This is a genomic window from Pseudoalteromonas sp. MB47 (assembly GCF_011319765.1).
Classification (GTDB): domain Bacteria; phylum Pseudomonadota; class Gammaproteobacteria; order Enterobacterales; family Alteromonadaceae; genus Pseudoalteromonas; species Pseudoalteromonas simplex.
The window spans coordinates 1-115,343 of sequence record NZ_VFBD01000006.1 but is presented as its reverse complement, the minus strand read 5'-3'; the positions used below and the strand labels follow the sequence as shown (position 1 = coordinate 115,343).

Here is a 115,343-nt window from a genome sequence, read left to right as displayed (position 1 = left end):
GCTTTAAAGCCCGCATCACCGCTTTGCCCTACACTACCATCAGCTGTAACCCAGTTGCGTAACTGGGCTGCCTCACGTTTGAACTCACCTTGATTGTTATCGGTGTCGTACCATTTATCTTGCCATTGGCCATTTACTAGTAATCCCACAATAACCTCCTATAGTGTGCCAAATTTACCTAGCTGATAGTCACGTACTGCTTGTTGTAACTCAGCTTGGGTTGTCATTACAAAAGGGCCCATATGAGCGATTGGTTGCTTAAGCGGCTCACCGGCTAGAATTAACGCCCCTGCACCCGTTTGCGAGTTAAACTCAATGTCACTGCCAGGCTCTAAAATCAATAAGCTACCTGCTTTAACTGGTCCGCCTTGCTCAGTATGAATTTCTCCAGTATGGATATAAATCATCACCTTAGTTTGTGTAAGCGGTGCATGATAAAACTGCGTACCAGCCGGTAAAGTCACATCAGCAAGCATGCCGTCAGCTGCGAGGTCTTGTAAACTAGATACCTGCTCTTCATCGGCAAATTGCCAGCTTCCAGCTAATGCTTTTAGCTCAACACCTTGCTCATTTTGAGTCGTTGGTACTGGCGCTTCAGTGGTATCTTGATATCGCGGCGCTCTTAGCTTCTCGGCACTTGGCATATTTAACCAAATCTGAAAGCCATGCATACCTTCTTTAGCATCTGCTAATGGCATTTCACTGTGGATCACACCAAAACCGGTACTCATCCACTGCACATCGCCAGCACGAATTGCTTTTTTGTTACCCATTTGATCTTGGTGCTCAAAGCCACCTTTAATAATATAAGTAAAGGTTTCGATACCACGGTGAGGGTGCGCAGGAAAGCCGCCCATAAAATCACTATGATCATCGGATTTAAGCTCATCGATCATTAAGAAAGGGTCTAAGTACTTGCCATCAAAACCTGGAATACGGCTGATGTTTACGCCATCACCATCTTGTGTGGCATGGCTATTTAATTGTTGAATCACTTTCATAACTTTACTCCCGTAAATTGTATGAAGTGATTTTAGGCGCTATTTTAACTAACAACCATGAGTAAAATAAGCATATAACGTTCTATAAAAGCGAATACTAAAGAGGTTCTTTATCATCGCTCTGCGTTATTTCATGCTCAGTTTGAAGATTTGGCAAAGTTAAATAAAAAGTGGTGCCTGTCTGTTCTTCAGATTCGAAACTAATCGAGCCCTTTAATTTTTGCGTAACTAAATTCATAACAGCATAAAGCCCTAGACCAGTATTTTTTTGGACACGCTTAGTAGTAAAAAAAGGATCAAATATTTTATCTTGAATATCTTCGCTTATGCCGCAGCCATTGTCTTTAACACTGATAAAAACATTATTATGTTTAAAACTTGCTGAAACTTCTATTTTTGCGCCTTCAATCTGCCCATCAAACGCATGAAAAAAAACATTTGAAAACAAGTTTGTCATAACGTGATTAAATGTTCCTGGGTAACTTTGAATTTTTAAATCATCGGGTATGTTAAAAATCACCTCAACATTTTTATTTTTAGAATCTGACTTAAACGACATCACAATATCATGCAGATGCGGATTCAAGTTAATTAACCTTAATTCATCACAATGCTGATCAGCGGCAATTTGTTTAAAGCTTGTTATCAATTCAACTAATCGATCTAAATTAGAATGAAGTAATAAGCTAATTTCTTCTGAAGTATGTACATATTTTTCAAGTGAGCCTTTACTAACGCGTTTATCAGCTAGCACTTTTCCCATCTTTTTATTTTCATCTTCAAGGTAACTGACAGCTGTTATACATATACCTACAGGCGTGTTGACTTCATGTGCTACCCCAACAACTAGACGACCTAGTGCTGCTGTTTTTTCTGCTTCCATTAAGTATTTTTGAGTCTTTGCCATTAAATCCATAGATTCTTTAAGCTGCACGTTTTTCTCAGTCAAAGAAGATGTTTTTTCTGCCACTTCAGCTTCAAGTGAGGACACATATAAATGATTAAGTGATTTGCGCAAACGGCCAATAAAATACAGCACAATTAAAATGGTAATAAAGCAGCAAAAAGAGAAAAGCGACATCAAGTAGTGATCTCGCGTCGCAGTATGAAGATTTTGCTCGGTTCGATAATCTAACATAAACAAAAAGTTATTAATGTGACTCATTATTTCTGACTTTGCCAAAAAGTAATCATCACTATACAAACTCAGAATCGCGTCAATTTGCTCCTTTTCCATATTCTCGTCAGGTTTATTTGCTAAAGCTTGAAAAGCAGCGTACTCAATTTTTGTTAAATCATTTGATGCTTTTTCTGCAAGCCGGATTTGTTGCATCTCCTCATCTGTTATACCAATGGAATTTAGCATAACTTGGAGTGATTTTTTTTCACCGTCAGGAAATGGAGCCTTACCGTTATGAGGCATTAACATATCCCAATAAACGCGGTGATAATCTTCTGGACGTGGAGCTTCACCATTTCGAATAGCTAGAATTTGGTTGAAAAAGCCTAAGAATTTAGCATTACCTGTTACCGTATAAGCCCTTGCCATTAAACTTAATTGATCTGAACTTTGTCTGACTTGCTCAGCCAAAATATAAGACTGATACCTAACCTTAGTTTCAGCCTCTATGGTTTTTAAACTGCCATACATTAAATAAACTGACAAAGCCGTTAACCCAGCTAGAATTACAGCAACCAAATTAAGTAAAGATAAACGCTTAATATTAAGTTGGAGCTCTTTTTGCATTTCATGACCTATAAATATGATTACAGCTAGAGATCGCAGATTTAACTTTCTGACCTACTGATACGTAAAATCACAGTACGAGTCATAAAAACCAAAATCGAACTTTAGGATTAAATATTTAATAGAAGTCAATTCTAAAAATGTCAATTAGGGCCTAGGGGTTACCTCAAGTCTAGGAGTAACTCGACTGCGTCTTATTGCTCATTTTCTCGTTGTTTAATTGTCAATCTATCGGCCACGATCGCGCCGCGTTTCCCTACAGCTTTTTCTGGCCCAATAGTGCTATCAACTAGAGTTTGCTGCTCTGTACTAGCATTGATAGCCGCACCAAAAATGATGATATATGCGCTGATATAAAGCCACATCAACATGATCACCACACCACCTAGCGATCCATAGGTTTCGTTATAACTAGCAAATTGAGATACATAATATGAAAAACCAATTGATGCGATGATCCACATTAACGTAGCAAGCATTGAGCCCGGCGTGATCCAGCGCCATTTAGCTGGAGTTCGATGAGGCGCATAACGATATAAAAACGCTAAAGCGAGATTAAAAATAATGGCTAACAATGGCCAAGTAATGAGCTGAATCATTAAGTCGATAAGCTCTGTTAAACCAACTAAGTTGAGTACAATCGGTAAGATACCAATGATCAATAATGCCACCAGCGCAACTACAATAGCACCCAGAGAAAATAAAAAACGCACCACTAATGCCATAAAGAACTGACGCTTATTACGCTGATGATAAGTAATATTACAGGCGGTAATAAGTGCTTGGCAGCCTTTACTGCTACTCCAAATAGTTAATAGCAAGGTACCTATGGCACTTGCACTCAATACCTTATTTGACTGCTGAGTGATATCGCTAACTTGAAGCAAAATGATGTCACGACTACTTGCAGGTAATATCGCAATCACCTTATCTAACTGATCATGGATATCTGTGGGAGAAGCAAAATAGGCATATACGGATACAATAGCTGCCAGAGCAGGAAAAATAGCTAAAAGAGCATAAAATGCCACGCCTGCTGCTACAAAAGATAAATTGTCTTGTGATAGGTTGTGATAAACCCGTTTACTGATATCCCACCAACCTCGAATTGGGATTTCCATCGGTGAACGAGCTTGAAAACCGCGGTTACCATTCGCCATAAGTGACCCAAAGAATGACTGTGAAAAGTACAATGCTGCAAACAACTTGCCAGTAATTATGGCGCCTGAATTGCATTGAACTAAACTTATTGAAGCAACTTAAAGATCCATGGAGCGGTGCAATGAGTTATTATTTACTTACTGAAAATCAACTAGCTAACGTTTTAAAAGCATCAATTTCCATAGCATCTCAAACAGTTTCTGAAAGCTTATCTTGGCAAGACTTAAACTTTCAAATTACGCAGTTTTTACATACTGCATGGCAAATGTTACCTGCACTGACACTTGGTATTGCGGCCATCATTATCTGTTACTTGTTGGCCCGCCCTTTATCTTATCTATTAATAAAACCGCTTGGCTTTGTGAGCGAAAGCAAACTTTTGCATGTGGTGACTAGGCGCTTTTTTAGCATTATTATTATCTTGTTTGGCGTGTACTTATTTTTGCGTCTTGCAGGGCTCACCAGTTTTGCCGTGGCGATTATGAGTGGCACTGGCTTAGTCGGGCTTATTTTAGGTTTTGCTTTTCGCGATATCGCCGAAAACTTTATCTCAAGTATGCTGCTTAGTGTGCAGCGCCCTTTTCGTATTGACGATGTTATCGAAGTAGATGGGCGTTTAGGGGTAGTTAAAAAGGTTACGGCTCGCGCCACCACCTTGGTTGATTTTGATGGCAATCACATTCAAATTCCCAATGCGACCGTATATAAGAACGTTATTAAAAACCTCACCGCAAACCCAAAAATGCGGGGCCACTTTAATGTTGGCATTGGCTACGATAATGACATTCGCTATGCCCAACAATTAGCAATGAAAGTGGTTAATCAAAACCCTGCTGTTATTAATGATCCGCCAAGCCAAGTACTTATTAATTCATTAGGCTCAGCGACTCTTAATCTAACCATTTATTTTTGGGTAAATAGTAACGAACACAGTACTATCAAAGTGGCCTCACAATTAATGCGAGAGCTGGTCAATACCTATTTAGCAGAGCAAATAAGCATGCCGGATGATGCTCGCGAGCGAATTATTTTAAATAGCGAAAACGATACCGAACAGCCAAACAATAATGTAAGCGCAGAGCTAAAAACAGCAAAATCACTCGACGACCATAGCCTTGATGATGTTAGCAGTGATGCCGATGATATCCGCGAACAAGCAGATCAATCTCGCGACCCAGAGCAAGGTAATAACATTATTTGAGACAAAGATTATCAGGCTTCGTCTTTGGGTTTATCTTGCATTGCACGTTTAAACCCTTTAATTGATGTCCCTAAGTCACCACCGATCCGTGACAGTTTTTTTGTGCCAAATAAAAGCACCACAATTGCGGCAATAATAGCTAATTGCCAAACACTTATTCCTGCCATAATAACCTCCTTAAGGTTTAGGTAATTTGTCAGTATGCTACTAGCTCTAAACAGTGATTACGTCGATCCCCAAAGCAACCAATGACTCAACAAATTCAGCTGGCATGTTTTTATCGGTTACTAGCACATCGATTGATTTTAGTGGTAATACATTATACAAAGCCCGTTTACCAAATTTACTTGAATCAGTTACAGCAATCACTTGATCTGCACGTGTGCACATTGTTCGGTTTAACATTGCTTCAGGCTCATAATGGGTGGTGATCCCCGCTTCAGGATCTATGCCATCCACTCCTAAAATAACCTTTTTGAAATTATATTTACTGAGTGCTTGTTCAACTTCATTTGAGTAAAAAGACATTGATTTCTTGCGCAATTGCCCACCCAGCATAAATACATTGGCATCGTCTATATCAGCCAGTACATGTGCAATATTGAGGCCGTTTGTCATCACGGTTAAGTCTTGTTTGTTGGTCAATGCTTTCGCGACTTCTTCGGTTGTGGTGCCCGAATCAATAATTAGTGAATCGCCATCATCAACTAAATTTGCAACAGCTTTTGCCAGTAGAACTTTCACAGCATAATTTTCGTTATGCTTATCTTTAACTGATAACTCTTTGACCAATTTATCACAAGCAATTGCGCCGCCGCGAGAACGAACAACCAGACCACGCTTGCCCAGTTCGTTAAGATCATGGCGAATACTAACCTCAGAAATATCAAAAGTTTTCGCAAGATCTTTAACATTTACTTTGCCATTTTCCTCGGTCATCAGAACGATTTTTTGTCTTCTTTCTATTGTGGTTAGCATAGCTGGCCTGTTGTTTATATAGCTGCTTTCAAATTCGTAGTTCAATATTACACAATTTACAGTTTCAAAGCCAAGCTTAGTTTCGAAATAAAATAAAACTTTCAAAACTTACGAAAAATGTTTTATCATTAATCTACCGTTAACTTATTGGTGACAAAAATGACAACACAAAGCTCACTATTAGAGCAAACAGAACACACCAACCGTACACAATTACTACCTATGTTGATCATAGGTGGTTTGTTTTTCTTATTTGGCTTTATAACTTGGCTCAATGGATCTTTGATTCCATTTCTACAAATGGTCTGTGATCTCAACCATATTGAAGCTTACATGGTGACATTGGTGTTTTATATCGCCTATACCGTCATGGCACTGCCGAGCGCTAAGATATTGAAATTATTTAGTTATAAGCATGGTATGTCATTTGGTTTAGGCACCATGGCATTTGGCGCGTTGTTGTTTATTCCTGCCGCACAAATTCAGGCTTATTGGTTATTTTTGGTTGCCTTATTTACTTTAGGAAGCGGCCTCACCTTATTACAAACCGCTGCGAATCCTTACATCGTGCTAATTGGTTCTAAAGACACGGCAGCCGTACGCATTAGCATCATGGGTATTCTCAATAAGAGCGCAGGTGTGGTTGCTCCATTGCTCTTCTCTGCGATTGTATTTAGCGACATTGCCAGCTTTAGCCCTGAAGCTCTCGCCCACTTGAACAGCATTCAAAAGCAATTACAGTTGCAAGAATTGGCTAATCGTTTAATAACGCCTTACTTTGTAATGGCAATTGCGTTAGCGATATTAGCTGCGTTGATTATGCTGGCTCCATTACCTGATATTGAGCAACCAAAAACTAGCAACAACAGCGAGAGTAAATCAGTACTGCAATTCCCACACTTAGTTTTAGGTGTAATCGCCCTATTCTTTTACATAGGTGCAGAAGTCATTGCCGGCGACACCATTGGCCTTTACGGCAAAGAACAAGGGGTATTACAGTTCGCTGAACTCACCTCTTACACCATGGGCTTTATGGTGCTAGGTTATGTGTTAGGTATCGTGTTAATTCCTCGTTTTTTTAGTCAGCAACAGGCGCTGATATTTTCCGCGTTAAGTGGTTGTGTGTTTTCACTTGGCATCATTTTGATTGATCCGCAACAAACTGCGATTGCAAACGTAGTGCTCTTTTGGCTTGCTGGTAACAGTTTTCCAGATACCGTGTTATTTGTTGCATTACTTGGCTTATCGAATGCGCTAGTTTGGCCGACCATTTGGCCTATGGCCCTTGCAAATCTCGGCGATAAAACTCAAACCGGCGCGGCATTACTGATTATGGGGATTTCTGGTGGCGCTCTATTGCCTTTGGTATACGGTGTATTTGCAGAATATACAGGCAATGCACAACAAGCTTACTATCTGTTGATCCCTTGCTATGCGTTTATTCTTTATTACGCACTAATTGGTCACAAACTAACAAGTTGGCGAAAGTAACGAGATAGGCAGGCTTAGTTATTTTAATTTTTAACTAGCCTGCAATTTTTCTGATGTGAAATAGCCCAGTAGCAAAAATTCACGCACGGCAAAAATACACTTATAAATTAAATACTCGTCACGCTTATCAAGGCTCACTTCTGAAAAAGGTAAGGCTTGCTGCGCTATTATGCGCTGTTGCTGCTGCGAAGAGATAGTAAATAAACTTGTGAGTTTATTTGCTAATTGCGACGATGAAAGAACACCTTCTGCAATCAGCTCAGCGCCTTTTACACATGCCGTACGTTCAGTCAGAGTTAGTGTATTTGCTAGCATTAAATCTGTGAAAGCGACTAAATTAAAATACAGCTGCTCATTTGGCTCTAGCTCTAAAATAACAGCCTGCATTTGCGTGACCACATCCCGATGCGCCGCTGCTTTAAGCACCTCAAAATGATTGCCATCCGTTTTATCAAATAACTGAGTCGCAGCCACTGGCGTAATAGCCGCACCGAATAATGCAGCTAAATATTTAATCGCATTTCGCCTTTGTAGATCAGCCATAAAACACCCCGTTTTGATAATGCCGTACAGCGTGATCCGCGGCTCTTGCAGTAAATGCCATATAGGTTAACGAAGGGTTCTGATAACCCGACGAGCACATAAACGAGCCGTCAGTGACATAGACGTTACGCACACTATGAATTTGGTTGTAACGATTAAGCACTGAGGTTGTAGCATCATGCCCCATACGCGCAGTTCCCATTTCGTGGATGGCTTGCCCCGGCGCTGAGCCTTTATCGTATGCTTGTACATTTTGATAACCTGCTTTGCTTAGCATCTCGACGGCTTGCGTTTTCATATCCTCGCGCATGCGTTGCTCGTTTTCAGCAAATTGGCAATCAAAATTAACTAAAGGTAATCCCCATTGATCTTTTAATACCGGATCTAAGCTCATTTTATTACGATGATAAGGCAGGCATTCACCAAAGCCTATTAATGCAACTTGCCAAGGCCCAGGTTTGGCAAGCCCTTCTCGAAAAGCCTTACCAAAGCTAAGTTCTTTAAAGCCCCGTCGCCAATCTTTGCGTGTTGCGTATCCTTGATAGCCATAGCCGCGAATAAAGCTATGCTGCTCGGCATCATTAAGATTTCGAAAACGCGGAATATGAAAGCCAACGGGTCTGTCGCCATCATTAAAGTCATCAGCAAAGCCCCTAGGCTCGCCAGTGGCGCCAACCCTAAAATGGTGATCCATGAGGTTATGACCAAGCTCTCCACTATCGTTCCCTAAGCCATTAGGAAAACGTGCAGAAGTTGAATTTAATAACAAGGCTGTTGTTGCCACCGTTGATGCACAGCAAAAAATAATCTTCGCTTGCGCGATACGCTCCTTTTTAGATTCAGCATCAATTACTTTCACGCCCGTAGCTAGTCCGCTATCTGGATTGTAAATAATCTCTTTGGCAATGGAGTGAGTCTGGATAGTGAGTCGCCCAGTACGCATCGCTGCAGGTAAGGTCGAGGCTAAACTACTAAAATAACTCCCTGCTGGGCAGCCTCGCATACAGCGGTTGCGCTTGCTGCATGGGGCACGACCTTGCTCAGGCTTTGCCTTGGTTAAATGTGCAACTCGCCCGATGGTGAGGTGACGATTAGTGTAGTGAGTTAATAAACTTTGTTTAAGCTGCTGCTCTACGGCATTAAGCGCAAAAGGAGGCAAGTAAGGTCCATCTGGTAGCTGAGGTAAGTTCAGCGCTTCGCCAATAACCCCGATGTAGGCTTCGACTTTATCGTACCAAGGCGCAATATCTTGATAGCGCACAGGCCAATCAACGCCGTGACCATCTTGTTTGTTGGCTGCAAAATCTATATCACTGAGGCGCAAGCATTGCCGCCCCCAAGTTAATGAGCGCCCACCAAGATGATATCCTCGGATCCAATCAAAACGTTGCGATTCTTGATAAGGGTGCTGCAAATCATTCACAAACCAGTGTTTTATTGATTGTTTGGTGGCATAGCCAGTGCGTGCTTGTTTAGCTTGATTCTGCTTTTCTAGAAGGCTGGGCCTGTCGCGAAAAGGCAGTTGCCAATCTTCTTTAAACGCAGTGATATAGTCTGTACCGTGCACAACCTGTCTGCCACGTTCTAGTAGCAGTACATTGAGTCCTTTTTCGGTCAGTTCTTTAGCAGCCCAGCCGCCAGTAATGCCACTGCCAATAACAATGGCATCGAATACTTTTGCCTGCATTCTCACTTAACTTTTAAAAGATTTGCTTACCCGCACAGATCGTTGCTTGAACAGAAAAGTCTTTATCGAGCAGGGCAAAATTAGCCTGTTTACCTACCGCAATACTGCCTATTTGCTCCGCTTTATTTAAAAACTCAGCAGGTACTAAACTGGCCATTTTAGTTGCTTCAACTAGGCTTGCATCGGTTAGGTTATAAAAGCGTTCAACGCCAACTTCCATGGTTAATGTACTGCCCGCTAAAGAGCCGCTCTCAGTTCGTGCAACACCTTGCTCAACCACAATAGGAAGCTCACCTAAGCGGTAGCGACCATCTTGTAAGCCTCCGGCGCTTACGCAGTCTGTGATCAGAGCAATTTTATCAGCCCCTTTTAAACGGTAAACCATGTTCATGATGCTCGGGTGCAAATGAATACCATCAGGAATAAGCTCAACCATGGCATCGCTGTCCATCAACAGTGCCCCCGTACAACCAGGATCTCGATGATGAATACCGCGCATACCATTAAAAATATGCACACCACCGCAGGCTCCATGGGCAAGAGCTTGTGTTGTTTGCTCAAAATTAGCATCTGTATGACCCAGCATCACACGCACACCTTTATCGGTGATATAGCGGATCATGTCGGGGGATTTAAGTAGTTCTGGCGCTAACGCAAATGAGCTTAAGCAACCTTCACATGCGGCATAAATTTCATCAAATCGCTGTTTAGTAAGCTCTAAAAAAAATGACTCGTTATGCGCGCCTTTATGCGCTTCTGCAAAGAATAAACCTTCGTTATAAGCCCCTAGCAACTGCGCTCCAGCCAAGCCTTTTTGATAGGCACTCGCCATATTTTTATAAGCTTGAATTGAGACGTCCCAGTCTGCAGTCACCGTTGTGCCAACAAACCCCGTTACGCCATGCTTTGCTAAAGACCGAGAAATAGTCTCTAACGATTCTGGTGTGCCGTCCATAATATCGCAGCCTTCACGACCATGAATATGCAAATCGATAAAGCCTGGAAATAAGCTATGCTCACCTAAATCTATTACTTTAATCTCTGGCTCAATTTGCGTGGTAATAGCACTAATTTTACCTTGCTCGACCAAGACCGCATGATCGAGTAAAACCGTCTCAGCAGTCACCACTTTTGCGGCCTTTAAATAATAGCGATTAAGATGCGTTGGAATTAGCATGAACACTTCCTATTATTGCAGCGCCTCTTACGCCGCTAGAATCACCAAACTTTGCACGCTTCACGTCGGGCACGGCAAAACCTGAAAATAAATGAGTTTGAATCGCATCAGGGAGCTTTTCTACTATTGCATCAATGAGCGACAACCCCCCGCCAAGTACGATAACTTCTGGGTGCAAACTTTTACTAATAGCAGCAAAGGTTTCGCCAAGAATATCTAAGTAACAAGCGAGCACCTTTAAGGCTTGCTCATCACCTAGCTTAATATCGTTTGCCCATTCAATCGCTGATTTAGGGGATTGCGTAATATGTTGATACAGAGTTTGTACACCGGGCCCTGCAATATAGCTTTCTACACAGCCATTTAAACCACAGCCGCATTTTAAAACGGGCAGCTGATATTTTTGTTGCAGATACGCAGAAAGTGGTAAATGACCATATTCTCCCGACATACCTAAACCTTGGTTAAACAAAGTGCCATCAATACACATACCACCCGCAGCCCCCGTACCAACAATGGCACCAAATACTCGGCTATAACCTTCACCAGCTCCGCCATTTGCTTCTGATAAAGCAAAACATCGGGTGTCATTTAATATCGCAACAGGGCGCTTTAATAATGCTTGTAGGTCGTCGGCAATCACCTTACCTGTGGCACAAGGCACATTGGCAGATAACACTTTGCCAGCCTCATTAATGATACCTGGCATACCGATCCCCACAGCACCTTGGCTACTTGTTAATTCATCGGCCTTTAGCACCTGCTGATATATTGCCTGCAAAAATTGCTGATAATCATCAGTTGGCGTAGTAATACGCCAACTCTGCTGTTGCTCTAAATTATTATTAAAAATGGCGGTTTCTATTTTTGTTCCACCAATATCGAGTCCATAAACAGCCATACTCTACCTAACACTTTCTAACAAGAAGTTAACGGGTAAATAGTTACCCCTTGTACAACACGGTTAACTTCGCCCGTTGGGCAAGGATTGTCAGGTGTTAAACCGAGTGAGATTGATTTAAAAAATGCAAAAATCTGACAATAAACAATATAATACAGACCTTGCCACACATCATCCAGCGGTTGCTGCTTTGTACCTACCGATAATTTTTCTATGCGCAGGCATTGCTGTTCATTGACTAATTCATTATATAAATCAGTGTCATATAAACTGCTGTATAGATTTCCAGATGACATCAATAGTACGGCAGTTTTGGTATTAATAATGGTTTTCGGGCCATGCCTAAAACCCAAAGGCGTTTCAAAATAACTAATTAATTCACCATTTGTTAACTCTAAACACTTTAATGCAGCTTCTTTGGCGTAGCCAAGTAAAGACCCGGCTCCTAAAAATACTAAGCGCTCAACGTTACTTAGTGCAAAACGCTTAATGTCATCAATTTGCGTATCGAGTAGCTGATTAGTATGCGCCACAACTTTTTCTAATTGAACGCTATCGGGAGTAAAAATACACAGTGTTGAAATCAGCATTGAGGTAAAGCTACTTGTCATTGCAAAGCTCTCATCAAGTGTTTCTTTTGGCATTATCACACTTAAGCTATTGCTTTTAACTGATGCGCTTTTAGCTAACTCACCGTTTTCATTACAGGTAATAACCAAGTGATAACATTCATCAACGACTTGCTCTGCAATATCGACCGCTGCGACACTTTCAGGGCTATTTCCAGAGCGCGCATAAGAAATAAGTAAGGTTGGCGTGCCCTTTTGTAAAAAACCATATGGGTTTGAGACAATATCAGTGGTGCTGACAGCACATACGTCCAAATCGGTTTTCGCAGTTAAATGAGGTGTTAAAGCCTCGCCCACATAAGCTGATGTACCAGCGCCTGTTAAAACAACTTTTAAGTTATTAAGTGCTAAAATCGGCGCTAAAAAATCATTAATCTCAGCTCGCTTTTTATCAATCACTGTTGCCGTATTACACCATGATTTGGGTTGTTGTGTGATTTCTCTTGCGGTCCAATAAGCGTTCTGTTGCTTAAGTTCTGTTTCGTTTAAGGATAAAAACTGTGTCATATTAAATTCTCTCTCAACACCACTTATTGATTACAAGCAAGCGAATAGCTATTCGTCACTTCCATTATTTTGTTAAGTACTAACTCACGCGGTGATGAGTTAATTTGGCCCTTAGTTAATGCTTTGTACTGCATTGGCATAAATTGGCTAAGTAAGGTCTGTGGAATAATTTGCCCTTCTAAGTTCTCAAACAGCGTTTCTACTGTTTGTTTTATCTCATCTTCAGGCCAGTAATAACGGATGCGATCGCTATAACTATAAGCCCTAAACAGCTTAGCTTCAGCACCCTGCGATGGGTAAAACTTATTCCAATAATGTGGTTTTTCTAGCATGATGCGCTCACAGACATCACGTAAATTAGAACGCTTAGCAGGTTCAACTAACTGATCTTCAATATAAGTTAAAGCAAATAAACCTTCGCGTAGTGCATAGGTAAGCTGTGGCCCCACTTTTAATATGGCAAAGTGATCTTGTACTAACTCGCGATAGCAATGATCTGGCTGGTAATCAGTAGAGTGAGCTTCATACACAAGATTATCGACAGTAGTGATAAACTCTTTCAGTTTTTGCGCTTCATTACGTTGGTAATTAAAAACTTGATGATTATCAAACTCAACCCCCGGCTGCACAACAACAGCAATAACACGCGACCACACGTCACTTATGTTTAAGCTAGCAAATGCTGCCTGATGTAATTCGATTGTTTGCTGTACCCCTTCAACATGGGATACCTCAATAATTTCATGCTCTTCTGTTGCCCCACCCGGAGGGGGAACTTCAGTACCAACCACATAAAGAATATCGTTATCTTTTGAGACCGACTCGGCAGCTTGGCACATCAATGCTGCACGCTTGGCAATTTCTGCATCAGCTAAACGTTCTCCATCGTCAGCGCATGGCATGCTGGCATCTAGATGAATTTTTTTAAAACCCGCACTCGCATAGGCTTTAACAAGTTCAACAGCTTTTACCATCGCAACCTCTGCAGGCTCATTCACCCAACATACAGGACCTAGGTGATCACCACCTAAAATAATGCGCTGGGTATCTAAACCCACTTTTTCGGCTATTGCATAAACAAATTCAACAAAGTCATGAGGCTTCATACCCGTGTAGCCACCAAACTGATTAACTTGGTTTGCCGTAGCTTCAATTAAAATTTCAGTGTCATCATTAAGAGCTTGCAACATCGCTGCTTCGATAACGAGTGGATGCGCGCAGCATACAGAATAAATTCCCTGCGCTTGCCCTACTCGATTGTTATTAATAATCGTTTTTAATGCATTCATGGTTCTCTCCAAGCAGCTTACATCAAAGGTTAGATATATGATTTGAAATTACAGTAGCACACAGCGAAACACCACGCAACAAAATGAAAGGTAACGAAAGTTCATATTAAAACTAAAATTTGACCTAAAAAACCATAAAAAGGCATTAAGGGTAATGCAGCCACCAATTTGAAAGATTTTGAAAGCATTTAATTGTAATTAACTTTTAGTTGCGATATAACAGAAACAACTGAAACCCACTATTAAAATAATCTCAGTGATTTAGGTATCGTTATGACAATAGATAGACGTAGTTTTTTAAAATCTGCCGCAGCCATTACCGCCGCGACAGTCGTGACTGGCTGTGCGAAAAGCCAACAAGGTGATAATCAAAGCACACCTCTTGCAGCGCAAGGTAAAAGCGTAATGGGCTTAGCTGTGCCTGCAATGGATGTGGTGCGTGTTGGTTTTATTGGGGTTGGTCAACGTGGTAGCGGCCATGTGAAACATCTTTGCCATATTGAAGGTGTTGAAATCAAAGCTATTTGCGACACAGATAAGCTAATGCTAGATAAGTCTGTTAATTATGTCATTGAAAAAGGCTTACCTAAACCAACTGCTTATACGGGTTCAGATAAAGCCTATTTAGACATGCTCGCTCGTGATGACATCGACATTGTGATCATTTCAACGCCTTGGAAATGGCACACACCGATGAGTGTTGAGACCATGGAAAGTGGAAAACATGCCTTTGTTGAAGTACCTGCAGCAACCACCATGGAAGAGTGTTGGCAATTAGTAAACACCGCAGAGCGCACGCAAAAGAACTGCATGATGATGGAAAACGTTAACTACGGCCGTGACGAGTTAATGGTTTTAAACATGGTTCGTAAAGGCGTATTTGGTGAGTTATTGCATGGTGAAGCAGCTTATATTCATGACTTGCGTTGGCAAATGAAAGAAATTGACCGCAGCACAGGCTCATGGCGTACTTATTGGCATACCAAAGTAAACGGTAACTTATACCCAACCCATGGTTTAGGCCCGGTTTCTCAGTATATGAACATCAACCGTGGTGACCGCTTTGACTTTGTTACTTCAGTCAGCTCACCTGCGCTTGGCCGCGCCGCCTATGCAGAACGTGAATTCCCTGCAGGCCACGAGCGTCGTTCACTAAAATTTACTGCTGGCGACATGAACACCAGCATTATTAAAACAGTGAAAGGTCGTAGCATTATGGTTCAGCACGACACCACAAGCCCTCGCCCGTACAGCCGCCATAACCTAATTCAAGGTACTAATGGCACATTTGCAGGATTCCCTAATCGTATTGCTCTTGAAGATGTGCCACCAGCTATCGCGAAAATTTACCAACAGCAATATGAAGCAGAGCTCGCTGCCTGGGAGAAAGCAGGTTCACAGGGTCGTAAGCCACATATGCAAAACTTCCATAGCTGGGATCAAGATATGGAAAAATGGCGTGCTGAGTTTGATCATCCACTGTGGAAACGCATGGGTGAAGAAGCAGTACGTAACGGTGGCCACGGCGGTATGGACTTCATTATGCTTTGGCGCATGATCTACTGCTTACGCAATAATGAGCCACTCGATCAAGATGTATACGATGCCGCAGCATGGTCATCAATCTTCCCGCAAAGTATGGCATCGGTTGCAGATAGAAGTAACAGTAAAACAATTCCAGACTTTACCCGTGGCGCTTGGCAAACAGGTAAGCCTCTAGGAATTGTGTCTTAACACTTTCTCTCCTGAAAAACTAAAAGCCCGCCCTTTGCCCTGCGGGCTTTTTTATTTCATTGTTCACTCCCTTTAGAGCTTTACTCTATAAAACTTTACCCACAAAAAAGCCCGCAACGTCAGCGGGCTTTTTAATTAGGCCTTTAGCTTACTGAGCATGTGCTGCAGCGCGGAAAATCGTGTTAGCTAAAAGTACATTCATGCCCTCAAGGTAGGCGCGGTAGGTTGGTGATTGTGTAAAGCCTATTACCATGCCTTTGCCTTGCGGTTGATGAACAAGCAATGGCTTATACGCAAGCTGTGCTTTATTTTGCTGCCACAGATAACCACTTGCTAGCACATCATCTTTACCTGTAAACCACGCTAGGTTTTTACCTGAGTTCAGTTTTATAGGCGTGTAAATATCATTACCGTAAGCTACCGCAACAAGGTCTTTATCAACCCCAGCGGTTAACCAGTGCTCTTGGTCTACTTCAACATTAGCAAGTACACCGGCTACATAGTCTGGCGATGTATGTGGCTCAATGCTCGCTGCTTTTAAATCATCGCGAGAAGCGAATAACTGCCCTGCCACTTTACTGCTTTTATCATCGCTGCTGTCGGCTTTATCTTCTCGGTAAGCTTGCTCGCGTTTAACATCTAACAAACCGTAATCAGCGTTGGTGGTAAAACGGTTAGCATTACCGAGGGCAATCAACACGCCACCTGCTTCAACCCAGCTTTTTAAATTAGCCGCGCCCGATTTACCGAGTGCTTGCTCGTAATTACCTTCTGGTAAAATAAGCACTTGGTAATCACTTAAATCAGCCCATGCAAGCATGGGTGTGCGAATAGCTGTCACCGGGTAGCCAAGCTGTCTTTCGATAACAAAACGAGTGTTACCGGCGCTTAGCTCTCGAGTGGCTGCATCCCATGCAATCGCCACTTTTGGTGCTACCATAGGCACTGTTTTGTTACTACCAAAGCTTGGGCCTTCAATCACCCAACTTGAATCAACACCATCAACTATTGCACCAGTTTGCTCGGCAATTTGGCTAATTTTAGTCAGTAAGTCTCTATCGTTTAGGCGCTTTTCGATTACTAAGCTACCCGCTGGGTAGTTAGTTTTATCACCTAATACAAATGCTTGGTCAGCACTTTTCAGTTTAATGCCAGCTTGCAGTGCTGCTGTTAAAAAGCGTGCTGCGGCCGTATCACCCCATGCAACAATATAAGCCACTGAGGCTTCTGGATTATTCACTTTACCAAGCAATGTGTCGTCGGCCTGAACCGCTTTACTATCTGCGCTAACTGCGCGACCACAACTATCGCTATCAACATTAAACATCATCGGCAGTGACCAACCTGTGACATCGTAAATTTCATCACCTAGGTTACGAGCACGGCGTCTTTCTTGCTCTTTTACAAAAGCCTCTGCCATATCTACTTGGTCAGTAAAGGTGGTACGTACAAATACCCCGCGTGGCTGTGCAGTATCAATAAAATAGCTGCCTGCTTTGTACTTAACGCCACAGGCTTTGAAGTCTTCAGTTGCTTGTTTAACTTCAACACCATGTTCAGCCATTAAGGTTGCGAGTCTATGAGCGCCTTCACGGTTACTTTGTTTAGGTAAGATATAAACACGCTCTTTGCTATCTTTACCCGAATCAATCGCATCAACTTGATATTGATAAAAGTCACCTAGTAGTTTTTCACGTTGATTGGCAGCCCCTTCGGCAGTCGAAATTGAGGCCACAAACTGACGCTTTACAGTATTAAAATAGGTGAGTAGTTCACCGGTGTTTTTCTCAAAAACATGGCCACGCGCAGAGCCTACTTCGTAAGTTGATGCTGATGCACCATAAAAAACAGGCCAGCTATCACCGTAGCCTGGGTAAAAGGCATCAAAAATTTCACGGGTAAAGTAATCAAAGCCAAACTCATCAAAATATTTCGCATGATTTTGCCCAATCGCATCCATGTTGGCGATTTGGGTTTTCGTCATATGCGGATTAAATGGCTGAGCAGCCGGTGCAAAGTAGTAAGATTGGTCGCCGCCCATTTCATGAATATCAACCACTACTTGCGGTTTATATTTATTGATTGCAGCCACTCTGCCTTTACTTTCAGGCTGAGTAAGCGCTAACCAATCACGATTCATATCAAACAAATAATGATTTGTTCGGCCTCTTGGCCACGGCTCATTATGCTCTGCACTTAACCTATCTGCACTGTGCTCAAGGCCCACGGTCGCATAATAACGAGTAACAAAGCGCTCACGGCCATCAGGGTTTTGCAATGGGTCGATAAACACCACGGTGTTGTCTAAAATTTTGCTGTTAACGGCATCATTCGGGGCTGCTAGTAAGTGATATGCAGTGAATAGTGCAGCATCGGTTGAGCTAATTTCATTACCGTGCACGGCATACTGAAGCCACACAGACGTCGGTAAATTTTTAATTAGCGACTTAGCTTCTTTTTCAGAGGTGATACGCGGATCAGCCAAGGCTTGGGTATTATTAGCGAGGGTTTCTAATGAGCGAATATGCTTCGCTGTGCCAACCACCGCATAAACCAGTTCACGACCTTCCCAGCTGTTTGCGTACTTAAACACTTTAATACGATCTGGCGCAGCTTGTTCAAGGGCGCTTAAATAACGACGCATATCGTTGTAATTGGTAATGCGCTCACCTACATCGTATCCAAGTACTTGTTTAAATGTTGGTATTTGCTGATTATAAGCCGTGCCCGGCCACATTGCTTCGGTATTCGCTGCACTGGCATTAAAGCTTGCCGTTATTGCCACAACACTCACTGAAATGGCTTTTATTATTTGTTTGGCGCTCATTATTTTTCCCAAGTAAAAGTATCTGCTTTGTACATTACAAAAGTATTGAAAATAAACAAATTAAAAACGTTAGATTGGCAAAAATTAAAGACATAAAAAAACCGCAGCAATTGCTGCGGTTATTTTCAAAATAGCAAGGCTATTTAACTAAGGTCATTTCATCAAGTAGGTAACCTGCGTTATCAACTTCTTCCATTAACCAAAGCATGTATCGAATATCAACGTGAATAGCACGGGTGATTTTGGCGTTAAAGTACCAATCTTTGGTGATTGATTCATAAGTCGAGTCAAAATTAAGACCCACTAATTCACCTTTACCATTCATGACTGGCGAACCTGAGTTACCCCCTGTGGTATCAGCGCTACTTAAAAAGTTGACTGGTACTGAGTTAACTTCAAGAGGTTTAGCCGCTTGTGATTCACAACCAAAGCTGAATAAGCTACAACTTACGCCTGGTAGACCTAAGTCACCACGGTAATACGCGCCAAATGCTTGCTTTTTGTATGCTTCAAGTACTTTATCGGTAACAACAAATGGTTTTTCACCTGTGTGTTTAGCCACTAAACCACGTAGTGATGTAAATGGCGTTTTATACACAGCATCTGCCGCTGGGTAACCATCAACTTGTGCGTAGCTTACGCGTAATGTGCCATTTGCATCTGGGTAAACTGGCTTACCTTTAGCATTATTGAAAGCGATCACGGCTTGCATATACTGCGGGCGAATTTCTGCTAAACGACCCGCCATTTCTTTTTCGTCAGCTTCTTGTGCCATGTTGGTATCGTATAGAGCAACAGCTAACCTTATGAATGGGTCGTTTGATGCTTCAAACTCTGCGACAGATTTACCAATCCAGTTAACACGTGCTTCTACATCTGTAAGCTCTGTATTAGCATAAAAAGAAGCAATAATCGCATCAAGTTCAGCTTGTGTTGTGGTATCTGTAATACCTAAGCCGTCGTTTAATGCCGCAACTTGCGCTGCTTTATCTTGCGCTAAATAGTTACCTAAGTAGCTTAACCATAAGGCTTTATCGACTTCAGGCGTAAACTGTTTTTGTAAACGCTCTAAACGCGCTTTAAGCATAGGAAGATCGCGCTCTTGATAACCCATTTCGCGCTCTGCATTTGGTTTTTCACTTTCTTTAGCTAAACGATATAAACGAATTGCCGTGCTTAGTAAGTCTGCGCGTTTTGCATAATCAAAGTAAAAATGGCTTTGTTGCTGTGCATGTGCTTCAACTAATAATGACTTTAATGCGTGATATGAATCTGCGTATGCTTTACGTTCTGCACTTTGTGCAAACCAAGCGAGGTACTCTTGCTCTTGCGCAGCTTTAATACCCGGAATATCCGTTACTTTAAAGCCATCTTGTAAGCCTTCCAGTTTCTTTAAACGGTTGTTAGTGCTTTTTACACGAGAGGCATATTTAACTTGTGCTTGCTCATCGCCTTCGCTCTGCTTGGCGATTACGTCTAGGGTCATGTTATAAGTATTAAGCAATGTTGGGTAATACCAACTCGCAGAATAATTTACTTCGTCTGCAAGCTTATAGCGGCTAGTTCGACCCGGGTAACCGGCCACCAGCACACCATCACCTAAGCTTACGCCGCTCGCATTCACTTTTAAGAACGACTTTGGCTCATAAGGTACGTTATCTTCGCTGTAATCTGCAGGCTTACCATCTTTACCAACGTAACCACGTACAAAGGTAAAATCCGCCGTGTGACGTGGGTATTCAAAGTTATCAATGTCGCCACCAAAGTTACCCAGCGCTTCTGCTGGAGCATACACTAAGCGCACATCTTTGATCATCAGTTGTTTGATCATGAAGTACTCTAAGCCATGGTGAAAATCACGCACGGTACAACGGTAGTTAGGATCTGACTCACACTCGCTGATCAAAGCTTTGCGATTTGCTTGAATTGCTTCATAACGCGCTTTGCCGTGTAGTTCTGCAGGTAAGTTACCCAGTACGCGCTCAGTAACATCATCCACTTGTTCAGTTACATACAAACGCTCTTGCGGGCCTGCTGGTAGCTCTTTTGACAAATCAGCTGCTAAAAAGCCTTTTTCAATTAAGTTGTTTTCTGGTGTGCTGTTATTTTGAATCGCGCCATAAGCACAGTGATGATTAGTTACCGCTAAGCCTTTTGGTGACACAAATGACGCAGAGCAATAGCCTAAACCAACCACTGCATTGAGTGGATATTGGTTAAGATCTGCCACTTGTGATGCAGGTAATTCGATACCAACGCGATCAAACTCGCTTTGTAATTGTTTTAATTGATGCGGTTGCCACTGCCCTTCATCAGCGTGTGCGCTACCGACAGCGACAACACCCATGAGTGCTAATGAAGTAGTAATCATATTTTTTTTAGTCATGTTAATCCTAGTCAGTGCAAAGCACTATTCCATTGTTGCCTTAAAAAATCGCGCTAAGACTACCATAACCTTGATTGACTCAAGACATATTGCGATTAAATACAATTGGAGAGTAAAAATAGAGGGGAGAAAAAGCTCCTACCGTAAGAATGCCGTAAGCAGGAGCATTAGCTTCGATTCAATTATTAAGCATTGGCTTTTAAAAAGTCATAAAGTTCATCTTTAAGCACGGCGCGTTGTTGCTTTTTTTCATGCATATCTGCATCTTCAATCGGCGAGTTTTGCAATTCAAGCTCACGAATTTCTTTATCCATATCATCATAACGCTGCATGGTTTTCTTGAAATGAGCATCGTGTTTTGCAAGGCTGTGGATTAGTTCATTAAACTCAGGGAATTCATTCAATAACGAGTGTTTCTCACCTAACATGGGCAACTCCTTTGGCTAGAATTTCAGTTCAATTTCAATGTATCACCCTAACATACAGAGTCAATGTCGCAACCTTGTCCAAGATCAATAATACAGCGATTCATACAAGTTTCTGAAACTCATGGAGTAAGCAACAAAGAAGATGTAGTTCGCACAAAATTCTAAGAATTATTCCTAGACATAACCATTTGAATTAGAGATATAATCAAATTTGATGGAGGGAAACATGCGTATTGGTATTATTGAAGATCACCAACTAGTAAGGGATAGCTTTAAAAAGTTACTAGAACTACAACAGGAGTGGCAGGTAATAATTGAAACCTGCACGGTTAGCGAGGCTAAACTTGCCGTTGAAATTGAACAACCTGATATTTTTATAGTTGATATTTCAATGCATGAAGGAGAAACTGGCCTAGCATTTTTAAGCTACTTAAATAGTTACTACCCTGAAATTAAAACAATTGTTGCCTCCATGTATGACTACGAGCCTTATGTAAGCAACGCTCTTAGCTTGGGCGCGCAAGGTTACGTCTCTAAACGTTCAGCATCAGAAGCCTTAATCGACGCTGTCAATTCTGTAATTAAGGGCGGCAGGTATATAAGTGAAGATGTGAAGTTTAACTATAAAGACCCTTCTAATAAACTCGCTTTACTAACACCAAGAGAAAAGGAAGCTTTACCTCTATTTGCAAAAGGGCTTAACGCAAAACAAGTGGCGCAACAGTTAGACATGATGCCTAAAACTGCTCATGTGCATAAGGCTAATATTTACCAAAAACTTAAAGTATCTAACTCGTTCGATTTACTCAAAATTGCAATAGATAATGGACTCATTGCGCTTGATGAACTGGCATAATTTTCCTTTCGTGAATGTATCTGTAAACCAAGCTTTTGCTGAGTTTACAAAACAAGCTCTAGTCGCTGTTATTTACTTTGTTACCTTATGCTTTTCTTCTTGGGTAAGTAATCATTTAGAAACGGTGGCGCAAAGTAGCGCCATATTCTTGCCTGCGGGAGTTAAGCTCGCTTTTTTTATTATCTTCCCAATTAGGTTTTGGCCAATTCTTTGGTTTAGCTCAAGGCTTTATGCTGCTTATATCGGCATGTTTTATAACGATGCTTGGCACTTCGATTTATTACATGGCTTTTGGCAAGAAGCTACCTACATGATAATAGTACACTGCTTTAAAGAAAGTCGTTGGCCACCCAAGATCGATGCTAATACCGGCGTTATCTCAATCGTTTTGTTGGCTACTTCAACAGCCGCTATCAAGTGGTTTTTGTTTGCTAGTGCTTTTGAGTTCACTACATGGTTAGCTGGTAAGCAGTTATTACAATACCAACTCAATATGACCCTAGGTGATTTAACGGGGACACTACTCGTTGCGCCAATATTGCTAAGTATTAAGGCAAGCTATAAACATAAAATTACGCTAAACAACTATTTACTCGTAATTGCGCTGTTAGCCCTGACCATAGTTTACCTTGCAGCCTATATACATAAGCCTGACCTATATTCTCTGCTACGCTTGTTCTCTTTACTGCCAATTCTTTGGTTTTCTTATAAGTTTGCTACAACAGGTGCTATTTTGAGTGCTTTACTCAGCAATAGTCTAATCGTTGTACAGGCAGGCATCCAACAAGATGCAACGAATACTTATATAAGTCAGTTATTTATCTTAGCAAACTCAATTACTGGGCTTTTAATTGGTACTGCAACAAATGAACTCAAATTAAAAAACGCTGAATTACAACAAAGCAATGAACAACTTTCTCAATTACTTGCTAAAAACAAACAACTTGCAAAACGGATGGTTACAATCCAAGAAGACGAGCGCAAATATCTGTCTCAAGAATTACATGACGAATTAGGGCAAAATCTCACAGCGCTAAAAACAGATTTAGCAGTATTATCACTCTCACAACAAAACAGCAATAATTCAATCATTGCTACCCTTAGAGAAAATGCCAAAGCTATGTATGACTCTGTGTATCAAATTATGCATCATTTGAGACCGAGAGAGCTTGACGAGTTAGGCCTTGAACACGCTCTAAAAAATGGCAAATTAAAATCCCTATTAAATAAAGCTGATATCGAGTATCAAACGAACTTAGATATCAACAGTACCTTGGCTGATGAACACCAAACGGCTATTTACAGAATCTGCCAAGAAGCTGTTACCAATTGCATTAAACACAGCAGCGCCTCACAATTATTAGTTCAGTTGAGTGTAAATAAACAAGCCATAGATCTCATAATTAAAGATAATGGTGAGCAAGTGCGTAACAACGCAGAATCTGGTGGCTATGGCCTTTTATTTATTGAAGAGCGAGTGCTTGCTTTAGGTGGTAAGTGTAGTTTTGACACGCAGGGTGGCTTCACTATTAAAGTATCTTTTTAACTTCATGTATTAGAGTTACGTAACCAACGTGATAAATATGCGATTTATCGTTTCTACTCGAATTGTTTATTAAAAACGCTACACTGGGTGCGTCAATTTAAAAACAACGAGAAAGATGAATGAAAGCGCAATTATCACTTTTGAGCTTAGCCTTGGTGACAAGCCTTGGTAGTGCACAGATTAGTGCGAAAGAAGCTCTGCAATTTAAAGACGTGTTTGATTTTAAATACGCAAAAGGCACCCAACTTTCTGAAGATGGCCAAATTCTTAGCTTTAGTGCCGACCCTTATCGCGGTAATGCACAAGGTCAGGTTTATACATTAAACAACAACACCCTACTAACTAGCGTTGAGCGCGGTACTCGCCCAACTATTAATAAAGCAGCAAACTGGGTGGCTTTTACTCAGGTACCAAGCTTACTTGAAAAAGAAACCACCAAGAAAAAAGATGAGCTAAAGAACAACCTTGTTTTAGTGAATACTAAAAGTGGTGAGCAACAGACCTTTAACGATGTAAAAGACTATGTATTATCGGATGATGGTGCATGGCTTGCTTACCGACTCGATAAAAAAGCAGATAAAAAAGACAGCGAAGAAAAAGACGAAAACAGCAGCGAAATCAAGCCAGATAAAAAAGATAAAAGCTTTGATTTAGTGCTTGTTAACCTTCAAGACAAAACCACGCACACTCTCAACAACGTATTCAGCTATGCGATGAGCAGTACCGGTGAGCAGTTATTAGCAAGCCAAAGCTACAGTGATGGTGCCGACAACCAAGTTGTATTAGTTAATCTTAATAATGACTTTAAAACTAGTGTGTTGATCGATGAGCCAGGTGTTGTGGCAAACAAAATTGCTTGGCAGCCAAACAGCAATACCGCAGCGCTGTTAATTGGCAATTATGTGAATGATGATACACGCCGTCGTGACCACAGCTTACAGCTTTTACAAAACGGGGCGCTTTCAACTATTAATTCTGCAGATAGCAGCTGGACTATTGGCAAAACAGCATCGCTAAAATGGTCTGAAGATGGTGCTCGTTTATACTTTGAAAACCACCCTAAACTCGCTGCAAAAGTTGCCCTAAAAGAATACAAAGATGAAGCCTCTTTATATGATTTCGATACCATTCGCGACCAAAAGGGCCTTAACGTTTGGCACAACAAAGACGCTGAAATTAAGCCTCGCGAAGAGCAGCAATGGAACAAAGCGAATAAGCTTCGTCATTACCAAGCGGTATATCATGTAAATGGTCAGCACGTTGTGCAGTTGAGCACACCGAACATGCCAGAGGTTTCGCTTAATACTCATCGTGAAGCGCTATTAGGCTATTCAGACCGACCTTACCTAGAACGTGTTATGTATGGTGGTTTTTACGCAGATTATTTCAGTGTTGATGTTAAAACCGGTAAACAAACCGCTATCGTCAGCGACTATCCGTTTAGACCAAGCCTTGCGCCAAATGGTCAATTTGCAGCATTTTTCCAAGACAGCCAAGTACAGCTTAAAGATTTAGGTAACAACAAGGTTTCAACCTTATCTAAAGCAATTAACGCTATTTTTGCTGATGATAAACATGACTACCCATCACCTCAGCCGGGTTATGGTTTTGCAGGCTGGTTAAACGACAGCAGCCAAGTACTGGTTTACAGTAAATTTGATATTTGGGCTTTTGATGTCGCAACACAAAAGGCAACGCGCCTAACTCAAGGTAAAGAAAGCAATACCCAATATCGTGTTATTAAACTAGATAAAGACCAAGTGGGCTTTGCCAAAGACGAAACATTATTACTAAGCGCAACCAACCTGCAAGATAAGCAAACTGAAATTGCAAAACTTGATTTAACAAGCAATAAAGTAAGCAAAGTACTTTCGGGTAAAAAGCGCTATGATGTAGTTAGAAAGGCGAAAAATGCCGACAAATACCTATTCACAGCGCAAACATATCAGCAATTCCCTGATTACTACCAAGCTGATTTTAGCTTCAAAAAGCCACAGCGTGTTACCAACCTCAACCCACAAATTAGCAACTTTGCATGGGGCGAAAAACCTGAGCTTATTAGCTATAAAGGGTTTGATGGTGAAGATTTACAAGGCGTATTAATTAAGCCTGCGGGCTACAAAAAAGGCGATAAGGTGCCAGTGGTTGTGTACTTCTACCGCTATATGAGCCAACGCATGTATGACTTCCCGAAAATGGAATTAAATCATCGTCCTAACTTCCCGATGTTTACTTCAAATGGTTATGCGATTTTCTTACCTGATATCCGTTTTGAAATTGGTCATCCGGGTAAATCGTCAACCCAAACGATGATCAACGCCACTCAAAAGTTGATTGATTTAGGCATTGCTGATCCAGATAAAATTGGTTTACAAGGTCACTCATGGGCAGGCTACCAAAGTGCCTTTATGATCACGCAGACAGATATGTTTAAGGCGGTTGTATCGGGTGCGCCAGTATCTAACATGACCAGTGCATACAGCGGTATTCGCTTAAAATCAGGTCTTGCTCGTCAGTTCCAATACGAAACAGGGCAAAGCCGCATTGGTAAAACGTTATTCGAAGCGCCAGAGCTATACATCGAAAACTCACCGGTGTTCTTCGCTGATAAAGTGAATACCCCAATCCTGATTATGTTTGGCGACAAAGATGATGCTGTGCCATGGCACGAAGGTGTTCAATACTACCTAGCACTTCGTCGTGCGGGTAAAGATGCCACCTTCTTACAATACGAAGGTGAACCACATCACCTGAAGAAATTCCCTAACCAAGTGGATTTCTCAGTACGTATGATGGAATATTTTGATCACTACTTAAAAGGCAAACCAGCCGCTGAGTGGATCAAAAACGGCGTACCCTTTATTGAAGAATAAGCAACAAGCTGAATTTAAGCTTACTGCACACCTCCCCTAGAGCCAGCATTTTCGCTGGCTTTGTTCTATAAAATCAATTAAACCATCTGTTTTTTCGATTTTATCAATCGATTTAAACCCCAGTTTGTAAGTGGAAAGTTAACCTGAACAAATCTATATTTCACCCAACTTCTAACTGGAGACTACACAATGTTTAAAAAATCAACGTCAGCTTTGTCTAAAGTAGCTGTTGCGGTATCACTGTTGGTGGCAACAGGCGTACAAGCTACAAACGACATCAAATCAAACCAATTCTGGTGGCCAGAGCAATTAGATCTTAGCCAACTTCGTGCCCATGGTGCAGAGTCTGATCCTATGGGTCCTTACTTTGATTACAAAAAAGAATTCTTAAAGTTAGACCTAAACGCAGTGAAAGCTGATATTGAGAAAGTATTGACTGATTCTCAAGATTGGTGGCCTGCTGACTACGGTCACTATGGTCCATTCTTCATCCGTATGGCGTGGCACGCATCAGGTACTTACCGTACGTTTGATGGTCGTGGTGGCGCAGGCGGTGGTCAACAACGTTTCGACCCGCTAAATAGCTGGCCTGATAACGCAAACCTTGATAAGGCACGTCGTTTACTTTGGCCTATAAAACAAAAATACGGTCGCAGCATTTCTTGGGCTGACTTGATGGCGTTAACAGGTAACGTTGCGCTTGAATCAATGGGCTTCAAAACCTTTGGTTATGCCGGTGGTCGTGAAGACGATTGGGAACCAGATTACGTATACTGGGGCCCTGAAGGCAAAATGTTAACTGACGAACGTCGTGACAAAAAAGGCAAACTTAAAGGCCCATTAGCGGCAGTTGAGATGGGCTTAATCTATGTAAACCCAGAAGGCCCTCACGGTAACCCTGATCCACTACTTGCAGCAGACGACATCCGTTTATCATTCGGCCGCATGGCAATGAACGATGAAGAAATCGTTGCACTAATCGCCGGTGGTCACAGCTTTGGTAAAGCACACGGTGCGAAAAAAGCGACCTGCTTAGACAAAGAGCCTGCAGCAGCCGGTATCGAAGAGCAAGGTTTAGGTTGGAAAAACAAATGTGGTAAAGGTCACTCAGAAGACACTATCACTTCAGGTCTTGAAGGTGCATGGACAGTGACACCAACACGCTGGTCAATCAACTACCTACAAAACTTATTTGCTTTTGAATGGGTTAAAACTAAGAGCCCTGCAGGTGCGACTCAATGGATCCCTGAAAATGGTCAAGCGTCTAACCTAGTGCCAGATGCACACATTAAAGGTAAGCGTCATGCGCCTATCATGTTCACAACTGATATCGCGTTAAAAGCAGATCCTGAATTCCGTAAGATCTCAGAGCGTTTCTTAAACGACCCGAAAGAGTTCGAACTGGCATTTGCTAAAGCATGGTTCAAACTAAACCACCGCGATATGGGCCCACGTGCTCGTTACCTAGGTGACCTAGTGCCAGAAGAAGTATTAATTTGGCAAGACTACATCCCTGCGGTTGATCACAAACTAGTAGACAGCAAAGATATCGCATCACTTAAAGCTAGCATCTTAGATTCAGGTTTATCTGTATCTGAACTAGTGCGTGTTGCTTGGGCATCAGCAGCAAGCTACCGCGACACAGATATGCGTGGTGGTGCAAACGGTGCACGTATTCGTTTTGCTCCGCAAAAAGATTGGCCGGTAAACAACCCGAAAGAAGTGGCTAAAGTACTTAGCAAACTTGAGAAAATCCAAACTAAGTTCAACAAAAAAGCATCTGGCGGTAAAGAAATTTCACTTGCAGATATGATTGTTCTTGGTGGTGCGGCTGCAATCGAAAAAGCAGCAAGCGACGCAGGTTTCTCTATCGCAGTACCGTTCAAGCCAGGCCGTATGGACGCGTCATTAGAAATGACTGACGTTGAATCATTCGAAGTACTTGAGCCAACAGCAGATGCGTTCCGTAATTACTACAGCTCAGCATGGAAATCACCGGCTGAAATGTTAGTTGAACGCGCTGATTTACTAAGCTTATCAGTACCAGAAATGACTGCACTACTAGGTGGTATGCGTGCCCTTAACGCGAATACTGACCAAACTAAACACGGTGTATTCACGAAAAAACCTGGCACATTAAGCAACGATTTCTTCGTTAACCTATTAGATATGTCAACGAAGTGGTCTAAGTCTTCTGAAGAAGGTGTTTACGAAGGCCGTGACCGTCAATCAGGCAAACTTAAGTGGACAGCAACACCAGTAGATTTAATCTTCGGTTCAAACTCAGAGCTACGTTCAATTGCTGAAGTGTATGCCTCTGACGATGCTAAACAGAAGTTCGTTGATGACTTCGTAGCAGCGTGGACTAAAGTAATGACGCTAGATCGTTTCGACCTACGTTAACCCTATATCAATCGTGTTAAGTCGATTGGTATCATATTTTCGCAACCAACAAAGCCGCTAAGTTAGCGGCTTTTTTATTTCAAATCGAGTTATTAGAGCACTTTGAGATTTACAGGCACTCGAGTTCAGCTTATTACTCAATAGCATGAAGCCACCGTAACATTAGATGTAGGTCGCCATTTATGGCGTCATAATAAACGCGCTAAAGCACGACCTACAAGCAAGTGCTAACCTAGCAACTAGCAGCTAGAAACTTAAATCAACAATACTGCCCTGCTGCAAAGCCGCAGCTCCAGGCGTATTGGAAGTTGTAGCCGCCTAGCCAGCCGGTGACGTCAGTGACTTCGCCGATGAAATAAAGGCCCGGTGACTTTTTCGCTTCGAAGGTTTTTGAGCTTAATTCGTCGGTGTCTACACCGCCAAGCGTTACTTCGGCTGTTCTATAACCCTCTGTGCCGTTGGGTTTAATTTGCCAATTGTGAATGTAGTCATGTAATGCGTCGATTTGCGCATGGCTTAGTTGGTTTACATTGCAATCTGGGATCGCTTTCGTGTCGTGCAGCATTTCAACAAAACGTTTTGGTAAAATTGTCGCAAGGGTATTTTTTAGTGACTTTTGCCCTTGGCTTTGACGCCAAAGCTCAAGCTGCTGCTTTAAATCGAGCTCGGGTAACAAGTTGATGTACACAGTTTGCCCTGCACGCCAAAAAGAGCTGATTTGTAAAATAGCTGGGCCCGAAAGGCCACGATGTGTAAACAAGATGTTTTCTTTAAACTGGGTGCCATCTTTACTGGTAACCAGACAAGGAATGCTGATCCCCGATAACCCATCAAAGCGATCTTTATCATGCTGGTGCAACGTAAATGGCACTAATGCCGCCATGGTTGGTAGCACTGCTAAACCAAATTGCTCTGCAATTTTATACCCAATTGGTGATGCACCGAGCTTAGGCATGGTTAATCCGCCCGATGCGACAACTAACGACTCGCATTGATAGCTATCTTGCTCGGTAATAACTTCATAACCCGCATCGGTTTTTGTCACGCTGAGTACTTCGTTACGCAGCGCTATGTTAACACCTGCCCACTCACACTCAGTTAAAAGAATGTCAACGATATCTTGTGCGCTGTTATCACAAAATAGCTGACCCAGCGTTTTATGGTGATACGCCAAGCCGTGACGGTCCACCAGCTCTATAAAGTCATGTTGGGTATAACGGCTTAAACACGATTTTACAAAGTGAGGATTGCCACATAAGTATTTGTCTGGGCTTGCATTTTCATTGGTGAAGTTACAACGCCCGCCGCCGCTGATTAATATTTTACGGCCCGGCTTCTTGCCCATATCAAGCACAGTAACATTGCGACCACGGTAGCCTGCTTGTGCAGCGCACATCAAACCTGCGGCGCCGGCGCCAATCACAATTACATCTACTTGGGTCATTAATCATACTCACTAAAAAAATTTAGCTGATTATAACAAGTTATTGTCGTCGCAGTGTTAACTCAGAGATGTTTTTACAAAAAAGATAAATCCAAAAAACGAAATAAAGCAAAAACTCAAAACCATAAAATTATAACTTTATTATGAGAAAACAATCAAAAAACACCATAAAAAGACTGATTTAGACGTCTATACATTTGGTTATAACCAAAATAGAGACAACCATAATAAAACGATATTTTAACCAAATTAACATATATTTTACCTTTGTCCCCCTTCACGAAAAACATCGTGGAGATTTACATAACAATCTAGGGATCATTATGACAACTAACAACAACTTGAAGAAATGCGCAATTGCACTGAGCTTGACTGCGTTGTTTGGAACAACAGCAGCTATGGCTACTCCAGATCAACTTATGTCACCATCTATGCAGGAAACTGCAGCTAAATTACAAGGCCAAGAAGGCTTCGGTACTCAATTTATCATCAAGTATAAAAACAATAGTGATGAAATGATGACCATGTCGGCAGCAGAACAAACGCCGACTATGATGAACAAAAAAGCAAAAGGCTTTATTAAAAACTTCAGCAGCAAAAAAGGTAAAGTAAAAGCACAATACGTTCGTGCAATGGCGATGAGTAATCACCACGTAATGCGTGCTGATAAAAAACTATCAGCTGAAGAAACCCAAGAATTTATGCAAGAAATGGTCGCTTCTGGTAATGTTGAATACATCGAAATCGACCAAATGTTAAAGCCGTTTGCGACGCCTAACGACCCTCGTTATGACGACCAATGGCACTACTACGAGCAAGCGGGCGGTCTTAACCTTCCTACTGCTTGGGATACAGCAACGGGTAGCGGTGTCGTTGTAGCGGTACTTGATACTGGTTACCGCCCTCATATTGATTTAAATGCTAACATTCTTCAAGGCTATGACATGATCTCTAACGTGTCTGTAGCGAACGACGGCGGTGGTCGTGATAGCGATGCACGCGATCCGGGTGATGCAATCAGCGCTAACGAATGTGGTTACACACACAGTGCACAAAGCTCAAGCTGGCACGGTACACACGTTGCGGGTACTGTTGCAGCAGTCACTAATAACGGTGAAGGTGTTGCCGGTGTTGCTTACAACTCAAAAGTAGTGCCAGTGCGTGTACTTGGTAAATGTGGTGGTTTAACTTCTGATATCGCTGACGGCATCATCTGGGCATCGGGTGGTTCAGTTTCTGGCGTACCAGCAAATGCTAACCCTGCTGATGTTATTAACATGAGTTTAGGTGGTAGCGGTTCATGTAGCTCAACAACGCAAAATGCAATCAATCAAGCGCGTAACAACGGTTCTGTAATTGTAATCGCTGCAGGTAACGACAACGATAACTCTGCAAACTACAACCCTGGTAACTGTAATGGTGTTGTAAACGTTGCATCTGTTGGTCGTAACGGTGGTCGTGCATACTACTCAAACTACGGTAGCAACATTGACGTTGCAGCACCGGGTGGCGCACAAAGCTTTGCGAATGACTCTGAAGGTGTGTTATCTACTCACAACTCAGGCTCTTCAAGCCCTAGCAGTGATTCATACCACTACTCACAAGGTACATCGATGGCAGCTCCACATGTTGCGGGTGTCGCAGCATTAATCAAACAAGCTAAGCCATCAGCAACACCTGATGAAATCGAAAGTATCTTAAAATCGACAACTCGTTCTTTCCCAGCAACATGTACTAGCTGTGGTACAGGTATTGTTGATGCGGCAGCCGCGGTTGCAGCAGCCTCAGGTACAACACCGCCACCACCAACGGGTAACGTATTAGAAGATGGTCAAGCACTAACTGGTTTAAGTGGCTCTGCTAGCAGCCAAACTTTCTACACAATGGAAGTTCCAACAGGTGCGACTAACGTAACCTTCACAATGAGTGGCGGTTCAGGCGATGCTGACCTTTACGTTCGTGCAGGTAGCGCACCAACAACATCAACCTATGATTGTCGCCCGTATAAAGGCGGTAACAACGAAGTATGTTCTATCGATAACCCAACAGCAGGTACATACCATGTAATGCTGAATGGTTACTCTGCATACTCAGGTGTTAGCCTAGTAGGTGATTTAACAACTTCTGGCGGTGGTTCAGGCTCAGGTTCACCACAAGCAGGTGGTGGCACAGTAACAGATATCTCTGCAAGTGCAGGCCAATGGAAGCATTACACTATTGATGTTCCTGCCGGTATGGCAAGCTTTACAGTAACGACATCAGGCGGTACTGGCGATTCAGACTTATTCGTTAAGTTTGGTAGCCAACCAACATCATCAAGCTATGACTGTCGCCCTTACAAAAACGGTAACGCAGAAACTTGTACGTTCAGTAATCCACAAGCAGGTACTTGGCACTTAAGCTTAAATGCTTACCGTACTTTCTCGGGTGTTACACTGGATGCGCAATATCAACCTTAATAGTTGATCTCCTAAGTCACCCCCAGGGACTTTCAGCCGGACTTACGTCCGGCTTTTTTGTATTTATGAATTGCTATTAAAGCTTTTCTAGCACAGCTTCAGCGCGGCTTACTACAAACTCTTTGTCTTGTTCAACAAACAGCCCTGTTACAGTTTGGTTTTCAACGATCATTGCATAACGCTTAGAACGTATACCACCAAAACCAGCTGTGTCTTTATCTAAACCAAGTGCTTTGGTAAAACTTGCATCACCATCTGCTAACATACGAATATGCTCAGCGTTATGAGCTTCACCCCATGCTTTCATTACAAATGCATCGTTCACCGATACACAGTAGATTGCATCAACGCCTTTAGCAGTAATTTTATCGGCCAGGGTAATAAACTCAGGTAAGTGAGCATTAGAGCATGTTGGTGTAAATGCACCCGGCACGGCAAACAACACTACTTTTTTATCTGCAAATAATGCCTCTGTTGTTAAGGTTTGCATGCCTTCGCTAGTTAATTCACTAAGGGTTGCTGTAGGTATAGTTTGGCCTTGTTCGATCATCGTAATTCCTTGAAAGAAAATAAGAGTACAGAGTATATACCTAAAAAATTGAATACAGCATGATTTTAAGGACAAACAACGTAAACCATTGCTCGCCCTTTGGAGGGTTATAAACCTAAGCTGGCTTTAATGGTATGCATTTGCTCTTGTAGGCGATGCTGAATATCACTAACCAGAGAGTTTGATTCGCTTACCTGCCCTTTCATGCTTTGCATTGATTGACTGAAGTTTTCGAGTAAGGCGTTTTGCTGTTTAGCCAGCTCCATAGCATCAAATGCGACCTTATTTGCATCTTGCGCGTTGCCAGCTACGCCTTCGGAGTTACGTTTAAGTTCTTGGGCATTTTGTGTTTGTAGCTCGGCATCATTAGCCAGTGCGCTAATTTGCTCCGATACCATGGTGGAGTTTTCACTTAAGCGGTTTAACTGATTGTTAATATCATCAAGTGACCCCTGCGTTTGTCTGGCAAGTTTTCGTACTTCGTCAGCGACCACCGCAAAGCCTCGGCCATGCTCACCTGCACGCGCCGATTCAATCGCTGCATTCAGTGCTAATAAGTTTGTTTGCTCAGCAATATTTTTAATCACCTCAATAACTTGACCCACATCATCAACGCCTTTTAATAGCTCTTTTAAGCTATCTAGGCCTTGCTCAACGCGTTCTTCAGTACGAGAGCTTGCGGTTAACATGCTATCTGCAAAGCCTAGGCTCTGCTCCATCGCACCAAAGGTTTGTTTGGCGTTATCAGCAACTTGACCATTGATGTTATTAACCTGTTCACCAATGTCTTGAATATCAGTAAGTAAACTTTGGTTTTGTTCAACCTGAGAGTGGCTAGCATCAGTTTGCTGGGCAATCGTATGTAAGTGCTCGCTCATCTCTAGCATAAAGTCATTAATAACCTTAAGCATTTGTGCTCGTTCTTCTGCTTCACCACGCTGGCGCTCAATCAATTGATTAAAGTAATGGGCAATTTCACCGACTTCAGTTTTCGGATTTTTACTCTCAATGTTTTTAAGCTCATTACTCTCAATTAAGAAAGCAAAGCCATCACGCAATTGACGCAGCGGGTTAAGCACTTGGTTACGCTGTACGAAATACACACCAGCTGCTAAAACCACCAGCATGCCAATGGCTACACAAAACACGATAAACACTTGCTGCTTAAGGTCGCTCTGTTCATCTTTTAGCTTTTGCTCTGCACCGAGCACCGTTGTAGACAAGGCGCCTATTTGCTCGCGCAATGCTTGCATGCCGGTTTGACGCTGCTCTGCTTGCTCAAGAGTGGATGCTAAATCACGTGGGAAGCGTTTGGGCCAGCTACTTAACTCAGCTTTTATGTCACCGGCCAAATCTTCTGCTTCTTCGCCAAAAAATAAAGCGTCTTCATCCACTTCGCTCATTACACCTAAATTTTCGAGTTTATCGATTTTAGCCCCAAGCGCATTTAGGTTTTCAACACTTTGATTAAGGCTGTTTTTAGTGTCTTGATCAAAGTTGATCACTAACTTATAAGTGTACAAAGCAAGTGAAGTGACTTCGCTGTAGTAGTCAGCAGCTAGTTGGTAATACTCAAGTGCAAGCGCTGTTTGCGGCTCGGCTTTACTTGCATAGCCAATTAATGATGAAGCTGAACCTGCCATTTGTCTTAACGAGTTATCAAGCAGCGCCATTTCGTTACCAGACAGCTTACCTAAAGCGCGGTACTTACCATTGATGTCTTTATCGAGTGCTGTTAGCTGGCTATTAAGCTGACTTGCAAGATCACTAGGCAACTTAGCTAAATGCTGCTTTTTAACATCACTTATCAGCGTAGAAGCTTTATTTAAGTGTTGGCTGTCACCTTGTTCTAAATAATCATCAAGGTAGCTTTTTAAATCAATAATGATGGTGTTTTTTAGCTTGTTATAAGCGTTATCTTGTTGCTCTAAACCGAATAAGGTTTGACTTGCCCAAAACAGAGTGGCTGCTAATAAAATACTAGCGAGAGTAAGTAAAACGGCCAATAGCCGAGTAAATGATGACACGCGCATAAACGATATTCCCAAGTAACGTTGCGCGCGTAGAATATTAACCTTTTATGACAATATGATGAAATACCACCATAAATAACTACACGAAAAAACCATACACATCCAAAAACATTAGATTTAAACCATTGCCGCTTTTACATATACATCAAAGCGGTTCTTTTTGGTTTTGATTTGCATACTCGGGGTTTTGTCATTTAAAAATGGCGCGTAATCAGGGCGCTTCACAACCACTCGCTTACTAGCAAGCGGATAAGCAAACTCTAATAGATCATCGGCATCGCTATCTGAGCCCACAAGCTCTTGGAATACTCGCATTTCTTTTTTAACGAGGGCTGATTTTTCACGATGAGGAAACATAGGATCTAAGTACACAACATCAGGAGTATCACTACACTGCGCCAGTAACGTATGACTAGAGCCAAACACTAAGCTCATGTTTTCTTTCATCCAAGGGCCAATTTCTGCATCGTTATAGGCGCGTTCTAGGCCATCAAATAATAGCGCGGCAACTACTGGATGGCGCTCATGTAAAATCACTTTACAGCCTAGTGATGCCAGTACAAAGCCATCACGACCAAGGCCTGCGGTGGCATCAAGAACCACTGGTGTGGCACCTTTATTTAACCCTACAGCCTTTGCTATAGCTTGCCCTTTACCTCCACCAAACTTACGGCGGTGAGCAGCAGCACCCGTTACAAAATCAACGTGGATTGCACCCAGCTTAGGTTCGTCCTTTTTTTTCAAGCTAAGACCTTGGTCGTCATAATGAAGCGAAAAGCCCGCATTCTGCTCAGCCCACTTAGCTAAACCAAAACGCAACTCTATTGCATCTAAATAAGGACGCATTTCTTTAAAAGGACAATGAATTACCACACAAAACTCCGAGCTATATTAATCGGCGTCAGTATAGCATGGCTTAAAATAGCTCGATATCCGTTTGTGAAGTGACATCTTCAGTGTGACTAGGCTCTGCCATTTTTTGTAAACTGGCGAGAAGATCACTACGCGCTTCAATAATGTGTTTTAACTGATATTTTATAAACGCTAAATCATCATTGAGCGAAGAAAATAATAACTTAGTCTGCTCTAGTTGCTGTAGATGAAAAGTTACTTCATCACTACTCGACAAATTGCTTTGTGCGACTGACTTATTTAACTCATCCAATTGCGCAGCTAGCTTTTCAACTGCTCGTTCGCGTGAATCACTGTTTTGATACATTTGTTGAGATAGTTCATTAAAGGCATTCCCAATTTGCTGTGCCTGAGTCAGTGCCCGCTCATTAATTTCCATATCTTGAACTTTTGCGTTTGTGACTTCGAGGATGTGCGGGAATAAATCTTTATAACGACCATAAAGTTGGGCATCATCAAGTGGCATGTTTTTGACTAACATTGACACTTTAGGGTAATTAATAATGGTGCGGTGGCTAAAATCAACAAAGCGATTCGCATCACGATGTTTTTCTAGTAACTCCTGCTCTAAAGGACATACTCCACCTTCGGCACAGCAAAACACGCCGACATCGTGATACCAAAACGCCAGCACGACATCAAGCTCCATCGGGTTAAAAAACTCAAACATATGCTCAGATAACGCTTTGATATCATGCGCATGATAAGTCTGCCCAACGTAGCGCATGATGCGTCCCATATCACCTGAATCTGTCATCGCTATTTCGGCGGTTATTTGCGCTCGCTCAACGTCACTGGTTAATTTTTTTGAATGCTGGCGGTACTGATATAACACACGAATTCGTGCCATCAGCTCTTCAGCATTGAATGGTTTTACAATGTAATCAGCTGCACCTGCGTTATAGCCTTTTACACGGTCTGGTAAGTCCGCTTTACCCGATAAAAACATCACAGGAATATCTTTAGTTTGCGGGTTAGCTTTTAATTCGTTACACACCTCGTACCCTGATTTAGCAGGCATTTCAACATCAAGTAAAATAATGTCTGGGCTGTACTTTATCGCCTGTCTTAATCCTTCTTCACCATTTTTAGCATGGATCAACGTGCAAAAGCCCGATAGTGATTCTTCAATCACATGATGGACATACTTATCATCATCAATGGCTAATACAAGTTTTGACATACTTAATTCCTGCAACTGTTTTTAAAAAGAATAGTACGCAAGATTGAATTTGCTAAGAATTATTAATAAAAAAGCGCCTTACGGCGCTTTAGTTTAAGTAATGTGTATTATGCTGCAATACCACTATGTCTTAATAGTGCATCAACTTGTGGTTCGCGTCCGCGGAACTTTTTAAATAGCTCCATAGGCTCTTCGCTCCCCCCTTTTTCTAAAATGTTCTTTAAGAAAGCTTCGCCCGTTGCTGGGTTAAAAATGCCTTCTTCTTCAAATTTAGAAAACGCATCGGCCGAGAGTACTTCAGCCCATTTATAAGAGTAATAACCTGCGCTATAACCGCCTGCAAAAATATGGCTAAAGCCATGCTGGAAACGATTAAACGCTGGCGCTTTAACAACAGCCGTTTTACTGCGTACCTCATCAAGTGTTGCTTGAATATGACATGGCTCACCCGCTTTGTAAGTATGGTGAATAGTAAAATCAAACAACGAGAACTCAAGCTGACGCAGCATTTGCATACCTGATTGGAAGTTCTTCGCCGCAAGAAGTTTATCTAGTAACTCTTTTGGTAATGGCTCATCTGTTTCGTAATGACCCGAAATAAAGCTCAGCGCTTCTTCTTCGTAACACCAGTTTTCAAGGAACTGGCTTGGTAACTCAACCGCATCCCATGCAACACCGTTAATACCAGCAACTGGCGCAGCATCAACTTGTGTCAACATATGGTGAATACCATGACCAAACTCATGGAATAACGTAGTCACTTCGTTATGCGTAAACAAAGCAGGCTTATCACCCACTGCTTTATTAAAGTTACACACTAAGTACGCAACAGGGGTTTGTAATTCGCCGTTTGCACGTACTTTTCGACCCATGCAGTCATCCATCCAAGCACCACCACGCTTGCGATCGCGGGCATATAAATCTAGATAAAAGCGACCACGTAACGTGTTGCTGTTATCGTAAATTTCGAAGAAACGTACATCAGGGTGGTAAGTATCAAACTCTGTCACTTCTTTAACGCTAATACCAAATAAACGATTAACTGTAGTGAATAAGCCACTTAGAACTTTATTGGCTGGAAAATATGGGCGCAGCACTTCATCAGAAATCGCGTACTTCTCTTGCTTGAGCTTTTCGCCGTAGTAAGCGTAGTCCCATGCAGCCAGTTCCGTCACACCGTGCTTATCTTTTGCGTAAGCTGTTAGCTCAGCAAGCTCTTGCTCTGCTTGTGGCTTAGACTTAGCAGCTAAATCTTCTAAGAATGAGAAAACTTGCTCTGGCGTTTCTGCCATTTTAGTCGCCAATGACATGTCAGCGTAGCTGTTAAAACCAAGTAACTCGGCAAGTTCATGACGCAGAGCAAGCTCTTCGCTCATAATAGCTGAGTTATCAAATTCACCGGCGTTAGGGCCTTGATCAGAAGCACGCGTCACAAACGCAGTGTAAAACTCTTCACGTAACTCGCGATTATCAGCATAAGTCATAATGGGTAGGTAAGATGGAAAATCTAGCGTGAATACCCAGCCTTCTAGCTCTTTGCTTTTAGCTGTATCAGCACCCAGGGCTAACGCAGACTCTGGTAAACCAGCCAGTTCGCTTTCATCTGTAATATGCTTTTGCCAAGCAAGAGTTGCATCCATTACATTGTTACCAAACTTAGAGGCCAGCTCAGATAAACGCGCACTGATTTCGCCATAACGCTTTTGTTGTTCAGGCTTTAAGGCAATACCAGATAGCTCAAAATCGCGCAGTGCATTAGTAATGGTTTTTTGCTGGGCAGTCGTTAGTGTTTTAAATTCATCACTGTTGTGAAGCGCGTTGTAAGCATCGTACAAACCTTGATGCTGACCAACAAAGGTTGAATACTCAGATAACAACGGCAAACATTGCTCATAGGCTTCACGTAACTCGTCGTTATTAACGACAGAATTCATATGTGATACCGGTGAAAATAAGCGTGATAACTTGTCATCAGCTTCTTCAAGCGGAAGCACCAAATCATTCCATGTGTATGATTTGCTTGCCAGTACCTCATCTATTTTGGTACGACACTCAGCAATCGCCGCTTTTAATGCTGGCACTACGTGTGCTGGTTTAATTTTAGAAAACGGCGGTAGCCCTTCTAAACCAATGAGCGGGTTATTTTCTGCAATTGTCATTTTCGTTCTCAAATTTTATGCGAAGATGATTTTGAAGTTGGGGCGAATTGATGAAATACAAGGGGCTTAACCTTGGTCTTTATTATGCTATTATCAACTTATTACTAAATCGATTAATTAATAAAAAGTTATCTATTTTTGAGGACAAACTATGGCTCAGCATTTTGATTACATTGCAATTGGTGGTGGTAGTGGCGGTATTGCCTCTGCAAACCGTGCAGCAATGCGTGGCGCAAAAGTCGCTCTTATTGAAGCAAAACACATGGGTGGCACCTGTGTAAACGTGGGTTGTGTTCCAAAGAAAGTAATGTGGCACGGCGCACAAATTGCTGAAGCAATTAACGCATATGCACCTGACTACGGCTTTGATGTTGAATTAAAAGGTTTTAGCTGGGCTAAATTAGTTGAAAGCCGCGAAGCGTATATTGGCCGTATTCACCAAGGTTACAACAAGTACTTATCTAGCAATGGTGTAACTGTAATCAATGGCTTTGCTAAGTTTGTTGATAACAAAACAGTTGAAGTAAACGGTGAGCTATACACTGCTGACCATATCCTTGTCGCTGTTGGTGGTCGCCCTACTATTCCTAACATTCCAGGCGCTGAGCTTGGTATTGATTCAAATGGCTTCTTTGAGCTAGACGCACAACCTAAGCGTGTTGCTGTGGTTGGTGCAGGCTACATTGCCGTTGAAATCGCAGGCGTACTTCATAGCCTTGGTACAGAAACACACCTGTTTGTTCGTAAAAACAAACCACTACGTACTTTTGACCCATACATTGTTGATACGCTTGTCGATATTATGGCAAAAGAAGGCCCAACTCTTCACACTGAGTGCACACCTAAAGAAGTAGTTAAAGAAAGCGATGGCAGCTTAACCATTCACTTTGAAAATGGTCACAGCCAAAACGTTGATGAAGTTATTTGGGCAATTGGCCGTACACCAACAACTGACAAGATCAATCTTGCTGCGGCAGGTGTTGAAGTAACTGAAGCTGGTTACGTTAAAGTAGACGAATTCCAAAACACCACAGCTGAAAACGTATACGCAGTTGGCGATATCATCGAAAACGGTATCGAACTTACGCCAGTAGCCGTTAAAGCAGGTCGCATTTTATCAGAGCGCTTATTCAATAAAGAACTACCTGATGATTTAAAAATGGACTACGAGCTAGTACCTACTGTGGTATTCAGCCATCCACCAATCGGCACAATTGGTTTAACAGAGCAGCAAGCGATTGATCAATACGGCAGCGATAGCGTTAAAGTATATAAATCAAGCTTTGCAGCAATGTACACAGCGGTTACTCAGCACCGTCAAGCATGTAACATGATGCTGGTGTGTGCAGGCGAAGACGAAAAAGTTGTTGGCTTACACGGCATTGGCTTTACCGTTGACGAAATGATCCAAGGCTTTGCCGTTGCAATGAAGATGGGCGCAACCAAAGCAGACTTTGATGCTGTTGTGGCTATTCACCCGACGGGCTCAGAAGAGTTTGTAACGATGAGATAAACTCGCGTTGCGAGTCAATTTTAAAACCTTGTGGTGCTGCCACAAGGTTTTTTATTGAGTAAATTTGGTAGTGATTTCAGTACACTATCAAAGCTCAGAAATTGCTTGACTAAAAATACGTTTAAGTAAATCTAGGTTTAAATTCACACCTGCAATATTCGCATCAATCCACTCTCTCTGAGAGATTGGAGGCCACGAAACCTTATAGCCGATGCTATATAACATTTCTTCAAAAAAGAAACGTAACACTCTACCGTTACCTTCGCGGAATGGGTGAAGTAAATTTAGCTCACAAAACAAGTCTGCCACTTTTTCAATTAGTTCATCATTATTCTGACAATTCGATATTGCCGGAATGGTTCGAAATAATTTGTTAGCTTCAGGCTCAATACGCGTCCAAGTACAAAAGCGGGTATTACCCTTGGAGATATCAACATCCCTAATTTGACCTGCCCACACATATAAGTCTTGAAATAAGTGGTGATGAAGATGTTTTAAATGCTCAAGTGAAAACTTAGATAGAGGTTGTTCGGGGGAGTCATAAGTTCTATAGCGTTCAGCGGTAAACTCAGCTTCAGCTTGATCTAATATATCCGATTCTCGAATATCTAATAAATTAATTAATACATCAGAGGCAGGGTAGCAATATTTATCTTGAGCTACCCCGTATTTATCGCGCATATTTACGCTTCAATTCAGCAATACTTTTGCCTTCACTATTAGTTTTCAGCGTTAGACCTTCATAGCTTAAACTGACCTTAAAGTTATCCATATCGGGCATAAACTTAGTTTTTTGCTGATTGCTAGTCTTAGCAGTTTTGGTAGTCATAAACCCTCCTGTAATACTGATAATTCTAGCTTATTCAAGCATAAATTGCCATTAATCAACTTATTCGAAAGTACAGCCAAAAAGAAGAGAAAAAGGCAATTAAAATACTGACCAATTTAAACTTTTTAATGCCTATGATTACAAAGTGAGGGGGAGTTGTTAAACTCAGCTAAAAGAATAAAAACGTAAACTACTTTGCAATCAATCACTTTATTCCCTGTACACCTTGTACAGAGTATCTTTCTGTTCCAAATGTTATTTGGTGCATTATTAATTAATAGCCAAAAACAAAGTCGTTCCTTGGTGCTGCTGTTTGCATTTCAAGGCTGTGTGTGCGCCTTTAACCTGCTAGAAGGGTTAGGGTTTTCTAGTTACTTAATTACCCCTGCATTTACATTACTGTATGGGCCTATGATTTACTTTTTTACCTTGTCGATTACAGGTAAACAGCCCTTTAAAACATCACACTACGCGGTACACTTAATTCCTGCGGCTATTTCCTTGGCCTTTACCCACTACACGCAAGCGATCATTTTACTTGGTTCGCTCAGTCAACTTGGTTATTTCTACTTCGCTTATGGCATTTTAAAGCGCTATCACAAACAACTTATGCATGCGCGCTCAGATGCTGAGAGCCTTAAATTAAAGTGGCTGATCAAAGCATTATTTATTTTTGCCATTATTGTCGTATTTGATTTGCTGCGCATGAATGTGCAACCAATCACGCCGCTCGATTTAAAGATGCACTGGTATTTATTAAACGAAATACTGTTACTGCTAATGTTTAGCTTTTTGTTGTTTCACACCATCAAAAATAGCTTTCAATTCGAACCAGTCACATTGCCTGAAGAACCCGAAGCTGAACAAACTGATTCGGCTGACGAGCAACTTGCGCAGCAAATTTTCTCAACCATTGATAACTTGGTTATTAACGAATCGCTTTATCGACAACCTAGGCTCTCACTAAACGACTTAGCAAATCAAACCGGGCTCGGTAGTAAAGAAATATCTTGGGCTATTAACAGCTCTACGGGGAACAACTTTTGTGAGTACATCAACCAGCATAGAGTGAATGATGTTAAACGCGAAATAGAGCAAGACTCACCTCAAAAACTCAGCCTGATAGAGCTGGCATTTCAAGCAGGCTTTAATTCTAAATCGACGTTTAATGCCGTGTTTAAAAAAGAAACGGGATTAACACCGAGTCAATTTAAGAAGCAAACGCAAAAGAATTAGCTCATAAAACAGACAAAAAACGTCCTAAATCCTGTTTTAGGACGCTTTTTTACAACTCAAACGCTAATTTAAACAAAAAACAACTTTGAGACTCCTGATGTACAAGTCCTATTTTTTACTACTAACTTTGTGCCTATTAATAAACTTTTCGGGTTTTGCTTTAGCAACGAATCACTCTTTAGAGGTGACGAATCAAGCTTTAAAAGTGCAGCCAAGTCGCGTTGGTGCAAGCGACCCAATCGCTTACTTTCAATCGAAAACAGCAGCAATAGAATTTGCTAAACAACAAAACTGGGCTCAGGTGAATAAACTCACAAAAAAGCTCATTAATGAATATCAACACGATGGCGATACTTGGTATGTACTTGGCCTCAGTTATTTTCAATTGGCCGATTACCAAAATGCCAGCAATGCTTTGCAACGCGCACTTGCAATTGGGACTAGCTTAAAAGGCATTCCTAATGGGGCCAGTAACCCAAACGATTTAATGGTTAAAATTGCAGAGGCATACGCAGAGCTTGATAACCAACAGCAAGCCGAGTATTGGCTTAAAAAAGCACTAGCAGCAAGATGGGATGACCGCCCAACACTTGCTGGCACCAGCTTATTTAAATCTGGTATTAATCCTTACTTTGAACGCTTTGCACAATCAGCCAGTTATAAATCACTTGCAGGTAATAATTTGGATACTGAACTCAATCGAGATCAAAAGTGGCGCGCCGATTTAGCGTTTTTAGTCTCAGAGATCAAACGTTTACACGTGGCAATGTATCAAAACATGAGCTCACAACAGTTTGCAGAAAAAGTAGCTGAGATTGATAAGTCGATTCCTATTCTAACCGATCAGCAAATTGTTTTTCAGTTTATGGAGCTAATTGCATTACTTGGCAATGGTCATAATCTATTGATCCCAGCATGGGGTGAAACAGGCAACTTTCAGCAACTACCATTTCAGTTTTATCAATTTAGTGACGGTTTATACATCAGCAAAGCAAGTAGCGATTACCAGCAATATGTTGGCTATAAAGTTGAGGCATTTGCCGATACACCAGCCCAGCAAGCTCTTGAGTTAACTAAACGTATTAATGCTCGCGATAATGAAATGCAAACCCTTTGGTTGGGTCCCTATTATTTAAGTTTGCTTGATGTGCTAAACGGGCTTGGCATTAGCAAAGGGAGCGAGGTAACACTTACGCTCAGCTCACCACAAGGCGCTATCACCACAGTTACACCAGCGCTCAAATCAATGCAATTTGCAGGTTTTCCTAAGTTACCAAAACTTGCTGAACACCCCACGCTTAGATACTTAGCAAAAAACAATACGCCGTTTTGGAGCGAACAAATCAAAACGAATAAATTACTGTATGTACAATTCAATGATGTGCGAAATAACAAAGATCTCACCCTTGCTGAATTTGCCATGCAGCTACAAGCACAAATCAAACACGATGACATTGAGCATCTGGTGCTAGACCTTCGCCATAACAGTGGTGGTAATGGCTCGCTCACCCCGCCTTTGGTGGCAACGGCCGCATTTTTTAACGTATTAAAACCACAAGGAAAGCTATTTATATTAATTGGCCGCAATACGTTTTCGGCAGGCCATGATGTAGCTGTAAAGATTGCCAATATAGCGCCAGCGATTTTTGTAGGTGAGCCATCAGGCACCCGCCCGAATGTGGCAGGTGAAGCTGGCTGGTTTAACCTGCCATACAGTAAACAAACAGGCCTTATTTCGAGCCAATTCCACCAGCAAAGCCGAGCGGAAGATCATCGAATCTGGTTAGCGCCCGATATGCCAATTACACTTTCTGCAAAAGACTACTTTGCAGGTATCGATCCGGTAATGGATGCTGTTTTAACTATAACTAAGCAATAAACAGTACTGGCACAAACCTTGTAACTGTTAATAAAGTAACCAGTTATAGCAAGAGTTTGCTCTTGTTTACTGTGTAATTAAGTAGTTATTACGCAGTAAACAAGGCATTTTTACAAGGAGGCACTGTGTCTAAGTCTGCAATTTTATATCGCATGGTGACCGATGAGCATATTTGCCCATTCGGTTTAAAATCAAAAGATTTACTAGAGCGTCATGGTTACGATGTTGATGATCGTCACTTAACCAGCCGTGAGCAAACTGACGAATTCAAACAGCAGCATGATATAAAAACCACACCACAAACCTTTATCAATGATAAACGCATTGGTGGTTACGATGATTTACGCGACTTTTTTAATCTGCCCGAGGCTGGCCAACAAGGTACCAGTTATACCCCTGTTTTAGCCATTTTCGCAGTAGCTATGCTACTAAGCTGCGGTTTCACTTACGCCAGTGGTGAGGCTTTATTTTCTATGAAGAACCTGATGCTGTTTGTTGCATTATCCATGGCGGTATTAGCGATACAAAAGCTGCAAGACTTATACAGCTTTTCTAACTCATTTATTACCTATGACTTACTAGCCATGCGTGTCGTGCCCTACGCCTATGTTTATCCATTTATAGAGGCGTATGTAGCGATAGGTATGGTGGCTAAATTACCCGCCTTAGCTGTAGCACCATTTTCACTATTTATTGGTGGGATAGGTGCGATATCGGTTATTAAGGCTGTGTATATCGATAAACGAGAACTGAAATGTGCCTGTGTTGGTGGCGACAGTAATGTGCCGCTCGGCTTTATCTCTCTGAGTGAAAACTTATTTATGATTGCCGCAGGTATATGGATGCTAATGAGCTAATACAAAAACGCGAGGGATTACCCTCGCGTTCATTTTAACTATTATTGAGGATTATTAAGCCGTACCACCCACGGTTAGGTTATCAATTTTAAGGCTTGGCTGACCCACACCAACGGGTACGCTTTGGCCATCTTTGCCACATACGCCAACGCCTTTATCAAGCGCTAAGTCGTTACCTACCATCGAAATTTGCTGCATCACTTCTGGGCCATTGCCAATCAGTGTTGCGCCTTTGATAGGTTGCGTGATTTTACCGTTTTCAATTAAGTAGGCTTCAGAGGCACTAAATACAAACTTACCTGACGTAATATCCACTTGGCCGCCACCAAAGTTAGGCGCGAAGATACCTTTTTTCACTGAGCTGATGATATCAGCTTGGCTGTGCTCGCCACCTAACATATAGGTGTTGGTCATACGCGGCATAGGTAAATGAGCATACGATTCACGGCGTGCGTTACCAGTAGGGTTAACACCCATCAAACGGGCATTTAGCTTATCTTGCATGTAGCCCTTTAAAATACCGTTTTCAATAAGCACGTTATACGCAGCTGGTGTCCCTTCGTCATCCACGTTCAATGAACCACGGCGATCAGCAATGGTGCCATCATCCACGACTGTACACAGTTCAGATGCCACCTTTTGACCTACTTTACCGCTAAACGCTGATGCGCCTTTACGGTTAAAGTCACCTTCTAGGCCATGGCCTACCGCTTCGTGTAGTAACACACCCGGCCAACCTGCGCCTAGCACGACTTCCATGCTACCGGCAGGTGCATCGATTGCTTCTAGGTTTACTTTTGCTTGGCGAACAGCTTCTTCGGCGTATTCCATCCAGCGCGGTTTGCCATCGACTAACTCTTTAAAATAGCCATAATCTAAACGCGCACCGCCCCCTGCACCACCGCGCTCACGACGGCCGTTCTTCTCAAGTAACACTGAGCAGTTTAAGCGAATAAGCGGGCGAATATCGGTGGCAAAGGTGCCATCACTTGCAGCAATTAACACTTCTTCATAAACCGCCGACATTGAGCTGATAACTTGCTCAGCATCCGGCGCTAATTGACGAATATAGTTTTCAAGTTCACGTAGCAGGCTTACTTTGTCATCGTTGCTCATGCTTTGAATTGGCTGATGCGGCGCATACTGCTCTTTAGCAGCTACATCACTGAATACTTGAATCGTTTTGTTTTCGCCAGCATTGGCAATGCTACGCGCAGCCGTTGCTGCTTTGTTTAACGCTTCAAGGTTAATCGCATCTGAGTATGAAAAACCGGTTTTTTCACCGCTAACAGCACGCACACCCACACCACGCTCAACGTTGTATGAGCCTTCTTTTACTAAACCGTCTTCAAGCACCCAAGATTCGTGATGGCTCGATTGAAAATACAGGTCGGCATAGTCAACTTGGTGCTGATGAATAAAAGCGAGCGTTTTTTCTAATTCTTCTCTTGTTAATTGGCTGTCATGTAATAAATGCTGTTCAACCGTGTTCATAATAAATGCTCTCTAAATCGTTGCTGAGACTGCACAGGCATGTCTTGGCGAATTGTATTCAAGCGGTTTAAATCAAGCTCATGGCTGATAAACCCGGTACCAGAGGCAAGCTCACTGAGCGTTTCTCCCCATGGTGAAATAATAATGCTGTGGCCATATGTGTGGCGGCCATTTTCATGCTCGCCCCACTGCGCTGCGGCAACCACATAGCATTGCGTTTCGATTGCCCGCGCAGCTAATAAAATATGCCAATGAGCAGCGCCGGTGACTGTGGTAAAGGCACTGGGCACTAAAATAAGCTCAGCCCCTTGGCGCTGCATGGCGGTGAATAAGCCACTAAAACGTAGATCATAACATACTGCTAAGCCAATTTTACCAAATGGCGAGTCGACCACCACAATATCATTGCCTGCTTGCGTCGCATCAGACTCTCGGTAGCTGCGGGTAGTGTCGGCTACATCTACATCAAATAAATGAATTTTATTGTACTGCGCAACCACATCGCCTTGGTTGTTAAATAAAAACGAGGCGGCTAAATACTTACCATTTTGCTGCGAAACAGGCAGGGTGCCAGCGGCTAACCAAATATCATGTTGCTTGCATAAATCGGCAAGTTTCGCTTTATATGCCTCACTTTGGTGACCTAATTGATAGCTTGCTTGGCTTTGCTTACTAAAGATCAAAAAGCTTTCCGGTAAACACACTAGCAATGGCCGAGTTGGAGGTAACTGATTCAACGTCTCTGCTAAAAAAGCGAGATTTTGCTCAGCATTCATACTTGAGCACATTTGTACTGCAACAACCTGTGGGTGAGGATTAGCCTTCATTATTATCTAAACTCGCTGAAGATGCGGCATCTTTTAATTTTAGTTGCGTCGACGACTGCGGCTGGCTTTGCGCGGCTTGCGGTAACGTCACTTCACGGCTCTTACGATCAACTTCTTCGACAACAGGATCGTTCATACTGCCTGTTACTTTAAAGTTGATCTCTGAGATCACCCGCGCTGAGTGAATCACTTTGTCGATTGCCAACGCAGCAAGACCACTTACCGGATTAACCATCCATGCCACAATCACTGGAATACTCGACGTTACCTGCGGCGCAACCGCTAGGTCGTAATCAATTTCAAAGGTATTTAAGTTTGTATGGCCTTTAATCGTTAAATCAGCAGGCACACCATCAAGTTTGGTATCTTGAGTGTAAGCAATGCCCTTTTCTAGCTGCATCGTGCCTTGCATGCTGTTATAGAAAAAGCCTTTGGAGAATACATCCCTAAAGTCCAGTTTCAGCTTACGCACTAACGAGTCTAAACTCAGTAATGAGAATACTCGCGCACCACCATCACTGATCTCAGCAAGGTGCCCTTCACCTAAACGCCAATCTAACTCACCGGCTAAACTTGGTACATCAAAGCTATAAGGGGCGCCTTGCCATGCAAGATCAAACTTAATATTGGCGTCAGAGTCTTTTACTGTAGTAGTGATATCAAACTCATCAAATAGCGCACCAATATCGTCACTTTGTAAGTTACCACTAAAGCGTGTTTGCCCATCGGCAAATTGCCCTTTACCGCGCAATACGTGATCGCCTTTGTCGATAACCAGCTCAGTAAACAAAAGTTTATCGTTCTCCCCAACTAAGCTACTTTTAATTTTATCGAGCTGATACTCAGCGACTTTACAATCTTCACAGTTAAACTCGATGGCTGGGACTCGGGTTAACCAGCTTAAATCTTCAGGTTCAGTGCTTTGCTCTGTTTGCTCTGCAACTTCGTTAAAATTAATACGCAGATAGTCAGTAAAAATTTGAATTGGTCTGCGTGTTTCACCGGTTGGGATCAGTGCATCGGCACGTAATTCTTTAGCATTTAGCTTTAACTCTAAATCTGATTGTTTTGGCGCTAAGCGAAATTCAAAATCATTAAAGTCGATATTGTGTAGTGCCAGTTTATTAAATTTGCCCGTTACGTTGTTGAATGCAGGCATCACACTTGGCGCATCTGACTTAACTTTGGTAAGCGCAATAATTTGATCAATTAAGCCAAACCAAGGCACTATTTCGGTTTCTGGTAAATCAATAGATACCGCAAAACCTTCACGGTTCAAACCTAAATCTTGTGCACCTAAAATTAAATGGGCATTACTAAATTTCTTTTCGCCATTATCTAAAATCGCATTAAAAAATAACTGCTCATCAACATTTGCGGTGATCAAATTAGAAATACGGTCGCCCTGTACCACTGCAGTTAATGGCCATTTCTGCTCTGCGCCTTTGTTATAAGGTGCAGGTAGTTGGCTAGTCACACCGATTAAATTACCACTCACATCGGCGCGGTAATTAAAGTCATTCGGTAAAAAGTTAAGCGACACATTAATATCTACATCACTTTGGCCGCTTAAGTAACCGGCCAGTAAACCATGCGCCTGTTCAATTAAAGGCTCAGCTTCAAGTGCTAACTTTATAGCAATTTCAGCGCGATAGTTATCAGCCACACTTTCACTGTTATAACTTGCAGTGAGCGGCATACCCATCCAATCTGCTTTGGCATTTTTTAAGTCGATTTTATCGTTGTTAAACTTAACAATACCGGTCATGTGATTAAGTGTGATCCCAGGCTGTGCAAGGTAAATCGGAATATTAGCTAACTCAACTTCACCAATCGCATCAACATGACCAGACTCTAGATCTACTAGTAATTCAATTTCAGCCTGCGCTTCCCCTTTAGCTTGAACTACCTCAAATACATCAGCTAACGGTTTTGCTAACGGAGTCGCAGAAAAGAAGGGATTAAGCTTATCGCCATGGGCGCGTTTATTAATAGCAACTTTTAAGACATCTGCATTCATTAAATCGGCAATACTGACATGCACGCTATCGCCAAGGACTAGATTAACCAGCTTGCCCGACTTGCTATAGATATCCATGCGCTCATTTTCGAAATGTAAAATGACGTTGGCATCTTCAACTTCTGGCCAGCTTGGTGAAAACTTATAGTTCGCGTTTTCAACATTCGCTAACACTTCAAATTGACCTTGCTGCTCTTTGAACGGAAACCCTTTAAATGGCCCTGAGAACAACACTTGCGCTTTATTTACTTCGCCACCTTTAATGGCTCCATTGAGGTAGCTAACAAGGCTTTTGCTCATGACAGGTAACGGAAAATAATGCCCAGCGACTTTGGCATCAGGGGCATAGGCTTCAGCATATAAATCTAACCGCGGTTCATCAGTCAGGCTGAGCATCATCTCAGCAGCCACAGTTACTTCGTCGTTATCAAGCCAAATATTATCGCTACTAATGCGCCAGCCATCATCGTAATGATGAAGGTCTAGTTCTACATTTAATTGGTTATAGGCAATATCTTGGCTAAAGCTGCCGTTTGTTAATAGTTGATTATTCTCGCCATAAAGCTGAATTCGCCCAGCTGATTGATTAATTAAGCCATTAACGCGGATAGCTTGCCCACCCGGAACACCTTGCAGCGACAGCCAATTAATTTGTTCGCCCTGAAACCAAAGTTGCCAGTTATCCTGCTGACCTAACTCAAGGTAGGCATCACTTAACTGACCATTGGGTTGACGAGCTAAAAACGGGGCAAGTACTTCAAAGTTACTTAACTGCGATAACTTGGCCAGCAATGCAAAATCAAATTGCTTTAACCAAATTTGATTTTTATCGCCAAGCTGAGCTTCAAATTGTAAGGTTGGCCATTGTTTTAAATCGCTTTCAAAGGTAAGTCCGGTGCTTTTTAAGCGCCAGCCACCTTGCTTTGGAAATAAATGAAAACCACCTTCGCTTAAACTGATTTGATGCGCTTCTTGGTTTTGTTGCCAGTTGATAAAACTCGGTAGCCACTGCACTTTTACATCGCTGATCAGGCCTTTATCAAGGCTAAACCAAGTTTGTAAGTTGATGTCGGAATTAAGCTGCTGCTTGTCGGTATTAATATATTGCGCCAGCCATTTAGATACATCAACGTTCGCCGCTTGCACATAGATATCACCTGCCATGGTTTCAAGAGTCGACCCATTCAGCGCCATACGGGCGTCAAAGCTACCAACAGAAATTCCTGGTAACGCTAATGTACCTGAGCCTTGATGTTGCTCAGGGGTATTTTGCCAGACAATGTTTTCAAGAATGAGCTTACGCTCTTTACCATCATTGAGGATAAAGTTAAGGCTACTATCTTGCACTGCAAAGTGCCCTGTTTCACCAAGAAACAAACCTTCGATAAGTTCTTTTTGCTCAAAGTTACCTGATTGTTGATTATTGCCTAAATCAAGCATCGTTGGTAAATCGACATCAGCATGAAAACCATTGATCACAAAGTAGCTCGATTTAAGCTGACGGGTTTTTACCGATTCCCATAAGTTAACTTCAAGGCTCGCTTTATCAATGGTGAGTGCAATGGGTGAGGTTTGGTTATCTTCAAAGGAAATATCTTCGATGACTAAGGCGGGTCCTTTCCCCTGCCAACTGGCTGAGATTGAGCCAATCGCTAAATTTACATCAAAACGTTCATACAAAAACGCTTCAATGTCATCTTTATAGTCATTCGCGTATGGCAGTGAGTACTTTACCACAGAGACAATAACGGCCAGCAGTACGAGAGTAATAGCAAATACTTGCCATAACTTACGTAAACAATAAAAGCAGACCGTTTTTGCCTTCATTACATCATTACCACATCAAACTGTTCTTGGTTGTATAAACTCTCTGTTTGAATACTGACTTGCTTACCAATAAATAGTTCCAGCTCAGCAAGGTTGTGATACTCATCATTGATCAATGCTTCACTTACCGAAGGCGATGCGTAAACCATGAACTTATCAGCTGCATAGGCACGGTTTACCCTCACGATTTCACGCAAGATTTCGTAGCAAACCGTTTCGACCGTTTTTTGCGAGCCGCGCCCTGAACACGCTGGACACACATCACAAAGAATGTGCTCCAAGCTTTCGCGGGTGCGTTTGCGGGTCATCTCTACTAAGCCTAGTGCAGATAAACCATTTATGTTGGCTTTTGCACGATCTTTTGCAAGCGCAGATTCAAGTGAATGCAATACTCGGCGTTTGTGCTCATCACTAATCATATCGATAAAGTCGATAATAATGATGCCGCCTAAATTACGTAAACGTAGCTGACGAGCAATCGCTGAGGTTGCTTCGATATTAGTATTAAAAATGGTCTCTTCGAGGTTACGATGGCCAACAAACGCACCGGTATTTACATCAACTGTTGTCATCGCTTCGGTTTGGTCGATAATTAAATAACCTCCCGATTTAAGCTCAACTTTACGATGTAGTGCTTTTTGGATCTCGGTTTCAACATCGAATAAATCGAAAATAGGTCGCTCACCCGGGTAGTATTCTAATGCTCCCGATAACAGCGGCACAAATTCTTCAGTAAATTCTTTAAGCTCTTGATAGGTTAGTTTTGAGTCAACACGAATACGCTCCATGTCTTCACCTACGTAGTCACGTAGAGTACGAAACGCCAGTGTTAAATCTTCATGCAAGATACTTTCTTTACTGGTTTTTTTGCGCTTAGTGACGATTTTTTGCCACAGCTTTTTTAAAAATTCCGCATCGTGACGTAGCTCTGCTTCAGATGCACCTTCTGCTGCGGTACGAACAATAAAGCTGCCGTCATCATCACCATATTCAGCAACAATTTTCTTTAAACGCGAACGTTCTTCTTCGGTTTCAATACGCTGGCTTACACCTACATGTGTTGCATCTGGCATAAACACTAAATAACGAGAAGGAATCGTGATATCGGTTGTTAAGCGCGCGCCCTTGGTACCTAGCGGGTCTTTAACCACTTGCACCATGATATGTTGACCTTGGCGCACAAGCTCTCGAATATCTTGTACTTTTTTGATTGGCTGTTCGTCAACGCCTTCTACAATTGAGGCACTGTTTACAATGTCTGATGCATGTAAAAAGGCGGCTTTCTCTAAGCCAATATCGACAAACGCAGCCTGCATACCCGGTAGTACGCGGCTGATTTTACCTAGGTAAATATTGCCCACTATGCCAAGGTTGCCAATTCGCTCTAATTGGATTTCTTGCAGTACGCCATTTTCGATAAGCGCAACGCGACTTTCGCTCGGTGTAACGTTGATCAGTAATTCGGTGCTCATGTTACCCTCTTAAAAATTCGTTTAATAACTGCTCTGTCTCATATAAAGGTAAGCCGACAACCGCAAAATAGCTACCCGAAAGATGACTCACAAAGCGGCCACCTAAGCCTTGAATGCCATAACCACCGGCTTTATCTTGCGGCTCACCACTATGCCAGTAGGCATCAATTTCAGCATCGCTGAGTGGTTTAAATGTAACATCGGTGACAACAAGGCAGCTTTTTACTTGCTCACTATCAGCAATAGCCACAGCCGTCATCACTTGATGGGTACGGCCAGATAAGCGCTTCATGGTAGCGGTAAAATCAGCTTGGTCTAGCGGCTTACCAAGTGCGGTATCATCAATGACAACCACGGTATCGCTGCCAAGTACTGGGCGGTCGGTGTAACCCATAGCAACGCCCGATTGTGCTTTGAGTTTGGCTAGGCGCTCTACATAGTCACGCGGGGCTTCGTTTGGGAATTGGCTTTCATCAGCATCAACGCTAAATTGAGAAAACTCAACGCCAAGTTGGCTGAGCAACTCTTTTCGGCGCGGTGATGCAGACGCCAAATAAATTGCGGTTTGCATTATCTAATCCTGAAATGACGGCGATATTTACGCAAAATTAAGAATATCCACCACCAACAAAGCATGCCGGTTAGCACTGGCCACATATAATGCGGGCTAAAATAAACGCCCATTAAAAAGTGGTTAAGCCAAAATTGCATGAGGTGGTAAAGCGTTAAAAACAAAGCAATTAAAATGCTTTGCTGCCATAAAGAAAAGTTTCTAATTTTTTGGAAGTTACTCGCAGTGATAAATATACACACCGAATAAGTCAGTGAGTTCACACCGAGTGGCGAACCTGATGCAAGGTCCATTAATAAACCAACGACCCAGGCTGTGCCAATATTTAGACGGTGCGGCACCGCTAACGACCAATACATTAATACCATTAACACCCAGTCTGGGCGGTATGGCTCAAACGAAATTGGTAACGGCATTAGTGCCATTACCAATGCAAAAAAGATACTGATAGCAATCAGCAAAGAGTGACGACTATTCATTGCTGATGCTCTCCTGCTGATTACGCCACAGCACAACCAATAAGCGAATACGGTCAAGTTGCGCAATTGGCTCAGCATAAACTTGCGCAAAAGGACGCCCTTCATCGCGGTTAATTTCGGTCACCACGGCAACCGGATAACCCTCTGGGAAGGTACCACCAAGACCAGACGTAACCAAAATATCGCCAATGCGAACATCAAGGCTATGCGGTACATGCGAAAGCTTTACCACGTTAATTTTACCAATGCCCTCAACCACGGTACGCACATCGTTACGTAAAATACGCACAGGTGTGGCATGAGTTGTATCTGTCATCAGCAGTACGCGCGAAGTAGTTGACCCCACTTGAGTGATTTGCCCCACTACACCCATTTCGTCAATCACAGCTTGGCCTTCGCTTAGGCCATCGGTTGTACCTCGGTTAATAACCACTTGGTGGCTATACGGATTTGAGTGAACAGAGAGGACTTGTGCAATAATTTTACGGTTTGATTGCTTAGCCGATGAACCGAGTAAAGCACGTAATTTATCGTTTTCACGAGATAGAAATTGCAGTTGTTGTAGTTGTTCGCTTTGTAGTAACTGCTTCTTTTTTAATGCTTCGTTTTCGGTTAAAAGCTGTTCGCGGGTATGCAGATTCTTCGCGCCAATACTAAATAGCTCATAGGGCAAGTTGGCAAGGTAAATGAGTGGGCTAACTAGAGTGTTTAGGCTGGTGCGGATTGTTGTACCACCTTGCGTGTAGCGATCGCCCACGATCAGCACGACACTCAAAAGCACTGCGACAAAAAGCCGCAGTTGCAAAGAGATGGTACGACCAAAAAGTAACTTCATTAGTCGTAGCTAAATACGTCACCACCGTGCATATCAATCATTTCTAGTGCCTTACCGCCGCCACGTGCAACACAGGTTAATGGATCATCAGCAACCACAACTGGGATACCAGTTTCTTCCATTAATAAACGGTCTAGATCCTTTAATAATGCACCACCACCGGTTAATACCATACCGTGAGCAGAGATATCAGATGCAAGCTCTGGTGGAGATTGCTCAAGAGCAACCATTACCGCGCTTACAATACCCATTAATGGCTCTTGCAGTGCTTCTAAGATTTCGTGTGAGTTAAGGGTGAATGAACGCGGCACACCTTCCGCTAGGTTGCGACCACGTACTTCAATTTCAATTGGCTCATCTGTTTTGAAAGCCGAACCGATTTGATGTTTGATGTTTTCGGCAGTTGCTTCACCAATTAAGCTACCAAAGTTACGACGTACATAGTTAATGATAGCTTCATCAAACTTGTCACCACCGATGCGTACAGATGAAGAGTAAACCACACCATTTAAAGAAATAATGGCAACTTCAGTTGTACCACCACCGATATCAACAACCATTGAACCGGTTGCTTCAGACACTGGTAGGCCAGCACCGATAGCCGCAGCCATTGGCTCTTCGATTAGATAAACTTCACGAGCACCGGCACCCATAGCCGACTCACGAATCGCACGTTTTTCTACTTGTGTTGCACCACAAGGCACACAGATAAGAACACGCGGGCTTGGGCGCATAAAGTTGTTGTTATGCACTTGCTTGATAAAGTGTTGTAGCATTTTTTCAGTCACGTAGAAGTCAGCAATGACACCGTCTTTCATTGGACGAATTGCTTTAATGTTACCCGGTGTACGACCTAACATTTGCTTAGCTTCGGTACCGACAGATGCTACGCTCTTAGGGCCACCAGCACGCTCTTGACGAATAGCAACAACTGAAGGCTCGTTTAATACAATACCTTCTTCTTTTACGTAAATTAGGGTATTGGCTGTACCCAAGTCGATCGATAGATCGTTTGAAAAAATACCACGGAGTTTTTTAAACATGAGGCTGGATGACCTTTGAAAATTCGTTCTTATATTAGCTGCTCTCACTCTATCATGCTAATCATGAAAAAGCGCAACTGCTTTAATTAAATTGCTAAAAAAGGAAGCATCCATTGCTTCCTTTTTAAATTCTTATCGTTCGCGTACTAAACGGAAACCGATATAGTTTGCACGAAAATCTGGCGCTAAGATTAAGCGCGTTGAAACGCGTGCTAGGCTTGGAGCAAAATTCCATGCACCGCCTCGAACAGCCACATCAGACTGCCCTGACTTTTTGTTTGTCCATTCCCACACATTACCTACTGTATCGTATAGGCCGAATGCGTTAGGAGAAAACGACCCTGTTGGTGCTGCGCTCCTGTTTGACCATTCGCTTCCACACCAGCCACAGTTCGCTAAATTTTTACCAATTTCGTTACCCCAAGGGTATTCAGTTTCTTTACCTGCACGTGCAGCGTATTCCCACTCAACCTCGTTTGGTAAACGAAATAACTGGCCTGTTTGACCCGATAACCAATCTGCATACGCTTTGGCATCGTTATAAGTTAAACAAACCGCCGGGAAATCGCTTTCTTGATCAAAACCCGGATTGCGCCAGTTTAGAGTAGCTTCCCAAACTGGTTCACCATTTAAGTAATATGCACAGCCGCGATCTTTTTCTGCTTCTGTTTTATAGCCGGTATTCGCAACGAATTGCTCATACTCACCAACGCTTACTTCTTTGCTTTGCATTGCAAATGAGTTAGCAATGGTTTTTTCTACCACTGGGCGCTCATTCGCTAACCCATTGCCGTTAATGTCACCCATCTTAAATTTACCAGCGGGAATAACTACAATGCTGGCAGAACTGGTTTTATTAACAATACTTGCAACAGGTGCTGTTACAGGTTGCTCTGGTGCCGCTGTCACTTCAGCAACAACTGGCTCAGGCACTTTAACTAGGTTTGCATTAATGGTTTGTGCTTTACGCAGATCAATTCGCGCTTTATAGCTTTTGTAGCCACGTTTGCGAATTTCAATATCATGAAAACCTTTTGGTAATGATGTCGTTAACCTAGTTGCACCATAGCTCACACCATCAATAAACACTTCGTCATCATAAACATTTGAACGCAGTGTTAATTCAACCATTTTAGATTTATTTTGATCAGGTAATGGTTCAACCTTAATTGGCTTTTTTACAGAATAATCGCTTACGGGTTGCTCATTAAAACGTGATACAGAGACCACTTGATTATTATCCTGAGAGTTACTGAATGTTAACTGACTATCTGAATACGTTGCGTCGTAATTTGCTTGATAATTACCGGCCAAAGGCGTGCCATAATCTGCACAAAAACGATTGTCTAAATTAAGTAGGCTACATAAACGACTGCTGTTTACATCACCGCGCATGGTCACGCTTAAATTAACGTTGTAGTTACCTTGACCACTAAAAGCACTGTTCACGACATGGCTACTTAAAATCTTAACCTGTGCACCGGCAAGGTTACGTTTCGGTTCAACTAAACGCTCTTCTGTTAAGTTAGCAAAAATCTGGTCTACAAAACGTTTAGTGGCTTTTTGTAAACCCATTTGTTGGCCACGCTGCTCACAGGCAGCAAGCGTTTCGGTACGCTTACAGTTAATCGTATGATTAACTTCTAGCGTGCCTTCACGTGTAAACTCGTTACGTAAACGCTCAACACGTGCTGTTGCTAACTGCTCTTTTAAGCTTTCTAAGGTATTCAGTTGAGTGTGCTTTGATACACGAATTTGCTCGATATCTTTTCTATGCGAAGCAATTGCCGCCAATTGCATCGAAATATCATCTTTGTTTTGTTTATGATCAACCACAGCTTTTTGGTAACGCGACTGCGCATTGCTGATATCAAGGGTTGGGTCATCAATCAGTCGGCGATACATCTCATTCATTGCATCTAGCGCTTGGTTTTTTTCTTTATCTAGCTCAGTTGAGCGGGCGCGCAATAATTCGAGTTGTTTTTGTAACTGACTTTCTTCTTTTAGGTGTTTTTCGAGGATTAGGGTCGAGTTATCGTATTCGGCTTGTTTTTTACTGATCTCTGATTCAATGCCAGTTACCGTAGCTGTATCTTGTGCAAATGCACTTGTCGCTAGCAAACTAACTGAAATTAACAGAGATAAAGGAGCAATTCGCATATATTCCATTCCCAAAAAGCGGCAATTATTTGGTCATTATTATTTTTTATAATTAAACTCTTATGCTATGTACTTGCAAGGCAAAACACAAGCTTTGTTCAATTATTATCTCAGTTTACCTCTATTACCTTAGTTGATGCCAGTAAATAACAAAATCATTTTGGTTTAATTGACTAATTTCTATCTCTAAGATGACTTTGCTACAATTGGGCGTGTTTATTTACTAAAAAATAATATCGTGAATAGTTCTTTTGAATCACCAGTACAAACAATTCATCACCCCTTATTAGCGGCACGTAAAGTTCAGCTCAGCATCAAGCGTGATGATCTTATTCACCCGCAAATTAGTGGCAACAAATGGCGTAAGCTAAAATTTAACTTGCAAGCCATGCAGCAGCAGAAGAAATCTGAACTACTCACTTTTGGTGGTGCATTTTCAAACCATATTCATGCCACAGCAACTGCGGGTAAACTATTTGGTTTTAAAACCCACGGCATTATTCGCGGCCCTGAACTAGACGAAGCAAATCCAACACTCAACTACGCAAAGCAATGCGGTATGAGCTTACACCCAGTAAATCGAATTACTTACCGGTTAAGGCACGACCAAACTTACCTAGCACAATTGCAAGCACAATTTCCTAATGCCTACATACTGCCAGAAGGCGGCACCAACGCAGCTGCGCTTTTAGGTTGCAAAGAGTTAGCACAGAGCCTACCAAGTTCTGATGTAATTGTTTGCCCTACTGGCAGTGGCGGTACATTGGCGGGGTTAATTGAAGGCGCACCGCAGCACACAAAGCTGTTAGGTGTCGCAGTACTGAAACAAGCGCACTACTTAATTGATGAGATAAAGCAGCTAAGTAATAAAGCAAATCAGCAACAGAACTGGCAGCTGCTTTGCGACTTTCATGATGGTGGCTACGGAAAGTTTAGCGATAACTTGTGGCAATTTTGCCAAACTTTTAGCAAGCAACACACTATTGCGCTTGAGCCAATTTACAGCGGTAAAATGCTCTTTGCTGTATGGCAACTTATAGAGCAAGGCTACTTTGCTAAAGGTTCGCACATCATTGCAGTCCATACAGGTGGGCTACAAGGGTTAAATGGCCTCAAGTACCGAGGCCTCATTGACTAACTATAGGGCGTAATATCCGCCAGCTTTTGTAATGGCTCGGCAAAGTAAAAACCTTGAGCAGCAATGACACCTAGGTTTTTTAAGGTCGCAAGTTCGTTCTGTGTTTCAACTCCAACTGCATAGACAGGAAAGTTTAGCTCTGCCCCTTTAGTAATTATTTGCTTAACAATTTTTTGTTGCTGAGCACTTGTGTCTATATTATGAATTAGCTCTAAAGCTAGTTTAATACTACAAATGTTATTAATGCCTTTGTAGGTCGCTAGGTGCTCACTGCTGCGCACATTATCAATAACTATACCTGCCGAGAGTTTTTCTAAACACTCGAACTGTGTACTAAGCTTTTTATGCTGTTTTAAATAATCATCTTCGCTGAGTTCAAATTGCAACCTGTCGATACACTTAAAGTCATCTGTCTGCTGATTTAACCAATCCCAAAACTCATCATTGAACCAGTTCATCGCATGCAAGTTAATACTTACCTTTAAGCTACCAGACTCATTCAACAACATCTTTTTTACTTGTAAAATTACGGTTTTATCTAACAGTAAAACATCTTTTTTACTACTCATGTGTGGAATAAAGTGCCTAGCAGCAAGCAAACCTAAGCTTTTGTGTCGAATACGGATCAATGCCTCATGCTGCAAAATATCGCCCGTTTGCAAGTCAAATAACGGCTGAAAAAACAACATAAAGTGTTTTTTCTTTATATACTCAAAAAGATGTTCTTTGCTATCAGCCAGCATGTTTGACTGCGTGTGACCAAAAGGTAAGCGATGGATATGCTGCCAAGCGCTTTGTTTCGCCAGTGCTAATGCCGATTTAGTAAGCTGATAAACCACTGCCTGATCAGCCCCTGTGCGGTAATTACACACACCAATTTTTATATCAGCGCGAGACAAATCACTACGGTAATTTAAACAAGCTTGATAGATAACTTGATGTAGTCGCTTTGTGTATTTATCAATTTCAGTGGCAGGTACATTATTTAAGGTGACAGCGATACCGCCAGAAGGCAGTAATTTAACAGAGCGATTTACAAGCTCACCAAAGCCTTTAGCAATCACTAATTTAAAGTAGTTATCGATATCAAGGTTAGCAGGAAACGGGCTTTTCCAAAAAAATAGTGCAAACAAATGATTATAATTAGTTGGCACACCATATAAGATATTCAAATCTTGGTGCGCTAATGGTTTTGGAGATGTTAACTGCTTTGGCGGTGCCTCAACCACTTGCTGCTCTTGGCTTTGTATTTGTGGCTGCTCTAAGGTTTCTAATTGCTTGAACATTTTTTTCCACCAACGGAAACCCCAATACCCAGTGCCAAGCAATATTAAATTTAAAAATATAAATAAGTGACTTTCAACTAACCATGAAGGCCAATGAAATAAGCGTAAATTAACGGTCTTATAGCTAAAAACCTCCTGCTCAAGATCGATGAAATTCGCAAAGTTTTGCGGAACGTCGCTAGCATTCATTGCAAAGCCTTGGCTTTTAACTAATGTGGCAATGATATCTTGCGACACAACCGGATCAAGGTTCAGCTCATACACCTGCTTGGCTAGTTCAGTGCCTGTTCGGTGCACTTTGTCGTGTAACACATCACTTAAAAAAATATTAAAAACAACTAACAGCAAAAATGCGGCCGCCACGTAGATGGCCTCCGGTTGCTTTATTCGTGAAGTTAAGTCTCGTTTCATTTCACAGGTTAGTTGCTTAAACATACACAAAGTGTTGTTCAAGAACCCTATAAATACAAGGCTGCGAGGCGATTTAAAGCAATATCAGAAATATCCTATAACCAGCGCTGTCAAAAGTTTTGTAATTTTAAACACCTAGCAAAAACAGTTAATGAGAATTATTTTGTAATCAACACAACCCAAACAAAAGTAGTGATTACGAAGTATTGCGTAAATAAAAAACCCAGCAACTAAGCTGGGTTTTAAAAATTAACTCTACAATCTAATTATATTGTGAATTAGAACGGGATATCGTCATCAAAGTCGATTGGTGGTTCCATTGGATTTGATGCGCCGCCTTGTGGGGCATTTTGAGGCTTAGGAGCAAAACCACCTTGTTGAGGTGCATTGTTTTGCTGCTGACCATAACCGCCACCATATTGGTTATTGCTCTGCTGCGGTGCAGACTGCTGTTGTGGACGCTGTTGCTGCTGTGCTGGCGCAGACTGTTGCTGTGGAGCATAGCTGTTATTGCTTTGTGATTGCTGTGCACCACCGCCGTAACCGCCACCTTGTTGCTGACCACCTTGGTAACCGCCTTGTGATTGACCACCTTGATAGCCACCGCCACCACCTTGCTGCTCACCACGACCGCCTAACATTTGCATTTGACCGCCCATGTCTACCACGATTTCTGTAGTGTATTTTTCTTGGCCTGATTGATCAGTCCATTTACGCGTTTGTAATCGACCTTCGATGTACACTTGTGAACCTTTACGAAGGTATTCACCAGCAACTTCTGCTAGTTTGCCAAATAACACGACACGGTGCCATTCAGTACGCTCTTGCATTTGCCCTGTGTTTTTATCTTTCCAGCTATCTGTCGTAGCAATGCTGATATTCGCTACGCCATTGCCATTAGGCATATAACGTACTTCTGGATCTTGGCCTAAATTACCAACCAAGATAACTTTGTTCACACCGCGTGCCATGGAACTTCTCCTATAAAACGTTAGATTAAACCAGCCACTTTGCGTGCTTGGTCTAGGTCAAATTCTTTATCATTAATCTTTAAATAGCTGCGATTTTCATCACAGACAACCGTTGCTTCAATTACGCCCGGTAAAGCAACAAGACGAGAAGCAAGCGCTTGTGCCTGCTGCTCTGAACTTAATTCAGTCATTAAGCTAATTATTTTACTTCTTGGTGGGACTTGCATATTCCAAGCAAGGATAAGCCATATTACCCCAACAAGTGCCGCCGCCGCAAACACTGCTTGCGCACTTAATGCTTGAGCAACGTAACCCCCTAATAAACCACCTAAAAAGGCACCAAAAAACTGCGTAGATGAAAATACCCCCATCGCAGAACCTTTCTGGTTTGCTGGGGCAATACGCGAAACAAGTGCAGGCATGGTTGCTTCTAAAAAATTAAAAGCAATAAAGTAAACCAACATACAAATACCGATGCCAATCACCGAATCAACCCATAACGACATCGCGAGCATACTTAAAACAAGCAGTGCGATTGAGCCAATAAAGGCTTGTTTTTCTTTTTCTTTACGAATAGCCACAATCATCATTGGTGCCATCAAGAAAAACGCTAAAAACAGCACAGGGATATATAAATACCAATGATGGTCTGCGACTAAGCCGTCTTTTATCAGTTGGCCTGGTAAGGCTACAAATACGGTAGTTAATGTAAGATGAAGCAGCATTACGCCAAAATCGAGGCGTGCTAATTGTGGGTGTTTAATCAGTTGCTTAATATCATCAAGCGTAGCAAGTGTGTCACCTTTTGGCGCCTTATTGACAGCATTAGGCACCAAAAACAACACAATTAAAATACCTAAAATGGCCAATCCTGCGGTAAGCCAAAATACCCCAGCAACTCCCCACGATGCAGCAACAATAGGCCCTAGTAGCATAGCAACGGCAAAGCTCATACCAATACACATACCAATCACGGCCATAACTTTCGGACGTTGTTCATCACGGCTTAAATCAGAAGCAAGCGCCAATAAGGCACTGGCAATCGCCCCCATGCCTTGAAGTGCACGCCCAAGCGTAACCATTTGCACAGACTCAGCGGTTGCCGCAATTACAGAGCCAAGTGCAAACACACAAAGGCCACCAATAATCACTTTTTTACGACCAATTTTATCAGACAACCAACCCATAGGGATTTGCAACACGGCTTGCGTTAAACCATAAGCACCAATAGCAAAGCCAATCCAAAGCGGCGAAAACCCTTCTAATTGCTGCCCATAGATAGCCAATACTGGCATCAGCATAAATAGGCCAAGCATACGGAATGCAAAGACGCTCGCCAACGAAACGGCAGCGCGTTTTTCTCGAGAGTTGAGTGAAGATGCTGTCATGAATTACTGATCTTGCTGTCTATTAAAATTTGAGCGTGGATTCTACCACAAGCGAAAACTAAATAATCACCTGTAAGTGATGATTTTTTCTTTGATCAAGGATTAATCTTATCGCGTATTATGAGATACTGAAAAAATAATTAGGTAATAAAACGAGATAGCATGGAAAACATTGAAGTCCGAGGCGCCCGTACGCACAATTTAAAAGACATCAGCCTAACCATTCCCCGTGATAAGCTGATAGTTATCACTGGCCTATCTGGTTCAGGGAAATCGTCATTAGCGTTTGATACTTTGTATGCAGAAGGGCAACGTCGTTATGTTGAGTCACTGTCAGCGTATGCACGACAGTTCTTATCACTAATGGAAAAACCCGATGTTGATCACATCGAAGGCTTATCGCCGGCTATCTCTATCGAGCAGAAATCAACGTCGCATAACCCGCGTTCAACGGTCGGTACAATTACCGAGATTTACGATTACCTACGTTTATTATTTGCCCGTGTAGGTGAGCCTCGCTGCCCTACTCACGACTTGCCACTTGCAGCACAAACGATCAGCCAAATGGTCGATACGGTTTTAGCGCTTCCTGAAGGAAGTAAGCTAATGCTATTAGCGCCAGTGGTAAAAGATCGTAAAGGTGAGCACGTTAAGCTGCTTGAGCAACTCGCAAGTCAAGGCTTCATTCGCGCCCGTATCGATGGCGAAGTCTGTGACTTATCAGATCCACCGACCCTTGAGCTTCATAAAAAGCATACTATCGAGGTCGTGGTTGACCGTTTTAAAGTTAAAGATGGCCAACAACAGCGTTTAGCTGAATCATTCGAAACAGCCCTTGAGCTATCAGGTGGTATTGCCCATGTAGCGGCAATGGACGATTCACTCAGCGAAGATATGCTGTTTTCTGCTAATTTTGCATGCCCAACGTGTGGCTACGCTATGAGTGAACTTGAGCCGCGTTTATTCTCGTTTAATAACCCGGCAGGTGCGTGTCAAAGCTGTGATGGTTTAGGTGTGCGTCAGTATTTTGATCCAAACCGTGTTGTACAAAATCCAGAGCTAAGTTTATCGGGCGGTGCAATTAAAGGCTGGGACAAACGCAGCTTTTATTACTTCCAAATGCTGCAAGCTGTCGCAGAGCATTATAAGTTTGACCTAGAAGTGCCTTTCCAAGAGCTTAGTAAAGAGGCCAAAAAGGTAATTCTTGAAGGTTCTGGCAAAACTAAAATTGCCTTTAACTATCGTAACGACCGTGGCGACTTAATTACGCGTAACCATGAGTTTGAAGGCGTTTTAAATAATATGAATCGCCGCTACCGTGAAACCGAGTCAAACTCAGTGCGCGAAGAGCTTGCTAAATACCAAACAAGCCAAGCGTGTCCGAGCTGTCATGGCTCGCGACTACGTGAAGAAGCTCGCCATGTATTTATAGGTCAAACAAACTTGCCAGCTATCACCACAATGAGTATTGGTGAAAGCATGGCATTTTTTGATGGCTTGAATTTAACTGGTCAGCGCGCACAAATTGCCGAAAAAATTCTCAAAGAAATTCGCGACCGTTTATCTTTCTTAATTAATGTAGGCCTTAATTATTTATCACTTGAGCGAAGTGCCGATACCCTTTCTGGTGGTGAGGCTCAGCGTATTCGTTTGGCAAGCCAAATTGGTGCAGGCCTTGTTGGTGTTATGTACGTACTGGATGAACCATCAATTGGTTTGCACCAACGCGATAACGACCGCCTACTAAAAACCCTTATTCACTTACGCGATTTAGGCAACACCGTTATTGTGGTTGAACATGACGAAGATGCCATTCGCGCTGCGGATCATATTATCGATATCGGCCCGGGTGCCGGTGTTCATGGCGGCCATGTTATTGCACAAGGTACCCATGACGATATTCTAGCTAGCAAAGATTCAATCACGGGTCAGTACCTCTCTGGCGAAAAGAAAATCGAAGTACCGGCGGCTCGCCATCAAACTACTGACAAATGGCTTGAGTTATTTGGTGCCACAGGTAACAACTTAAAGAACGTTGATTTACGTATTCCATTTGGCTTAATGACCTGTATCACAGGTGTATCAGGCTCAGGTAAATCGACACTTATCAACGACACTTTATTTAAACTGGCTCATACCGAGTTAAATGGCGCAACGACCGCAGAGGCGGCACCGTATAAGTCAATCAAGGGTCTAGAGCATTTTGATAAAGTGATTGATATTGACCAAAGCCCAATTGGCCGTACTCCGCGCTCAAACCCAGCAACTTACACCGGTATTTTCACCGGTATTCGAGAGCTATTTGCGGGTACTCAAGAAGCCCGTTCACGTGGCTATAAAGTGGGCCGTTTTAGCTTTAACGTTAAAGGTGGCCGTTGTGAGGCTTGCCAAGGCGATGGTGTGATCAAGGTAGAAATGCACTTTTTACCTGATGTGTATGTACCTTGTGATGTATGTAAAGGTCAGCGCTACAACCGTGAAACCCTCGAAGTACAGTACAAAGGTAAAGACATTCACCAAGTACTCGAAATGACCGTAGAAGATGCCCGTGACTATTTTGATAAAATTCCGGCTATTGCACGTAAACTGCAAACCCTAATGGATGTAGGCTTGTCGTATATTCGCTTAGGTCAAGCTGCTACTACCCTCTCTGGTGGTGAAGCACAGCGTGTAAAACTAGCTCGCGAACTTTCAAAACGCGATACAGGTAAAACCTTATATATCCTTGATGAACCAACTACGGGTTTACACTTTGCTGATATTCAGCAATTATTAGTCGTGCTTCACCGCTTACGCGATCACGGTAATACCATTGTTGTTATCGAGCATAACCTTGATGTGATCAAAACCGCAGACTGGATTGTCGATTTAGGCCCTGAAGGCGGCTCAGGCGGTGGTGAAATTTTAATTTCTGGTACACCTGAAGACGTTGCCGATTGTGAGCGTTCACACACAGGAAGGTACTTAAAACCATTACTATAAAAAGGATATTGCGTGCGTAGGTATTTAAAAATTGCAAAATGGCGCGCTAATAAACAGTTTCAACAACAGCAACGTAGCTGGCAGCCTCATAAAACGAGGCTGGTTGAACAGTTAAAAGCCATTTGGTTTAACTTAAGTACCGCGCAAAAGCTCTATCTTTTAGCATTAAGCAGCCTGATTGTTCTGCAATCGGGCTGGTTAAGTGCCACCATCACCATTATTGCGCTTGTTATTGAGTTTTGGCCCAAGTTTAACCAACTTTGGCACTCGCTTGCCGGCAAAGCACTGATTTTAATCTTCTATGCCAGTATCGCTAATTTTGTATTAGCTGGTGCAAGCGGCATAGTTAATGATGTAACTCATGTCTCAGCTAGTCACTTTAACTACACACATAACTTTGCCACCCTGTTATATTTACCACCTTGGGCAATGGGAATAACCCTAGGTACTTTATTGTTATTTCAACTTTTTTTACCTTTTTATATTTTTGTTTTATTGCTGATAAAGCCATTTGGCTCTGAGCGAGTTAAGTTTATTAGTCAAAGCTACTCACCATTATTAACTGCCATTGTACGCTTTGTTTTAGCGTCGGTAGTTTTTATTAACTTAATTTCATTTCTTGATGATAAGCCACCTGAAGAAGTGCTCGACAATATGGTCAGCACCTTTGTGGATAGTAAAGTCATTGCCAAGGAATCAGGTGAAGAACAGCAAAAAGCAGTCGAAGAACTTGGTGAAAAGCTCGAGCAACAACTTCCTGAAAATACACAAAGCTCAGCCCCAAGCCAAGACGTAGATGTAGAAGTTGACGGCGAAACCGCCGAAAACCTTCGCCAATTTTTAGATACCAAAGGTTACTTTGAACGTAGCAAACGTTTAATTGCCATGTTTGCTTACAGCTTTGAAGCCGATAGTTATTCACGCTGTTTAAAAGCAGAAAACAGTAAAGCCGTTGAGCTGAATGATTATGAGATTGTGCAAGTAACCCCTGATCACCATGCTGAGTATGGCTATCGATTTGAAGTCATTGCGTGCGACTCGCCAGGCGTTACCCCAGTAGAAAAATAGCGCAGCAATCTATACTACTCACTTGGCTTACTGCGTTTTTCTCTTATGAAGTGAAATATCGAAAGCCCAATAAAGCCAAAGCAAACTAAGGCGATTACTAAATTAGGTATAAAAATAAGTAACATAGCGGCATCATAGCCGATCTTTGCGAATGCAGCACAAAGGCTACCAATGATAAGCTCAGTTAAGATTAGCTCCCATTCTAATGAGCTATTCGCAGGTACAGTTTTAGCCGCATAATGTTTTACTTTAAAACCCATATCAAAACCTCCAAGTTCCTATTTGCTGCATCCAAACTATCATCAAAAGACAAAACCGCAAAAATTAAATGATTTAAAACCTTATTTCCTCTCATAAGAATTAAGCTTAAACCATTGAAAATATTCAAATTAATATTTTCAAACCTTATATATAAATTGCTTAGAACTAGATAAGCGACTCTAGCAGCTTTCCTCGCTATTGTAGTTTCCATCAACGGGCTACCAACCAATTTTGCTTCGCTGATAAAACTAATCAACCAATTAAAGGAATTAAATTATGGCTAACTCAGTCTTAAAAATGATGTCACTTTTAGCGGTCACTGCAATCATTATTACATCAACGAATACCTTACTTAATGCTCAAGGTACTCAAAAGCTAAACAAGCAATTAGAGACCTCTATCGAAGCATCTATTGAGCAAATGAACAATAAAATTGATCAGCAAATTGAGCAACAACTGAATAAGTAATACTTGGCTTGCTCAGCATGCTGAGCAAGCTTCTTTAAATTAACAGGCTTAAATAATGAAAACACTAACTCGACACTTGCTAATCTCATCAATTGCTGCGACAGGCCTATTAATAAGTGGTTTTGGTGCAGCAAAAAGTGCCGTATGGAAAGTTAGTAAAGGTGATGAATTTATATATATTGCTGGTTCAATCCACGTTTTGCCGCCCAAGGAACTCCCCCTTCCTGATGAATTTAATCAAGCGTATAAACAGGCTGATATCTTAGTACTTGAAACTGATGTGCCCGCACCAAGCGATAGCTCAGCACAACTCACTATGCTTAAAACTCTTAGTTATCAAGCTGGCGAAACACTGAGTAGCAAGTTATCAGCAAAGGTGAAACAGCAACTAGAAGAACAACTTGCCCAGTATGATATGAAACTCAGCGAACTCGATAGCTTTCGCCCCTTTATGTTAAGCGTGCTAATCATGTCGCTAGAACTTCAAAAGCAACAACTTATGGGTGAAGGTGTTGATAGTTACTTCGCGAAATTGGCTAAGCGAGATAAAAAAGAAGTCGCTTATCTAGAGACCGTGGCTTTTCAATTAGACCTGTTTAAACAAGTAGGTAGCCAAGACGAAAATGCCTTTATTGAGTCACTATTAACGCAAATTTCTAGTTACCAAGCACTGTACATCGCAATGCTTAATGCATGGAAAAATGGCGATATGCAAGCAATAGATGAACTTACTCTTATGCCTTTACAAGAACATGACCCTAATACTTACCAAATGTTGATCAAGCAACGAAATCTAACTTGGCTTGGTCACATTGAAAATTATTTTACTAATTCGCAAAAAGAGTTACTGCTCGTTGGCACAGCCCACTTAGCTGGTGAAGATAGCTTGTTAGGCTTATTAAAAAATAAAGGTTATGTAATTAAACAATTGAACACAGGTGAGAAATAAAAAATGGAAAAAACAGACAAAACCGCTGCTGCACTTATCTGTTTATTTACAGTATTAATGGCGCTTAGCTTTTAATAGCTAAAAAAATACCGCTATCAAGCGGTATTTTTATTTCAATAATTTATCACAAGCTTACGGGCGAGGGATAAAACCTACCGCATCGTAGACTGCTTTTAATGTTTTTTCAGCGCGGATACTCGCTTTTTCAGCACCTGATTTCATAATGCTATCAAGTAATGACTGATCTTCGCGAATTTCTTTAAAGCGTGCTTGAATTGGCTCAATCATATTAACGACCGCTGCTGCAGTGTCTTTTTTCAGGTGACCATACATTTTGTCTTCATATTCAGGCACTAAGTCTTCAATTGAGCGCTTAGTGGCCACTGATAATAAAGTAAGTAGGTTTGATACACCTGGTTTTTCTTCACGATCAAAGTAGATACGAGCTTGCTCGTCTGAATCGGTTACTGCTTTTTTCAGTTTCTTTTCAATCTTCTTCGGCTCATCTAATAACATAATGTAACCGTTTGGATTTTCATCTGATTTAGACATTTTCTTGAGCGGATCTTGTAAACTCATTACACGTGCGCCGAACTCAGGAATGTACGGCTCAGGTAGTTTGAACACGTCACCGTATAGGTTATTGAAACGTGTTGCAATATCACGAGTTAACTCAAGGTGTTGTTTTTGATCTTCACCCACTGGCACTTGATCCGCTTGGTATAGCAAGATATCAGCTGCTTGCAGCACTGGGTAAGAGAATAAACCCACATTAACGTTATTAGCATGCTTAGAAGACTTATCTTTAAACTGCGTCATACGGTTAAGCTCACCCATTTGAGCGTAACAGTTTAAAACCCAACTAAGCTGTGCATGTTCTGGCACTTGAGATTGTACAAATAACGCCGCTTTTTCTGGGTCGATACCACATGCAGCATACAGCGCAACACCGTCAAGCACGCGCGAGCGTAGTTGCTCAGGATCTTGGCGTACAGTAATAGCGTGTAAATCAACTAACATAAAGAAACTTTCGTGGTCTTCCTGTAGCTTAAGCCACTGGTTAATAGCGCCAACATAGTTGCCTATTGTCATACCACCGGTTGGCTGAATGCCACTTAACACTACTGGTTTACTCATGATGTTCCTTTATATTTTTACTAAACTAAAAAGACGAATTTAAAATGCACTTACCTTTGGGTAAGAACGGGTATTATATCTAAGAAATTCTCGCAGAGGTACTCTGGATTGAAATCAACGAGGTTTTCACCTTGGTTATAGCCATAACTAAGCGCAACAACATCCACCTTAGCCGCTTTGGCAGCCAAAATATCACTTTTAGAGTCGCCTATCATAACCGCTTTGGCTGGGCTGACATCTAATTGCTGACAAGCAAATACTAAAGGCTCAGGTGATGGTTTCTTTGCCATATCATCACCACATACAATCAACTGAAAATGACTAGTCAGTGACAGTTTATCAAGTAGCTTTTCGGTAAAACGACGAGCCTTATTGGTGATCACCACTTTAGGAATACCAGCAAGGGCAGCAAGCCCGGTTTCTACATGTTGATAAAGCGCACTGTAATCGCCTACAACTTGGTCATAGTGCTGATAAAACAAATTAATTGCACGCTCAGCAAGGGCTTCATCTAAATGCTCACTGATTTGCATATCGCCACTCAAACCACGCTTTACAAGCGTTTCTATGCCATTACCTACCCAGCTTTCAACTAGCTTTTGTGTCACAATCGGAAATGCTAGATCAGTTAGGGTCAGGTTCATCGCAATGTATAAATCATAAACACTGTCGACTAAGGTGCCATCTAAATCGAAAAATGCCGCATCGTATTTCATGGCTCAACCTTTGCAAGCTCGTTACGCATCGCATCGATAACCGCTTTGTAATCTGGTTGATTGAAAATCGCCGAGCCTGAAACAAACATATCAGCGCCCGCTTCGGCAATTTCAGCAATATTATCAACACCAACGCCACCATCAACTTCTAAACGAATTTTGCGACCTGAATCATCAATCATTTTACGCGCTTGGCGAAGCTTTTCGAGGGTATGAGGAATAAAGCTTTGGCCGCCAAAACCAGGGTTAACCGACATTAATAGCACCACATCAACCTTATCGAGCACATGCTCAAGGTAGCTAAGGCTGGTTGCAGGATTAAATACAAGCCCTGCTTGGCAACCACTGTCTTTTATGAGTTGCAAGGTACGGTCAATATGCTCACTGGCTTCTGGGTGAAAGCTGATGATAGAAGCGCCCGCTTCAGCGAAGTCGGGAATTAGACGATCGACAGGCTTTACCATAAGGTGCACATCAATCGGGGCTGTAATGCCGTAATCGCGCAGTGCTTTACAAATCATTGGGCCAAAAGTTAGGTTTGGCACATAATGGTTATCCATCACATCAAAATGTACAACATCTGCTCCACTTGCTAGTACACGATCAACATCTTCACCTAAACGGGCAAAGTCGGCTGATAAAATAGAAGGGGCAATTAAATACTTTTGTAATGTTTCCAACATGAGAGATTCCATTAAAATTTGCGACTGCAAGAAGAGCGCATAATGTAACCCAATCGACTGCTGATTTAAACACCGCAGCTGATTGTTAAAGGGCGATTGCTTTAAGCTAATCCTTTTAGCCTATTGAATTAGTGTTATTTTAGTCAAAATTTGAGCAATAACTCTATTAAAAAGCCATCTACAACACAATAAAATGAAACAAATAATAAACATTAAATTTACTTTAAAGAGCTAATTTTATTAAATTTTTATTTAATTCAGCGATAATTAAGTTTGTTATTTGAGCAATTGTTATGTATGCTTGTTTAAGTAACACAAACAAGGGTTATTCTCATGCGTGCTTTTAAAATAGGGATCTTAATCGCGTCCGCACTTACGGTTGCTGCGTTTGTATCTTTTTCATCTGCTGATGAAGACGACTTTTTAGCAGCGGCGTCTGGTTGCTCATGCAACACGCTTAACGCATCATCATCTTCTGCTCAATGTATGAAAGCAGAACAAGAAACAGGATGGTTTTCTTGGTTAACGGGTGATAGCCGCAGTGCTCAGTTCCATTATCTTGATTTACTTGAGTTATTAACAAGTAGTGAAGAGTCAAAGAAAGTTAGCGGTTTAGGTTCTAAGTTCTAAATCGTATGAACAAATTCATGAGTGCATTACAAAGTGTCTTTGCGGCATTTTTTGGTGTTCAATCAGAAAATAAGCGTCAAGCTGACTTCAAAGAGCACTCGCTCAGTACTATCATCGTCATTGCCCTGATTTTTTTCAGTCTATTTGTAGCAGCGATTTATTTCACCGTTTCTTTGGTGCTAAATACATAGCCATTAGCTCGTTCACTTTATTGCGTGAACCGCCCTTGGGGCTAATCGTGCGTTTTACCTGAATCTCATCTAATGATGCTTGGCTGTAGATTTTACGCGTCCACACTGTATCGTGGTTAGAAATAAGTACAGGCGTGTTATTTTCGAATGCGGCTTGCTCAGCTAAATTCGCCAAGTTTGCTTGGTCATCTAAATTGAAACCGCCTTTAGCGTAAGAAGTAAATGAAGCTGTTTTACTCAAAGGCACATAAGGTGGATCGCAATATACAACCGCATTATTAGGAATAAGCTTAAATACCTTGTCATAACCTAAGCAAGTAAAGGTTGCTTGCTGAGCTTTTTCAGCAAAGAAATGCATTTCTTTTTCAGGAAAATACGGGCGCTTATATTTACCAAAAGGAACATTAAAAATACCTTTTAGATTATAGCGACACAACCCGTTATAGCCATGGCGATTCATGTATAAAAATAAAATCGCACGCTCATACACATCACTGCTTTGATTAAACTGAACACGATATTCGTAATAGGCTTCGGGGTGGTTATTAAGCTCTACAAACAACTTTTTAGCGTCGCTAATAAACTCATCGGGCGTGCGCTTAAGCTCAGTGTAAAGATTGATCAGATCCGCATTTATATCATTTAAAATATAATGCTTAAAATCAGTATTAAGGAATACAGAGCCAGCACCAACGAAAGGTTCAACTAAGGTGTCAGCATCCATACTCGCTTGCTTCAAGCGGGTACGAATATCTTCAACTAGGCTGTATTTTCCACCTGCCCATTTAAGGAAGGCTCTGGTCTTTTGCTGCATCTGCTCTTAACTTCAATTCGGTGTTGCGCGATTTTACACTAATCAGCTTTAATTTACTGATTTAGTGAAGCGATTTCTTGTTTAATTTTACTTATTTTTTTATAAAACGGCTGATTTTTACGCACATTATCAGAAAGTGTTGTTACGCCCTTCTTAGCATCATTCAGTGTGGTGTAACTACCATAAGTTACAATCCACCACGGCTTACCACTCCGTAAGCTTTGGTAAGTATTTACTTGCCCTTGCAAGCCATTTTCAGTAATAAACTTATCGCTAATCTCTTTTTTAGTCACCGCAAGTAATTGGATAACAAAATTGTCATCTGGCTGAGATAAATACCACGCATTTCCTACTAATGGCAGCTCTGGCTCAATGGCAGACTCGGTTTGCTCAGCATCGTTGATGACGGCAGCTATAACTTCATCTGTCGTTGGTTGCTCAGTCTCTTGTGTTATTCGCTCTGCTGGCAAAAGGCTATCAACAATCGCAGCCACGTTATTGTTATGACTTTCATTCTCACGGTTTTCTATCGCAGAGTTATCAACTGGCACCTTAACTGCCTGAGTTGTGTTGTCCTCATCATTAGTAGCAACTTGCTGCTCGGCTTGAAGATCGTCTTGAGCTTGTTCTAGAACTAGCTCTTTGCTTTCTACTCGACCATTGATTACTGCTTCTGCAGGCAGTGCTGTTGCCACAGAGTTCGTTGTATCCTGCTGGTAATGCGCTTTCCACCACTCAGTCATATCAGCTTTATATAAAAAGCCAATGATCAGCACCATGGTCGTGATTAAGAGCAAAATTAAATAAAGCAGTTTATAGCTTTTTTCTGGTGCGCGAATGTCTGCAGTTTGTTGTTCAGGCTGCCAAGCAAGTAATAAAGCTGGGTTACCATGCGCTTCTTGTAAAAAGGTGCGAAAAACGGGGTCTTCTTCAACAGGGAGGTTATCGAAAAACCAACGCATCAGTTGCTTACTTTCACTTAAATTTAGCGACTCTAAGTGGATTTCAACTGCTTGACTAAACTGCCCTGCCGATTGTGATGCAATCAGTATGTATAACGTGCTCGGGCTTTGCTTGGCAAGGACTTCTAATTGCTGAATTAACTCTTCAGATAAATGACGCCCTCCATCAATGACCCATAAACAATCACCACAAGGCTGTTGTTTATAAAGTTGATAGAAGTTTTCAGACAAACTTAAAGCGTGATCGATTAGTGGGTTGCTAAAGCTTTGTTCTAACAGTTCAGTCATAAACTGTTGGTCGGTCATTTTTCCCGACAACTGAACAAACGCTTTATTAAAGTCGAGGTATTTATCCGTGATGAAGGTTTCTAATAAATAGCTTTTACCAAGGCCAGAAGGACCGAGTAAGCAAATTAGGTTTTGCCCATACTCAAACTGCAGAGCGATTCGATCAACTAGCGCAGCACGGCTAGGCAATATTTGCGATTGCATTAGCGCGCTATTAAATCACAAACCTGCTGATCAGTAACATCACTTACCAGCGCACATTGACCAAATTGGGTAGGTAGAATAAAGCGAATCGTGCCTTTTTTATTTTTCTTATCTTTACGCATGTGCGTTAAAAACTGCTCGCTGGTCATTTCTGCCGGAATATCGACAGGTAAATCATACTCAGCAATCAATTTAATAATGCGTTCAACTTCTGCTGCGTTTAAGTCATCACGGGTATGTGCAAGGCGTGCTGCCAGTACCATACCTGCCGCAACGGCTTCGCCATGTAGCCAATTACCATAGCCCATTTGCGCTTCAATTGCGTGGCCAAAGGTGTGCCCTAAGTTTAGTAATGCACGTAAACCGGCTTCTTTTTCATCTTGTGCAACAATCAAGGCTTTGATTTCACAACAGCGATAAATCACATGCTGTAAAGTTTGTTCATCAAGAGATTTAAGTTTAGTGATATTTTGCTCAAGGTAAGCAAATAACTCAGTGTCGTAAATAAGGCCATATTTAATCACTTCAGCCATGCCCGCTGCGAATTCACGCTCAGGCAAAGTATGTAGCGATTGTGTATCGATAAATACTGCTTGTGGTTGGTAAAACGCACCAATCATGTTTTTACCAAGTGGGTGGTTTACTGCCGTTTTACCGCCAACCGATGAATCGACTTGCGAAAGCAAAGTCGTTGGCACTTGAATAAAAGGCACGCCACGTTGATAACATGCAGCAACAAAACCAGTGAGATCACCCACCACACCGCCACCTAAGGCAATAAGGCAAGTATCGCGGCCACAGTTATGTTCAAGTAAGAACGCCGAAATCTTTTCAAACCACTCAAGTGATTTATATTGTTCGCCATCAGGGATGGTAAAAGATAACGGGTTTAGATCAGCCAACGACGTCATTACATTATCAAGATATAAAGGTGCAATGGTGTCGTTGGTGATAATGATAGGTCGACAGTCGCCGATGTGCTCGCGCAGCCGACCAGTCTCTTGAAGAGCAGATTGACCAATATAAATAGGATAACTTCGCTCGTCCAAATTAACTGTTAATTCAAGCATAGCTAGTTTCCTTTTTATTATTGGTTTTTAAAAATCTAATTTCTCGATGATTTGATTAGCAACAACTTTCGCGCTTTGCTCATCAGTGCGGACAACAAAATCAGCAACTTCTTTGTATAACGGTTCGCGTTCTTCAGCTAAGCGCTCTAGTACATCACGCGGTGCTTCTTCTGTTTGCAATAATGGGCGACGCTTGTCGCGCTGTGTGCGTGCAACTTGCTTTTCGATTGGTGTCTCAAGGTATACAACAATACCACGAGCAGAAAGCTTGTTACGTACTTCTTTACTGATCACAGAACCACCACCTGTTGCAAGAACGATACCTTGCATCTCAGTTAGGTCTGAAATTACAGTTTCTTCACGAAGTCGAAAGCCCTCTTCACCCTCAAGATCGAATACCCAAGCAATGTCTGCTCCAGTACGACGCTCGATCTCTTGATCTGAATCGAAAAATTCAAGGTGTAATTGGTCAGCAATGTGACGACCAATTGTGCTTTTGCCAGCCCCCATAGGGCCCACTAGAAATATATTACGTTTCTCAGCCATATCTTTTTAGTACAAACGAACTCTAAAATTTGAAATAAAACCCCGCCTAACGACCTGGCCCCAAAATTAAGGAGGGGATTATCTCAGTAATTGCTTGGGTATTTCAAGTCAATTAGCATAAAAAGCCAGATTACGAGCAATTAAAAATGCTAATTGCTCGTTGCTTAAGAAAAAATCACTTAATCAATTTGAATTTTAGGGGTTACGAAGATTAACAACTCTTTCTTCTCGTTAAATTCACTCGTGCTTTTAAACAGCACACCCAAATAAGGAATATCACCTAACAATGGTACTTTCTTAGTTGAATTAACAATTTGTTGTTGAAAAATACCACCAAGCACCACTGTTTGACCATTTTCTACTAATACTTGGGTTTGGATTTCTTGGGTATTGATCGCCACAGCAGAGCCTGTTGGCGTTTGTACCGTATCACCACGAGTATCTTGTGTAATTACTAAGTCTAAAATCACCTTGTTGTCAGGTGTGATATGAGGCGTTACTTCTAAGCTCAATACCGCTTTTTTGAATGTTACTGTCGTTGCGCCACTAGATGCAGCTTCAACGTATGGAATTTCTGTACCTTGCTCAATACGTGCTTTTTGTTGATTAGCCGTCGTGATGCGTGGGCTTGCGATAATTTCGCCGCGGTTTTCTTCTTCAAGCGCACTTAACTCTAAATCTAAAATAGTGCCATTGGCTAACTTAGCGACTTGCACACCAATACTACCCGCAGGGCTTGAAACCGGTAAATTGACATTTAAGCGATCAGAAATACTTGGAATATTATCGTAAGAGCCCGCACCAAACATGCCGCCAGCGCCTTCTAAAGAGCCAGAAATAGCACCATCGCTTCCTACGTCACTAATACCCCAACGAACCCCCAAGTCTTCTTGCACATTATCATTCACTGTCACCATACGTGATTCAATCACGACTTGCTTAACAGGAATGTCTAGGGTCTCAACCATACGACGCACACTTTCAATACTTTTTGCAGTGTCTTTGATCAGCAAAGTGTTCGTTCGTTTATCAACAGAAACACTTCCTCGCGCTGAGATAATGCTATTTGTGTCTGTTTTCAATAGGTCTGCAAACTCTTCAGCTTTTGCATAGTTAAGGCGAATATATTCGCTATAAAGCGGTTCTAAGTCTTCAACTTGCTGCTTAGCTTTAAGTTCTTTAGCTTCTCGGGCAGCCAACTCTTCAGAAGGGGCGACCATTAAAATAGAGCCATCCATGCGCTTATCTAAGCCTTTCACTTTCAATACTACGTCAAGCGCTTGATCCCAAGGGACTCCTTCTAGTCGTAAAGTAATATTGCCTGTAACAGAATCACTCGTTACTAAGTTAAATTCATTGTAACCTGCGATTATTTGCAGTACTGAACGCACGGGAATATCTTGGAAGTTTAACGTCATTGGACGTCCTTGATACTCAATTCCCCCTTCAAGGTAAGCGCGTTGCGTATCATCTTTTTCGACAGTTAAAGTAAAAATATTCTCAATTTGCTGATGAGTGAATTTAAATGCAGCGTTTGGCTCAACCACGATACGTGTCATATTGCCTTCTTTAAACGTCTCAATATTGCTAACGACTGTGCCAAAGTCCATCACATCAAGCTGATAAAGTAGATCATCGAGAATATCAGTATGGTGGAACTCAGCAATAATTTTGCCACCACTTTCGTGAACATCTATAGCTGCTTGCGTATCTTGTAAAAATACTAACAGCCTTGCTTCGCCTTTTTCACCACGACGAAAATCTATCGACTGAACTGTATTTATATAATTATTGGCTGCTGAGAGTGGATCCGCTATTTCGTCTCCACTAATTGGGTTATCAGAAACATGCAGCGTTAGGATGTTATCTTTAGCGAACGTTTTATAGATTTTTAATTTATCTAACGATACAACGACCTTCAAACCATCAGCGGTCATGGTGCTTGTTACATGCTGAATACCTGCTTGGTTCACAGGTACATCACGCATTTCATTATCAACACCTACATTACTGAATAACATTTCGATGCGTGCTGGTGAGTTATACACCTGGACTTTTGGTTCGAATGTCAGTGCCTCATCAAACACAAGCTGTAGTTGTGTTTCGCCTTTCATTAATGGGTTATAACGCACATCATATAGTAAAGGTGCCGCAACTGCTGACTGCGCTATTAAAAAAGCAAGTGCAGCTAACATGAACTTATGCATGTTTTTAAACCAAGCCATTCCTTTATGCATATTTTTTTTACCTTTCATAAGATTAACTTGCACCATTTGTATCCGCCTCTAACATTTCTAGCTTTGTCAGACGCTCTTTCCAACAACCAGCCCCATCAGGGATTAATTCTAATAATTCTATGTAATTGTCGTGCACTTCTTTTATTTCACCATGATACAAACCAATGTAATTACCTACGGTTACGCGATAAAGCGTTTCATCTGCCGCTTTGATGAGTGCCCAAGTATTGCCAGCTCGGCCTATGGTACCTTTCATAAGCAAATTATCTAATGGGTATTTCTCAAGAGGTTGGCGAACTCGATTTGGATCAGGATGAAGACAGTTCTTCACCTGCACAAGGTTATTTTGAATAATCTCAGGCTTCGGAGCAACAAATGGGCTGCGAAGTCTACCTGCACTGTATTCAAAATATTCAAATTGCGCTATCTGTGGGATCGGTTCAACTTTCGGCGTTGTGCTAGCTTTTACCTGATCGATAAACTCTTTTTGCTCAGCAGTATCATCATTACAAGCGGCTAACGCAAAGCTCATTAATATAACTAAGGAAAGCTTCTTCATTTTTTAGTGCCCCCCTCGTAACGATATGTTTTGGCTACAACACTAAAAGTAAGCTCGCCATTACCTAAAGTTTGAATTGTAAAATCATGCAAACTAACAATACGCGGTAACTGTGCTACTTTGCCAACGAATTCACCGAATTCATGGTAAGTACCTACCACCTCAATTTTTATCGGTAGCTCTGTATAAAATTCTTTTTCAATTTCAGGTAACCAACCAATTTTTAAGAAGGTTAAACCACTTGTCGTTCCAACATAAGATAAATCATCAAGCAACCCAGGTGTTTCATTCGAGGTAGGTAAGCGCTTCAATAGTTGAGAAAATTTCTCTTCCATTTCTACCATTTGTTGGCGATACAGTTCTAAGTTGCTCGCTAAAGCATATTTTTGCTTGTAAGTGTTACGCAACTCAGTTTCTTTTGCTACGGCACTGTGATAGCTGGCAATCTCATCAGACACCAATAAGCTATAACTAAAATACAACACGATTGCAGCTACAAAAGCACAACATAACGCTTTTACAGCAATGGGCCAATCACCCATATTTTCGAGCTCTATTTCATTCCAATCTATTTCAGTTAACGATTTGATATCAAGGTTCATTACGCGCCTCACCTATCTGATCAAACGGTTTAACATAAAAATCCATATTAAAGTCACTTAATAGCCTTGATGTCTGCTCACCTGCAACAATGCCTTGCATTACTGGGCGCTCTAGTAAATAAGAACTTTGAACTTGACGTAGCATGGTCGATAAGCGGTTATTCGATTCGCTACGACCTGTTACATGAATTTGGTCACCACGGCGCTCCAACTTAGTCAAATAGACACCTGCAGGGACTATTTTCGCAACTTCATCCATGATTTGTGTACCTAAGTTACGACTACTTTGCAGCTCTTCAATTAAACGCATTCGTTGCTGTAAGTTTTCTTTCTTTTTATCAAGCTCATTAATTTCCCTAATACGTTGATTCAAAAGAGCGATCTCAGTATTTAAAAAGTTATTCTTTGCATCTTGGCCTTGACGAAGGCCGCTGTAAAAAGAGCTCAATAGATACATACTGATAAAGCTGACAACAACAACAGAAAAAAGCACAGTTATAAATTTATTCTGTGAGTCTTTTCTTTGCTGTTCTCGCCAGGGCAGTAAATTTATATGTGGCATGATGAAAAGCTCCTTAATGCCAGTCCTGTGGCTATTGCAAACTGAGTTCGGTGACGCTGCAGCATATTCCGATCCACTTTTGCGGAGATTTCAATGTTTGCAAATGGCTCAGCAACCACCGTATGGATTCCCAGTTCTTCAATTAAAAGCCTGTCAAGGCCATCAATCATAGCTGTGCCACCCGTTAGAACAATATAGTCAACTTGCTCTTTACCACTGGTTGTTAAGAACATTTGTACTGCGCGTCTTACTTGCTGCAATAGTGATGTTTGGAATGGCGCTAACACCTCAAAAGTATAATTTGGTGGTAAATCCCCAGTTGTTTTACCTATTTCAGCTTCATCAAAGCTTTTATTATAATAAGCAACGATACTATTAGTGTATTGATCGCCGCCAAATACTTGGTCACGGGTATAAATTGTTTCACCCTCTTGCACCACACTAACCAACATCAGAACAGCACCAATATCAACCACAGCGACACACTTATTGTAAGCATCGCTTGGCAACTGTTGATAGTAAACATCCATTGCTCGGCTGAGGGCATAACTTTCTACATCGACCACTGCCGCTTTTAAGTTAGCTGTTTCAAGAGCACCTACACGAGCTTGCACACTTTCAGTTCGCGCTGCCGAAAGAAGTACATTAACTTTACTTGGATCCGCTTCGTTGATAGCCAGTTTTTCAAAATCGATATTAACTTCGTCGAGGGGGTAAGGAATTAAGCTGTCTGCTTCAATAGCAATTTGTGACTCAAGTTCAGCATCAGTTAATGATACATCCATAAAAATTACTTTTGTGATCACGGTTTGCCCAGACACTGCAACAGCAGCGCGTTGTACGGATTTAGGTATTTTTCTTTTTAATTTCGCGATAACATTACCTATTGCTTCTATGTCTTGAATAGAACGTTCAGACATAGCGCCTTTAGGCATAGGTTCAATAGCTAGTGCTTCAAGCCGCAAACCAGCGTCTGTCTCCTGCAATAACACTGCCTTTATACAGTGTGATCCGATGTCGATCCCTACCATCATAGATGAAGGCTTTTTAAATAGCTGACTTAGCATGTTTGCAACTTGGCCTTTGTTTTAATAATAAACAAGTTATAATTTTTATCTGAAAAAATATTATTCATTTTTTAATCAATATATACTAGCAGTCTCCGATTCTAATTGGGAGTCCATTTAGGGAAAATATAAGTGATTTTATTAAAGCGAACTTTACAATTTATTATCATCTGCTCATTTTTAGGACTAATCACTTTAGTTGGTCTATACTATTACGTTAAACCCGACATTCCTAGCGTTCAGGTTTTAAAAGACGTTCAGTTACAGACACCTATGCAAGTTTTCTCACGAGATGGCTTATTGATCAATCAATTTGGTGAAAAACGCCGCATTCCAGTAACAATAGATCAAATACCCCAACCATTAATCGATGCAATATTAGCAACAGAAGATAATCGCTTTTATGAACATATTGGCATTGATCCAATTGGTATAGTTCGCTCAGCCATTGTACTCATATCTACCGGTGAAAAGAAACAAGGCGCAAGTACGATAACCATGCAGCTTGCCCGTAACTTCTTCTTAACCCGAGAAAAAGCATATATCCGTAAAGTTAAAGAGATCTTCATAGCTCTTCACATTGAAAGTATTTTAACTAAGGACGAAATTCTCGAATTATACTTAAACAAAATCGAATTGGGTAATCGCGCCTTTGGTATTGGTGCAGCTGCGCAAGTTTACTATGGCAAAGATTTAAACGAGTTAACTTTAGCGCAAATGGCTATGATTGCAGGCCTACCTAAAGCACCTTCTGCACTTAACCCTATTCGTAACCCAGTTCGCGCAAAGGCTCGTCGAAATGTCGTATTAGGTCGTATGTACACCGAAAAGTACATCACTCGAAGCGAATATGAAGAGGCTATTAACGCACCTATTACTGCAAAATTTCACGGCGCAGAAATTGAAGTCTATGCCCCGTATATTTCAGAGATGGTTCGTGCTGAAATGGTAGCTCGTTATGGTCACGAGCGCGCCTATAATACTGGTTTTAAAGTTTACACCAGCGTTGACTCTAACATTCAACAGGCTGCTCAAGATGCGATTGTTGATAACCTACACGCTTACGATATGCGTCATGGCTTCCGTGGTGCTGCGGCTCAGTTATGGGACAGCGAAAATGAAAGCCCTCTTAGCCAAGAAGAGATCTTATCTAAATTAAAAGATGTCAAAGAATTTGGTCCGCTATTAGCAGGTGTTGTCACCAATGTCGCTGAACAATCAATTGATGTGCTATTAAAAAGCGGTGAACAAGTCACTGTTGAGTGGGATGGTCTAAAATGGGCGCGTAAATATATTACGCGTTACCGTCAAAGCTTTGCACCAAAAACAGCTACGGAAATTTTATCAGCGGGAGCGCAAATTTGGCTGCGTAAAAATGCAGATGAAAGCTATATCCTTAGCCAAGTACCAGAAGCATCGAGCGCACTTGTTTCACTTGATCCGCAAGATGGTCGTATTAAAGCGATTGTCGGTGGTTATAGCTTTGAACAAAGCCAATACAATCGCGCAGTTCAAGCAAAACGCCAAGTAGGCTCAAACATTAAGCCATTTATTTATTCAGCGGCACTTGAGAATGGCTATACGCTTGCTTCTATTTTGAATGATGCGCCAATTAATCAATGGGATAAAAGCCAAGGTGTGGCATGGCGCCCTAAGAACAGCCCAGCGGTTTATAATGGTCCTATACGTATTCGCAGAGCACTCGCACAATCGAAGAACGTAATCTCGGTGCGCCTATTACGTGGTGTTGGCCTTGAGCGTACAGCCGATCATTTGCTTAAGTTTGGCTTTTTGAATAACGATATTAACCGCAGTGAATCACTCGCACTCGGTAGCGCTTCAATCACTCCACTTGAACTAGCCCGCGGTATGAGTACATTCGCCAATGGCGGTCATTTGATAACCCCTTACTTTATCTCTGAGATTCAGGATTCGGCGGGTACTGTTTTATTTAAAACAGAGCCTGAACTTGCTTGTGATGCGCCTAAGCAAACTGTAACCCCTGAGTTTGCATCTCTTAACCAGAATCAACAGAGTTTTACTGAAGCGGAGATAACGAAAACACCTCGCTGTGCGCCTCGTATCATTTCTAAGCAAAATGCATTTTTAATTTCGCAAGCTATGCACAGTGCAATTTGGGGGGGCGGTAGTTGGACCCATAAAACAGGCTGGAGTGGCACAGGCTGGCGTGCACAGTCGCTTGACCGTCGTGATTTAGCTGGTAAAACAGGTACCACTAATGATTCGGTAGATACTTGGTTTAGCGGCTTTAATCGCAATGTAATGACTTCGGTCTGGGTTGGTTTTGATAACCCTGGAAAAGCCCTAGGCCGCATGACTTACAATAGTAACCTCGATAAATCGCAAATATCAGGTGCAGAATCCGGCGCTAAAACCGCGCAACCTGCATGGGTCGACTTTATGCGTGCAGCCCTTGATGGTATGCCAGAAGCACCTATTGAGCTTCCTGAAGGTTTAGTATCGGTTCGAATCGACTTAGCAACAGGTCTATTGAGTCACAAAAATGATTACACCAGTCGTTTTGAATACTTCATTAAAGGCACTGCACCAACTAAGTACGTACTCGATCAACCAACAGACGTATTTGAAGAAAAGCTCAGCACAGAGGAAGAGTTGTTCTAAATAACTAAGTTGCTATAAGACATAAAAAAGCGCCCTTGGGGCGCTTTTTGCTTAGCTATTTAAACTAAGATCAGCAAAATTATTTTAGGTTATTTACCAGCCAATACAGGTCTGAGTGCACCCCTGCGGCAGTGACTTCTTTACCCGCTCCTGGGCCTTGGATCACCAATGCATTATCTGTATACCACTGTGAATTGATCACAAAGATGTTATCGCCCGGTTTAAGGCTTGCTAATACATCATCTTTGCCAACATTGACTAAACCAACTTGAGCCTGAACCTTACCATCTACGAGTGTGATAGCACCGGTGTAGCGCACCACTTTATCTTCCGCCGCAGCTTGCGCTGCTTTGTCTGTCATAAATTCATCAAGTAGCTGTTTGTTTGCAAGGAAATCTTGCCAGCTTCCTGATGCAAGCTGTTCAGGCATCAGAGGTGTTAAAGCAATATCATCAAGCTCTAAATCAAGGCCTAAGTCACGCGCTAAAATTAGCAGTTTGCGCTGCATATCACGGCCAGATAAATCTTCACGAGGATCTGGCTCTGTATAGCCCATTTGCTGAGCTTGAAGCACTAAATCTGAAAACGGCACACTGCCATCATAACTGCTACATAACCAAGATAAAGTACCCGAGAATACCCCTTCAATGCGGTTAATGCTGTCTCCGCTATTTTGCAAATCAGCTAAAGCAAAGTTAATCGGTAAACCTGCACCCACACTGGTGTTATAACGCCATAACAGATTTCGCTCAGCCAAATTAGTGCGTAGGTTTTGATACCAGCTATTTTCTGCAGTGCCCGCGTATTTGTTTGCACTGATCAAGTGACAGTTAAGTTCAACAAAGTCAGGGTATAACTGACTGAACGCCTCACTGGCAGTGATATCAATCACCACTTTGTGCTCATAATCTAGTTCATTGATACGTGCTAATAATTCAGCTTTGTCGTAGCTTTGCGCTTCATTATGCCACTGCTCTTGCCATGTTTCGGTATTTAAACCACTGGCACTAAAAAGCATTTGTTTAGAGCGTAAAAGAGCAACTACTTTTACTTTGTACTGAGCAGATAAACGCGCAAACTGAGCTTGTAGTTGCGATAAGAACACTTCGCCTACATTACCAAGTCCAGCAACGATAATGGCCAACTCTTGACCTTTGTTTACCAGCTTGTCATGTAGAAGAGTTAAAACATCACTATCAATTGCCTGATCGTTTAAGATCAACACATAGTTATCGTCTTGTTGTACAAAACGAGGATGAATACTTTGCTCTTTTAAAAGCGCTGTGGCTTGCTCTGTTAGCGCAGATACATCAGCTGTTGGGGCAACTACTGCACAACCACTTAAATTTGACTCAACAATATTTGCACGGCCCGCTAAGTGGCTGACAACTTGGTGAGTGCTTTGACCTGGCACTAATAAGTAAGTATCGCCCTCTTTAGTAAAGTGATGCAGGCTGTGTTGAATTAACTGACTAAGCTCACCGACTTCACCACTGCTTAGTTTATCAACCCGTAATAAATCGATGTTATCTAAGGTCGTAATAAAACGTTTTGCTTTACTATAACCTTCTTTTACTACCTCGGTTGGCGTTGCATCACAATCAAAACTACTTCTTACCACTAATTTAATTTCTGAGTCTTTTAACGGCGACAAGGTTTTTGCATGCAATACTGGGTTACCTAAACGCGCTAATAAGTTAGCTTGCTCGCGGCATACTTTGGCGTACTTAACCGCATTTTTAACTTTACGAGGGTCAGTACTAAATACCCCTTGTGTATCTGTCCAGATAGACACTTGCTTGGCAAAAGTATAACTCGCTAACAAAGTGGCACTGTAATCACTGCCATTACGGCCTAATGTCACCGTATTACCTTGGCAATCTGCAGCTATAAAACCCGTTACTACGTTGATATGTGTTCTGCTAATCGCATCACTGCATTGCTGTTGGTTTTTTTGATGTAAAAGCTGGCCACCATTTAGAGTAAATAGCTGTCTTGCATCAACATCTTGCGAATCGACACCTAACTGATTTAGATAAGCAGCCAATAACCGCGCCGACCACACTTCACCATGAGCAAGTAAAGGGGCTTCAAGTAACTGTTGCTGACTAATTAATTCATTTAGAACAGCAAGTTCATCTTTTAGCTGTGCTAACGCCTGTTGTTTATTCTGGCCTGTGAGTAGTTGCTCAATTAAAGCGCGTTGGTTGTTATCAATAAGCAGTAGAATATCGCTAACAGCTTGGCTATCTTGCTGCTGGTAACTTTGCCATAGCTTCACTAGGGTATCGGTTGTTTTACCCGATGCCGACACAACGATGCAATCGCCCTGCTCTGTATTCGCTAAAACAATGTTCGCTACCGCATGATAACGATCTGCGGAGCTTAAGCTTGAGCCACCAAATTTATGAACAATATTTACCATTTCTTCTACCACAATGCCGTATGTGCTGGCGTTAACTTGAATGACGCGTTTTGCTGTGTATCTTGCTGTGTTTGCTCTACAGCCGCTTTTGTAACTTGTTGGCCTTGACCAGGCTTAACTAAATTGAATACACGGTCTAAATCTGCAATGAGATCTTTTACGTCTTCAATACCTACAGAAATACGGATCAGCGTATCGCCTACACCGGCTTCAAGACGCGCTTTAGGCTCCATGCCTGCGTGTGTCATTGTTGCAGGGTGACAAATCAAACTTTCTACCCCACCTAGTGACTCAGCAAGGCTAAAATCTTTAAGACTAGTTAAAAACGCTGCTGCATCGTTAATGTCGCCTTTAATATCAAAGCTCACCATGCCACCAAAACCGCGTTGCTGTGCCTTAGCAAGCTCATGTTGTGAGTGAGAAGCAAGGCCAGGGTAATAGACTTGGCTTACATAAGGAGAGCTTTCTAAATACTCAGCAATGGCAAAGGCATTCTCTTGGTGCTGCTTTAGGCGTACATTTAAAGTACGTAAACCACGAAGCGTTAAGTAGCTGTCAAATGGTGCACCAGTAATACCGATATTATTCGCCCACCAAGCAAGCTCGTCGCCTAGCTCTTGCGTTGCAGCAATCACTGCACCGCCCACTACATCAGAGTGACCATTGATGTATTTAGTGGTTGAGTGCACAACAATATCAACACCAAACTCAATTGGGTTTTGTAATGCAGGTGATAAGAAGGTGTTATCAGCCGCAACCAAAGCACCACACTGCTTAGCAATACTAGTGATTGCTTTAATATCTGTTAAACGCAAGATTGGGTTACTTGGCGTTTCAATCCAAATCAACTTAGGTTTAATCGCTAAAATTTCTTGGAGATTTTCAGATTTAGTTAAATCCAAAACTTTTAGTTTTAACAGGCCACGCTTTTCAAGCGAGGTGAATAAACGATAACTACCGCCATAACAGTCATGTGGGATCACTAACGTGTCGTCACTGTTTAATAGCTGAGTGGCTAAATGCACAGCAGACATACCTGTTGCAGTGATAATACCTTTAGCACCACCTTCAAGTTCAGCTAAGGTTTCAGCTAAGATATCGCGATTTGGATTACCGCTGCGACCATAGTCATACTGGCGCTTAGTATCAAAATCAGCAAACGAATAGGTGGTTGATAAGTATAAAGGAGGCACAACCGCACCATGATGTTTATCGGCTTCTATGCCGTGACGAACAGCAATCGTCGCTTTATTTTTTTCGCTCATTTCATCACCTATTCTTTAATTGGATGTTTAGACGTCTAAAAGGTTAGATGATCAAATATGAGAAGTCAAAGCATTTATCGCTTACACATAGAAGTTTATACATTTACACCACTAGATGGCCAAATAACTAGTATTTGACTATCTTTTTTAAAGAGATAGAATTTCCGCATCTTGCGCTGTGAATAAGGCGTAAATCACTGACAACCGAGGCAACGAAACAACTTATGGCTAAATGGAACGGTGAATACATTCACCCATATGCAGAACACGGTAAAAAATCAGAACAAGTAAAAAAGATTACCGTATCAATCCCACTTAACGTATTAAAAGTATTAACTGACGAGCGTACACGCCGCCAGATCAATAACCTGCGTCATGCGACGAACAGTGAGTTATTGTGTGAAGCTTTCTTACATGCTTTTACAGGTCAACCATTACCAAATGATGACGACCTACGTAAAGACAACCCTGAAAAGGTACCTGAAGAAGTTAAAAGAATTATGCAAGAAATGGGATTAGATATCCCAGTGCTTGATTCAGAATAAGTATTTCGGCCATCGGATCACCGCCGATAATCGCAGATATAAAAAAACTCAGCCTAGGCTGAGTTTTTTATTGAGCGTTATACCTAAGGCTAATTAAGTTTAACGCATGTAATCTTCTGGCATATCGATTTGCGCCACACCCGACTCTACAGCCGCTTCAGCAACAGCACGTGCAATACGTGGTAATAAACGCGGATCCATAGGCTTAGGAATGATGTACTCGGCACCAAACTCAAGTGACTCAACGCCAGCCGCTTTTAATACTTCACTTGGTACAGGCTCTTTCGCGATGCCACGAATAGCATGAACTGCAGCAATTTTCATTTCATCATTAATTGCCGTTGCACGAACATCTAACGCGCCACGGAAAATGAATGGGAAACAAAGCACGTTATTTACTTGGTTAGGGAAATCTGAACGACCCGTTGCCATAATTAAATCGTTACGCGCGCTATGTGCAACTTCTGGAGCAATCTCAGGATCTGGGTTTGAACATGCAAACACAACTGGCTTATCTGCCATCAGCTTAAGATCATCTGCAGTTAACAGGTTAGGACCTGATACACCAACGAATACATCAGCATCAGCAATAACATCTTGTAATGTACGCTTATCGGTGTTGTTAGCAAATAATTGCTTATACTCGTTTAAGTCATCACGACGAGTATGGATCACACCTTTACGGTCAAGCATATAAATGTGTTCACGCAGTGCACCACACTTAATTAAAAGCTCCATACAAGCAACAGCAGCAGCACCAGCACCTAAACATACGATGATAGCATCTTCGATATCTTTGCCTTGCACTTCAAGGGCGTTAAGCATACCAGCAGCTGTAACAATAGCGGTACCATGTTGGTCATCGTGGAAAACGGGAATATCACAGCGCTCGATAAGCGCTTTTTCGATTTCAAAACATTCTGGTGCTTTAATATCTTCTAGGTTGATACCACCAAACGTATCAGCGATGTTAGCAACCGTATTAATGAAATCTTCTGTTGTGCGGTGTTTAACTTCAATATCAATTGAGTCAAGGCCAGCAAAACGTTTGAATAGTAAGGCTTTACCTTCCATTACAGGTTTTGATGCAAGCGGACCTAAGTTACCTAAACCTAAAATTGCGGTACCGTTTGAAATAACTGCAACCATATTGCCTTTGCCTGTGTATTTATAGGCGTTTGCTGGATCAGCAGCAATTTCACGGACTGGTTCAGCCACACCTGGGCTATAAGCTAAAGCGAGATCGTTAACCGTTTCGGCTGGCTTGGTTAGTTCAACACTAATTTTACCTGGAACGGGGTGAGCGTGGTAATGTAATGCTTGTTCACGAAAATCTGACATAACGCGATAGTATCCTGCAAAAAGTTAAAAAGTGAGAGAGCTTGCATCAGTACGATACCTGTAATGTATAAAAATTCCAAGTATTATCAGGTCTATCCTGTTATATGCTATATCGCTTAATTTTAAAGGATTTCCCAACAATTTCTGTGCATAGTTGCGATTAACCAGACATAAAAATTCATCTATTTATGACCTTTTAAGCACGTGTTGTTGTATTTTATACGCACGTACACTGCAATTAGCCGAAATTAGCCCAAAACAGCCATTTCAACGAAGTTCACAGCATTTGCTAACAAAGTTATTTAAATTTATTATTTCTAATAACTTTTAGATACCAATACGCTTAATTAAGTAGTCTATTTTGAGACAATGAAACCTTGTTGATAGCAAGGCAAAAATTTCGTTATTTAGTTGTGTTCTAAATCAGAAATTTTTAACGCAGGTAGCGACAGGTTTAATCCCTCAAAATGATTAAGTATTATTGCGGATTGGTATACTCATTTATACAAAAAAGAATATAGCTAAGGGATTACACTTTGTCTCTACAGTTGATGACATAATGGGCATAACACTCAGAAATAGTTATGCAAGTTACATAAGTGAAGATGATGAGTGAGTAGCGGTGTTAGAATTTCAGGTATAAAAAAAGCACCCTAAGGTGCTTTTTTTAACTAAACAGCAGAGATTACTTCTTGCTGCTAAGTGCACCGAAGCGCTTGTTGAAACGATCAACACGGCCGCCAGTGTCTAAAATCTTTTGCTTACCAGTGTAAAACGGGTGACACTCAGAACATACGTCTAAGTGGATGTCTTTACAAAGAGTTGAGCTAGTTTCGAATTTGTTACCACATGAACAAGTTGCAGTGATAGCTTCGTACTTAGGGTGAATACCTTCTTTCATAGGGAACCTCTAGTTAAGGCCGTATCGCTCTCCAAACCCGAAGTCTGGCACCATACGCAGTTAATACAATTAATAGGCCGCGTATTTTATAGCTCAAGAAGCCTTACGACAAGCTTTAAATACATCTTTCGCTAAAAAAATAACCAAGTGGTCTGTTGTTCAGTATTTGTTGGTAGGTTTTTAACTGCAATTTTAGTACATTATCTTTCTATCTTTGTTTCAGTTGAGTTGTTATGCACTTTGTAGAAGTTGCCATAAAAGTCCCTTTACAGCGTACCTTCGATTATAAAGTTGAACAGCTGCTGCATAGCCCTGAGTTAAAGCCAGGTATGCGGGTTCGCGTGCCATTTGGTAGTCAAAAAAAGGTTGCCGTGGTACTGGCTCTTAAAACATCAACCGATGTTCCCGCTGACAAAATCAAGCCGATTATTGATGTTATAGACGACACGCCAGTGTTATCTGAGCAACATTTAGCATTACTAAAATTCACAGCACGCTACTACTGTTACCCATTGGGCGAGACCATTCATACGGCACTTCCGGCTGCATTAAGGCAAGGCGAATGCCCAGATAAAACCAGTATTAATATGGTTGAGCTGACCGATAAAGGTGCAAAACTGCCGTCATTAAAAGCAAAAACCCAGTTAAGTTTATTAAAACAGCTAGCCGAGTCGGGCAAGTCATCGGTCACAGAATTAAAAGCGCTCGGATTTACAAAAAAAACCATCGACAGTCTGCTTGATAAAGAACTGATCACCCAGTTTATTGAGCATGATAACCAATGGCAGCAACGCGCGCCGACTGTTGGTAGCAAGCCGGTGCTTAATAAAGAGCAAGCAGTTGCCTGCACCAGCATTAACCAAGCTCGTGGCTTTACCAGCTTTTTGCTTGAAGGAGTTACCGGAAGTGGTAAAACCGAAGTGTATTTGCAATGCCTAGAAGAAGTACTGAAAAAAGGTCAGCAAGCCTTAGTATTAGTGCCTGAAATTGGCTTAACACCCCAAACTGTCAACCGCTTTCGTCGTCGCTTTCCTGATACGCCAATTATGCTATGGCACTCAGCACTAACAGATAACGAACGCTTACAAACTTGGCGTTTTTGTGAAAAAGGCAGCTGCGCCATAGTGATCGGCACACGTTCGAGTATTTTCTTGCCCTTTTTATCTCTTGGCATGATCATCGTTGATGAAGAGCACGACAGCTCGTTTAAGCAACAAGATACATTGCGCTATCATGCTAGAGATCTAGCCGCTTATAGAGCATACCAACATAATATTCCGCTCGTTCTAGGCAGTGCCACACCAGCACTTGAGACCTTACATAAAGCAATTAATAACAAATATCAGCTGTTGAGCCTCACTGAACGGGCCCAAACCAGTACTGATAACCAGTTCCAATTAATGGACATGAAAGGTCAGCCTGAGCAAGCAGGGATTGCCCATGCCAGCCTTGCCTATATGCGCCAGCATTTAGAACGTGGTAAGCAAGTGATGGTGTTTTTAAACCGTCGTGGTTTTTCGCCTACCCTTATATGCCATGAGTGCGGTTGGCTAAGTGAGTGCTCACGTTGCAGCACCAGTGCAACCTTTCATAAAGCCATTGGCCAGATGATTTGTCACCACTGTGGTGAACAACACCAAGTGCCTCATCAATGCCCTGATTGTGGCAGTACGCAGATTTTTCCAAATGGCAAAGGCACTGAACAAATCGAAGAGTTTTTAACACAAACCTTCCCTGATATTCCGATTAGTCGTATCGACCGAGATTCAACTCGTCGTAAAGGCAGCTTAGAAAAAGCCCTTGATGATATTAACCAAGGCGGTGCGCGCATCTTAGTTGGCACGCAAATGTTGGCAAAAGGCCACCACTTTGCCGATGTTAGCCTTGTTTTAATCCTAGATGTAGACAGTGGATTATATTCGTGTGACTTTCGCGCCACTGAACATTTAGCGCAACTTGTTACGCAAGTGGCAGGCCGTGCAGGTCGCAGTGGTGAACCTGGGCAAGTATTATTACAAACTCACTTTCCTGAGCACCCGCTACTGCAAGACTTAGTTAATAATGGTTACCAAGATTTTGCCCGTTACGCACTGACAGAACGAGAAGACGCGCAACTTCCACCAATCACAAATATGGCTATGGTGCGTGCCGAAGGACATAACATAAATCAAGTGATGGATTTTTTAACTGATTTGGTTCCTGTACAGAACGTATCTGGTATACAATTGCTCGGTCCGATACCCGCACCACTAGAACGTGTAGCAGGTAAATATCGCTTTCAGTTACATATTCAGGCGCAGGAACGCTCCCACTTACACCAATATTTAGCGCAAATGGTCGACTATATAAGTACCAGTAAATTAGCGCAAAAGGTGCGTTGGAGCTTAGATGTTGATCCTATAGATATGATTTAAAGGCCAATTAAGAGTCATGGCACAGCACGATTACATAAATAAAAAACCAGCAAATCGAAATAATAAAAAACAAGCCCCGGCGAAAAAGCCTTTCCCTATTATTCTTGTTTTAATTGCGCTTATCTTAGTAGGCGGGTTTGGTTACGGCCTATGGTATATCAAACATAATGCTGATCCTGAGTTAGTAGAGCAGCAAGCAAATCCTACTAAAAAAGAAGAAGTAGTTATTCCACCACCTAAGACACCTGAATTTATCAAAGAGATTAAAGAGCACGAAGTTCAGGTTGAAGTAAAAGAGATTGAACAAAAAGGCCCGTATGTCATGCAATGCGGCTCTTTTAGAACATTAGAGCAAGCACAAACATTAAAAGCTAAAATCGCTTTTGCCGGCTTAGTGGCCGAAGTTAAGAAAACACAAGGCAGCAATGGTGTTTGGTATAAAGTGCGCTTAGGCCCATACGAAACCAAACGTTTAGCTGAAAGTGACAAGAATAAACTTAAACGCATCAAAATAATGGGCTGCGGAATTTGGCTTTGGACTTGATTTTAGTTCATTCACCCATATAAACACCTCATCAATCGCTTTTTACGAGCGCCCTTGCCGCTCGATGATGAGGAATAATCATGACCACTATTGTAAGTGTACGCCGCGACGACAAGGTCGTTATTGGTGGCGACGGCCAAGTTTCACTTGGTAACACCGTAATGAAGGGCAACGCCCGCAAAGTTCGACGTCTTTATAACGGCAAAGTAATCGCTGGTTTCGCTGGCGGTACTGCTGATGCCTTCACCCTTTTCGAACGATTTGAAAGCAAACTAGAAATGCACCAAGGCAACTTAACCAAGGCTGCCGTTGAAATGGCCAAAGATTGGCGTAGTGATCGTGCACTTAGAAAGCTCGAAGCACTATTAGCAGTCGCAGACGAAACTGCTTCATTAATTATCACAGGTAACGGTGATGTTGTGCAGCCAGAAAACGACCTAATTGCGATTGGCAGTGGTGGTAACTTCGCACAATCAGCAGCCACAGCGCTACTAGAAAACACCGACCTAAGTGCACGTGACATTGTAGAGAAGAGCCTAACGATTGCAGGCAACATCTGCGTATTCACGAATAATTTCCAAACTATTGAAGAATTGTAATAGGAACTGCCATGTCTGAGATGACGCCAAGAGAAATCGTTCACGAGCTTGATCAACATATTATTGGCCAAGCTAAAGCTAAAAAAGCAGTTTCAATCGCGCTACGTAATCGCTGGCGCCGTATGCAACTGAGCGAAGATTTACGTAGTGAAGTAACACCTAAAAACATTTTAATGATTGGCCCTACTGGTGTGGGTAAAACTGAAATTGCTCGCCGCCTAGCTAAACTTGCTAATGCGCCTTTTATTAAAGTTGAAGCAACAAAGTTCACCGAAGTGGGCTATGTTGGTAAAGAAGTTGAAACGATCATCCGCGATTTAGTTGATATCTCAATTAAAATGACGCGTGAACAGCAAACCAAAAAATTCAAACATCGCGCTGAAGAAGCGGCAGAAGAGCGTATTTTAGATGCTCTTTTACCACCAGCACGCGATACCTTTGGTGAGTCAAAAACAGAAGAGAACTCTTCTACTCGTCAATCTTTCCGTAAAAAATTACGTGAAGGTCAGTTAGACGATAAAGAAATTGATATCGATCTTGCTCAAGCTCAACCTAATGTTGAGATCATGGCTCCTCCTGGTATGGAAGAAATGACCAACCAGCTTCAGAGCATGTTCCAAAACATGGGTGGCGATAAGCGCAGCAAGCGTAAGCTAAAAATCAAAGAAGCATTTAAGCTATTAGTTGAAGAAGAAGCAGCAAAGCTTGTTAACCCTGAAGAGTTAAAAGAGCAAGCTATCTTCGCAGTAGAGCAAAACGGTATCGTGTTTATCGATGAGATCGATAAAATCTGTAAACGTGGTGAAGCATCTGGCCCAGATGTTAGCCGTGAAGGTGTACAACGCGACTTACTACCATTGATCGAAGGTTCAACAGTAAGCACTAAGCACGGTATGGTTAAAACTGACCACATGTTGTTTATCGCATCTGGTGCATTCCAAATGGCTAAACCATCAGACATGATCCCAGAGCTACAAGGTCGTTTACCAATTCGCGTTGAGCTTGAAGCACTAAGTGCTGATGACTTTAAACGTATCTTAACTGAGCCTCATGCTTCATTAACTGAGCAACAACGTGAGCTGTTAAAAACAGAGCAAGTTGACGTTGAGTTTACTGATGATGCCATTGAACGTATCGCGAAAGCGGCTTGGCAAGTAAATGAGAAAACCGAAAACATCGGTGCCCGTCGCTTGCACACAGTGATGGAAAAACTAATGGAAGAAATTTCATTTGATGCTTCAGAAAAAGCAGGTTCAACACTAACAATTGATGCTAATTACGTTGAGCAGCATTTAGGTGCACTTGTTGAAGATGAAGACTTAAGTCGCTTCATTCTTTAATCAACAAATTAGCGTTATAATTAAAAGCCTCCAGTTGGAGGCTTTTTAGTTTATAAATCGTAGATTCGAGGCTGACATGAAAGAAGTCACTAAAGTGCATTATCACAGCGTTAGCAAAGTATTAGATGTTCATTTTGATGATCAGACTATTGCTCAATTTAGTGCTGAATTTTTGCGTGTTCACTCACCTTCTGCTGAAGTACAAGGTCATGGCAATGAACCAATGAAACTCGTACTTGGTAAGCAACAAGTAGGAATTAACAAGATTGAGCCGGTTGGTCATTATGCGATTCGACTGGTGTTTAGCGATAATCATAATAGCGGTTTATTCAGCTGGCACTATTTAAGTGAGCTGCAAGCTAACCATGATGAGCTTTGGCAGAAATACCAAACGAGAGTCTCTGAGCACGAAGCAAGTAAAGACAGCGTGCCTATCAAGTTTGTGCCTTAATACCTATCAAAATGCCTCGATAAAGCACACCTAAAAACAAAAAAGCGCGATGACGACACCGTCACCGCGCCTTTGTCTATATATAAAGTATCAAGTAATTATTAAACTTTAAACTTATCGATTGCTTGATAAAGCACACGCGCTTGCTCTGATACTTCTTCGCTAGTTTGCGCATTAGTCGCTGCGTGACCCGATGCCTCTTGGGCGATATCACGAATACGAACCACGTTTTTATTCACCTCAGAAGCCACTTGGCTTTGCTCATCAATCGCTGTGGCAATGTGAGTGCTCATATCCATAATGGTTTGTACATCTTCGGTGATAGAACGAAGTAACTCACCGGCTTTACTTGCCTGTGCTGCACTTTCGCCACCTTGCGTACGACATTGCTGCATAATGCTCACCACTTCTTGCGTACGCCCTTGTAAGGTCGAAATGATGCTCTCGATCTCTTGTGTTGAATCTTGAGTACGCTGCGCAAGTGAGCGAACTTCATCTGCTACTACCGCAAAGCCACGGCCTTGTTCACCAGCACGCGCCGCTTCAATAGCCGCATTGAGTGCCAGTAAGTTTGTTTGCTCAGCAATGCCACGAATAACATCCAGTACAGAGCCAATCGTTTCAGCGTCTTTTTCTAATTGCGACACCACACTTGACGCATTACCGAGTGAGTCTGATAAGTGATTAATTTGCACTACCGTTGATTCAACCTCAGAACGACCTTGCTGCGCACTTAAGTTAGTCGACTCTGCTTTTTTCGCTGCTGCTTCAGTATTGTGAGAGATATCTTGGATCGTCGCCTGCATTTCTGTTGCAGCAGTAGCAACCATATCAGCTTCATGAAGTTGCTCTTGCATACCAGAGCTAGTTGCCGCTGTCGTTTCAGATAAATGCTCTGTTGCCACATTGAGTGTGCCTAGAGCGGTATTGACTTCGTAAATTAGCTTTTTAAAGTCACTAATCAAGCTATTAAAGTCAACTGTCATCGTGGTGATTTCATCTTTACCTGACTGCTCAATAGACATACTTAAATCATTACTGCGACGTATTTCATTAATCGTGTGATATACACGCTCAATAGGCATAATGATTGAACGACTAGTAAAATAGACTAACAGCATGACCAAAACGCTGGCGACAATGAAAACAAGCAACGCAATGAGTTGCGCTCGCTCGGCGCTAGACTCAACAAAAGCTTTAGTTTCCGTTGTTAATTGATTAACAATTGCATCGCTCTTTTCTACACTTCGCTTCATTTCACCTAGTGCACCTGAGTCTAGATCTAATCCTAGAGTCACCTGTGCATCGACAAGCGCTTTGAATTTAACTTGGTAAGTAGCCAAGTTACTAAGTAATTGCTTCTCATAGCCAGTTTCAAATCCTGCATTTTTAATTTCAGACTGAAAATTACTGACTAAATCATCAAATTTAGCCAGATACTTCAAATCAAATCGCAGCATAAAGTCTTTCTCTGCGCGACGAAGCTGCAGCATCAAGGTTAATAGCTGATAGTTTTCACGTTCACTGAGTAAGGTTTCAACTTGATGCACGGCTCCACGTAGCTCACCATACAACGCATCTTTAGGATGCAAACCAATTTTCTTTTGCAACACAACAACTTCATTAAAGTCATCGTAATACAATTTCGCTAAGCTTCTAAATTCATCAAGTTTTGCTGACTCCATTGATAAGTCATTAACTAGCTCGTCAAGACGTGCCATTTTAACTTTAAGCTGTGCATACTCTTTTTCAAAAAGCTCAAGACTTTCGACATCTTTATAAAACAAAAAGTTTTTTTCATGCTTGCGCATTGCAAGTTCATGAATATCAAGTTCCTCCGCATTTTGAATTGTTTCATTGAGTTTTAGCATCATGCGCGACTCAAGGATAATTACACACAGCATCACAATCATTGCAAGACCAACAACGAGCGCGTTTAATTGCAAACGACGCTTAATAGTTAAGTTTTGTAATACATTCATTCAAAGTGCCCTATAGAAACATGCATTTAAGAGTATAGCTAAACTATCTAAAGCAGCTAATAAAAAGTGATTAAACTTGTCGCACATTTTCTAATATTAGGAAGGTTTAAACAATTAGTTTTTGTTCTAAATCAACCTGTTGCCACAGGTATTTATGGAGCTGATCCACCTTTTCCCACTGCTTTTTTCTTATCCACTCAACCAAAGGTGCTGGATCGCTTGGGAAGTTGAGTTTTTTATTCTGTGGAGATTGCAGCCAATCATCCATCGCATTGGGGTTTAAATAACTCATCACATGAGCTGCCCCCATCGACAATAAAGTCTGTGCATTAATACCTTGCTCAAATTGTTTACCTAGCGGTTTTAACAATAATTTTTTACCAAGTTGTAATGCTTCACTTGCAAGTTCGAATCCAGCATTACCAATCACGCCACCCGCATTAGCAAGATCATTTAGAAACCCAACGCGTGATGGTGCTCGCAGATGGATATTACCAATTGAACAATCCTGAGCATCCGGGTGATAACAATAAAACTCTCTTTCAGGAAAATCTTTTAAGTACTCGACCACATTGTTAAGATTTTCGAATGGCAGATACACCAACACCTTATTTTCAACCATCACTGGGTTATCGTGATGATGAGTAGCAATAAATGGAGGGATGATATTTTCAGCATAAGGTTGCCAATGTACGCCTAAATAAACACTGGCTGGCGCATAGTTACGGATCAGCGCACGGCGAAAGAAAGCGCGGCCAAACATCGGCACTTTATCAGATAAAAATGCCGCTTGATGACTCATGCCAATTACCGGAATATTTTGTTGTTTAGCAGCCCATGCTGTAATTGGCTCAAAGTCATTAAATACCAAATCATAATGACGTAAATCAAGGCCTTTTATATCTTTAATTAGTTGTAGTGGACGTGCATTTTTCAATGTTTTAAAGCTATCAACCTGCCCCGATTTACTGGTAAACGACAAACCTCGAAAAACTCGGTAATCAGCAAAATCATCCATATCAAAGTAGTCTTGCTCTTTTCGACCAGAGAACACATAGTCAACATCGACTCCTAAAGCCCTAAACGTGCTAGCCATCACACGCGCACGCGTTATGTGCCCATTGCCTGTCCCTTGAATACCGTACAAAATTCTCATATAGACTCCACCACCATCACAGCTAATACTGCACAACTAGATCCCATTACTGCACCAATAACCACATCAGCGGGGTAATGCACACCAATAATCACTCTAGATGCAGCGACCCCTGATGCCCAAACCAACCACAAACCGGCAAATTCAGGTAAATACATAGTTAAAATTGTCGCCACTACAAATGCTCCCGCACTATGCCCCGATGGCAAACTAAACCTATCACTCGGCACTAAATAAGCGCCTTGTACTAAGCAATCACAAGGTCTTACCCGAGCAATTCGCTTTTTAACTAAAAAATAAATGGGTCGCTCAATGACAAAACCTACCAGTAGACTCATTGCAAGTTGTTGAAAATGCGCTTGCTCCGTAAACCACCAAAAGCTCAAAAATAGTGCAACATAAAGACCGCCATCACCACTTTTTGAAAAGCCAATGGCTGATCGCCTTAACCACACTGGCGAAGCATCATTAAACACACTTAAGAACAGCTGTTCGTCCACCTTTGCCAATTTTGTAAGTATGTTGTTTGCCATGGTGAGCTCCTTGTCATACTTTGCGTCTAATTTTTATACTCACCTCAGCTTAGGCGCTAAAAATAACAATTAAGTGACGCTTTTGAGACACTAATGTTGCGGTGACAAAATTCCTTTGATTTAAACCAATAATCCGCTATTAAGTCGTTGTTATTGAGTTGTATCAGGGTATACTGAGTACTAAACAGACAGTCTCTTTAGAGGATGAAAAAATGGATTACAGCACTTCTGATTTATGCGACCACTTTGCAGATGTGGTTGATGTGCTCGAACCAATGTTTATCAATTTTGGTGGACGCCCAAGCTTTAGTGGTCGAGTAAAAACCGTTAAATGCTTTGAAAATAACGAGCTGATCCGCGAGATTTTATCAACCGATGGCACCGACAGCGTGTTATTGATTGACGGTGGTGGTTCAACCCGACGTGCCCTAATTGATATTGAGCTGGCTGAAATCGCATTAGAAAACAACTGGCAAGGCATTATCGTTTACGGTGCTATTCGTCATGTTGATGAACTTGAAGAGCTAGACTTAGGCATTCAAGCAATTGCCTCTATTCCTGTTGCTGCCGATAGTGAAGGTGCAGGTGAAGACGGTATTGGCGTTAACTTCGCAGGTGTTTCTTTCTTTGATGACGACTTTGTTTACGCTGATAGCACCGGTATTATATTATCTGCTGAAGAATTAGAGTTAGAAATAATAGAAGACTAATCTCGGTGACAAACTACCTTAAAATTTATGATGAAGCGGCGGTAAAGCACTTATGTGTCCGCCGCGCTAACGAACTCAAAGCTTGGCAAGCCCTTGCCCTTCTCGACACTCAAGTTAACGCCCCACAAGCACTCATCGATGCAAAACAATTCGGTATTCGTTATGTCTTAGTTGGCGTATGTGAAGATATTGGCCCTCGTGCCAACTTAGGTAATGGTGGCTCAGGGCAAGCGTGGCAGGCATTTTTAAAGCGCTTTTTAAACCAAACACATAACCAATTTTTAAATCATGAACGTGTGTTATTACTCGGCGAAGTGGCCCTTGATGACTTAAACCAACAAGCTGCTGACCTTGATAATAAAAACGACGCCGACTTAGCCAAACTACGTGAATTGTGCGCTGATATAGACACCCGCGTTGAGCAAGTGCTTGCAATGATCTTTGCAGCTGGTCTTGAACCAATTGTAATCGGTGGCGGTCATAACAACTGCTTAGGTATTTTGCGTGCCCTTAGTAAGCAAGATGGTAAACCAGTAAATGCTATTAACTTAGACCCTCATGCTGATTTTAGAGAATGCGAAGGGCGTCATAGTGGCAATGGCTTTAGATATGCGTACAGCGAGAATCACCTTGCTGATTACCATGTGATAGGTTTACACGAATTTAAAAATAACCAAGCGATTATGGATGCCCTGACAAACGCAAACTTCACGTTTGATAGTTACCAAGACATTCAAGTACGTCGTAAAGTTGATTTATCTTCAGCATGTCAACACGCACTAGCTCAGTTTGATAATGCCTCGCTTGGCGTAGAAGTAGACTTAGACAGTATTTCGTTAATGCCAGTTAGCGCATACACCAACTGTGGTTTTAATGTGAGTGATGCAGAACACTTTGTGCATTTAGCTGCCAGCCAAGCAACAGCCCGCTACTTACATTTATGTGAAGGCGCACCATCACAACACCCGGTTAGTTTAGAAACAGGTATGAACGATGCAGGCCAAATAATCACAGCTTTAGTAAACGCCTACCTGCAAGCCAGAGAGTCTTCTTAACTTGCATTAGGCGCTATTCTTACTGAAACGTCTACTTTGCGAATAAATTCACACCTGCTGCAAACAAGGTGATTTATTCGCCAAGATTTAACGATGGTAATAGCTCATCTTCAAACCAATCGCTGATTAAACGCTTGTCGTAGTAATAAGCTTCATCGCGCCCCATTTTCATGCGGTCCATAAAGCCCATATCTTTAAGCTTTACGTCTTTTGCTTCACTAATCACTTTACCGTCTTTATCAGTAATCGAATAATTAAGGTCTATGCGTGGGAAATAAATTGGCTTGATAATGCGCAGTTCATTCATCGTTCCAAAACGCACATCACCAGCAAGGTCAAGCTCTGTTACTTCCACATTGAAGGTGTAGCCATCAGGTAACTGTTCAGCAAGCTTGTTAAAGTGCTTCTCAAAGCTCTTTGCCACGTTTTTATGAAATGCACCTTTTGGTGAGTTATTTCCGGGGCGCACATCACGGTAATCGTTAAAGTCATGCCATTTAACCTTAGCCTCCCCTGCGTGAGCAAAAGCAGGTAGTGCAATAACCATTGCTAAGGCCATTTTCTTTACAATTTTCATCTTTATCTCCACTTAACAGGAATAGCTTTTGATTAAAATTTAGCAGCTGACAATTAACTATAGCTTAATAACTCAACGCTTGGATGTAACCAATATGGTGCAAAATGTAATCAAAAACAAGACACTGATATTTCTATGAAAGAAGTTTAATCACATTTTATTCATGTAATTTAACGCGAAATGTGATGAAATAAGGCTAATTCAACCAGGTATAGTTCATGGATATTTTATGACCATTTTAGTCACCGGCGGAGCCGGGTACATCGGTTCTCACACCGTTTTAGAGTTACTACAACAAGGCACAGAGGTTGTTGTACTTGATAATTTAAGCAATTCATCAAATGAGTCATTGGCTCGGGTAAAACAAATCACCGGCAAAGACGTCACGTTTTATCAAGGTGATATTTTAGATAGAGCCTGTTTAGACAAAATCTTCAGTGAACACACGATTGATAGTGTTATTCACTTCGCTGGTTTAAAAGCGGTTGGTGAATCGGTTGTAAAACCTATCGAGTATTATCAAAACAACGTACAAGGTACACTGACTCTGGTTGATGCTATGCGTGATGCTGGCGTGTTTAAGTTAGTATTTAGCTCATCAGCAACCGTGTACGGTGACCCAGCAAGCTTACCAATTCGCGAAGACTTCCCAGTTGGTGGCACGACTAACCCGTATGGCACATCAAAGCTTATGGTAGAGATGATGCTGCAAGATATCGCGAAATCAGATGAACGCTTTGCCTTTGTTATCTTACGTTACTTTAACCCTGTAGGCGCACATGAGTCTGGCCTTATTGGTGAAGACCCTAATGGTATTCCTAACAACTTATTACCTTATATTTCGCAAGTTGCTGTGGGTAAACTAGAAAAGCTTGGTGTGTTTGGGGATGACTACGATACTGTAGATGGTACAGGTGTTCGTGACTATATCCACGTTGTCGATTTAGCATTAGGTCACTTAAAAGCACTGAACCGAATTGCAAGTGATACAGGTGCGCACGTATTTAACCTAGGCACAGGTAATGGTTATTCAGTACTGCAGATGGTTACCGCTTTTGAGAAAGCCAGCGGTCAAGCCGTACCTTACCAAATTTCGCCGCGTCGAGCGGGCGATATTGCAGCTTGTTACGCAGCACCAGAAAAAGCATTAAAAGAACTTGGCTGGCAAGCAGAGCGTGGCATCGATGAGATGATGCAAGATACATGGCGCTGGCAAAGCAATAACCCGAACGGTTACAAATAGTCAGAAGAATTAAAAGGCACTTACAAATAAGTGCCTTTTTACTGGCTACTTTATAAAATCCTGCGTTTCAAAATAAACTATTTGGCTGTACTCACAGTCATTAAAGCCACTTGATAATTGCGTAAATGTTGGCACGTTTACTTCTACCTGCAAACGCTCAGCTTCACACCCTCTTACTAAAGCAATGGCGTCAAATGACGGGCTGGCCTGTATTTGATGTACCAATATTTGTATTCCTTGTTCATTTGTCGCTTTATTTATTCTTTGCCAGCGCGGTTGCGACACGTGCTGAGTCGATGACAGTGCTCGTTTATATACAAGAGAAACAAACTTAAAGTTTTCATCCTTTAGCCATTTTTTACCGCCTCGTTCAAAATGACCGAAGAATAATTGGCTGGGCACACTCAATGTCTGCCCAGCAATTAACTTATTCAAGTCAAACTTAGCAGGCAATAGAGTGATCATAGAGTTTAAATACTGAGGAGTTGAATCACTTTCTTGCACAGTAAGCCAACGAATTAGTTCTTTCTCATAGCGAGTTTCTACACGATAAATTAATTGGTAATCATGCGGGGCGTGGTACAAAGGAAGGTGGCTGGCATAGAGCTCAACGCCATCGGTGAACAACACCATGCCATGCATGCCAACTCGGCTATGCGCATGAAAATGTTTAACCTCTTTTGCTACGCTTTTAAAACTGACAATTAAACAACAAAGTAACAACAGAAAAGCGAAATTTGCTTTCATTTTTTAATACCTTTTATTTAACACGAACAATCGCTTTACCGATATTCTTCCCTTCGAACAATCCCTCAAGCGCGCTTGGTAAATTTTCAAAGCCATTAATTTCGGTTGTTTTAAATTGGATCTCTCCTGCTTTTAACCACGGCAAAATATGATTAATCATTTCAGGCATACGGTGAGTAAAGTCTCTTGCTAAAATCCCTTGAATTGTCCCTCGTTTATAAAGTAATTGATGGAGAAAGCGAGGGCCTAGTTCGGGGTTGTCAAGCGAGCCATCGTACTGCGAGATTTGCCCGCAAATCACTACGCGAGCACGCAAGTTTAAGCTGCTCAACACCGCATCAGTGTTCATCCCGCCAACATTGTCAAAATAAACATCAACACCACCAAGCTCCATCAACCTTTCGTGCAACTGTTGGGCTGAGTCAAATTGCTTATAGTTAAGTGCATAAGCAACCCCGAGCTTTTCTAACCAAGTACATTTTTCTTCAGATCCAGCTAAGGCAATAACACGACAACCATTTTTTATAGCAAACTGAGTAACTAACGAACCCACGGCTCCAGCAGCACCTGAAACGACAACCGTCTCGCCGGCTTTTGGTTTACCTGCTTCCATTAAACCAAACCAAGCTGTTCGCCCAGGCATACCTAAAACACCTAGTGCCGTTTTTACATCGGCATCATTAGGGTTTAAGGCTTGTATTTCATTGGCATGGACAACTGCATGAGTTTGCCAACCTGAATAAGCGCTTACCCAATCACCTTGCTTAAATCGCTCGCTGTTTGACTTTAAAACCTGAGCAACAACCGCAGCCCCTTGCACTGTATTTAATGCATGAGGTTGCTCCCAGTTCGGCTTAGCAGCCTGTTGAATACGCATATATGGATCGACAGAAATATACTTTGCCTCTAGCAGCACTTCGTTTTTAGCCAATGTCGGCGAAATTACAGATTCTCGCAATGCATAATGCTGCTCACTGACACGTCCATCAGGGCGCTTAACATAAAACCACTGCTTAAGATTGTAAGACGTCATCGCTCTCTCATTTAATGAAATTTAATAACGAAATTATTGCACTTAAACAATTAACCATTAAGCTATTAAAACTATCTATACGTTTCCATATTGGAATTAGAGGCAAACTTGGATACAGAAGATTTACGAAAGTTTTTGGTCATCGCAAAGCACAATAACTTACAGCAAGCATCTGCAACATTAAATGTCACACCTGGCGCGCTTTCGAAGGTCATAAAACGGCTCGAAATTAAGCTAAATACACAACTATTTAAGCGAATTGGTCGAAATATAAAACTAAATCAGCAAGGTGAAAAATTTCGCCATTATGCGCTTAATTTGGTTCATGAGGCTGATCAAGCTATCAGCGAGTTTAATGGAAGCACGAAAAATACGGTTGTTAACTTATCTGGCCCCTCTTTGCTGTTACAGCATTACCTGCCTTTATTATTATCGCAATTTAATGAGCAAGGTTTTCAATTTAATATTGATACAAGTTGGGAAGGTCAAGCCATTGAACAGGTTGCCAGCGGCCATGCCCATTTAGCTTTAGTTACCGAAGTGGCATTAAATGAAAGCACACTGCAAAGTGACTTTGAACGTATATATTTAGGCACAACTACTTTCAAAGTTGTAGCTGCGCACTCGCATCCATTATTCGAACAGTTTAGTAAGGGTTCACTCACCAACAGAGAGCTTTTTCAATTTAGTTTTGCTTGTCCGAGTATTTCACCCTTTTGTGGCGTAACTAGGGGTGTCGGCTCAGATGGTTGGCGAGATGACAAAGTACCTAGAACCATAAGTTATCGCTGCAACGATTTCAGCACCTTGCTGTTACTCGTCAAACAAGGGATTGCATTAGCATATGTCCCTGATTTTATTGCAAACGATCCAGCCCTCAAAGTCATCGATGTATTAGACTGTAACTACACTTGCCAAGAGCGCCTCGAGCTGGTTTACAAACCAAGTTTAGCTACTGGCTGGTTAAATCAATTCGCAGCAAAAGTGAGAGCCGCACATCAGCGCATTGCTTGAATGCTCTCAAGTGCTACAGCTAGCTGTGTTTTTAATTTTTTATAGCGTATATAAACAGCCAGCACGATAATACCATTAATACCAAGCTGGATAAGCCATAGGCTGTATGTTTTAAACATAACCATATTAAACAAGGCAACCATTAGCAAAGCGCACCAAAGAGCAATGCAGCCAATAAAACTCACATGCCAATAATGAACTTGGTGCTTCAGCTGGCTTTCTTTAAAATTAAGCATTGCATTAACGTCTAGTGTTTCTGCTCGCCAAAGCTTTCGTCTTAAACGGTATGACCAAATTCCAAAACCTAAAGGAATAGGTACTAATAGCGCAAACATAATGGTTTCATAGGTATTTTTTGCTTCAAACAACATGGCGTAAATACAAAATATGGTTACCACAACACCTAAAAATGAGTCGATTAACCCTTTTAGCTTTAACTTAGTTCGCGACTTTTGCGTTTGTGCTATTAACGCTTCACTATCCACTTTCGGAGTTGCCTGCACGAATGCCTGCTGCCACTTAGCTAATTGATCATCTGCTTCGAATTTATCCACTTTATTTACTCCATTAGGCTCGCAATTTGCTGTCTTGCTCTACTGGCACGCTTAGCAACAGCATCTTCAGACAACCCCAGCGTTTGCGCTATCTCACTTTGATTAAACCCTTCAAGCTGCAAAGCAAACACCTGCCGATATTTCAGCGTTAATTTACGAAGGGCAGCCATTAAATCTAAACTGTCGTCTGGTGATTTATGCGCACTTAAGGCTTGGGTGTAATCAATACTTTCAGAGCTTGCCACCTCTTTGCGGTTTTGCTCTTTTATCACATGATCAACCGCTTTATTGTGAGCTATTCGGGCAATATAGGTTTTTATGCTGGCATCGCCACGAAAGGCAACATCGGGTGATGAGTCATTGCTTTCAAAAGCGCGCCAAACAGCCAGCGACATCTCTTGAATTAGCTCATCTTGTAGCGCTTGATTGATCTCGTAGGTTGCAGCAACACGCGCCAACAGCGGCGCGTATTCATTCAGCAATGTGTTTATTTGAACATCAGCTTTCACTGTACTTCCATGTTTTTATTATTATTTGAACAAACGATTATAGGCACAAAAGTAGGTACATGCTAATACCGGCCCTACCAACAACATAGGTAAAAGACTATAAGGGGCAGCAATGGTAACGAGCATATTAATCAAACAAAGCATGCTTAATGGTTTAATCACCTTTAGTGCCGTTGTAATGCCTTCTTTAACAGCTGCACTAAGCGAAGCATTGTTTAAAAGTAACAGAGGTACCACAAACATAAGCAACATATTTACAGGAACAATTGATACAAACATGACCCCTACGCGCCAGCGCTCAACATCAACAAACTGACCTGACAATAAAGCCGATAACTGCTCACTACCAATCAAAGTACTCCCTACTGCAAATTGCACCAGCGCCAATAAAATACCAACAACTGACCACACGGCAACTCGCCCACACTTCGCCCATGTTGCATTATGCTTAAATGAAAAACCTTGCTGATTATTCAGGTTAAACAACAAAGGCCACACCGCTGCCATTAACATAGGCGCTAACCATTTAGATACGGTTAAACCTGTAGGTGCAGGCAATAGCTGCACTAAACCAGGCAAAATGGCGAACAGCGTCATAAGTAAAAAAAGTTTAAACGGTGCTTTTTTAAATAGCCCCCACCCTTCTTTTAACCAAACAGCAGCATCACTAAATGGTGCATTCGTTGAATCAAGTTTTAGCGTATTCACAGTTGATGTTGTAGTCGTCATGAGTTTGTCCTTTTCGTAAAAAATAGATACACAAGACACTGCCTATTACTACCACCGAATAGAACAACTTCGTGTCATTTGCAGCTATAGACGAGACAAACACAGAAAACCTGACAAAATATTTTAAAAAATTAAAAATAATTTTATTTCATTGAATTTTAAGGATAAAAAAGGGGTGTATAAATTTTTGAGATTAAGCTAGTAAAGCTAATAAAAGAATTTTTGGTCTAAGAGGTGTTTAATTTAACTATCTATTTGAAATTATGTTTCTTTCTTAAGCAAAAAAGTCCCGCATAGGGACTTTTAATAATTACTTATGGCCAGCAGGTGCTTTATTTACTACCTGAACTTGAGAGGAAATGGCTCGCTCAATAACTTGATTATAAACTCGCTTTTTCTCACTTGAGCTTGAATCAAGTACAAAGTCTGAAAGCTTAGAATTTTGAGCTTGCTTTGGCTTTATTAAATTTGAAAACATAGGCACTCCTAAAGCTCGTTTTTTGAGCTGGACGATGATTTTATCAGGCTCTCTAGATCTTCTCTAGTGAATTTTTCATCTAAATGATGCTCAATTGCCTGAACATTATCATGATAAAAGCGTGTTCGACCTTTATTATTCTTAACTAATAAATCTACTTTAATTTGACTTCCAAACTTTGCCTTAAGTTCCTTTATAACTTTTTGTGATGCAAAGAATTGATCAATAAAAGTATTTGGTAAAATTCTACGCCCTTCTAACTTCTCTCTAGCTTCAACAAATTCCCATGCATATTCTGGGTTTTGGTATACAAACAAAATAAGCACATTTCGACCTTTACGAATAGATCGCTCAATATTTTTTTCTGCCACATCATAACTTGCCAAGGTACCATCTAACAAAAATGACTGTTTATTTTTAAAAGCATGGTCAAGTGTCCTCTCTACAATAAAAGATACAGCACGATGAAATAAATAAGAATTATCACCTGTGTAACCAGGTATTTGCTCTCTTAACTCATCGGGATCAAGTCTGAGTACATTATCAGCACCAATTTCTTCTAAAAAAGCTTTTGAAGCTTCCGTTTTTCCAGCACCAGGCGAACCTGCCATAAAAACAGAAACCGGTCTTGTATCGGGAGGAAACTGATTTTTGTCTGTTAACTCACGGGCAATACGTGTTCTGTGTTTTTTAGCATAAGCTATGGCATGTTGTTCTAGTTTATCAAGTGTCATATAAAGCCTTTCCCTATCTTTTTATTATGTCCCTAGAGTGCCTATTAGCAAGTGATTTAAATTCAAAATAAATCCTATGCGATTAGCCTCTTTAGAGTTTCTGTATGTTTATAAGCGCTTTACCCAGCTTTAAAAAAGCGCTGAGCACAGCCTATAACGGTTCGTGATAGGGAAATTAACTATTTGCAACGTTACGATATTGGTGGCGGTCATAAATGGTCATGCTCATTCTCAAAAGCATCTGATCGCACACTCTTTTTTTCTAATGGCGGGCATGGCCTTAGGCATAGCTATGCGCAAGAGAGAATGACTGAGCTAAAAAGCTTAGGTTTAAGTAGAGCAACTGCTCTCGAAACTGTATCGCAAGAGCTAGGTCACTTCAGGGCTGAAATTACTGAAGTTTATTTAAAGTAATAGTGCAGCCCACAGAGCAAATGAAACCTACAAATTTAAATCTACTTCTAAGCTTAAATCCTCATAATAATCGTCTCCAAAATAGTTTGGCTCAAAATCCCCTTGTTCATGTTCAAAATAGTTTGGAGCAGATTTAGCCTCATCATGCAAAGCAATATTCAAATTACGCGTCAGCTTACTTTTTTGGCTTTCCTTACCAAATTGAATTATCGTTTTGAGTAACTCCTGCGATTTAGCTGTATATTCATTTTGAATTGCATCTTCAATAATCCACTCAATATTCTTCGAATCTTGGCAATAGAGAACAATAACATCGTACCACCAATTAGAATTGACATACTTGTGCAACACTAAACCTCTTCTGTGACCAAACTCCTTTGATGACAAAAACTCTTGGAATCGCAAATGCCCAAAACTAAATTTTCCATCGTTTGTAGGCTGGATAATCTCACAAGGAGAAATTAACTCATTAACAACTGCTTCGCTTGGAGATAAGTCAAAATTATCTTCATAGCCTTCGCAAATTTTTATTGCTTGCTCACGAGAAAACTTTCGCTCTCCTTTTTTATGTATTTCAAAGGCTAAATATTGAGCTGTTCTAATTAAATTTTCTGGTTGTATTGTTGAACGATTAACACCTTTAAATCTATCAAACATACCACTAAGCAATTCAAATCTTTTTTGATAGAGTGAAGCCTCTGTTGTAGGTAATGGTATGTTATTCTCTTTTAGCGTTGCTAAAATCGTTGCCGATAATGGATTTGTCACCACATCGCCTAGCTTAGGATTGTTATTCAGATGCTCAATAATTTGAACAGCATCATCGGATTGGGAAAACCATTTATTAAAAAACTGCTCTTTTTGATTGTTATTAAACGGACATAAAGATAGAGATAAAAAACCTAACTCACTAATTTCTTCAACAGTATAACGTGAAGAGGTAATTATTTTCCCTTTAGTAATCCCTCTTGCAAGAGCTGATAACGCCTCTATTACCCAAGAATAGGTCGCAATCGCCTCATCTATGCTATCTAAGATAATAACACATTTGTTATTTTTCAAAGATCCGATAATTTCCTGCGTACTTTTTTGAATACCAACACTGTGCATAAAACGTGCTATTAATTCAAATAAACAGGGTTCCTCATCTACTTTCTTATGTTGGCATAGTTCATTCAAGGATGAATAGAAAACGATTCCGTCGTATCCATTTTCGTAAAGAGTACCAGCATGTACTTGCAAGTTCGTTGTTTTGCCTGAACCAGCGTCTCCAAGTAACAATACGTTATATTTGGAATTAAGAGCATCAGAAAGTGTTATTTTAGTATTGTTTATATATTCAAGCTTTTTAATTTCAAATTCATTAATATACGGCCTTAGATTTGCTATGAACTCATTGAGACAATTTACTGAGTACAGATACTCATCTGTTGAGAATCGCTTAGAATATGCTTCACGCACTTTAGTCGCTATAGTGTTAAATGATTTAGCAACTAACCCTAAATCCACTTCGATTGAAATATCTAAATCATCTATTAAATCTCTTATTTGCTTTATTTTTAAATTCAACACATCAATATTGCTACAGGCTCTTCTAATCTTTAGCATCAAAGCCTTATACAACAATTCATCTTCTTGTTCCTTAAAAGCATGCTCCTCAATAATAGCCGGATCACTCTTAATTAAGGTTATAATAGCGTCCACATCTACCCCTAACGAATTATATTTTATAAATATTTCGTCAGAACTTAACTCTTTGATCTCTCTTCTATAAGAGCTAATACTTTTACGATGAGCTTTATCTTCACTTTCTAAGGAAATCGCTTTTTCAAACTTTTCTTTAGCAAGATTGATTTCCTTATAATCTAAAACTGTAACACCTGATGCTACTTCCATTGACTTAAAGCGTGCACAAAACTTAGAAAAGTACTTTGATGATACTCTTTCTACTATTACCGCTTTTTTGGGTTCAATTTTCATAAACTGATCTAATGCACTACGATTATTTCCGAAAGTAAAATCAATATCACAGTAAATATCGCAAACCTTTTTACCCGTCCCCATATTCAAGGCTTTCATAAGCAAATCATTTGTCAACTTAGGGCTAACATAGCTTTTTAAAATTTGTTCATTTTCAAGTAATGAGTTAAGTAGAAATGGGGCTTTTGCTTTCAACAGCCCTATTAACTTAAATCCATCAATGATAGTTATACCTTCTAATTTAGCTTTTTTAAAAGCTCCTTTATGAGTATCTATGACTTTTTGCTCTAGAAGGAAGGGTGTGATAAATATCACTTTTTTTACATCAACTTCAAAAGATGTTTCTGGGTCAATAATAGGTTCATCTTTAGCTTGTGAGAGTTGATTAAGCAACTGCTGAAAGGATCTAGATTGGGAGTTTGCGGAGGGAGATATTTTTTTTACTTGTACAGCGATAGGTTCTAATTCACCTAGCTCATCCTTCTTATAGATAATTATATCTCTTCCCTTTTCATAGACTCCCCCAGTAAACTCGACACGAGCAGAGTAAACTTCCTTCAATAACGGAACTAGTACTGATTGGCTTAATTCATTTTCTTGTAGAGAAGTTAATTTTTTTTCTATGTCTTTATCAGAAATATCAAATTGATTCATATGACACATCCATGTTAGTAATTTTATCGCAGTTTAGCATTTACTTATCTATTGATATACCAAACAAATTAACAAAATGTTTATATATTACTATAATAAAAAGTAGCACAGAGGTAGCACAGGGTAATTTCTGTTAGTAGGTGTTTACTTGGGAAACATGTAAAAATGGTGGCCCCTCCCAGACTTGAACTGGGGACCTAACGATTATGAGTCGTGTGCTCTAACCAACTGAGCTAAGGGGCCATTGTATTAGCGAAAGCTAAATTTTTTGATGCGTTTAGCAGGTTTAACTGACTAAAGCGGGATGCAGTATAAAAAGTTTTTGCAACCTTGTCACTAGCAAAACCCTTTATTTTAACAATCACTAAATCAACTGCTCAAATAGTAAACTCTTTGTTTTTACAACGACCTTAAAGCATTGCCGATTCGTTTCTATTCTCCGACATTGTTCTAGATCAAATAGCTAACTTGCTAAACTCGTTAAAATAGCCGCTCAATCAATTGCGGAGTGCTGACTGTGATAAATTTACCAAGCTGGGATCAATCTCTGATCAACAAGTACAATATTTCTGGGCCTCGATATACATCTTACCCAACGGCATTGTCTTTAGCTGATGGTTATAAGCAACAAGATATGATTAACGCGATTGCAGCGTCGAAAAGCCGTTCTTTATCGCTGTATATCCATATCCCTTTTTGCAGTCAGCTTTGTTATTACTGTGGTTGTAATAAGGTGATCACTCGTCATCAATCTAAAGCCGATTTATACCTAGATAACTTAGCGCTTGAAATTGCTGAGCAAGCAACACTTTTTGCCGATTATAACGTTGAGCAACTGCATTTAGGGGGTGGTACGCCAACGTTCTTATCGGCAGAGCAAATGAGCCGTTTAATGGCATTGGTTGAGCAGCATTTTAATTTTGCTGATGATGCCGAGCGCGGTATTGAGATTGACCCACGTTCTTTAGCTGATGGCATGCTAGTTCACCTACGTAAACTTGGCTTCAATCGTGTCTCGTTTGGTATTCAGGATTTCAATGATGATGTGCAGCTGGCAGTTAATCGCCCACAAAGCGTGCAATCTGTAAAAGGTTTAATAAGTGAGGCTCGTGAACTTGGCTTTAAGTCTATTAATGCAGATATGATTTACGGTTTGCCACTGCAAACACCAGAGAGTTTTAAAGAGACGATTGCGCAGCTGATAGAGTTAAACCCTGATCGCGTGTCGGTATTTAACTATGCCCACTTACCAGATAGATTCGCTGCTCAGCGTAAAATTAAAGACGCTGACTTACCATCTGCTGGCGACAAGCTCACTATGTTCAAAAATACCCTTGAGCAGATGTTAGCGGCGGGTTATCAGTTTATTGGTATGGACCACTTTGCCCGTAAAGACAATGAACTAGCAATTGCACAAAACGCAGGTCAATTACACCGTAATTTCCAAGGTTACACAACGCATGGCCAATGTGACTTATTAGGTTTGGGTGTGTCATCTATTTCGCAAATAGGCAATGCCATTTTACAAAACGAAAAAGAGTTAAAGCACTATTACAAAGCCGTGCAAGAAGGCTATGGCAGTGCAATCTGTAAAGGTGTTGCTTTAACTGATGACGATACGTTACGTGCCGCAGTGATCAAACAATTGATCTGCCAGTTTGAGCTGGATATTCCAGCAATCGAAAAGCAGTTTAATATCAACTTTGCCAGCTACTTCTGCGAGGCGTTACAGGCGCTCGACCCATTACTAGCTGATGGCTTGGTATCTGTTAGCCAAGATAAGATCACAGTAACAGCGCGCGGTAATTTGTTTATTCGTATTATTTGTATGTGCTTTGATGCGCACCTACAACAACAAATCAAGCAAACTCGTTTCTCACGAGTTATCTAGCCCAACAAAAAGCAGAGCCTGGGCTCTAATGCCTGTCAGTTAAGAGCTGACAGGCATTTTTTGGGGCTTTCGTTCAGGGTACCGACCGGGTCTCTTTTTCACACATCTTGGATAATGTCTTTCTCTTCGCTCTGGCAGTACAAAGGTTTCAGCCATTGCAATAAGTTTATTTATTACGCTCGGTACTTTTCCTGCTGAAGTGTGAGGCAACATCATTAACTCCTTGATGATATAGCCAGAAGCATTGCTGTAACTGAGTTGATAAGGCCATATCCCTTTCAGGCTGTAAGCCATCTTAGTCATCATATATCGTACTAAATTGTATGCGAGCAATACGCCCCATAACTCTTGTTTTACTAGCTCTGGGGTTTTGCTACGTAACGTTAATTCATTTTTGAGCAAGTACTGTTTCATTTCCCTGAACCCAAGTTCTATTTCCCAACGGTGACTGTATAGATCGACGATATCAGCACTTGGATATTTCATTGGGTCGGTCATAGACGTCAGTATCTGATGCTGTTTTCCATTGATGGTTTTCGTCAACA

At 41.6% G+C, this 115,343-nt stretch carries 96 protein-coding genes, 1 tRNA gene and 1 pseudogene (1 of these 98 running past the window's edge); 32 read left to right on the top strand and 66 right to left on the bottom strand.

Features of this window, described 5'->3' with window-relative positions:
- The 4 genes from IMPJCBKJ_RS03165 to IMPJCBKJ_RS03150 form a co-directional block, all read right to left on the bottom strand.
- Positions 1-149: the beginning of a glutathione S-transferase family protein gene (locus IMPJCBKJ_RS03165; protein WP_166338764.1), read on the bottom strand. It extends 823 nt beyond the left edge of the window; the window shows 149 of its 972 coding nt (coding positions 1-149); it begins with the start codon at positions 147-149; its stop codon lies off the left edge, out of view.
- 9 nt (positions 150-158) lie between these two features.
- Positions 159-1,001, bottom strand: coding sequence for a pirin family protein (locus IMPJCBKJ_RS03160; RefSeq protein ID WP_166338762.1), 843 nt, complete (start codon positions 999-1,001; stop codon positions 159-161).
- Between the two features lie 97 nt (positions 1,002-1,098).
- Positions 1,099-2,748: a HAMP domain-containing sensor histidine kinase gene (locus tag IMPJCBKJ_RS20815; RefSeq protein ID WP_166338760.1), complete on the bottom strand. Its 1,650-nt coding sequence runs from the start codon at positions 2,746-2,748 to the stop codon at positions 1,099-1,101.
- 194 nt (positions 2,749-2,942) lie between these two features.
- Positions 2,943-3,908 carry a YihY/virulence factor BrkB family protein gene (locus IMPJCBKJ_RS03150; RefSeq protein ID WP_054552747.1) on the bottom strand — a complete coding sequence of 322 codons (966 nt, stop codon included), beginning with the start codon at positions 3,906-3,908 and terminating at the stop codon, positions 2,943-2,945.
- Positions 3,909-4,030: 122 nt separating this feature from the next.
- Here IMPJCBKJ_RS03150 and IMPJCBKJ_RS03145 point away from each other — a divergent pair, with 122 nt between their 5' ends.
- The gene (locus IMPJCBKJ_RS03145; protein WP_166338758.1) at positions 4,031-5,110 is read left to right on the top strand and encodes a mechanosensitive ion channel domain-containing protein; all 1,080 of its coding nucleotides are present in this window, start codon (positions 4,031-4,033) and stop codon (positions 5,108-5,110) included.
- Between the two features lie 11 nt (positions 5,111-5,121).
- Here IMPJCBKJ_RS03145 and tatA read toward each other — a convergent pair whose 3' ends face one another.
- Both tatA and agaR read right to left on the bottom strand, forming a co-directional pair.
- On the bottom strand, positions 5,122-5,277 hold the full coding sequence (tatA, locus tag IMPJCBKJ_RS03140; RefSeq protein ID WP_082389242.1) for a twin-arginine translocase TatA/TatE family subunit: 156 nt from the start codon (positions 5,275-5,277) through the stop codon (positions 5,122-5,124).
- A 46-nt stretch (positions 5,278-5,323) separates the two neighbouring features.
- A complete protein-coding gene (gene agaR / locus IMPJCBKJ_RS03135) occupies positions 5,324-6,088 on the bottom strand; it encodes a transcriptional repressor AgaR (protein ID WP_166338756.1) in 765 nt (254 codons plus the stop codon).
- Between the two features lie 159 nt (positions 6,089-6,247).
- Between agaR and IMPJCBKJ_RS03130 the strand changes: the two genes are divergently transcribed.
- Positions 6,248-7,579: a sugar MFS transporter gene (locus IMPJCBKJ_RS03130; RefSeq protein ID WP_206004070.1), complete on the top strand. Its 1,332-nt coding sequence runs from the start codon at positions 6,248-6,250 to the stop codon at positions 7,577-7,579.
- 30 nt (positions 7,580-7,609) lie between these two features.
- Here IMPJCBKJ_RS03130 and IMPJCBKJ_RS03125 read toward each other — a convergent pair whose 3' ends face one another.
- Genes IMPJCBKJ_RS03125 through IMPJCBKJ_RS03100 form a run of 6 tightly spaced genes read right to left on the bottom strand, consistent with a single transcriptional unit; the run spans position 7,610 to position 14,312 of the window.
- Positions 7,610-8,122 carry a hypothetical protein gene (locus IMPJCBKJ_RS03125; protein ID WP_166338754.1) on the bottom strand — a complete coding sequence of 171 codons (513 nt, stop codon included), beginning with the start codon at positions 8,120-8,122 and terminating at the stop codon, positions 7,610-7,612.
- The gene (locus IMPJCBKJ_RS03120) at positions 8,115-9,809 is read right to left on the bottom strand and encodes a GMC family oxidoreductase (RefSeq protein ID WP_166338752.1); all 1,695 of its coding nucleotides are present in this window, start codon (positions 9,807-9,809) and stop codon (positions 8,115-8,117) included. The genes IMPJCBKJ_RS03125 and IMPJCBKJ_RS03120 overlap by 8 nt, the downstream gene beginning before the upstream one ends.
- A gap of 13 nt (positions 9,810-9,822) precedes the next feature.
- On the bottom strand, positions 9,823-10,986 hold the full coding sequence (gene nagA / locus IMPJCBKJ_RS03115; RefSeq protein WP_166338750.1) for an N-acetylglucosamine-6-phosphate deacetylase: 1,164 nt from the start codon (positions 10,984-10,986) through the stop codon (positions 9,823-9,825).
- Positions 10,964-11,887, bottom strand: a complete 924-nt coding sequence (locus IMPJCBKJ_RS03110) for an ROK family protein (protein ID WP_166338748.1) — start codon at positions 11,885-11,887, stop codon at positions 10,964-10,966. The genes nagA and IMPJCBKJ_RS03110 overlap by 23 nt, the downstream gene beginning before the upstream one ends.
- Before the next feature lie 17 nt (positions 11,888-11,904).
- Positions 11,905-13,023 carry an SIS domain-containing protein gene (locus tag IMPJCBKJ_RS03105; protein ID WP_166338746.1) on the bottom strand — a complete coding sequence of 373 codons (1,119 nt, stop codon included), beginning with the start codon at positions 13,021-13,023 and terminating at the stop codon, positions 11,905-11,907.
- Between the two features lie 23 nt (positions 13,024-13,046).
- A complete protein-coding gene (locus IMPJCBKJ_RS03100; RefSeq protein ID WP_054552755.1) occupies positions 13,047-14,312 on the bottom strand; it encodes a D-tagatose-bisphosphate aldolase, class II, non-catalytic subunit in 1,266 nt (421 codons plus the stop codon).
- Between the two features lie 273 nt (positions 14,313-14,585).
- Between IMPJCBKJ_RS03100 and IMPJCBKJ_RS03095 the strand changes: the two genes are divergently transcribed.
- The gene (locus tag IMPJCBKJ_RS03095; RefSeq protein ID WP_138598820.1) at positions 14,586-16,046 is read left to right on the top strand and encodes a Gfo/Idh/MocA family oxidoreductase; all 1,461 of its coding nucleotides are present in this window, start codon (positions 14,586-14,588) and stop codon (positions 16,044-16,046) included.
- Between the two features lie 148 nt (positions 16,047-16,194).
- Here IMPJCBKJ_RS03095 and IMPJCBKJ_RS03090 read toward each other — a convergent pair whose 3' ends face one another.
- From IMPJCBKJ_RS03090 to IMPJCBKJ_RS03080, 3 genes are all read right to left on the bottom strand, one after another.
- Entirely contained in the window at positions 16,195-18,873 is a 2,679-nt protein-coding gene (locus IMPJCBKJ_RS03090) for a M14 family metallopeptidase (protein WP_166338744.1), read from the bottom strand.
- A 139-nt stretch (positions 18,874-19,012) separates the two neighbouring features.
- A complete protein-coding gene (locus IMPJCBKJ_RS03085) occupies positions 19,013-21,259 on the bottom strand; it encodes a S46 family peptidase (RefSeq protein ID WP_240920986.1) in 2,247 nt (748 codons plus the stop codon).
- A gap of 185 nt (positions 21,260-21,444) precedes the next feature.
- A complete protein-coding gene (locus IMPJCBKJ_RS03080; protein ID WP_138616187.1) occupies positions 21,445-21,687 on the bottom strand; it encodes a DUF465 domain-containing protein in 243 nt (80 codons plus the stop codon).
- Between the two features lie 226 nt (positions 21,688-21,913).
- Between IMPJCBKJ_RS03080 and IMPJCBKJ_RS03075 the strand changes: the two genes are divergently transcribed.
- The 4 genes from IMPJCBKJ_RS03075 (at position 21,914) to katG (ending at position 29,365) form a co-directional block, all read left to right on the top strand.
- Entirely contained in the window at positions 21,914-22,543 is a 630-nt protein-coding gene (locus tag IMPJCBKJ_RS03075; protein ID WP_054552760.1) for a response regulator transcription factor, read from the top strand.
- Positions 22,530-24,089 carry a histidine kinase gene (locus IMPJCBKJ_RS03070; RefSeq protein ID WP_166338742.1) on the top strand — a complete coding sequence of 520 codons (1,560 nt, stop codon included), beginning with the start codon at positions 22,530-22,532 and terminating at the stop codon, positions 24,087-24,089. The genes IMPJCBKJ_RS03075 and IMPJCBKJ_RS03070 overlap by 14 nt, the downstream gene beginning before the upstream one ends.
- Before the next feature lie 119 nt (positions 24,090-24,208).
- Positions 24,209-26,962: a prolyl oligopeptidase family serine peptidase gene (locus IMPJCBKJ_RS03065; RefSeq protein WP_166338740.1), complete on the top strand. Its 2,754-nt coding sequence runs from the start codon at positions 24,209-24,211 to the stop codon at positions 26,960-26,962.
- A gap of 189 nt (positions 26,963-27,151) precedes the next feature.
- A complete protein-coding gene (katG, locus tag IMPJCBKJ_RS03060; protein WP_138598815.1) occupies positions 27,152-29,365 on the top strand; it encodes a catalase/peroxidase HPI in 2,214 nt (737 codons plus the stop codon).
- 259 nt (positions 29,366-29,624) lie between these two features.
- On the opposite strand, the gene IMPJCBKJ_RS03055 is transcribed toward katG, so the two are convergent.
- Entirely contained in the window at positions 29,625-30,809 is a 1,185-nt protein-coding gene (locus IMPJCBKJ_RS03055) for an NAD(P)/FAD-dependent oxidoreductase (protein ID WP_166338738.1), read from the bottom strand.
- A 323-nt stretch (positions 30,810-31,132) separates the two neighbouring features.
- Here IMPJCBKJ_RS03055 and IMPJCBKJ_RS03050 point away from each other — a divergent pair, with 323 nt between their 5' ends.
- Positions 31,133-33,268: a S8 family peptidase gene (locus tag IMPJCBKJ_RS03050; protein ID WP_054552770.1), complete on the top strand. Its 2,136-nt coding sequence runs from the start codon at positions 31,133-31,135 to the stop codon at positions 33,266-33,268.
- Positions 33,269-33,344: 76 nt separating this feature from the next.
- On the opposite strand, the gene IMPJCBKJ_RS03045 is transcribed toward IMPJCBKJ_RS03050, so the two are convergent.
- From IMPJCBKJ_RS03045 to prlC, 5 genes are all read right to left on the bottom strand, one after another.
- Positions 33,345-33,818 (bottom strand): peroxiredoxin, encoded by a 474-nt coding sequence (locus IMPJCBKJ_RS03045; protein WP_054552771.1) that lies wholly within the window; start codon positions 33,816-33,818, stop codon positions 33,345-33,347.
- Between the two features lie 107 nt (positions 33,819-33,925).
- Positions 33,926-35,851, bottom strand: coding sequence for a methyl-accepting chemotaxis protein (locus tag IMPJCBKJ_RS03040; RefSeq protein ID WP_166338737.1), 1,926 nt, complete (start codon positions 35,849-35,851; stop codon positions 33,926-33,928).
- A 117-nt stretch (positions 35,852-35,968) separates the two neighbouring features.
- Positions 35,969-36,724 carry a class I SAM-dependent methyltransferase gene (locus IMPJCBKJ_RS03035; RefSeq protein WP_138599257.1) on the bottom strand — a complete coding sequence of 252 codons (756 nt, stop codon included), beginning with the start codon at positions 36,722-36,724 and terminating at the stop codon, positions 35,969-35,971.
- A gap of 43 nt (positions 36,725-36,767) precedes the next feature.
- A complete protein-coding gene (locus IMPJCBKJ_RS03030) occupies positions 36,768-37,946 on the bottom strand; it encodes a response regulator (RefSeq protein ID WP_054552774.1) in 1,179 nt (392 codons plus the stop codon).
- Positions 37,947-38,053: 107 nt separating this feature from the next.
- A complete protein-coding gene (prlC, locus tag IMPJCBKJ_RS03025) occupies positions 38,054-40,105 on the bottom strand; it encodes an oligopeptidase A (RefSeq protein WP_138616173.1) in 2,052 nt (683 codons plus the stop codon).
- 151 nt (positions 40,106-40,256) lie between these two features.
- On the opposite strand from prlC, the gene gorA reads away from it, so the two are divergent.
- Entirely contained in the window at positions 40,257-41,618 is a 1,362-nt protein-coding gene (gene gorA, locus IMPJCBKJ_RS03020; RefSeq protein ID WP_166338736.1) for a glutathione-disulfide reductase, read from the top strand.
- Positions 41,619-41,705: 87 nt separating this feature from the next.
- Here the strand turns inward: gorA and IMPJCBKJ_RS03015 are convergent, their stop codons facing one another.
- A complete protein-coding gene (locus tag IMPJCBKJ_RS03015) occupies positions 41,706-42,299 on the bottom strand; it encodes a Fic family protein (RefSeq protein ID WP_166338735.1) in 594 nt (197 codons plus the stop codon).
- Positions 42,289-42,447: a hypothetical protein gene (locus tag IMPJCBKJ_RS03010; RefSeq protein ID WP_166338734.1), complete on the bottom strand. Its 159-nt coding sequence runs from the start codon at positions 42,445-42,447 to the stop codon at positions 42,289-42,291. Before IMPJCBKJ_RS03010 ends, IMPJCBKJ_RS03015 begins: the two co-directional genes overlap by 11 nt.
- A 195-nt stretch (positions 42,448-42,642) precedes the next feature.
- Here IMPJCBKJ_RS03010 and IMPJCBKJ_RS03005 point away from each other — a divergent pair, with 195 nt between their 5' ends.
- From IMPJCBKJ_RS03005 to IMPJCBKJ_RS02995, 3 genes are all read left to right on the top strand, one after another.
- On the top strand, positions 42,643-43,683 hold the full coding sequence (locus tag IMPJCBKJ_RS03005; protein ID WP_166338733.1) for a helix-turn-helix domain-containing protein: 1,041 nt from the start codon (positions 42,643-42,645) through the stop codon (positions 43,681-43,683).
- Between the two features lie 205 nt (positions 43,684-43,888).
- Positions 43,889-45,562, top strand: coding sequence for a hypothetical protein (locus IMPJCBKJ_RS03000; RefSeq protein WP_166338732.1), 1,674 nt, complete (start codon positions 43,889-43,891; stop codon positions 45,560-45,562).
- A gap of 125 nt (positions 45,563-45,687) precedes the next feature.
- Positions 45,688-46,419: a glutaredoxin family protein gene (locus IMPJCBKJ_RS02995; RefSeq protein WP_166338731.1), complete on the top strand. Its 732-nt coding sequence runs from the start codon at positions 45,688-45,690 to the stop codon at positions 46,417-46,419.
- 54 nt (positions 46,420-46,473) lie between these two features.
- Here the strand turns inward: IMPJCBKJ_RS02995 and tldD are convergent, their stop codons facing one another.
- The 9 genes from tldD to IMPJCBKJ_RS02950 form a co-directional block, all read right to left on the bottom strand.
- Complete coding sequence (gene tldD / locus IMPJCBKJ_RS02990) at positions 46,474-47,913, bottom strand: metalloprotease TldD (RefSeq protein ID WP_055021391.1); 1,440 nt, start codon at positions 47,911-47,913, stop codon at positions 46,474-46,476.
- On the bottom strand, positions 47,910-48,740 hold the full coding sequence (locus IMPJCBKJ_RS02985) for a carbon-nitrogen hydrolase family protein (protein WP_166338730.1): 831 nt from the start codon (positions 48,738-48,740) through the stop codon (positions 47,910-47,912). Before IMPJCBKJ_RS02985 ends, tldD begins: the two co-directional genes overlap by 4 nt.
- Positions 48,730-52,587 carry a YhdP family protein gene (locus IMPJCBKJ_RS02980; protein ID WP_138599265.1) on the bottom strand — a complete coding sequence of 1,286 codons (3,858 nt, stop codon included), beginning with the start codon at positions 52,585-52,587 and terminating at the stop codon, positions 48,730-48,732. The genes IMPJCBKJ_RS02985 and IMPJCBKJ_RS02980 overlap by 11 nt, the downstream gene beginning before the upstream one ends.
- Positions 52,587-54,059, bottom strand: coding sequence for a ribonuclease G (gene rng, locus IMPJCBKJ_RS02975; RefSeq protein ID WP_138616162.1), 1,473 nt, complete (start codon positions 54,057-54,059; stop codon positions 52,587-52,589). Before rng ends, IMPJCBKJ_RS02980 begins: the two co-directional genes overlap by 1 nt.
- A gap of 1 nt (position 54,060) precedes the next feature.
- On the bottom strand, positions 54,061-54,630 hold the full coding sequence (locus tag IMPJCBKJ_RS02970) for a Maf family protein (RefSeq protein ID WP_138616160.1): 570 nt from the start codon (positions 54,628-54,630) through the stop codon (positions 54,061-54,063).
- A complete protein-coding gene (mreD, locus tag IMPJCBKJ_RS02965; RefSeq protein WP_054552785.1) occupies positions 54,630-55,109 on the bottom strand; it encodes a rod shape-determining protein MreD in 480 nt (159 codons plus the stop codon). The genes IMPJCBKJ_RS02970 and mreD overlap by 1 nt, the downstream gene beginning before the upstream one ends.
- Positions 55,102-55,944 carry a rod shape-determining protein MreC gene (gene mreC / locus IMPJCBKJ_RS02960; protein WP_054552786.1) on the bottom strand — a complete coding sequence of 281 codons (843 nt, stop codon included), beginning with the start codon at positions 55,942-55,944 and terminating at the stop codon, positions 55,102-55,104. The genes mreD and mreC overlap by 8 nt, the downstream gene beginning before the upstream one ends.
- On the bottom strand, positions 55,944-56,987 hold the full coding sequence (locus tag IMPJCBKJ_RS02955; protein ID WP_054552787.1) for a rod shape-determining protein: 1,044 nt from the start codon (positions 56,985-56,987) through the stop codon (positions 55,944-55,946). Before IMPJCBKJ_RS02955 ends, mreC begins: the two co-directional genes overlap by 1 nt.
- Before the next feature lie 132 nt (positions 56,988-57,119).
- Entirely contained in the window at positions 57,120-59,147 is a 2,028-nt protein-coding gene (locus tag IMPJCBKJ_RS02950; RefSeq protein ID WP_138599266.1) for a formylglycine-generating enzyme family protein, read from the bottom strand.
- A gap of 238 nt (positions 59,148-59,385) precedes the next feature.
- Between IMPJCBKJ_RS02950 and IMPJCBKJ_RS02945 the strand changes: the two genes are divergently transcribed.
- The gene (locus IMPJCBKJ_RS02945; protein ID WP_166338729.1) at positions 59,386-60,285 is read left to right on the top strand and encodes a pyridoxal-phosphate dependent enzyme; all 900 of its coding nucleotides are present in this window, start codon (positions 59,386-59,388) and stop codon (positions 60,283-60,285) included.
- On the opposite strand, the gene IMPJCBKJ_RS20870 is transcribed toward IMPJCBKJ_RS02945, so the two are convergent.
- The 3 genes from IMPJCBKJ_RS20870 to IMPJCBKJ_RS02930 all read right to left on the bottom strand — a co-directional run bounded on the left by IMPJCBKJ_RS20870 (position 60,282) and on the right by IMPJCBKJ_RS02930 (position 64,341).
- Entirely contained in the window at positions 60,282-61,934 is a 1,653-nt protein-coding gene (locus IMPJCBKJ_RS20870; protein ID WP_166338728.1) for an EAL domain-containing protein, read from the bottom strand. The genes IMPJCBKJ_RS02945 and IMPJCBKJ_RS20870 overlap by 4 nt on opposite strands.
- 326 nt (positions 61,935-62,260) lie before the next feature.
- Positions 62,261-62,953, bottom strand: a complete 693-nt coding sequence (gene ssb / locus IMPJCBKJ_RS02935) for a single-stranded DNA-binding protein (RefSeq protein WP_054552791.1) — start codon at positions 62,951-62,953, stop codon at positions 62,261-62,263.
- 20 nt (positions 62,954-62,973) lie between these two features.
- Positions 62,974-64,341 (bottom strand): MFS transporter, encoded by a 1,368-nt coding sequence (locus IMPJCBKJ_RS02930; protein ID WP_054552792.1) that lies wholly within the window; start codon positions 64,339-64,341, stop codon positions 62,974-62,976.
- A gap of 162 nt (positions 64,342-64,503) precedes the next feature.
- On the opposite strand from IMPJCBKJ_RS02930, the gene uvrA reads away from it, so the two are divergent.
- Positions 64,504-67,323 (top strand): excinuclease ABC subunit UvrA, encoded by a 2,820-nt coding sequence (gene uvrA / locus IMPJCBKJ_RS02925; protein WP_166338727.1) that lies wholly within the window; start codon positions 64,504-64,506, stop codon positions 67,321-67,323.
- A 12-nt stretch (positions 67,324-67,335) separates the two neighbouring features.
- The gene (locus IMPJCBKJ_RS02920) at positions 67,336-68,391 is read left to right on the top strand and encodes a hypothetical protein (RefSeq protein ID WP_166338726.1); all 1,056 of its coding nucleotides are present in this window, start codon (positions 67,336-67,338) and stop codon (positions 68,389-68,391) included.
- 14 nt (positions 68,392-68,405) lie between these two features.
- Here IMPJCBKJ_RS02920 and IMPJCBKJ_RS02915 read toward each other — a convergent pair whose 3' ends face one another.
- Positions 68,406-68,651, bottom strand: coding sequence for a hypothetical protein (locus IMPJCBKJ_RS02915; RefSeq protein WP_130151675.1), 246 nt, complete (start codon positions 68,649-68,651; stop codon positions 68,406-68,408).
- A 277-nt stretch (positions 68,652-68,928) separates the two neighbouring features.
- Here IMPJCBKJ_RS02915 and IMPJCBKJ_RS02910 point away from each other — a divergent pair, with 277 nt between their 5' ends.
- Positions 68,929-69,120, top strand: coding sequence for a hypothetical protein (locus tag IMPJCBKJ_RS02910; protein WP_138599271.1), 192 nt, complete (start codon positions 68,929-68,931; stop codon positions 69,118-69,120).
- Positions 69,121-69,175: 55 nt separating this feature from the next.
- Positions 69,176-70,069 carry a TraB/GumN family protein gene (locus IMPJCBKJ_RS02905; RefSeq protein WP_166338725.1) on the top strand — a complete coding sequence of 298 codons (894 nt, stop codon included), beginning with the start codon at positions 69,176-69,178 and terminating at the stop codon, positions 70,067-70,069.
- A 132-nt stretch (positions 70,070-70,201) separates the two neighbouring features.
- Here the strand turns inward: IMPJCBKJ_RS02905 and trpS are convergent, their stop codons facing one another.
- From trpS to rpe, 3 genes are read right to left on the bottom strand one after another with little or no spacing between them, the layout of a single operon-like run.
- Positions 70,202-71,206 (bottom strand): tryptophan--tRNA ligase, encoded by a 1,005-nt coding sequence (trpS, locus tag IMPJCBKJ_RS02900; RefSeq protein WP_166338724.1) that lies wholly within the window; start codon positions 71,204-71,206, stop codon positions 70,202-70,204.
- A 50-nt stretch (positions 71,207-71,256) separates the two neighbouring features.
- On the bottom strand, positions 71,257-71,922 hold the full coding sequence (locus IMPJCBKJ_RS02895) for a phosphoglycolate phosphatase (RefSeq protein WP_138616150.1): 666 nt from the start codon (positions 71,920-71,922) through the stop codon (positions 71,257-71,259).
- Positions 71,919-72,605: a ribulose-phosphate 3-epimerase gene (gene rpe, locus IMPJCBKJ_RS02890; protein WP_054552800.1), complete on the bottom strand. Its 687-nt coding sequence runs from the start codon at positions 72,603-72,605 to the stop codon at positions 71,919-71,921. The genes IMPJCBKJ_RS02895 and rpe overlap by 4 nt, the downstream gene beginning before the upstream one ends.
- A 333-nt stretch (positions 72,606-72,938) precedes the next feature.
- On the opposite strand from rpe, the gene IMPJCBKJ_RS02885 reads away from it, so the two are divergent.
- Positions 72,939-73,235, top strand: coding sequence for a hypothetical protein (locus IMPJCBKJ_RS02885; RefSeq protein ID WP_054552801.1), 297 nt, complete (start codon positions 72,939-72,941; stop codon positions 73,233-73,235).
- 5 nt (positions 73,236-73,240) lie between these two features.
- Positions 73,241-73,426 carry a DUF2970 domain-containing protein gene (locus IMPJCBKJ_RS02880; RefSeq protein WP_054552802.1) on the top strand — a complete coding sequence of 62 codons (186 nt, stop codon included), beginning with the start codon at positions 73,241-73,243 and terminating at the stop codon, positions 73,424-73,426.
- Here the strand turns inward: IMPJCBKJ_RS02880 and IMPJCBKJ_RS02875 are convergent.
- From IMPJCBKJ_RS02875 to IMPJCBKJ_RS02835, 9 genes are all read right to left on the bottom strand, one after another.
- The gene (locus IMPJCBKJ_RS02875) at positions 73,398-74,240 is read right to left on the bottom strand and encodes a Dam family site-specific DNA-(adenine-N6)-methyltransferase (RefSeq protein WP_054552803.1); all 843 of its coding nucleotides are present in this window, start codon (positions 74,238-74,240) and stop codon (positions 73,398-73,400) included. The two genes, IMPJCBKJ_RS02880 and IMPJCBKJ_RS02875, sit on opposite strands and share 29 nt — an antisense overlap.
- A gap of 53 nt (positions 74,241-74,293) precedes the next feature.
- Entirely contained in the window at positions 74,294-75,694 is a 1,401-nt protein-coding gene (locus tag IMPJCBKJ_RS02870) for an AAA family ATPase (protein WP_166338723.1), read from the bottom strand.
- Positions 75,694-76,764 (bottom strand): 3-dehydroquinate synthase, encoded by a 1,071-nt coding sequence (gene aroB / locus IMPJCBKJ_RS02865; protein ID WP_166338722.1) that lies wholly within the window; start codon positions 76,762-76,764, stop codon positions 75,694-75,696. The genes IMPJCBKJ_RS02870 and aroB overlap by 1 nt, the downstream gene beginning before the upstream one ends.
- A 27-nt stretch (positions 76,765-76,791) precedes the next feature.
- Positions 76,792-77,310, bottom strand: coding sequence for a shikimate kinase AroK (gene aroK, locus IMPJCBKJ_RS02860; RefSeq protein WP_036973192.1), 519 nt, complete (start codon positions 77,308-77,310; stop codon positions 76,792-76,794).
- Positions 77,311-77,489: 179 nt separating this feature from the next.
- Complete coding sequence (locus IMPJCBKJ_RS02855) at positions 77,490-79,583, bottom strand: type IV pilus secretin PilQ family protein (RefSeq protein ID WP_138599276.1); 2,094 nt, start codon at positions 79,581-79,583, stop codon at positions 77,490-77,492.
- Complete coding sequence (locus IMPJCBKJ_RS02850; RefSeq protein ID WP_054552806.1) at positions 79,570-80,106, bottom strand: pilus assembly protein PilP; 537 nt, start codon at positions 80,104-80,106, stop codon at positions 79,570-79,572. Before IMPJCBKJ_RS02850 ends, IMPJCBKJ_RS02855 begins: the two co-directional genes overlap by 14 nt.
- Positions 80,103-80,708: a type 4a pilus biogenesis protein PilO gene (locus tag IMPJCBKJ_RS02845; RefSeq protein ID WP_054552807.1), complete on the bottom strand. Its 606-nt coding sequence runs from the start codon at positions 80,706-80,708 to the stop codon at positions 80,103-80,105. The genes IMPJCBKJ_RS02850 and IMPJCBKJ_RS02845 overlap by 4 nt, the downstream gene beginning before the upstream one ends.
- On the bottom strand, positions 80,698-81,270 hold the full coding sequence (locus tag IMPJCBKJ_RS02840) for a PilN domain-containing protein (protein WP_054552808.1): 573 nt from the start codon (positions 81,268-81,270) through the stop codon (positions 80,698-80,700). The genes IMPJCBKJ_RS02845 and IMPJCBKJ_RS02840 overlap by 11 nt, the downstream gene beginning before the upstream one ends.
- Complete coding sequence (locus tag IMPJCBKJ_RS02835; protein ID WP_054552809.1) at positions 81,258-82,337, bottom strand: pilus assembly protein PilM; 1,080 nt, start codon at positions 82,335-82,337, stop codon at positions 81,258-81,260. Before IMPJCBKJ_RS02835 ends, IMPJCBKJ_RS02840 begins: the two co-directional genes overlap by 13 nt.
- A gap of 132 nt (positions 82,338-82,469) precedes the next feature.
- Here IMPJCBKJ_RS02835 and IMPJCBKJ_RS02830 point away from each other — a divergent pair, with 132 nt between their 5' ends.
- Positions 82,470-84,980 carry a PBP1A family penicillin-binding protein gene (locus IMPJCBKJ_RS02830; protein ID WP_166338721.1) on the top strand — a complete coding sequence of 837 codons (2,511 nt, stop codon included), beginning with the start codon at positions 82,470-82,472 and terminating at the stop codon, positions 84,978-84,980.
- 79 nt (positions 84,981-85,059) lie between these two features.
- Here IMPJCBKJ_RS02830 and metL read toward each other — a convergent pair whose 3' ends face one another.
- Positions 85,060-87,405, bottom strand: a complete 2,346-nt coding sequence (gene metL, locus IMPJCBKJ_RS02825; protein WP_166338720.1) for a bifunctional aspartate kinase/homoserine dehydrogenase II — start codon at positions 87,403-87,405, stop codon at positions 85,060-85,062.
- 5 nt (positions 87,406-87,410) lie between these two features.
- Positions 87,411-88,670 carry a cystathionine gamma-synthase gene (metB, locus tag IMPJCBKJ_RS02820; RefSeq protein ID WP_166338719.1) on the bottom strand — a complete coding sequence of 420 codons (1,260 nt, stop codon included), beginning with the start codon at positions 88,668-88,670 and terminating at the stop codon, positions 87,411-87,413.
- Positions 88,671-88,894: 224 nt separating this feature from the next.
- On the opposite strand from metB, the gene metJ reads away from it, so the two are divergent.
- Complete coding sequence (gene metJ, locus IMPJCBKJ_RS02815; protein ID WP_036973203.1) at positions 88,895-89,215, top strand: met regulon transcriptional regulator MetJ; 321 nt, start codon at positions 88,895-88,897, stop codon at positions 89,213-89,215.
- Positions 89,216-89,314: 99 nt separating this feature from the next.
- Here metJ and IMPJCBKJ_RS02810 read toward each other — a convergent pair whose 3' ends face one another.
- Positions 89,315-90,556, bottom strand: a complete 1,242-nt coding sequence (locus tag IMPJCBKJ_RS02810) for a malic enzyme-like NAD(P)-binding protein (protein WP_054552813.1) — start codon at positions 90,554-90,556, stop codon at positions 89,315-89,317.
- 685 nt (positions 90,557-91,241) lie between these two features.
- Entirely contained in the window at positions 91,242-91,457 is a 216-nt protein-coding gene (rpmE, locus tag IMPJCBKJ_RS02805; RefSeq protein ID WP_036973208.1) for a 50S ribosomal protein L31, read from the bottom strand.
- A gap of 233 nt (positions 91,458-91,690) precedes the next feature.
- Here rpmE and priA point away from each other — a divergent pair, with 233 nt between their 5' ends.
- The 5 genes from priA to IMPJCBKJ_RS02780 all read left to right on the top strand — a co-directional run bounded on the left by priA (position 91,691) and on the right by IMPJCBKJ_RS02780 (position 96,805).
- Positions 91,691-93,871, top strand: a complete 2,181-nt coding sequence (gene priA / locus IMPJCBKJ_RS02800; RefSeq protein ID WP_138599279.1) for a primosomal protein N' — start codon at positions 91,691-91,693, stop codon at positions 93,869-93,871.
- Positions 93,872-93,887: 16 nt separating this feature from the next.
- Positions 93,888-94,415 (top strand): SPOR domain-containing protein, encoded by a 528-nt coding sequence (locus IMPJCBKJ_RS02795; RefSeq protein WP_054563328.1) that lies wholly within the window; start codon positions 93,888-93,890, stop codon positions 94,413-94,415.
- An 80-nt stretch (positions 94,416-94,495) separates the two neighbouring features.
- Positions 94,496-95,014, top strand: coding sequence for an ATP-dependent protease subunit HslV (hslV, locus tag IMPJCBKJ_RS02790; protein ID WP_054552816.1), 519 nt, complete (start codon positions 94,496-94,498; stop codon positions 95,012-95,014).
- Between the two features lie 11 nt (positions 95,015-95,025).
- Positions 95,026-96,354: an HslU--HslV peptidase ATPase subunit gene (hslU, locus tag IMPJCBKJ_RS02785; protein WP_166338718.1), complete on the top strand. Its 1,329-nt coding sequence runs from the start codon at positions 95,026-95,028 to the stop codon at positions 96,352-96,354.
- 76 nt (positions 96,355-96,430) lie between these two features.
- A complete protein-coding gene (locus IMPJCBKJ_RS02780) occupies positions 96,431-96,805 on the top strand; it encodes a gamma-butyrobetaine hydroxylase-like domain-containing protein (RefSeq protein WP_138599280.1) in 375 nt (124 codons plus the stop codon).
- A gap of 101 nt (positions 96,806-96,906) precedes the next feature.
- Here the strand turns inward: IMPJCBKJ_RS02780 and IMPJCBKJ_RS02775 are convergent, their stop codons facing one another.
- From IMPJCBKJ_RS02775 to IMPJCBKJ_RS02765, 3 genes are all read right to left on the bottom strand, one after another.
- Positions 96,907-98,787 carry a HAMP domain-containing methyl-accepting chemotaxis protein gene (locus IMPJCBKJ_RS02775; protein WP_138616133.1) on the bottom strand — a complete coding sequence of 627 codons (1,881 nt, stop codon included), beginning with the start codon at positions 98,785-98,787 and terminating at the stop codon, positions 96,907-96,909.
- Positions 98,788-98,893: 106 nt separating this feature from the next.
- Positions 98,894-99,943: an MJ1255/VC2487 family glycosyltransferase gene (locus tag IMPJCBKJ_RS02770; RefSeq protein ID WP_138599281.1), complete on the bottom strand. Its 1,050-nt coding sequence runs from the start codon at positions 99,941-99,943 to the stop codon at positions 98,894-98,896.
- On the bottom strand, positions 99,940-100,476 hold the full coding sequence (locus IMPJCBKJ_RS02765; RefSeq protein WP_054552821.1) for a phosphatase PAP2 family protein: 537 nt from the start codon (positions 100,474-100,476) through the stop codon (positions 99,940-99,942). Before IMPJCBKJ_RS02765 ends, IMPJCBKJ_RS02770 begins: the two co-directional genes overlap by 4 nt.
- Positions 100,477-100,688: 212 nt before the next feature.
- On the opposite strand from IMPJCBKJ_RS02765, the gene rraA reads away from it, so the two are divergent.
- Positions 100,689-101,186 (top strand): ribonuclease E activity regulator RraA, encoded by a 498-nt coding sequence (rraA, locus tag IMPJCBKJ_RS02760; protein WP_054552822.1) that lies wholly within the window; start codon positions 100,689-100,691, stop codon positions 101,184-101,186.
- A gap of 5 nt (positions 101,187-101,191) precedes the next feature.
- Positions 101,192-102,241, top strand: a complete 1,050-nt coding sequence (locus IMPJCBKJ_RS02755; RefSeq protein ID WP_138616129.1) for a formimidoylglutamase — start codon at positions 101,192-101,194, stop codon at positions 102,239-102,241.
- Positions 102,242-102,314: 73 nt separating this feature from the next.
- Here the strand turns inward: IMPJCBKJ_RS02755 and IMPJCBKJ_RS02750 are convergent, their stop codons facing one another.
- The gene (locus IMPJCBKJ_RS02750; protein WP_054552824.1) at positions 102,315-102,818 is read right to left on the bottom strand and encodes a DUF3016 domain-containing protein; all 504 of its coding nucleotides are present in this window, start codon (positions 102,816-102,818) and stop codon (positions 102,315-102,317) included.
- 229 nt (positions 102,819-103,047) lie between these two features.
- Here IMPJCBKJ_RS02750 and galE point away from each other — a divergent pair, with 229 nt between their 5' ends.
- Positions 103,048-104,061, top strand: coding sequence for a UDP-glucose 4-epimerase GalE (gene galE, locus IMPJCBKJ_RS02745; RefSeq protein ID WP_166338717.1), 1,014 nt, complete (start codon positions 103,048-103,050; stop codon positions 104,059-104,061).
- Positions 104,062-104,106: 45 nt separating this feature from the next.
- Here the strand turns inward: galE and IMPJCBKJ_RS02740 are convergent, their stop codons facing one another.
- Positions 104,107-104,808 carry a hypothetical protein gene (locus IMPJCBKJ_RS02740; protein ID WP_166338715.1) on the bottom strand — a complete coding sequence of 234 codons (702 nt, stop codon included), beginning with the start codon at positions 104,806-104,808 and terminating at the stop codon, positions 104,107-104,109.
- Between the two features lie 13 nt (positions 104,809-104,821).
- Positions 104,822-105,841 carry an NADP-dependent oxidoreductase gene (locus tag IMPJCBKJ_RS02735; RefSeq protein WP_166338713.1) on the bottom strand — a complete coding sequence of 340 codons (1,020 nt, stop codon included), beginning with the start codon at positions 105,839-105,841 and terminating at the stop codon, positions 104,822-104,824.
- 108 nt (positions 105,842-105,949) lie between these two features.
- On the opposite strand from IMPJCBKJ_RS02735, the gene IMPJCBKJ_RS02730 reads away from it, so the two are divergent.
- On the top strand, positions 105,950-106,855 hold the full coding sequence (locus tag IMPJCBKJ_RS02730) for a LysR family transcriptional regulator (RefSeq protein ID WP_166338711.1): 906 nt from the start codon (positions 105,950-105,952) through the stop codon (positions 106,853-106,855).
- Here the strand turns inward: IMPJCBKJ_RS02730 and IMPJCBKJ_RS02725 are convergent.
- From IMPJCBKJ_RS02725 to IMPJCBKJ_RS02705, 5 genes are all read right to left on the bottom strand, one after another.
- Positions 106,840-107,409, bottom strand: a complete 570-nt coding sequence (locus IMPJCBKJ_RS02725) for a hypothetical protein (protein WP_166338709.1) — start codon at positions 107,407-107,409, stop codon at positions 106,840-106,842. The genes IMPJCBKJ_RS02730 and IMPJCBKJ_RS02725 overlap by 16 nt on opposite strands.
- A gap of 5 nt (positions 107,410-107,414) precedes the next feature.
- Positions 107,415-107,918, bottom strand: a complete 504-nt coding sequence (locus tag IMPJCBKJ_RS02720) for an RNA polymerase sigma factor (protein ID WP_166338707.1) — start codon at positions 107,916-107,918, stop codon at positions 107,415-107,417.
- A gap of 21 nt (positions 107,919-107,939) precedes the next feature.
- Complete coding sequence (locus IMPJCBKJ_RS02715; RefSeq protein ID WP_166338705.1) at positions 107,940-108,647, bottom strand: hypothetical protein; 708 nt, start codon at positions 108,645-108,647, stop codon at positions 107,940-107,942.
- Positions 108,648-108,957: 310 nt separating this feature from the next.
- Entirely contained in the window at positions 108,958-109,125 is a 168-nt protein-coding gene (locus tag IMPJCBKJ_RS02710) for a hypothetical protein (RefSeq protein WP_166338703.1), read from the bottom strand.
- Positions 109,126-109,133: 8 nt separating this feature from the next.
- Positions 109,134-109,859, bottom strand: a complete 726-nt coding sequence (locus IMPJCBKJ_RS02705) for a zeta toxin family protein (protein ID WP_166338701.1) — start codon at positions 109,857-109,859, stop codon at positions 109,134-109,136.
- A gap of 132 nt (positions 109,860-109,991) precedes the next feature.
- Here IMPJCBKJ_RS02705 and IMPJCBKJ_RS02700 point away from each other — a divergent pair.
- Positions 109,992-110,273, top strand: a pseudogene (locus IMPJCBKJ_RS02700) (site-specific integrase); the annotation flags it as partial.
- A gap of 27 nt (positions 110,274-110,300) precedes the next feature.
- Here the strand turns inward: IMPJCBKJ_RS02700 and IMPJCBKJ_RS02695 are convergent.
- A complete protein-coding gene (locus IMPJCBKJ_RS02695) occupies positions 110,301-112,907 on the bottom strand; it encodes an NACHT domain-containing protein (RefSeq protein ID WP_166338699.1) in 2,607 nt (868 codons plus the stop codon).
- A 166-nt stretch (positions 112,908-113,073) separates the two neighbouring features.
- Positions 113,074-113,150 (bottom strand) — tRNA-Ile (locus IMPJCBKJ_RS02690).
- Between the two features lie 274 nt (positions 113,151-113,424).
- On the opposite strand from IMPJCBKJ_RS02690, the gene hemN reads away from it, so the two are divergent.
- Positions 113,425-114,798, top strand: a complete 1,374-nt coding sequence (hemN, locus tag IMPJCBKJ_RS02685; RefSeq protein WP_166338697.1) for an oxygen-independent coproporphyrinogen III oxidase — start codon at positions 113,425-113,427, stop codon at positions 114,796-114,798.
- Positions 114,799-114,837: 39 nt separating this feature from the next.
- Here the strand turns inward: hemN and IMPJCBKJ_RS02680 are convergent.
- Positions 114,838-115,343, bottom strand: a 506-nt coding sequence (locus IMPJCBKJ_RS02680) for a transposase (RefSeq protein WP_166338695.1), incomplete at its 5' end; no start/stop codon positions are given.

Coding starts and splice junctions, on each gene's coding strand:
- IMPJCBKJ_RS03160 (WP_166338762.1), bottom strand. CDS start 1,001: ATGAAAGTGATTCAACAATTAAATAGCCATGCCACACAAGATGGTGAT.
- IMPJCBKJ_RS20815 (WP_166338760.1), bottom strand. CDS start 2,748: ATGCAAAAAGAGCTCCAACTTAATATTAAGCGTTTATCTTTACTTAAT.
- IMPJCBKJ_RS03150 (WP_054552747.1), bottom strand. CDS start 3,908: ATGGCGAATGGTAACCGCGGTTTTCAAGCTCGTTCACCGATGGAAATC.
- IMPJCBKJ_RS03145 (WP_166338758.1), top strand. CDS start 4,031: ATGAGTTATTATTTACTTACTGAAAATCAACTAGCTAACGTTTTAAAA.
- tatA (WP_082389242.1), bottom strand. CDS start 5,277: ATGGCAGGAATAAGTGTTTGGCAATTAGCTATTATTGCCGCAATTGTG.
- agaR (WP_166338756.1), bottom strand. CDS start 6,088: ATGCTAACCACAATAGAAAGAAGACAAAAAATCGTTCTGATGACCGAG.
- IMPJCBKJ_RS03130 (WP_206004070.1), top strand. CDS start 6,248: ATGACAACACAAAGCTCACTATTAGAGCAAACAGAACACACCAACCGT.
- IMPJCBKJ_RS03125 (WP_166338754.1), bottom strand. CDS start 8,122: ATGGCTGATCTACAAAGGCGAAATGCGATTAAATATTTAGCTGCATTA.
- IMPJCBKJ_RS03120 (WP_166338752.1), bottom strand. CDS start 9,809: ATGCAGGCAAAAGTATTCGATGCCATTGTTATTGGCAGTGGCATTACT.
- nagA (WP_166338750.1), bottom strand. CDS start 10,986: ATGCTAATTCCAACGCATCTTAATCGCTATTATTTAAAGGCCGCAAAA.
- IMPJCBKJ_RS03110 (WP_166338748.1), bottom strand. CDS start 11,887: ATGGCTGTTTATGGACTCGATATTGGTGGAACAAAAATAGAAACCGCC.
- IMPJCBKJ_RS03105 (WP_166338746.1), bottom strand. CDS start 13,023: ATGACACAGTTTTTATCCTTAAACGAAACAGAACTTAAGCAACAGAAC.
- IMPJCBKJ_RS03100 (WP_054552755.1), bottom strand. CDS start 14,312: ATGAATGCATTAAAAACGATTATTAATAACAATCGAGTAGGGCAAGCG.
- IMPJCBKJ_RS03095 (WP_138598820.1), top strand. CDS start 14,586: ATGACAATAGATAGACGTAGTTTTTTAAAATCTGCCGCAGCCATTACC.
- IMPJCBKJ_RS03090 (WP_166338744.1), bottom strand. CDS start 18,873: ATGAGCGCCAAACAAATAATAAAAGCCATTTCAGTGAGTGTTGTGGCA.
- IMPJCBKJ_RS03085 (WP_240920986.1), bottom strand. CDS start 21,259: ATGACTAAAAAAAATATGATTACTACTTCATTAGCACTCATGGGTGTT.
- IMPJCBKJ_RS03080 (WP_138616187.1), bottom strand. CDS start 21,687: ATGTTAGGTGAGAAACACTCGTTATTGAATGAATTCCCTGAGTTTAAT.
- IMPJCBKJ_RS03075 (WP_054552760.1), top strand. CDS start 21,914: ATGCGTATTGGTATTATTGAAGATCACCAACTAGTAAGGGATAGCTTT.
- IMPJCBKJ_RS03070 (WP_166338742.1), top strand. CDS start 22,530: ATGAACTGGCATAATTTTCCTTTCGTGAATGTATCTGTAAACCAAGCT.
- IMPJCBKJ_RS03065 (WP_166338740.1), top strand. CDS start 24,209: ATGAAAGCGCAATTATCACTTTTGAGCTTAGCCTTGGTGACAAGCCTT.
- katG (WP_138598815.1), top strand. CDS start 27,152: ATGTTTAAAAAATCAACGTCAGCTTTGTCTAAAGTAGCTGTTGCGGTA.
- IMPJCBKJ_RS03055 (WP_166338738.1), bottom strand. CDS start 30,809: ATGACCCAAGTAGATGTAATTGTGATTGGCGCCGGCGCCGCAGGTTTG.
- IMPJCBKJ_RS03050 (WP_054552770.1), top strand. CDS start 31,133: ATGACAACTAACAACAACTTGAAGAAATGCGCAATTGCACTGAGCTTG.
- IMPJCBKJ_RS03045 (WP_054552771.1), bottom strand. CDS start 33,818: ATGATCGAACAAGGCCAAACTATACCTACAGCAACCCTTAGTGAATTA.
- IMPJCBKJ_RS03040 (WP_166338737.1), bottom strand. CDS start 35,851: ATGCGCGTGTCATCATTTACTCGGCTATTGGCCGTTTTACTTACTCTC.
- IMPJCBKJ_RS03030 (WP_054552774.1), bottom strand. CDS start 37,946: ATGTCAAAACTTGTATTAGCCATTGATGATGATAAGTATGTCCATCAT.
- prlC (WP_138616173.1), bottom strand. CDS start 40,105: ATGACAATTGCAGAAAATAACCCGCTCATTGGTTTAGAAGGGCTACCG.
- gorA (WP_166338736.1), top strand. CDS start 40,257: ATGGCTCAGCATTTTGATTACATTGCAATTGGTGGTGGTAGTGGCGGT.
- IMPJCBKJ_RS03015 (WP_166338735.1), bottom strand. CDS start 42,299: ATGCGCGATAAATACGGGGTAGCTCAAGATAAATATTGCTACCCTGCC.
- IMPJCBKJ_RS03010 (WP_166338734.1), bottom strand. CDS start 42,447: ATGACTACCAAAACTGCTAAGACTAGCAATCAGCAAAAAACTAAGTTT.
- tldD (WP_055021391.1), bottom strand. CDS start 47,913: ATGAACACGGTTGAACAGCATTTATTACATGACAGCCAATTAACAAGA.
- IMPJCBKJ_RS02985 (WP_166338730.1), bottom strand. CDS start 48,740: ATGAAGGCTAATCCTCACCCACAGGTTGTTGCAGTACAAATGTGCTCA.
- IMPJCBKJ_RS02980 (WP_138599265.1), bottom strand. CDS start 52,587: ATGAAGGCAAAAACGGTCTGCTTTTATTGTTTACGTAAGTTATGGCAA.
- rng (WP_138616162.1), bottom strand. CDS start 54,059: ATGAGCACCGAATTACTGATCAACGTTACACCGAGCGAAAGTCGCGTT.
- IMPJCBKJ_RS02970 (WP_138616160.1), bottom strand. CDS start 54,630: ATGCAAACCGCAATTTATTTGGCGTCTGCATCACCGCGCCGAAAAGAG.
- mreD (WP_054552785.1), bottom strand. CDS start 55,109: ATGAATAGTCGTCACTCTTTGCTGATTGCTATCAGTATCTTTTTTGCA.
- mreC (WP_054552786.1), bottom strand. CDS start 55,944: ATGAAGTTACTTTTTGGTCGTACCATCTCTTTGCAACTGCGGCTTTTT.
- IMPJCBKJ_RS02955 (WP_054552787.1), bottom strand. CDS start 56,987: ATGTTTAAAAAACTCCGTGGTATTTTTTCAAACGATCTATCGATCGAC.
- IMPJCBKJ_RS02950 (WP_138599266.1), bottom strand. CDS start 59,147: ATGCGAATTGCTCCTTTATCTCTGTTAATTTCAGTTAGTTTGCTAGCG.
- ssb (WP_054552791.1), bottom strand. CDS start 62,953: ATGGCACGCGGTGTGAACAAAGTTATCTTGGTTGGTAATTTAGGCCAA.
- IMPJCBKJ_RS02930 (WP_054552792.1), bottom strand. CDS start 64,341: ATGACAGCATCTTCACTCAACTCTCGAGAAAAACGCGCTGCCGTTTCG.
- uvrA (WP_166338727.1), top strand. CDS start 64,504: ATGGAAAACATTGAAGTCCGAGGCGCCCGTACGCACAATTTAAAAGAC.
- IMPJCBKJ_RS02915 (WP_130151675.1), bottom strand. CDS start 68,651: ATGGGTTTTAAAGTAAAACATTATGCGGCTAAAACTGTACCTGCGAAT.
- IMPJCBKJ_RS02910 (WP_138599271.1), top strand. CDS start 68,929: ATGGCTAACTCAGTCTTAAAAATGATGTCACTTTTAGCGGTCACTGCA.
- IMPJCBKJ_RS02905 (WP_166338725.1), top strand. CDS start 69,176: ATGAAAACACTAACTCGACACTTGCTAATCTCATCAATTGCTGCGACA.
- trpS (WP_166338724.1), bottom strand. CDS start 71,206: ATGAGTAAACCAGTAGTGTTAAGTGGCATTCAGCCAACCGGTGGTATG.
- IMPJCBKJ_RS02895 (WP_138616150.1), bottom strand. CDS start 71,922: ATGAAATACGATGCGGCATTTTTCGATTTAGATGGCACCTTAGTCGAC.
- rpe (WP_054552800.1), bottom strand. CDS start 72,605: ATGTTGGAAACATTACAAAAGTATTTAATTGCCCCTTCTATTTTATCA.
- IMPJCBKJ_RS02885 (WP_054552801.1), top strand. CDS start 72,939: ATGCGTGCTTTTAAAATAGGGATCTTAATCGCGTCCGCACTTACGGTT.
- IMPJCBKJ_RS02880 (WP_054552802.1), top strand. CDS start 73,241: ATGAACAAATTCATGAGTGCATTACAAAGTGTCTTTGCGGCATTTTTT.
- IMPJCBKJ_RS02875 (WP_054552803.1), bottom strand. CDS start 74,240: ATGCAGCAAAAGACCAGAGCCTTCCTTAAATGGGCAGGTGGAAAATAC.
- IMPJCBKJ_RS02870 (WP_166338723.1), bottom strand. CDS start 75,694: ATGCAATCGCAAATATTGCCTAGCCGTGCTGCGCTAGTTGATCGAATC.
- aroB (WP_166338722.1), bottom strand. CDS start 76,764: ATGCTTGAATTAACAGTTAATTTGGACGAGCGAAGTTATCCTATTTAT.
- aroK (WP_036973192.1), bottom strand. CDS start 77,310: ATGGCTGAGAAACGTAATATATTTCTAGTGGGCCCTATGGGGGCTGGC.
- IMPJCBKJ_RS02855 (WP_138599276.1), bottom strand. CDS start 79,583: ATGGTGCAAGTTAATCTTATGAAAGGTAAAAAAAATATGCATAAAGGA.
- IMPJCBKJ_RS02850 (WP_054552806.1), bottom strand. CDS start 80,106: ATGAAGAAGCTTTCCTTAGTTATATTAATGAGCTTTGCGTTAGCCGCT.
- IMPJCBKJ_RS02845 (WP_054552807.1), bottom strand. CDS start 80,708: ATGAACCTTGATATCAAATCGTTAACTGAAATAGATTGGAATGAAATA.
- IMPJCBKJ_RS02840 (WP_054552808.1), bottom strand. CDS start 81,270: ATGCCACATATAAATTTACTGCCCTGGCGAGAACAGCAAAGAAAAGAC.
- IMPJCBKJ_RS02835 (WP_054552809.1), bottom strand. CDS start 82,337: ATGCTAAGTCAGCTATTTAAAAAGCCTTCATCTATGATGGTAGGGATC.
- metL (WP_166338720.1), bottom strand. CDS start 87,405: ATGGTAAATATTGTTCATAAATTTGGTGGCTCAAGCTTAAGCTCCGCA.
- metB (WP_166338719.1), bottom strand. CDS start 88,670: ATGAGCGAAAAAAATAAAGCGACGATTGCTGTTCGTCACGGCATAGAA.
- metJ (WP_036973203.1), top strand. CDS start 88,895: ATGGCTAAATGGAACGGTGAATACATTCACCCATATGCAGAACACGGT.
- IMPJCBKJ_RS02810 (WP_054552813.1), bottom strand. CDS start 90,556: ATGTCAGATTTTCGTGAACAAGCATTACATTACCACGCTCACCCCGTT.
- rpmE (WP_036973208.1), bottom strand. CDS start 91,457: ATGAAAGAAGGTATTCACCCTAAGTACGAAGCTATCACTGCAACTTGT.
- priA (WP_138599279.1), top strand. CDS start 91,691: ATGCACTTTGTAGAAGTTGCCATAAAAGTCCCTTTACAGCGTACCTTC.
- IMPJCBKJ_RS02795 (WP_054563328.1), top strand. CDS start 93,888: ATGGCACAGCACGATTACATAAATAAAAAACCAGCAAATCGAAATAAT.
- hslV (WP_054552816.1), top strand. CDS start 94,496: ATGACCACTATTGTAAGTGTACGCCGCGACGACAAGGTCGTTATTGGT.
- hslU (WP_166338718.1), top strand. CDS start 95,026: ATGTCTGAGATGACGCCAAGAGAAATCGTTCACGAGCTTGATCAACAT.
- IMPJCBKJ_RS02780 (WP_138599280.1), top strand. CDS start 96,431: ATGAAAGAAGTCACTAAAGTGCATTATCACAGCGTTAGCAAAGTATTA.
- IMPJCBKJ_RS02775 (WP_138616133.1), bottom strand. CDS start 98,787: ATGAATGTATTACAAAACTTAACTATTAAGCGTCGTTTGCAATTAAAC.
- IMPJCBKJ_RS02770 (WP_138599281.1), bottom strand. CDS start 99,943: ATGAGAATTTTGTACGGTATTCAAGGGACAGGCAATGGGCACATAACG.
- IMPJCBKJ_RS02765 (WP_054552821.1), bottom strand. CDS start 100,476: ATGGCAAACAACATACTTACAAAATTGGCAAAGGTGGACGAACAGCTG.
- rraA (WP_054552822.1), top strand. CDS start 100,689: ATGGATTACAGCACTTCTGATTTATGCGACCACTTTGCAGATGTGGTT.
- IMPJCBKJ_RS02750 (WP_054552824.1), bottom strand. CDS start 102,818: ATGAAAATTGTAAAGAAAATGGCCTTAGCAATGGTTATTGCACTACCT.
- galE (WP_166338717.1), top strand. CDS start 103,048: ATGACCATTTTAGTCACCGGCGGAGCCGGGTACATCGGTTCTCACACC.
- IMPJCBKJ_RS02740 (WP_166338715.1), bottom strand. CDS start 104,808: ATGAAAGCAAATTTCGCTTTTCTGTTGTTACTTTGTTGTTTAATTGTC.
- IMPJCBKJ_RS02735 (WP_166338713.1), bottom strand. CDS start 105,841: ATGACGTCTTACAATCTTAAGCAGTGGTTTTATGTTAAGCGCCCTGAT.
- IMPJCBKJ_RS02715 (WP_166338705.1), bottom strand. CDS start 108,647: ATGACGACTACAACATCAACTGTGAATACGCTAAAACTTGATTCAACG.
- IMPJCBKJ_RS02710 (WP_166338703.1), bottom strand. CDS start 109,125: ATGTTTTCAAATTTAATAAAGCCAAAGCAAGCTCAAAATTCTAAGCTT.
- IMPJCBKJ_RS02705 (WP_166338701.1), bottom strand. CDS start 109,859: ATGACACTTGATAAACTAGAACAACATGCCATAGCTTATGCTAAAAAA.
- IMPJCBKJ_RS02695 (WP_166338699.1), bottom strand. CDS start 112,907: ATGAATCAATTTGATATTTCTGATAAAGACATAGAAAAAAAATTAACT.